The following is a 113930-nucleotide window of genomic DNA, read 5'->3' as shown; positions in this document are numbered from 1 at the left end:
AGCACGGGGACGCCGAGCGTCTCCAGGCGCTGGAGCGTCGCCGGGACGTCCAGGATCGATTTCACCCCCGCGCACACCACGGTGATGCCGGTCCGGGCGAGGAGCCGGAGGTCGGCGGACTCGTCCTGGGTCCGCGTCCACTCCCGGTGCACGCCGCCGAGCCCGCCCGTCGCGAAGACGCGCAGCCCCGCGCGGGCGGCCAGGAACGCCGTCGCGGACACGGTCGTGGCCCCGCTCGCGCCCGTCGCCAGGGCGGGAGCGAGGTCGCGATGTCCCAGCTTCCGCATCGCCGGGTCCGTGGCGACCCGTTCCAACTGAGCCTTGTCCAGGCCGATGTGGGCCCTTCCGTCGAGCACGGCGATCGTGGCGGGAACCGCCCCGGCGGACCGTACGAGCCCTTCGAGCTCCTCGGCCACCCGCAGATTGCGGGGGCGCGGCAGACCGTGGGCGATGATCGTCGACTCCAGAGCCACGACGGGGTGGTGCGCGGCGAGGGCCGCCCGTACCTCGGTGGAGAGGGCGGGGGCGTGGGAATCTGCGCTGTGCGACGCATTCGATGACATGTCCACATCCCTGTCGCGGGGGTGGCCGCCTCAAACGTGGCACAGGGGCAACGGGTCCGCGCGGCGCGGCCGGTGCGCACGGAGGGTTCTCCACGGGGCGGGTGGTGCGAGTGGCGGCCCCGGTGAAGGGCGGGGCGGGCGCGACGCGGGTGCCCTGCGGTTCGCCGATGCCGCTTCCATCGCGCCGGTGCGGCTTCCGTTACGGTGCCGTGGCCGACGGTTCTGCCGGGGGGAGGACTAGGGTGACCGGGCATGACCACTATTGATCAGTCTTCTGCCTCGTTCGTCGTGCACATTCCGGATGCCGAACTCGAACCCGAACCGCTCGACCCCGCGCAGATCGTCTCGGGCGAGCCCGTGGTGACGGGCAAGGTGCTCTGGGAGTCGCCCGACGGGAAGCAGGTGCGCGGAATCTGGCAGATCACCCCCGGGGTGGTCACCGACACCGAGGCCAACGAACTCTTCGTGGTCGTCAGCGGGCGTGCCACCGTGGCCGTCGACGGCGGGACGACGATGGAGATCGGTCCGGGCGACGCCTGCGTGCTGCGCGAGGGCGACCGTACGACGTGGACCGTGCACGAGACGCTGCGCAAGGCGTACCACATCAGCTCCTGAGACCCTCCGGTACAGCTCCTGAGGCCCTCCCGGTCCACCGGGCCCCACGCGTCACACCGTCACGGGCCCTCGCCCCCGTTCCCGCCCCATACGTCATCGCGCATGTCCTTCGCCCCGTACGTCACTGCTTCCCGGCCGTGTCGGCCGGGGCCGGGGCGGTGGCGGTGGGGCGGGCGAGCGCCCGGCGCAGTGTCAGCGCCGCCATCGGCAGCAGCAGGCACACCCCCACCGCGTTCAGCCAGCCGTAGCTCGCCCGCGCGACGATGACCCCGGCGACCGCTCCGCCGATGCCCGCCGCCGTGTTCATGGTCAGGTCCGACAGGCCCTGCACGGCGGCGCGGGCCGCCTGGGGCACGGAGTCGGTGAGCAGCGCCGAACCGGCGACGAGCCCCGCCGACCAGCCCAGTCCGAGCGTGAAGAGACCGGCCGCCGTCTGTCCGTGGCTGGGGCCCGCGGTACCGGCCAGGAGCGCTGCGCAGCAGAGCAGCCCGGCCGCCAGGCCGATCACGGCGAGCCGCCCGAAGCGGTCCGACAGCCAGCCCATCACGGGGGAGAACGCGTACATGCCCATGATGTGACCGCTGATGACCAGGCCGATCAACTGGAGACCGGCGCCGTGGTGGCCCAGGTCCACCGGGGTCATCACCATGATCGAGACCATCGTGGTGTGCGAGACGGCCACGGTCACCAGCGCCAGCCGCGCCATCGGCGAGGCCCGGACCGCCGCGATGCCCGCCCGCAGCGACCGGCCCGCCGGCGAACCGTCGTCCTGCGGGGCCAGGGCCCGCGCGGTGAGCAGGGGGTCGGGCCGCAGCAGTGCCCCGACCACCACGGCGGCCAGCAGGAAGATCCCGGCCGCGAAGAAGAACGGACCCGCCTCCTCGGATATCGCGGTGCCGCGGAAGAGACGGCCCACCGGGGCGGCGATGTTCGGCCCGAGGACGGAGCCGATCGTGGTGGCCCAGATGACGGTGGAGATCGCCCGGGCCCGCCGGTCCGGCTCGGCCAGGTCCGCGGCGGCGAACCGGGCCTGCAGATTGGCCGAGGAACCGGCACCGAACGCGGCCATGCCGAGCAGCAGCAGGGGGAAGCTCTCCACGAGGGTGGACACGACCACGAGCCCCGCGCCGATCGCACCGATCAGATAGGCCAGCACGAGTCCGGGGCGCCGGCCGCGCGAGGTCATCAGCGCCGCCAGCGGCAGCGAGAGCAGGGCGGTCCCCGCCACCGAGGCGGTGGGGGCCAGCCCGGACAGGGCCTCGGAGCCGCTCACCTCCGTGGCCAGCACGGGGGCCAGCGCGATGCCGATCGGCACCCCGAGGCCGCCGAGTATCTGACTGGCTATGAGCACCACGGACGTTCTGCGTTGCAGCGCGGGCAACTCGGCCGCCGTGACCCGGGCGGCTTCGGGGCGGCCGGACTCGGCGGGGGTGTCAGGTGCGTCAAGGCTGTTGGTCACTGACGCAGTGTGCCAGCCCGTACACAGGTACGAAACCGGGTTCGGGCCGATCCGGGCGACCCCGGCCGGTACCGAGGGGTGCTCGGAAGCCGGTATCGAGGGGCGTTCGAAACCCGGCGGCGAAGGGTCCCGGCGCCGGGTGCCGAGGGAGGCGCCGGGAGCAGGGAGGCCCCCGGAACGGGGACGCTCAGAACAGCGGCTGCGGCAGGACGCCCTCCAGGGCCAGCAGCTTCCGCTTCGTTTCGAGTCCGCCGCCGAACCCGCCGAGCCCGCCGCCGCTCTCCACCACCCGGTGGCACGGCACCACGACCGGAAGCGGGTTGGAGCCCATCGCCGCCCCGACCGCCTGCGCGGCCCCCGGCTGCCCGACCCGCTCGGCGAGGTCCCCGTACCCGACCACCGTCCCGTACGGCACCCCCGCCGCCAGCTCGCGGAGCACCTGGCGGTTGAAACCGGAGGTCAGCGACCAGTCCAGGGCGAGCGAGAACTCCCGCGACGAACCTGCGAAGTACGCCGCGAGCTGCCGTATCGGCTCGGCGAGCCGGGCGGAACCGGGACTCTCCACCGGTTCCGCGCCCAGCCGCGCCCGCAGCTGCCCGACGGTCCTCTCGCGCACCTCGGGCAGGGCGTGGAACGCCACGCTCACCAGGCCCGTGCCGGTCGCGGCAAGGAGCAGCGGACCGATGTCGCTCCCGACGACGGCCCACTCGACGACCCCGTTGCTGTTCATGGGAACCACGGTACGGCCGGCCACTGACAACCGGCCTCGGCGCCGGGTCCGGCCGATCGGCCGGACCCGGGACCGGGGTCTCAGCCCCGGCCCGTGGCGTCGCGCACCACGTCGGGGTTGTTGGTGATGATCCCGTCCACGCCGAGGCCCGCCAGCCGCGTCGCGGTCGCCGCGTCGTTGACCGTCCAGGTGTTGACCCGGAGCCGCTTGTGGTGAGCGCCCTTCAGCGCGTGCACCGCGCTCACGTAGTCGGCCGTGACCGAGGAGTGGGAGGGGTTGATCTGGTCGGTGAAGGCCGCGTACGAGGGAAGGTCGGCCACCGCGGGAGTGCCGAGGAAACCGGTCGTGACGTCGGGGCGCTGCTGGTGCACCTTCTTCACGCTGTCGGCACCGAAGCTCTGGATGACGAGCCGGTTCTTCACGTGGTCGCGGTCGAGCCACCCCTGCCGGCCCAGCACCCGCAGGGTCGCCTTCTCGATGCCCGGATAGATCTCGGGGCTCTTGATCTCCAGCAACAGCTTCTGCCGGTTGCGCTCCACCCGGTTCAGGTACTGCTTGAGGGTGGGCACCCGGGCCCCGGTGAACTCCGGCCCGAACCAGCTGCCCGCGTCCAGCCGGGCGATCTCCGCGGCCGTGAAGTCCTTCACCGCCCACGAGGTCCGGTCCGGGAAGACCTCCTCGACGTTCGTGGTCCGCTTCAGATCGGTGTCGTGCACGACCACCAGCACACCGTCCTTGGAGAACTGGACGTCGTTCTCGACCCAGTCGATGCCCAGCTCGTCGGCCTTGTCGACGGCGGCCAGGGTGTTCTCCGGCGCGTACGCCGAGGCACCCCGGTGGGCGAAGACGACGGGGGCGCCCCGCTCCGGGCCCTTGGTCCGGGTGCTGACGGGCCGGACGTCCGTGACCGTGGTCATGTGCCCGGCCGCGGCCGTGGTCCTGTCCGTGGTCCGGGTTTCGGCGGACGACATCAGCAGCGCGCCGGCCCCCATCACGGCTGCGGCGGTGAGGACGGCGGTTGCGGTACGTGCGTACACGGGTACTCCTCGCGTCAGAGTTGCGGCAGGGCCGAGAGTGACAGCCGTGCCCCAACGGGGGACAGGCGAAGGATGGCCACAACGTGAACGCCGCCGTCGACACCGGGTCACGGGCCGATTTCCATGTCTATAAGATGCAGCTCTTCTGTCTGTCGGCCGGGCCTCGCGCCTCAGGGTCACCCCCGGACCCGGGCTTCCGCGAAGGGCGTACGAGCATGCAGGGCACGATCGACGGTTTCAGCTACGGGGCGGTGACGCCCGTCGCGGCCTTCCTCATGGCCTGCCTCGGTGCGGCTCTCGGACTGCGCTGCACGACCCGTTCGCTGCGCACCGAACGCTCCTTCAAGGCCGGCTGGCTGGCCCTCGGCGCGACCTCCATCGGCTCCGGCATCTGGACGATGCACTTCATCGCGATGATGGGCTTCTCCGTGGACGGCGTGGTGATCGGCTACGACAGGCCGATCACCTTCGCCAGCCTCGCGGTCGCGATCGGCATGGTCGGCGTCGGGATCTTCCTCGTCGGATACCGCGGCGCCACCCGTATGGCACTGGTGACGGGCGGCACCATCACCGGACTCGGCGTGGCCACCATGCACTACCTGGGCATGGCCGGAATGCGTCTGGACGGACAGCTGGAGTACGACACGGTCACGGTGGCCCTCTCCGTCGTCATCGCCGTGGTGGCCGCCACCGCGGCGCTCTGGGCGGCCGTCTCCATCCACGGCTTCCTGCCCAGCCTCGGGGCCAGCGTCGTGATGGGCGTGGCGGTGAGCGGCATGCACTACACCGGCATGGCGGCGCTCAGCGTCCATCTGCACCCCGGTTCCGGCAAGGTCTCCGGCACCGCGGCCGCCCCGCTCGTGCCGCTGCTGATCGGCCCCGGCTGCTTTCTGGTCATCGCCGCGGTGGTCGTGATGTTCGACCCCCTGATGGTGCTGGGCACCCCGGACTGGAACGACCCCGGGGCCGCGAACGGGGCGGGACGCCCGCCCGGGATACCGGCCCAGCGGCAGGTGCCGCGGTTCGGGACCCACGCCGACCCGGCGTCCTTCCACTCCCGTCCGCGCGACCCCGCACCGCCCGGGGAGTGGTGACCAGAGGCCGCCGGAACGGCCGGCCGGACCCGGTTGTCAGTGGGGGGTCGTACGGTGGTTCCATGCGGCCCGTTTCGAAGATCGAACGTTCGGTGGCGCCTTTCGAGGTCGTCAGTCCCTACCAGCCCAGCGGCGACCAGCCCGCGGCCATCGCCGAGCTGGAGCGGCGCATCCGCGCGAACGAGAAGGACGTCGTCCTGCTCGGCGCGACCGGCACCGGCAAGTCCGCGACCACCGCGTGGATGATCGAGAAGCTGCAGCGCCCCACCCTCGTGATGGCGCCGAACAAGACGCTCGCGGCCCAGCTGGCGAACGAGTTCCGTGAGCTGCTGCCCAACAACGCCGTCGAGTACTTCGTCTCGTACTACGACTACTACCAGCCCGAGGCGTACGTCCCGCAGTCGGACACCTACATCGAGAAGGACTCCTCGATCAACGAGGAGGTCGAGCGGCTGCGCCACTCCGCGACGAATTCGCTGCTCACCCGGCGCGACGTCGTCGTGGTCGCCTCCGTCTCCTGCATCTACGGCCTCGGCACGCCCCAGGAGTACGTGGACCGGATGATCCACCTCAAGGTGGGCGACGAGATCGACCGCGACCAGCTGCTGCGCCGCTTCGTCGAGATCCAGTACACCCGCAACGACCTCGCGTTCACCCGGGGCACCTTCCGGGTCCGCGGCGACACCATCGAGATCTTCCCGGTCTACGAGGAGCTCGCCGTCCGCATCGAGATGTTCGGCGACGAGATCGAGGCGCTCTCCACCCTCCACCCGCTCACCGGCGAGGTGATCAGCGAGGACCAGTCCCTCCACGTCTTCCCCGCCAGCCACTACGTCGCGGGTCCCGAGCGCATGGAGAAGGCGGTCAACGGCATCGAGCAGGAGCTGGAGCAGCGCCTCGCCGAGCTGGAGAAGCAGGGCAAGATGCTGGAGGCCCAGCGGCTGCGGATGCGCACCACGTACGACATCGAGATGCTCCGGCAGATCGGCACCTGCTCCGGCGTCGAGAACTACTCGATGCACTTCGACGGCCGCGCGCCCGGCACCGCCCCCCACACCCTCCTCGACTACTTCCCCGAGGACTTCCTCCTCGTCCTCGACGAGTCGCACGTCACCGTGCCGCAGATCGGCGCGATGTACGAGGGCGACGCCTCCCGCAAGCGGACCCTCGTCGACCACGGCTTCCGGCTGCCCTCCGCGCTCGACAACCGCCCGCTGAAGTGGGAGGAGTTCCAGGAGCGGATCGGCCAGACCGTCTACCTCTCCGCCACCCCCGGCACGTACGAGCTGTCCCGGGGCGACGGCTTCGTGGAACAGATCATCCGCCCCACCGGCCTCGTCGACCCGGAGGTCGTCGTCAAGCCCACCGAGGGCCAGATCGACGACCTGGTGCACGAGATCCGCATCCGTGCCGAGAAGGACGAGCGGGTCCTGGTCACCACCCTCACCAAGAAGATGGCCGAGGACCTCACCGACTACTTCCTGGAACTCGGCATCCAGGTCCGCTACCTGCACAGCGACGTCGACACGCTGCGCCGCATCGAGCTGCTGCGCGAACTGCGCTCCGGCGAGTACGACGTACTGGTCGGCATCAACCTCCTGCGCGAGGGCCTCGACCTGCCCGAGGTGTCGCTCGTCGCCATCCTCGACGCGGACAAGCAGGGCTTCCTGCGCTCGGGGACGTCCCTGATCCAGACCATCGGGCGCGCCGCCCGCAACGTCTCGGGCCAGGTCCACATGTACGCCGACACGATCACCCCGGCGATGGCCCAGGCCATCGACGAGACCAACCGCCGCCGCGAGAAGCAGATCGCCTACAACACCGAGCGCGGTCTCGACCCGCAGCCCCTGCGGAAGAAGATCAACGACATCGTCGCGACGATCGCCCGCGAGGAGGTCGACACCGAGCAACTGCTCGGCACCGGCTACCGCCAGACGAAGGGCGCCAAGGCACCCGTTCCCGCGCTGGCCAAGCAGACCGGCGCCAAGCGGGCCGGGGACGGCACCGCGACGGTCACCGACCGGCCCGCCGCCGAACTCGCCGGGATCATCGAGGAGATGACCGACCGGATGCGGGCGGCCGCCGCGGACCTCCAGTTCGAGGTGGCGGCGAGACTGCGCGACGAGGTGGGGGAGTTGAAGAAGGAGTTGCGCCAGATGCGCGAGGCGGGTCTCGCCTGACCGCGTGGCGTTCGGTGTGTTGCAGGACCGACACAAAATGGCCCCGAACGGTCGCACTGTCGGTGTGACTGCGTAGGGTGCTGGGAAACCGCGCACGGATGGTTGCGGGGAAAGCGGAGAGGGGACAGCGCGTGACGGTCAATATGACCAAGGGTCAGGCCATCAGCCTGCAGAAGGGCGACGGAGGGACCCTGACCGCGGTGCGGATGGGGCTGGGCTGGCAGGCGGCGCCGCGCCGTGGTCTGTTCGGTTCGCGTACACGGGAGATCGACCTCGACGCATCGGCGGTGCTCTTCGCCGACAAGCAGCCGGTCGACGTGGTCTTCTTCCGTCACCTCGTCAGCGACGACGGCTCGGTCCGGCACACCGGGGACAACCTGGTCGGCGGCGCCGGCTCCGGCGGCGACGACGAGGCGATCCTCGTCGACCTGCAGCGGGTGCCGGTCCACATCGACCAGATCGTCTTCACGGTGAACTCCTTCACCGGCCAGACGTTCCAGGAGGTGCAGAACGCCTTCTGCCGCATCGTCGACGAGACCAACGGCCAGGAGCTCGCCCGCTACACGCTGGACGGCGGCGGCCAGTACACCGCTCAGATCATGGCGAAGGTGCACCGCGCGGGCAGCGGCTGGCAGATGACCGCCCTCGGCAACCCGGCCAACGGCCGGACCTTCCAGGACCTGATGCCGTCGATCCTGCCGCACCTGTGAGCAGGACCTGAACGGACCGGTACACACCGGTAACCGCAGCTCCCGGCGGCATCGGCCGCCGGGAGCTGCACCGCATGGCGCCGTACCGTACGCGGCGCACCGCACGGTGCCGCGGCGCCCTGCGGCACACCGCACGGCAGTGAAGCGAATCGTCGAGGGGACAGGGCAATGACGGCCGAGCTGGTCCGGGGGCAGAACCACACCTTGCCCCAGACCCGTCTGGAGATCCGGGTATCGGCCGGCACGCCCGTCGTGGCCGGTGCCACGCTCGGCGACGAGAACGGCACGGTGCACGGCACCGAATGGGTCGCCCACCCGGGATCGCCCCAACTGCCCGGCCTCGAAGTGTCCCGCCAGGCCGCCGCCGACCACCGGCTCGCCGTCGACCTCGACGCCCTGCCGGACGCGGTGCACCGGGTCACCGTGCTGCTGGCCCTGCCCACGGGCATCGGCGGTCCGGTCCGGTTCGGCGCGGTCGCCTCGCCGTTCGTCGCGGTCACCGGACTCGACGGCACCGAGATCGCCACGTTCACCCTCACCGGCCTGGACACCGAGTCCGCGGTAGCGGCCCTGGAGCTCTACCGCCGCCAGGGCGCCTGGAAGGTCCGCGCCGTCGGCCAGGGCTACGCGGGCGGCCTCGCCGCCATGCTCGCCGACCAGGGCTTGTCCCGGGCGGCCGAACTGGCCCACTCGATCCAGGAAGCGGTCACCCGCGCGACGGCCCGCGCCGTCACCCCGCCCCCGCCGCGCACCCCGGACACCGGCCGCGTCGGCCACGGCGCGGGCCCCGTACCGCCCCCGCACGACCCCCGGCCCGCCGAGCCGCTCACGGAGCCCGCCGCCCCGCCCGCACCACCCGCCACGGGCGGCGGCCGCATCGACTACGCCCACCCCCGCCGCCAGGCCGCCGCGCCCCCGCCGCCCCCGCCCGCCGCCCCGCCCGCGGAGCCGGGCCGGCCCGCCCAGCCCGTCGCCGGGGACGCGACCGGCTGGTCCATGGACGAGCGCCTCTACAACCAGATCTGGGGCATGTTCGAGGACCTGGCCCGCACCACCGCCGCGTACCGCAGCGCCGTGGAGTTCGCCGAGTCCCGCATGGACCAGGAGCTCGACCGGACCCTGTCCGACCCGCGCAGCCGGATCGGGGGCGCGGGCGACCGGGCCCGCGAGGAGGCCCGCGCCAAGCGCGACGAGCTGACCGGCCGCGCCCGCGAGACCCTCGACCGCGACCTCGCCCAGCTCGCCGCCGAGTCCGACGTCGTGGAGCCCGCGCTCCCCGCCGCGTTCGCACGCTGGGACAACCCCGTCTGGCACGCCTACCGCGTCCCGATGGAGATCCCCATGGCGCTGCGCATCGGCGACCTCCACCTTCCCGAGAAGCCCGACCTGCGCATCCCGCTGCTGGTCCGGCTGCCTCTGGAGCGGGGGATCTGGATCGACAGCGGCCGCACGGCTTCCGACGCCGCGGCCCTGATGGACACCACTCAGCTGCGTACCCTGGCCATGGAGAGCGCGGTCGCCCACGCGGCACGCCTGCTGGCCGTCTACCCGGCCGGCGAGTTCTCCGTCCACGTCATCGACGCCGCGGGCTCCGGGGCCGGGGCGCTCGCCCCGCTGGTCCACTCCGGGGCGCTCGCCGGGCCGCCCGCCGCCGGTGCCCAGGGGGTCGCCTCGGTCCTCGCCCATCTCACCCGGCGCGTCGATCTGGTGCAGATGGCGATCCGGGCGGGCGCCGCCGACTCGCTGCCGCCGGACCTCGACACGGGCGAGCAGCTGCTGATCGTCAACGACTTCCCGCACGGTTTCGACGACCGGGCCGTCACCCAGCTGCGCTATCTCGCCGACGAGGGCCCCTCGGTCGGCGTCCACATCCTGATGGTCGCGGACCGGGAGGACGCCGCCGGGTACGGGCCGGTGCTCGACCCGCTGTGGCGTTCGCTGCTCCGGCTCACCCCGGTCCCCGACGACCACCTCGCCGACCCCTGGGTGGGGCACGCCTGGACGTACGAGCCGCCGGTGATGCCGCCCGGCAGCCGGGTCCTGGAGCAGGTGCTCGCCGCGGTGGCCGCCGCCCGCCGCACCCAGCAGTACTGATCCACGGATCGACCGACCTCTCCCATACCGCCCTGACCAGGGCTTTTGAAGGAGATTTATCTTTCTCTTTACCTTTCCTTGGGATTCCCTGTACTGTTCTTTGGGCGGAGGGGAGTATTCCCGTACGCGGCGTTCCCGTCAGTACGGACCGTGACCGGTCCCGGGGCGCCGGCCCGTGGCGCAGCCCGCGCCCCCGGGTGGAAGAGACCTCCGGCAGCGACGACGCTGATCAGTAGCCGTAGCGAACTGCCGGAGGCGCAGTGGACGTTTCATGGACCCTCTGGGCGCTGACCATCCTTGGTCTGTCAGCCCTCATCGCCGTCGACTTCTTCATCGGGCGCAAGCCCCATGACGTGACGACCAAGGAAGCCGGGATCTGGACGGTCGTCTGGATCGCGCTGGCCGTCCTCTTCGGGCTCGGCCTGCTGGTCTTCGGCGAGAGCCGGGCGTCGGGCGAGTTCTTCGCCGGCTTCATCACCGAGAAGTCGCTCAGCGTCGACAACCTCTTCGTCTTCGTCCTGATCATGGCGAAGTTCTCGGTGCCCTCGCACCTCCAGCAGCGGGTGCTGCTCGTCGGGGTGCTGATCGCGCTGGTGCTGCGGGCCGTCTTCATCGCCGCCGGCGCCGCCGTGATCGCCAACTTCTCGTGGGTCTTCTACATCTTCGGCGCGTTCCTGATCTACACCGCCTGGAAGCTCATCCAGGAGGCGCGGGCCGGTGAGGAAGAGGAGGAGTTCGAGGAGAACCGTCTCCTCAAGACGGTCGAGCGCCGCTTCGGGGTGGCCGACCGCTACCACGGCACCAAGCTCTTCATCCGGAACAACGGCAAGCGCGTGCTGACCCCGCTGATGGTGGTCATGCTCGCCATCGGCACCACCGACGTGCTGTTCGCCCTGGACTCCATTCCCGCGATCTTCGGCCTGACCCAGGACCCGTACATCGTCTTCACCGCCAACGCCTTCGCCCTGATGGGGCTGCGGCAGCTGTACTTCCTGATCGGCGGGCTGCTGAAGAAGCTCGTCCACCTCAGCTACGGGCTCTCGGTCATCCTCGGCTTCATCGGCGTGAAGCTGGTGCTGCACGCGCTGCACGAGTCCGGGGTGCACGTCCCCGAGATCTCCATCCCGGTGTCGCTCGGCGTCATCTGCGGCGTGCTGGTGATCACGACGATCACCAGCCTCGTCGCCGGACGGAAGCAGGAGCGGGCCGAGGCCGCCGCGCGGGCGGACGAGATCACGGACAAGGCCGTGGACAAGGGGGCGGGCGTCGACGCCTGAGCCCGCGGGCCGGCCCGGCGATCGCCCGGCCGGCCCGACGGGACACGACACCGGCCGGGGCGGGCAACACTTCGTTGCCCGCCCCGGCCGGTGTTCCGGGGTCGAGGAAGTCCCCGGGGCGGGGTGCGGCGGTCCGCCGATGGCGGCCGCGGCCCGGATCACCAGCCGCGGGCGCGCCACTGCGGCAGCTGCGGACGTTCGTCGCCGAGCGTGGTGTCGTGCCCGTGTCCCGGGTAGACCCACGTCTCGTCGGGCAGCCGGTCGAAGAGCTTGGTCTCCACGTCGTGGAGCAGGCTCACGAAGGCCTCGGGGTCCTGGTGGGTGTTGCCGACCCCGCCCGGGAAGAGACAGTCCCCGGTGAACAGGTGCGGGGCCCCGTGCGGGTCGTCGTAGACCAGCGCGATGGAGCCCGGGGTGTGGCCGACGAGGTGGCGGGCGGTCAGGGCGACCCGGCCCACCCGGATCGTGTCGCCGTCGTCGACCAGGACGTCGGTCGGGACCGGGATGCCCTCGGCGTCGTACCGTCCGGCGTGGGTCCGCGCCCCGGTGGCCGCGACGACCTCGCCGAGCGCCTGCCAGTGGTCGGCGTGCCGGTGGGTGGTGACGACGGACGCGATGCCGTCGTCGCCGATCAGCCGCAGCAGGGTCCCGGCCTCGGCGGCCGCGTCGATCAGCAGCTGCTCGCCGGTGGCCCGGCAGCGCAGCAGGTACGCGTTGTTGTTCATCGCGCCGACGGCGACCTTGGAGATCATCAGGTCCGTCAACTCGTGCACATCGGCGGGCCCGCCGACCTTGACCGCTCCGCTGTACGTCATGCGACTCAGCCTATAGCGGGGGGAGAGCGGGGAGGGGGCCGTCCTCGACGGTCAGCGCCGACCCGTCGCGGCGCCCGCAGAGCCAGCCGAGCAGCTCGGGGGCGGTGCCGCGGACGGTGACGGGGGAGCCCGCCGCGCCGCCACCGGTCGTCCGGGTACGGCCCGTCCCGTCGACCACGCTCGTGGCCACGACGTCGGGGTGCCCGTCGAACCGCTCGACGAGGAAGTCGATCTCCTTGGACACGAACTCCTCCGGCAGGTCCTCCAGCTCGTAGCCGATGCCCAGGTCGACGTGGTGCAGCTCGACCTCGACGCGGCGCCGGAAGGGGACCCGGGAGGCCGAGTCCGTCACGCCGTTGCGCAGCGTGACCGTGCGGGACCAGTCGGCCGGGGCCGAGGCGGCCTCCGCGAAGCGGGCCGCGCTGTCGGTCAGGTCGGCCAGCTGTTCGGCCTGCGGCCGGGGCGCGTCGCGCTCGATGTCGCGGTCGCGGGTTTCGCTGTCTGCGTACATGGGCCGGGCCCGGAGAACGTTCACGAGCGCGTCGGCGTTACGGGAGATGTGCGCGAGGACGTGTCCCCGGCTCCAGCCCGGCAGCCGGGACGGCAGGGCGAGCGCGGCGTCGTCCAGTTTTCCGGCGGCGCCGAGCAGCCGATCGGTGGCCTCACGAAGGGCTTCCAGGTCGTGCGCATGATCGTTCATGGGGCCGAGCCTAGCCCCGCCACTCGTTCGGGTGAAGGAGATTGCGGACGTCCGTAAATCGAATGCGCGTGCTATACGCTCGGAGTCGAAAGCTTCGTACAACGCTGTGGCGCCCCCCATACCCTGGGACGGGGGCTCAGTTCCCCCATTTCTCTCCAGAAAGGTGCGGACCGGCGTGGCCGACCGTCTCATCGTCCGTGGCGCTCGCGAGCACAACCTCAAGAACGTCTCGCTCGACCTCCCCCGCGACTCCCTCATCGTCTTCACCGGGCTTTCCGGGTCGGGCAAGTCCTCCCTCGCGTTCGACACGATCTTCGCCGAGGGCCAGCGGCGCTACGTGGAGTCCCTCTCCTCGTACGCCCGCCAGTTCCTCGGCCAGATGGACAAGCCGGACGTCGACTTCATCGAGGGGCTCTCGCCCGCCGTCTCCATCGACCAGAAGTCGACCTCGCGCAACCCGCGCTCCACGGTCGGCACCATCACCGAGGTCTACGACTACCTCCGCCTGCTCTTCGCCCGGATCGGCAAGCCGCACTGCCCCGAGTGCTCCAGGCCCATCTCGCGCCAGTCCCCGCAGGCCATCGTCGACAAGGTGCTCGGCCTTCCCGAGGGCAGCCGCTTCCAGGTGCTCTCGCCGCTGGTGCGCGAGCGCAAGGGCGAGTTCGTCGACCTCTTCTCGGACCTGCAGACCAAGGGCTACAGCCGGGCCCGGGTCGACGGCGCGACCATCCAGCTCTCCGAGCCGCCCAAGCTGAAGAAGCAGGAGAAGCACACCATCGAGGTGGTCGTCGACCGGCTCACGGTGAAGGACAGCGCCAAGCGCCGGCTGACCGACTCGATCGAGACCGCGCTCGGGCTCTCCGGCGGCATGGTCGTGCTCGACTTCGTCGACCTCCCCGAGGACGACCCCGAGCGCGAGCGGATGTACTCCGAGCACCTCTACTGCCCGTACGACGACCTCTCCTTCGAGGAGCTGGAGCCGCGCTCCTTCTCGTTCAACTCGCCCTTCGGCGCCTGCCCCGACTGCACGGGCATCGGTACGCGGATGGAGGTCGACCCGGAGCTGATCGTCCCCGACGAGGAGAAGTCGCTCGACGAGGGCGCGATCCACCCCTGGTCGCACGGCCACACCAAGGAGTACTTCGGCCGGCAGATCAACGCGCTCGCCGAGGCCCTCGGATTCCGTACCGACATCCCCTGGGCCGGGCTGCCGCAGCGTGCCAGGAAGGCCCTGCTCTTCGGCCACAAGATCCAGACCGAGGTCCGCTACCGCAACCGCTACGGGCGGGAGCGCGCGTACACCACCCCCTCGTTCGAAGGGGCGGTGCAGTTCGTCAAGCGGCGGCACTCCGAGGCCGAGAGCGACTCCAGCCGGGAGCGCTTCGAGGGCTACATGCGCGAGGTGCCCTGCCCGACCTGCGAGGGCACCAGGCTCAAGCCGATCGTGCTCGCCGTGACGGTGATGGAGAAGTCCATCGCCGAGGTCTCCGCGATGTCGATCAGCGAGTGCGCCGAATTCCTCGGCCGGCTGAAGCTGAACGCCCGCGACAAGAAGATCGCCGAACGGGTCCTGAAGGAGGTCAACGAGCGACTGAAGTTCCTGGTCGACGTCGGCCTCGACTACCTCTCGCTCAACCGCGCCGCGGGCACCCTGTCCGGCGGCGAGGCCCAGCGCATCCGGCTCGCCACCCAGATCGGCTCCGGCCTGGTCGGCGTGCTGTACGTGCTGGACGAGCCGTCCATCGGCCTGCACCAGCGGGACAACCACCGGCTGATCGAGACCCTGGTCCGGCTCCGCGACATGGGCAACACGCTCATCGTCGTCGAGCACGACGAGGACACCATCAAGGTCGCCGACTGGGTCGTCGACATCGGCCCCGGCGCCGGTGAGCACGGCGGCAAGGTGGTCCATTCCGGATCGCTCGAGGAACTGCTCGGCAACGACGAGTCGATCACCGGCCAGTACCTGAACGGCAAGAAGTCGATCCCGACCCCCGAGATCCGCCGGCCGGTGGACCCGGAGCGCACGCTCACGGTGCACGGCGCCCGGGAGAACAACCTCCGGGACATCGACGTCTCCTTCCCGCTCGGCGTCCTCACCGCCGTCACCGGCGTCTCGGGTTCCGGGAAGTCGACGCTGGTCAACGACATCCTCTACACCCACCTGGCCCGGGAGCTGAACGGCGCCAAGTCGGTCCCCGGCCGTCACACCCGGGTCGACGGGGACGACCTGGTCGACAAGGTGGTGCACGTCGACCAGTCGCCCATCGGCCGCACACCCCGGTCCAACCCGGCCACCTACACCGGTGTCTTCGACCACGTCCGCAAGCTGTTCGCGGAGACGATGGAGGCGAAGGTGCGCGGCTACCTGCCGGGCCGCTTCTCCTTCAACGTCAAGGGCGGCCGCTGCGAGAACTGCTCCGGCGACGGCACGATCAAGATCGAGATGAACTTCCTGCCGGACGTCTACGTCCCGTGCGAGGTCTGCCACGGGGCGCGCTACAACCGGGAGACCCTGGAGGTCCACTACAAGGGCAAGTCCATCGCCGAGGTGCTGGACATGCCGATCGAGGAGGGCCTGGAGTTCTTCGAGGCCGTCCCGACGATCGCCCGCCACCTCCGCACGCTCAACGAGGTCGGTCTCGGGTACGTGCGGCTCGGCCAGTCCGCGCCGACGCTCTCCGGCGGCGAGGCGCAGCGGGTGAAGCTCGCCAGTGAGCTGCAGAAGCGCTCCACCGGCCGCACGGTCTACGTCCTGGACGAGCCGACCACGGGGCTGCACTTCGAGGACATCAGCAAGCTCATCAAGGTGCTCTCCGGGCTGGTCGACAAGGGCAACTCGGTGATCGTCATCGAGCACAACCTCGATGTGATCAAGACCGCGGACTGGGTCGTCGACATGGGACCCGAAGGGGGCAGCGGCGGCGGTCTGGTCGTTGCCGAGGGCACCCCTGAGCAGGTCGCCGCGGCTCCCGCCAGCCACACCGGGAAGTTCCTCCAGGACATCCTGGACCCGGACCGGGTGAGCGAGGCCGCGGTGCCCAGCGCCCGCAAGCCGGTGCGGAAGACGGCCGCGAAGAAGAAGACGGTCGCCGCGAAGTCGGCCCCGGCCAGACGGACGGCCACGGCCCGGACGGGCACGGGCAAGACCGCCGGGTCCACCGCGGCGGCGAAGAAGCCGGCCGCGAAGAAGCCCGCGACGAAGCGGACGACCCGCGCCCGCGAGGCCTGAGCCGGGAAGCACGCGGCGCACGGGCGGGACGTCGAGGACGACCCGCCCGTGCGAGCCCCGGCCCCGACCGGAGAAAGCCGGGAACGGGCGGCGCCGGGCCGGGACGGCGGGGCTCGGGTGGGCCGGGGGCGGGGGCGGTCGGGGGCGCCGGTATCGTCGGTTCCGTCACCGATGGCGCTGATGCCCAGGTACTCCCGGTGCCTCAGCCGTCCCCGGTGTCCCCCCGTTCCTCCGACCAGTGGAGACCGCATGTCCGGCCAGCCCGCCGCCCGCCGTACCGTGCTGAAGGGCGCCGCTCTCGCCGGCGCCGCCGGGCTGGGAGTGGCCGCCTGCTCGACCGAATCGAAGCTCGGCCACGCCGAGACGCCGACGCCGACCGCCCCCGTGACGCTCGGCGCGCCGGAGGAGGTCCCGGTCGGCGGTTCCAAGCTCTACCGCGAGCAGCGGCTCGTCGTCACCTGCCCGGCCAAGGGCCAGTACAAGGCGTTCAGCGCCCAGTGCACCCACGGCGGCTGCCTGCTGGACAAGGTCGAGGAGAACGTGGGCAACTGCCCCTGCCACGGCAGCCACTTCGACACCACGACCGGCAAGGCGACGCGCGGCCCGGCCACCGCGCCGCTGCCCGCGGTCCCGGTCCGGGTCGAGGGCGGGAAGCTGATCGCGGGCCCCGAGGCCTGACCCGCCCGGCGCGTCCCGCACCTGCCGGGGGCCGGCCGCCGGCTCCTGTACGGTGCCGTCCCCGCCGGACCGCGCCCGCACTCGCACCGTGCCTGCCGGCCCGCACCGTGCCTGCCGGCCTGCACCGCGCCCGCCGGGTCGGCCCGTGCTCGTCGGGGCCGGAGTCACTCCCAGTCCCAGTCGATGCCGACCAGGCCGGGCCGCACCCCCTGCTCCACCAGGTGGACGGTCCGGTGCCTGCCGGTGAGTGTGAGGTCCGTACGGGCGCCGCGCGGCGCCCCCGCCGAGACCTGGGCGAAGCGCCGGCACCGTACCGGCAGCGCCGCCTCGTCGAACCCCACCTGCAACACGTACTGCCCGCCGCCGAAGCTGAAGCCGCGCACGTACTCGCCGCACGGACCTCCCGTACCGTCGTCGAAGCCGTAGCCGAAGAGGTACGTGTCGCCCGACCTCAGCCGGGTGTCGAAGAGCAGCTCGGCGACGAGCACCCCCGTCCCGTCGTCCCAGCGGACCCGCCCCGTCCGGCAGTTCTCCCGGGCCGCCACCGTCACCCGCGCCGGATCGCAGCCCGGGTCGCCCCGGTAGACGGCGAGGTAGCGGTCGATGTCGTCCCGGTGCGCCCGCACCACGTGCTGCGACTCGCGCTGCCGCAGCTCCCGGCCGGGGCCGAGCCGCACCCGCTCGTGGTGCCCCACCGTGTGCAGCCCGCCGTCCACCGGTGATCCCAGCTCGGCGAGCAGCCGCTCCACCGCACCGGACGACTCCAGCAGCGAACGGTACGACCGCGCGGCCGGGCGGTCGGTCTCCGGACGGCCGCCGCCGGTGCCCAGCAGCCGGAGCAACGAGTTCCCCGGCAGTTCCAGTACTTCCTCCAGCGCCTTCACGGCCCGCAGGGACTCGGCGCGCTGCGGGCGCCTGGCCCCCTGCTGCCAGTAACTCAGGCTGGTCACCCCGACCTTGACCCCGCGGTGCGCGAGATGGTGCTGCACCCGCTGGAGCGGCAGCCCGCGCACCGAGAGCGCGGTCCGCAGCGCCAGATGGAACGGGCCGGTGTGCAGCACCTGCGACAGTTCGGCCTCGGTGTGCCGCATGGGACCTCCAGATGACCGGGTGAACGTTCACGACGCGGCGTGGGAGGACCGCGTCGGCGGGGGTGGTTCCGCAGGTGGCCGGGGGAGGGCCGTTCACGTGTCCGCCACGCCGTTCACACCGCGATGTTCCCCCGCATTGAAGCGTGTTGACCCGGTCCCGACAACGGTTGATGCTCCTCGGGCAGCGTCCGGACGCGCTCCCGCGAACACCCATCCCCCGCAACGGGAGGAACGTCATGCGCAACCGAAGAATCCGACCGGGCCGGCTCTCCGCCACGGCCGTCCTGGCCGCCGTGCTCCTCGCGCTGCCGACGGCGACGGCCTCGGCGGCCCGGCTCTCCGCACCGGCCGCCCCCGCACCGGCCGCCCCCGCCCCGCGGGCCGCCGCGGCACCGGCGGACACGGCCGCCCCCGCGAACGGCATCGCCGCGACCCGGCGCCTGGACATCACCATGCAGGCCCAGCAGAAGAGCAACTGGTGCTGGGCCGCGTCCGGCAACACCATCGCCACCTGGTTCGGCCGGAACTACTCGCAGAACCAGTTCTGCAACGCCGCCTTCGGCCGTGCGCAGGGCTACGAGTGCCCCAACTCGCAGGCCACGCTCGGCAATGTCCAGGACGGGCTGTACTGGGCCGGGGTCACCCCCGGTTCGTACGTCACCGGCTGGCTGCGCTACCCCACCGTCCAGGCCGAGATCGCCGCGGGACGCCCCGTGGAGACCCGCATCCAGTGGTCCTCGGGCGGCGGGCACATGCACGTCCTGTACGGGTACGACGACTCGGGCAGCTGGGTCTACTGGGGCGACCCCTGGCCCTCCAGCAACCGCTACAACTGGGCCTCGCACGCCTGGTACGTCAACAACGCCGAGTTCTCCTGGACCCACTCGCTCTACCGGATCGGGGCGTGACGAGATGAGCCGCACCACCGCCCGCACCGCCCGCACCGCCCGGTCCACGGCTGCGGCCCTGGCCGCCGTCGGCGTCCTGACCGGCGCCGCCCTGCTCACCGTCGCCGCTCCCGGGGCGAGCGCCGCCCCAGGACCCGCCACCGGACCCGAGGTCGGCCCGGCCGCGCTGAGCGCCGCCCGGCACGCGGCGGCCGACGCCGGGACGCTGGACACCCTGTCCCGGTTCTTCGCCCGCGAAGGCGCCGTCACGAAGTCCGCGGCGGCCCCGCGCCTCGTCGGCGAGACCGTGCCCGTGTACACCCTCGCCCCCGACTTCGTCGCCGGGAAACCGGGCGCGCCCGTGGCCGGACTGGACTACCTCGCCACCACGGCCGTCTCCTCGGACGGACAGAAGGCGTCCCTGTGGACCCTTCCGAAGGAAGGGAAGGACGGTGGCTGGCAGGTGGTGAACATGGCCACCGGCGACGACGAGGCGCGGTACGCCGCCGCGGGCGCCCGCAAACTCCCCGGCGGGACGGTCTTCCGCGAACCGCAGACGGACGCCTGGTTCGTGCAGAAGGGGGCCAGGGTGCTCCCGCTGGACCGGGACGCGGTCCGCGCGGTCGGCGCCCGCGGCACCACGCTGGCCGCCTATCGCGCCCGGGTGCGGGAGGCGTACGGCGACAAGCTCCCCGGCTCCGGGTACGCGCGCGCCGGGAAGGCGGGCGGCTACGCGCCGTCCGCACCCGCCACCGGATCCGCACCCGCGTCCGCGCCCGCCGGCGGGGAGTCCCGGGTCGTCACCGCGAGCACGGTGCCCGGCCCGGCCCTGACCGCCGCCTCGGCCGCAGCCGGGGCCGGTGCCCTCGCCGTGCTGGCCCTCGGCGGCGCCGCGGCCCTGCGCGACCGGCGCCGCCGGGCGCCCCGCTGACCGGCGGCATCCCCCGACCCGTGCTCCGGGGCGCGCTCCCACCGTCCGCGCCCCGGAGCACGGCACCGTTTCGGGACCGGCCGCGCTGTCACTGCCCGCAAGTAGGGTGGGGCACATGGCAGACCCCTCCAGCTACCGCCCCAAGCCGGGACAGATCCCCGACTCCCCGGGGGTCTACAAGTTCCGGGACGAGCACCGCCGGGTGATCTACGTCGGCAAGGCCAAGAACCTGCGCCAGCGCCTGGCCAACTACTTCCAGGACCTGGCCGCGCTCCACCCGCGCACGCGCACGATGGTCACCACCGCCGCCTCGGTGGAATGGACGGTCGTGTCCACGGAGGTCGAGGCCCTCCAGCTGGAGTACTCCTGGATCAAGGAGTTCGACCCGCGGTTCAACGTCAAGTACCGCGACGACAAGAGCTATCCGTACCTCGCGGTCACGCTCGACGAGGAGTTCCCGCGCGTGCAGGTCATGCGCGGGGCCAAGAAGAAGGGCGTGCGCTACTTCGGTCCGTACGGCCACGCCTGGGCGATCCGCGAGACGGTCGATCTGATGCTCCGGGTCTTCCCGGTGCGCACCTGCTCCGCCGGGGTCTTCAAGAACGCCGCCAGGACCGGCCGCCCCTGCCTCCTCGGCTACATCGGCAAGTGCTCGGCCCCCTGCGTCGGCCGCGTCACCGCCGAGGAGCACCGCGAACTGGCGGACGCCTTCTGCGACTTCATGGCCGGCCGCACCGGTACGTACATCCGCCGCCTGGAGAAGGACATGATGGCGGCGGCCGAGGAGATGGAGTACGAACGGGCGGCCCGGCTCCGCGACGACGTGGAGGCCCTCAAGCGGGCCATGGAGAAGAGCGCCGTCGTCCTCGCCGACGCCACCGACGCCGACCTGATCGCGGTCGCCGAGGACGAGCTCGAAGCGGCGGTCCAGATCTTCCATGTGCGCGGCGGCCGGGTGCGCGGCCAGCGCGGCTGGGTCACCGACAAGGTGGAGAACGTCGACACCGCCGGCCTGGTCGAGCACGCCCTGCAGCAGCTGTACGGCGAGGAGGCGGGGGACTCCGTCCCCAAGGAGGTCCTCGTCCCGGCCCTGCCCGAGGACCCGGAGGCGGTCTCCCAGTGGCTCGCCGGACGGCGCGGCTCCCAGGTCAGCCTGCGCATCCCGCAGCGCGGCGACAAGAAGGACCTGATGACGACGGTCCAGCGCAACGCCCAGCAGGCCCTCGGCCTGCACAAGACCAAGCGCGCCTCCGACCTCACGACCCGCTCCCGAGCCCTGGAGGAGATCGCCGAGGTGCTCGGCCTCGACTCGGCCCCGCTGCGCATCGAGTGCTTCGACATCTCGCACCTCCAGGGCGACGACGTGGTCGCCTCCATGGTCGTCTTCGAGGACGGGCTCGCCCGCAAGAGCGAGTACCGCCGCTTCCAGATCAAGGGCTTCGAGGGCCAGGACGACGTCCGCTCGATGCACGAGGTGATCGGCCGCCGGTTCAAGCGGTACCTCCAGGAGAAGGAGCGGACGGGGGAGTGGGAGGAGGCCCCCGAGACCTCCGGAACCCCTGCCGCCCCCGAGACCTCCGGAACCCCTGAGATCCCTGTGACCTCCGAGACTTCCGGAATCCCCGCCCCGGAGGGTGAGGCCCGCGAGGACGACGGCCGTCCCAAGCGGTTCGCCTACCCGCCGCAGCTCGTCGTGGTCGACGGCGGCCGGCCGCAGGTCGCGGCGGCCAAACGGGCCCTCGACGAGCTGGGCATCGACGACGTCGCCGTCTGCGGCCTCGCCAAGCGCCTCGAAGAGGTCTGGCTGCCCGATGACGACGACCCCGTCGTCCTGCCCCGCTCCAGCGAGGGGCTCTACCTCCTCCAGCGGGTCCGTGACGAGGCCCACCGCTTCGCGATCACGTACCAGCGCGCCAAACGGGCCAAACGCATCCGCTCCAGCCCCCTGGACGCCGTCCCCGGCCTCGGCGAAACCCGGAAACAATCGTTGATCAAGCATTTCGGCTCCGTGAAGAAGCTGAAGCAGGCGACAATCGACGAGATCTGCGAGGTTCCGGGGATAGGCCGCAGAACGGCGGAATCGGTGGCTGTCGCCCTCGCATCGGCCGCCCCGGCCACGCCTGCCGTGAACACGGCGACAGGAGAGATCATTGAAGAGGACGACGGGGGCAGCACGACATGACCGAGCGTGAACACGAGCACGAAGCCGGCACCGGGAACGAAACCGGGACCGGCGGCACCGACCGAGCAGACGGAGCAGGACACGTGAGTACGGGCACCACCATCGAGACCGGGGACGGGAACGCGGCCATTCCCGAGCTGGTGATCATCTCGGGGATGTCGGGCGCCGGGCGCAGCACCGCGGCCAAGTGTCTGGAGGACCTCGGCTGGTTCGTCGTCGACAACCTGCCGCCCGCCCTGATCCCCACCATGGTCGAGCTCGGCGCCCGCTCGCAGGGCAACGTGGCGCGGATCGCCGTCGTCGTCGACGTACGCGGCCGCCGCTTCTTCGACAACCTCCGCGAGTCCCTCGCCGACCTGGAGGCCAAGCACGTCACCCGGCGCATCGTCTTCCTGGAGTCCTCCGACGATGCCCTGGTCCGCCGCTTCGAGTCGGTCCGCCGCCCGCACCCGCTCCAGGGCGACGGCCGGATCGTCGACGGCATCGCCGCCGAGCGGGACCTGCTGCGCGAGCTGCGCGGCGACGCCGACCTGGTGATCGACACCTCCAGCCTCAACGTGCACGAACTGCGCGCCAAGATGGACGCCCAGTTCGCCGGCGAGGAGGAGCCGGAGCTGCGTGCCACGGTCATGTCGTTCGGCTTCAAGTACGGCCTGCCGGTCGACGCCGACCTGGTGGTCGACTGCCGCTTCCTGCCCAACCCGCACTGGGTCCCCGAGCTGCGCCCGTTCACCGGGCTCAACGAGGAGGTCTCCGCCTACGTCTTCGACCAGCCCGGTGCCAAGGAGTTCCTCAACCAGTACACCGAGCTGCTCCAGCTCATCGCCGCCGGATACCGCCGCGAGGGCAAGCGCTACGTGACGATCGCCGTCGGCTGCACGGGCGGCAAGCACCGCTCGGTCGCCATGTCCGAGAAGCTCGCCGCCCGGCTCGCGACCGAAGGCATCGAGACCGTCCTCGTGCACCGGGACATGGGGCGCGAGTGACCAGCCGCAACCTGCGCCTGCGGCGCCTGCGCAGAGCCACTCCCGCGCTGTCCGGCCGCAAGCGCGGCGCCCAGCCCAAGGTCGTCGCCCTCGGCGGCGGCATGGGGCTGTCCGCTTCGCTCGCCTCGCTCCGCCGGATCACCGGCGACCTCACCGCCGTGGTCACCGTCGCCGACGACGGGGGCTCCAGCGGACGGCTCCGCGAGGAACTCGGCGTCCTGCCCCCCGGCGACCTGCGCAAGGCGCTTGCCGCCCTGTGCGGGGACGACGACTGGGGCCAGACCTGGGCCAGGGTGATCCAGCACCGCTTCCAGTCCAAGGGCGACCTGCACGAGCACGCGGTCGGCAACCTGCTGATCGTCGCCCTCTGGGAGCAACTCGGCGACCACGTCCAGGCCCTGGACCTGGTCGGCAAGCTGCTCGGTGCGCACGGCCGGGTGCTGCCCATGTCCGCCGTGCCGCTGGAGCTCCAGGCGCTGGTCCGGGGGCACGACCCGGACCGCCCGGGCGACGTGGACACGGTGCGCGGCCAGGCCACCGTGGCGCTCACCCCCGGTGAGGTGCAGTCGGTCCACCTCGTCCCGCACGACCCGCCGGCCGTCCCCGAGGCGGTCGCCGCGGTGCTGGACGCCGACTGGGTGGTGCTCGGACCGGGATCCTGGTTCTCCTCCGTGATTCCGCACCTGCTCGTCCCCGAACTGCTCGACGCGCTCGTCGAGACCAAGGCCCGCAAGGTCCTCTCGCTCAACCTCGCACCGCAACCCGGCGAAACTGATGGCTTCTCCCCGCAGCGTCATTTGGAGGTTTTGGGACGACACGCCCCTAAACTCGCCCTGGACGTGGTGCTGGCCGACGAAGCCGCCGTGCCCGATCGCGAGTCCCTCGCCGATGCCGCCAAGCGGTTCGGCGCCGCGGTCGAGCTGGCGCCGGTGGCCTCACCCGACGGCGTTCCGATCCATGATCCGGAGCTGTTGGCCGCCGCGTACGACCGTATTTTTCGGATGCATGGAAGGATCGGCCCATGGCGATGACGCCGGCGGTGAAGGACGAAATTTCCCGGCTTCCCGTGACCCGGACCTGCTGCAGAAAAGCAGAGGTCTCGGCGATTCTTCGGTTCGCGGGTGGACTGCACCTGGTGAGCGGCCGGATCGTGATCGAGGCGGAGCTGGACACCGCGATGGCGGCGCGCCGGCTGAAGCGGGACATCCTTGAGATCTTCGGGCACAGCTCCGAGCTGATCGTGATGGCCCCCGGCGGTCTGCGGCGCGGTTCCCGCTACGTCGTACGGGTGGTGGCGGGCGGCGACCAGCTGGCCCGGCAGACCGGGCTGGTGGACGGCCGCGGCCGCCCCATCCGCGGACTGCCCCCGCAGGTGGTCTCGGGGGCCACCTGCGACGCCGAGGCCGCCTGGCGCGGAGCCTTCCTGGCCCACGGTTCGCTCACCGAGCCCGGCAGGTCCTCCTCCCTGGAGGTGACCTGCCCCGGCCCGGAGGCGGCGCTCGCCCTGGTCGGTGCCGCCCGCCGGCTCTCCATCGCGGCCAAGGCGCGCGAGGTGCGCGGGGTGGACCGGGTCGTCGTCCGCGACGGCGACGCGATCGGTGCCCTGCTCACCCGGCTCGGCGCCCACGAGTCGGTGCTGGCCTGGGAGGAGCGGCGGATGCGCCGCGAGGTCCGCGCCACCGCCAACCGGCTGGCCAACTTCGACGACGCCAACCTGCGCCGCTCGGCGCGCGCAGCGGTCGCCGCGGGCGCCCGGGTGGGACGCGCCCTGGAGATCCTGGGCGAGGAGGTGCCCGAGCACCTCGCGGCGGCCGGCCGGCTGCGCATGGAGCACAAGCAGGCGTCCCTGGAGGAGCTGGGCGCGCTCGCCGACCCGCCGCTGACCAAGGACGCGGTCGCGGGCCGTATCCGCCGCCTGCTGGCCATGGCCGACAAGCGGGCCCAGGACCTGGGCATCCCGGGCACGGAGTCCACCCTCGGCGAGGAGCTCGCCGACGGCCTGGTGGGCTGATCCGGAACCCGGCGAAACCGGTCCTCATCGGAACGCGCGGCACCCTTCGGGGTGTTGACGCTCCGTAATCAAAACTCGTGCGGACCATTGTCCGGAGACCCGTACTCCTACTGGGGAGTACGGGTCTTCGTGGTTCTTTCCGTGGCTCCTACGGCCCTGCTCGATGTCACTCCGTAGCCCTCGGAGAGGTAGGGTCGGAGACGGTCGGGGACATCTCATACAACTCGCCGGGGTGAAAATCCCGCGTATTCAACGAGGAGATCGGTTCGTGACGATCCGCGTAGGCATCAACGGCTTTGGCCGCATCGGACGTAACTACTTCCGCGCGCTGCTGGAGCAGGGTGCGGACATCGAGATCGTGGCTGTCAACGACCTGGGCGACACTGCGACCACGGCCCACCTGCTGAAGTACGACACCATCCTCGGTCGTCTGAAGGCGGAGGTCAGCCACACCGACGACACCATCACCGTCGATGGCCACGTCATCAAGGTGCTTTCCGAGCGCAACCCCGCCGACATCCCCTGGGGCGACCTGGGCGTCGACATCGTCATCGAGTCCACCGGCATCTTCACCAAGAAGGCCGACGCCGAGAAGCACATTGCCGGCGGCGCCAAGAAGGTCCTCATCTCGGCCCCCGCCAAGGGCGAGGACATCACCGTCGTCATGGGCGTCAACCAGGACCAGTACGACGCGGCCAACCACCACGTCATCTCCAACGCGTCCTGCACGACCAACTGCGTCGCCCCGATGGCCAAGGTTCTGGACGAGAACTTCGGCATCGTCAAGGGCCTCATGACGACGGTTCACGCCTACACCAACGACCAGCGCATCCTGGACTTCCCGCACTCGGACCTGCGCCGCGCCCGCGCCGCCGCCGCGAACATCATCCCGACGACCACCGGTGCGGCCAAGGCCACGGCCCTGGTCCTCCCGCAGTTGAAGGGCAAGCTGGACGGCATCGCCATGCGCGTCCCGGTTCCGACCGGATCGGCCACCGACCTGGTCGTCGAGCTCCAGCGCGAGGTCACCAGGGACGAGGTCAACGCCGCGTTCAAGAAGGCGTCCGAGGACGGCGACCTCAAGGGCTTCCTGTCCTACACCGAGGACGCCATCGTGTCCTCGGACATCGTCGGCGACCCGGCTTCCTGCACTTTCGACTCCTCGCTGACCATGGTCCAGGAGGGCGGGTCGGTGAAGATTCTCGGCTGGTACGACAATGAGTGGGGCTACTCCAACCGCCTCGTCGACCTGACCGTCTTCGTCGGCAGCCAGCTCTGACCGTCGAACCGGCAGGCACTTCGATGTGAGCACGGGGCTCGAACAGCGCAACGCCGCGCCGTTCGAGCCCCGTCGCATGCTCTCCCGCCTCCCAAGGAGTCCAGCAAGATGAAGACGATCGACCAACTTCTCACCGAAGGGGTCACCGGAAAGCGCGTATTCGTCCGCGCCGACCTCAACGTGCCGCTCAGTGGCACCACCATCACCGACGACGGCCGCATCCGGGCCGTCCAGCCGACCGTGGAGAAGCTCGCCGCGGCCGGCGCGCGGGTCGTCGTCGCCTCGCACCTGGGCCGCCCCAAGGGCGCCCCGGATCCCGCCTTCTCCCTGGCGCCCGCCGCCGCCCGCCTCGGCGAGCTGATCGGTGCCGACGTGGCCTTCGCGACCGACACGGTCGGCGAGTCCGCGCACGCCACGGTCGCCGCGCTCGCCGACGGCGAGGTCGCCGTCCTGGAGAACCTCCGCTTCAACCCCGGTGAGACCTCGAAGGACGACGCCGAGCGCGGCGCGTTCGCCGACCGGCTCGCCGAGCTCGCCGACCTGTACGTGGGCGACGGCTTCGGGGCCGTGCACCGCAAGCACGCCTCGGTCTTCGACCTCCCGGCCCGGCTGCCGCACGCCGCGGGCGACCTGATCGCCACCGAGGTCGGCGTCCTGAAGAAGCTCACCGAGGACGTCGAGCGCCCGTACGCCGTCGTGCTCGGCGGCTCCAAGGTCTCCGACAAGCTCGGTGTCATCGACCACCTGCTGGAGCGCGCCGACCGCATCCTCATCGGCGGCGGCATGGCGTACACCTTCCTCAAGGCCCAGGGCCACGAGGTCGGCAGCTCGCTCCTCCAGGAGGACCAGATCCCGGCGGTGCTGGAGTACCTCCGGCGCGCCGGGGAGAAGGGCGTGGAGTTCGTGCTCCCCGTCGACGTCGTGGTCTCCGAGCAGTTCCCGGACCTCGAGGCCAAGGCGCCGACCGAGCACCGCACCGTGCGCGCGGACGCCATGCCGGCCGGTTTCATCGGCCTGGACAACGGCCCCGAGACCAACAAGCTGTACGCCTCGAAGCTCGCCGACGCCGCCACCGTCTTCTGGAACGGCCCCATGGGCGTCTTCGAGCACCCCGACTACGCCGGGGGCACCCGGGCCGTCGCCCAGGCCCTCGTCGACTCCCCGGGCTTCACCGTCGTCGGTGGTGGCGACTCCGCCGCCGCCGTCCGGACCCTGGGCTTCGACGAGAACGCATTCGGACACATCTCGACCGGTGGCGGTGCCAGCCTCGAATACCTCGAGGGCAAGACGCTCCCCGGCCTCGCCGCACTGGAGGACTGACCTTTCATGACCACCCGTACCCCGCTGATGGCGGGCAACTGGAAGATGAACCTCAACCACCTGGAGGCCATCGCCCACACCCAGAAGCTCGCCTTCGCCCTCACCGACAAGGACTACGACGCCGTCGAGGTGGCCGTCCTGCCGCCCTTCACCGACCTGCGTTCCGTCCAGACCCTCGTCGAGGGCGACAAGCTGAAGATCAAGTACGGCGCCCAGGACATCTCGGCGCACGACTCCGGCGCGTACACCGGCGAGGTCTCCGGCCCGATGCTGGCCAAGCTCCGGTGCACCTACGTGGCCGTCGGTCACAGCGAGCGCCGGCAGTACCACGGCGAGACCGACGAGGTCTGCAACGCCAAGGTGAAGGCCGCCTACCGGCACGGACTGACGCCGATCCTCTGCGTCGGCGAGGGCCTGGACGTCCGCAAGGCCGGTGACCAGGTCCCCCACACCCTCGCGCAGCTCGACGGCGCGCTGAAGGACGTCCCGGCCGAGCAGGCCGAGTCCATCGTGATCGCCTACGAGCCGGTCTGGGCCATCGGCACCGGCGAGGTCGCCACCCCGGAGGACGCCCAGGAGGTCTGCGGAGCGATCCGCGGCCGGCTGGCCGAGCTGTACTCGCAGGAGCTGGCCGACGCGGTCCGCATCCAGTACGGCGGCTCGGTGAAGGCCGGAAACGTCGCCGCGATCATGGCGCAGCCCGACGTGGACGGCGCGCTGGTCGGCGGTGCCGCACTGGACGCCGACGAGTTCGTCAGGATCGTACGCTTCCGCGACCAGTGAGTATGCGGTAGCGCGGATCCGTCGTACCCTTGCGGGGGCCGAGGAGGGTACCGCCTCCCGGCCCCCGTTGTTCGCACATGCAGTCCAGAGGATTCCGGAAAGTAGGGACCAGCCGTGGTTTTGGCGTTCGAGATCGCCCTGATCGTCTTCAGCCTGCTGCTGATGCTGCTGGTGCTGATGCACAAGGGGAAGGGTGGCGGCCTCTCCGACATGTTCGGCGGCGGCATGCAGTCGTCCGTCGGCGGTTCCTCGGTCGCCGAGCGGAACCTCGACCGGATCACCGTGGTCGTCGGCCTGGGTTGGTTCGCGTGCATCGTCGTGCTCGGTCTGCTGATCAAGCTGGACAGCTGACCCTCGTACGCGATTCCCGGTGAGGGTGTAACTCCTTTCACTGGACGCGCGTTGGGCCTTACGTAGACTGGGGCATCTTCGAGCACCATCACGCAGGGAGTTACGCCGTGGCAAGTGGCAACGCGATCCGGGGGAGCCGGGTCGGAGCGGGGCCGATGGGGGAGGCCGAGCGGGGCGAGTCCGCGCCACGCCTCCGCATCTCCTTCTGGTGCTCGAACGGGCACGAGACGCAGCCGAGCTTCGCCAGTGACGCGCAGGTACCGGAGACCTGGGACTGTCCGCGCTGCGGCTTCCCGGCCGGCCAGGACCAGGACAGCCCGCCGGACCCGCCGCGCACCGAGCCGTACAAGACCCACCTCGCGTACGTGCGCGAGCGGCGCAGCGACGCGGACGGCGAGGCCATCCTCGCCGAGGCCCTGGCGAAACTCCGGGGCGAGATCTAGCGGTTCACCGGCCGGGCACCCACAGGGTGCCCGGCCGGACTGCTTCCCCCTCGTGCCGCGGCTTCGCCGTGCCTCGTGCGCCGGTCCGATCAATTAGGTTGGAGGGGCAGCGGGGCAACTGCAGGCACGAGAAGAATTGGGCTGATATCCCGGATGAACACACCAAGCCGAACCAGGCTCAACCAGACGCCCGAGTGGACCGCTCTGGGCAAGCACCGCGAGCAGTTCGGGACGACCCATCTGCGGCAGCTCTTCGCGGACGACCCGCGGCGCGGCACCGGATACGCCCTCAGGGTCGGCGACCTGTACATCGACTACTCCAAGCACCTGGTGACCGACGAGACGCTCCGGCTGCTGCGCGAGCTCGCCGCCGCCACCGACGTGGTCGGCCTGCGGGACGCCATGTTCCGGGGCGAGAAGATCAACACGACCGAGGACCGCGCCGTCCTGCACACCGCGCTGCGCGCCCCGCGCGACGCGGTGATCGAGGTCGACGGCGAGAACGTGGTGCCCGGCGTGCACGCCGTGCTCGACCGGATGGCGGCCTTCTCCGACCGCGTCAGGTCGGGGGAGTGGACCGGGCACACCGGCAAGCGCATCAGGAACGTCGTCAACATCGGCATCGGCGGCTCCGACCTCGGCCCCGCCATGGCGTACGAGGTGCTGCGCTCCTTCACGGACCGCTCGCTCACGGTCCGCTTCGTGTCCAACGTCGACGGCGCCGACCTCCACGAGGCCGTGCGCGACCTCGACCCGGCCGAGACGCTCTTCGTCATCGCGTCGAAGACCTTCACCACGATCGAGACCATCACCAACGCCACCTCCGCCCGCGACTGGCTGCTGACCGGCCTGAGGGCCGGTCAGGAGGCGGTCGCCAAGCACTTCGTGGCCCTGTCCACGAACGCCGGCAAGGTCGCGGACTTCGGCATCGACACGGCCAACATGTTCGAGTTCTGGGACTGGGTCGGCGGCCGCTACTCCTACGACTCGGCCATCGGCCTCTCGCTGATGATCGCCATCGGCCCCGACCGGTTCCGCGAGATGCTCGACGGCTTCCACCTGGTCGACGAACACTTCCGCACCGCCCCCGCCGAGGCCAACGCCCCGCTGCTCATGGGGCTGTTGGGCATCTGGTACGGCGCCTTCTTCGACGCCCAGTCGCACGCCGTGCTGCCGTACAGCCACTACCTGTCCAGGTTCACCGCGTACCTGCAGCAGCTGGACATGGAATCCAACGGCAAGTCCGTGGACCGGGACGGCAATCCGGTGGACTGGCAGACCGGCCCGGTCGTCTGGGGCACCCCGGGCACCAACGGCCAGCACGCCTACTACCAGCTGATCCACCAGGGCACCAAGGTCATCCCGGCCGACTTCATCGGCTTCGCCGAGCCGGTCGCCGACCTGCTGCCCGGCCTGGTGGCCCAGCACGACCTGCTGATGGCCAACTTCTTCGCCCAGACCCAGGCCCTGGCCTTCGGCAAGACGCCGGACGAGGTCCGCGCCGAGGGCGTTCCGGAGGAGCTGGTGGCGCACAAGACCTTCCACGGCAACCACCCCACGACGACGATCCTGGCCGACCGGCTGACCCCCTCCGTCCTCGGCCAGCTCATCGCGCTGTACGAGCACAAGGTCTTCGTCCAGGGAGCCGTCTGGAACATCGACTCCTTCGACCAGTGGGGCGTCGAACTGGGCAAGGTCCTCGCCAAGCGGATCGAGCCGGTGCTGACCGGCGGCGGGGGCGGCGAGCAGCTGGACAGCTCGACCGCCGCGCTCACCGAGGCGTACCGCACCCGCAGGGGGCGCTGAACCCATGACCAGGGGGGAGGGGACGGAAGCGGTACGGCTGAGGCCGCCGAACAACGAACTGGACGCGAGAGCCGTCAGATGGTGGCGGACCCGGTGGCTGCTGCTGACCGCGGCACCCGTGGTGGTCCTGGCCGTCCTGGGCCTGCTCATCGAGCCCGCCCGGTTCTGGCTGCTGCTGCCCGCGGCGGTCCTGGCGGTCCTCGGCACCGGCTGCGCACTGATCCTCCCCGCCTGGTGGTACCGCACCCACCGCTGGGAAGTCACGGACGAGGCGGTGTACGTCAGGACCGGGGTCCTCCGGCAGGAGTGGCGGATCGCGCCGATGTCCCGGATCCAGACCGTGGACACCGTGCGCGGCCCGCTGGAGCAGCTCTACCGGCTCGCCACGGTCACCGTGACCACGGCCTCGGCCAGGGGCGAGGTGCGGATCGAGGGCCTGGACCACGAGGCGGCGGCCGAACTGGCCGAACGGCTGACCCGGATCACCCGGGCCACGCCCGGGGACGCCACATGAGCACCGGGGCGGCCGTCCCCCCGGCCGAGGCGGGCGACGACCACCGCGCCGTCGGCCCCGTCGGCCCCGGCCCGGCCACCGTCGTCGACTGGCGGCGGCTGGACCGGCGCACGGTCCTCGTCAACGCGCTCGTCGTGGCCGGGGTGGCGGCCGGCGCGGCCGTGCCCACCACGCTCGGCCTGTCCGGCCGGTTCGGGTTCGCGACGGCGGTCGCCTGGGTCCTGGCCGGCGCCGTCCTGCTGATCGGCTGCGCCGCGGTCGGCGACTACGTCCGCTGGCGCCGCACCCGCTACCGCATCGGCACCGAACGGGTCGAACTCCACACCGGACTGTTCCTGGTCAAGAAGCGCTCGCTGGCCCGCGAACGCATCCGGAGCGTCGACCTCACCGCCCATCCGCTGCAACGGGTCCTGGGCCTGGTCACCGTCCGCATCGGCACCGGGGAGCACTCCGGCGGCGACTCCACCCTGGAGCTCGACCCGGTGTCCGGGGCGGAGGGCGAACGGCTCCGCCGCGAACTGCTGGCCCGGGCGACCACCGACGCCCCCGGCACCCACCGCGAGGGCGAACTCGTCGTCCTCGACCCGCGCTGGATCCGCTACGCCCCGGTCTCGTTCGTCGCCCCGGCGCTCGGCGGCGCGGCGGCCGGAGCGGTGATGCAGGTCAGTGACTGGTTCGGGGCCCAGGGCCGGGTGATCGCCTGGGTCGGCGACCGCTTCCGGGACACCTCGCTGCTCACCATGGTCGTGATCCTCGCCGTCGGCGCGGTGGTCGTCGGTGCCGTCGGCGCGCTCGGCCTGTGGATCGAGATGTGGTGGGGCTACCGGCTGGAACGCGAACCGGGCGGCACCCTGCGCGTGCGACGGGGACTGCTGACCTCCCGGTCGATATCCATCGAGGAGCGGCGGCTGCGCGGCGTGGACCTCGTCGAGCCGCTCGGCGTCCGGATGTGCGGCGCGGCCCGGGTCGACGCGATCACCACCGGCCTGGCCAAGGACGACGAGGAGCAGCACGGCGACCACAACACCCTGCTGCCCCCGGCGCCCCGGTCCCTCGCCGACACGGTGGCCGCCGAGGTGCTGCGCGAGGCCGCGTCCCCGACCGGCGCCCCGCTCGTCCGCCACCCCGTGGCGGCCCGCGGCCGTCGGCTGCGCCGGGCGCTGTGGGCGGTGCTCGTCCCGGTGGCCGTCCTGGCCCTGCTGGGCGCGCTGCTCACCCCCGTGCTGCTCTGGACCGCGCTCGCCTGCGCGGCCCTCGGACTGCCCGTCGGGCTGCTCCTGGCCCGCGACGCGTACCACGGTCTCGGGCACGCCGTCAGCGGTGACTACCTGGTGGTCAGGTCCGGCACGGTGCGGCGCTCGACCGCCGCGCTGGAACGGGCCGGGGTCATCGGCTGGACGATCCGGCAGACGTACTTCCAGCGCCGGGCCGGGGTGCTGAGCGTCACGGCGACGACGGCCGCCGGCTCGGGCGCGTACACGGCGCACGACGTGGACCGGAGCGAGGGCCTCGACTTCGCCGCCGGGGCCGTCCCGGGCCTGCTGGAGCCCTTCCTGGAACGCACCCCGCCCACCGGCTGACCGCGCGGCACACCCGGTACGCCGAGGGCCCGGCACGCTCCGAGGAGCGTGCCGGGCCCTCCACGCATGAGGCGTCGACGACCGCCGGGGTCAGGCCGAGGCCGGCGGGTACAGGGCGCGCGGCAGCCGGGAGGCGGCCGCCGCGTCCATCAGCCACAGGGTGCGGCTGCGCCCGTACGCACCGGCCGCCGGGGCCTGGATCTCCCCGGCGCCCGAGAGCGCGATCTCCGCGGCCTCCGCCTTGTCCTCGCCCGCGGCGAGCAGCCACACCTCGCGTGCCGCCCGGATCGCGGGCAGCGTGAGCGAGACGCGGGTGGGCGGCGGCTTGGGGGCGCCGTGCACACCGACGACGGTGCGCTCGGTCTCCCGGACCGCGGGCAGTTCCGGGAAGAGCGACGCGACATGCGTGTCCGGGCCGACACCCAGCATCAGCACGTCGAACGTCGGCACCGGACCGTGGTCCTCCGGACCGGCCGCGGCGGCCAGCTCGGCGGCGTACCCGGCCGCCGCCGCGTCGGCGTCGTTGCCGAACGGACCGTCCGACGCGGGCATCGCGTGCACCCGGGACGGGTCCAGCGGCACCGAGTCCAGCAGGGCCGCACGGGCCTGCGTGACATTGCGCTCCGGATCGCCCTCCGGCAGGAACCGCTCGTCGCCCCACCACAGGTCGAGCCGCGACCAGTCGATCGCGTCCCGGGCGGGCGCGTCGGCGAGCGCGGCCAGCAGGCCGTTGCCGTTGCGCCCGCCGGTCAGCACCACCGAGGCGTGACCGCGCGCGCTCTGGGCGTCCACGACCCGGGTGATCAGCCGGGCCGCGGCGGCCCGGGCCATCAGCTCCTTGTCGCGGTGCACGACGAGCTGGGGGGTGCTCACTTCGACGCCGCCTTCTTGGTCGCCGACTTCTTCGCCGGAGCCGGAGCGGTGGCCGCAGCGGCGGCGGGAGCGGGCTCGGCCTGCTGCGGCTCCGCCGCCCCGCCGAGCTTCTCCGTGCCGAACCGCACCGTCGACGCGTACGTGTTGTCCGGGTCCAGACGCCGCAGCTCCTCGGCGAGCAGCTCGGCGGTGTCCCGCCGCTTGAGCGCCACCGCGCGGTCCGGCTGGCCCTGCATCGAGAGCGTGGCCAGCGAGCCGTCGGGACGGTCCAGGACGATGACGCCGTTCTTGGTCTCCATCCGCACGGCCGTCAGACCGGGGCCGGCGGACACGGTGCGCTCCACCGGGACCCCGAGCCGGTCCGCGAGCCACATGGCGAGCAGCTCGCAGCTCGGGTTCTCCGACTCGCCCTCGACGGTCGCGGAGACGACCTGGGCGGACTGCTGGTCGAGCGAGGCCGCCAGCATCGAGCGCCACGGCGTGATGCGGGTCCAGGCCAGATCGGTGTCGCCCGGGGTGTAGGAGGCGGCGCGGACGGCCAGCTCCCGGCCCGGGTGCTCGGCCGCGTACGCGTCCGTGATCCGGCGCTGGGCGAGCGCGCCCAGCGGGTCCTTCGCCGGGTCGGCGGGCGCGTCCTGGGGCCACCAGACCACGACCGGGGCGTCCGGCAGCAGCAGCGGCAGGACCACCGACTGGGCGTGGTTGGCCAGCTCCCCGTGGAGCCGCAGCACGACCGTCTCGCCGGTGCCCGCGTCGGAACCCACGCGCACCTCGGCGTCGAGCCGGGCGTCCCGGCGGCTGCGCGGCGAGCGGCTGACCCGCTTGATCACCGCGATGATCCGCGAGGGGTGCTCGCGCGAGGCGTCGCCGGCCGACTTGAGCGCGTCGTACGCGTTCTCCTCGTCGGTGACGATGACCAGGGTGAGCACCATGCCGATGGCCGGGGTGCCGATGGCGCGGCGGGCCGACACCAGCGCCTGGTTGATCTTGCTGGAAGTGGTCTCCGTGAGATCGATCTTCATGGCCGGCGCCAGCTCCGTCCGTCTCGTGCGAGCATCTCGTCGGCCTCGGCCGGGCCCCAGGTGCCCGCCGGGTACTGCGCGGGCTTGCCGTGCTTGTCCCAGTACTCCTCGATCGGGTCGAGGATGTTCCAGGAGAGTTCGACCTCCTGGTGCCGGGGGAAGAGGTTGGCGTCGCCGAGCAGCACGTCGAGGATGAGCCGCTCGTACGCCTCCGGGCTGGACTCCGTGAAGGACTCGCCGTACGCGAAGTCCATCGTGACGTCCCGGACCTCCATCGAGGTGCCGGGCACCTTGGAGCCGAACCGCACGGTCACGCCCTCGTCCGGCTGGACCCGGATGACCAGGGCGTTGCCGCCCAGTTCCTCGGTCGCGCCGGACTCGAAGGGCAGGTAGGGGGCCCGCTTGAAGACGACCGCGATCTCCGTGACCCGGCGGCCGAGCCGCTTGCCGGTACGGAGGTAGAACGGCACCCCCGCCCAGCGGCGGTTGTTGATCGTCAGCTTGATCGCGGCGAAGGTGTCGGTCGTCGACTTGGGGTCGATGCCGTCCTCCTCCAGATAGCCGAGGACCTCCTCGCCGCCCTGCCAGGCGTGCGCGTACTGGCCGCGCACGGTGTGCTTGCCCAGGTCCTCCGGCAGCTCCACCGCCGTGAGCACCTTGAGCTTCTCGGCGACCAGGGCCTTCGGGTGGAAGGAGCCGGGCTCCTCCATGGCGGTCAGCGCGAGCAGCTGGAGCAGGTGGTTCTGGATGACGTCACGGGCGGCGCCGATGCCGTCGTAGTACCCGGCACGACCGCCGATGCCGATGTCCTCGGCCATCGTGATCTGCACGTGGTCGACGTACGACCGGTTCCAGATCGGTTCGAACATCGTGTTGGCGAACCGCAGCGCCAGGATGTTCTGGACCGTCTCCTTGCCCAGGTAGTGGTCGATCCGGAAGACCTCGTTGGGCGGGAACACGTCGTGCACGATCTGGTTGAGCTCCTGAGCGCTCGCCAGGTCGTGGCCGAAGGGCTTCTCGATGACGGCGCGCCGCCAGGAGCCCTCCTTCTGGTCGGCGAGTCCGTGCTTCTTGAGCTGCTGGACCACCTTGGGGAAGAACTTCGGCGGCACGGACAGGTAGAAGGCGAAGTTGCCCCCCGTGCCCTGTGCCTTGTCGAGCTCCTGGATCGTGGTCTTCAGCTGATCGAAGGCCTCGTCGTCGTCGAAGTTGCCCTGGACGAAGCGCATCCCCTGGATGAGCTGTTGCCAGACCTCCTCGCGGAACGGCGTGCGGGCGTGCTGCTTGACGGCGTCGTGGACCTCCTGAGCGAAGTCCTCGTCCTGCCACTCGCGGCGGGCGAAGCCGATGAGCGAGAAGCCCGGCGGCAGCAGGCCGCGGTTGGCCAGGTCATAGACGGCGGGCATCAGCTTTTTGCGGGACAAATCGCCCGTGACCCCGAAGATCACCAGACCCGACGGCCCCGCGATGCGCGGGAGCCGTCGGTCCTGGGGGTCACGAAGCGGATTGGCTCCGGGAACACCAGACAAGGTGGTCAGCCCTCCGAAGGGGCGAGGCGCTTGAGCTCCGCCTCGGTCGAGTTGAGCAGGTCGATCCAGGACGCCTCGAACTTCTCCACGCCCTCGTCCTCCAGGAGCTGGACGACGTCGTCGTAGGAGATGCCGAGCGCCGCCACGGCGTCCAGCTCGGCGCGGGACTGCTGGTAGGTACCGGTGACGGTGTCGCCGGCGACCTCCCCGTGGTCCGCCGTGGCGTCCAGGGTGGCCTCGGGCATGGTGTTCACCGTGCCGGGGGCGACCAGGTCGACGACGTACAGGGTGTCCTTGTACGCGGGGTCCTTGACGCCGGTCGAGGCCCACAGCGGACGCTGCTTGTTGGCGTGTGCCCGGTCCAGGGCGGCCCAGCGCTCCGAGGAGAAGACCTCCTCGTACGCCTGGTAGGCGAGACGGGCGTTGGCGAGCGCCGCCTTGCCCTTGAGGGCCTTGGCCTCGTCGGTGCCGATCGCGTCGAGCCGCTTGTCGATCTCGGTGTCCACGCGGGACACGAAGAACGAGGCCACCGAGTGGATCTCGGACAGGTCCAGGCCCGCGGCCTTCGCCTTCTCCAGACCCGCCAGGTAGGCGTCCATGACCTCGCGGTAGCGCTCCAGCGAGAAGATCAGCGTGACGTTGACGCTGATGCCCCTGCCGATGACCTCGGTGATCGCCGGGAGACCGGCCTTCGTCGCCGGGATCTTGATGAGCGTGTTGGGCCGGTCCACCAGCCAGGCCAGCTGCTTGGCCTCGGCGACGGTGGCGGCGGTGTGGTGGGCCAGCCGCGGGTCGACCTCGATGGAGACCCGGCCGTCCTGGCCGTCCGTGGCGTCGAAGACCGGACGCAGGATGTCGGCCGCGTCCCGCACGTCGGCCGTGGTGATCATGCGGATCGCCTCGTCGACGGTGACCTTGCGGGTGGCGAGGTCGGTGAGCTGCTGCTCGTAGCCGTCGCCCGAAGAGATGGCCTTCTGGAAGATCGACGGGTTGGTGGTGACGCCCACGACGTGCTGCTCGTCGATCAGCTCGGCCAGGTTGCCCGAGGTGATCCGCTTGCGCGACAGGTCATCGAGCCAGATCGCCACGCCCTCGTCGGAGAGGCGCTTGAGTGCGTCTGTCATGAGAATTGCATCTCCTACTAGTCGTATAACGGCGTCAGCGCGCGGCGGCGGCGAGGGATTCCCGCGCGGCGGCGGCGACGTGCTCGCCGGTGAAGCCGAACTCGCGGAAGAGGACCTTGGCGTCGGCCGAGGCACCGAAGTGCTCCAGCGACACGATCCGGCCGGCGTCACCGACGTACCGGTACCAGGTCAGGCCGATGCCGGCCTCCACGGCGACGCGCGCCTTCACCGACGGCGGCAGCACGCTGTCCCGGTACGCCTGGTCCTGCTCCTCGAACCACTCGACCGACGGCATCGAGACCACCCGGGTCGGGATGCCGGCCGCCTGGAGCTCCTCGCGCGCCTCCACGGCGAGGTGCACCTCGGAGCCCGTGCCGATCAGCAGGACCTGGGGCTCGCCGCCCTCGGCCTCGCGGAGCACGTAGCCGCCGCGGGCCGCGTCCTCGTTCACCTCGTACGTCGGCACGCCCTGACGGGTCAGCGCCAGGCCGTGCGGGGCGCCCTTGCCGAACTCCTTGGTGTACCGGCGCATGATCTCGCGCCAGGCGATGGAGGTCTCGTTGGCGTCGGCCGGGCGGACGATGTTCAGGCCCGGGATGGCGCGCAGCGAGGCCAGGTGCTCCACCGGCTGGTGGGTCGGGCCGTCCTCGCCCAGACCGATCGAGTCGTGCGTCCACACGTACGTCACCGGCAGGTGCATCAGCGCGGACAGGCGCACGGCGTTGCGCATGTAGTCGGAGAACACCAGGAAGGTGCCGCCGTAGATGCGGGTGTTGCCGTGCAGCGCGATGCCGTTCATGGCCGCGGCCATGGCGTGCTCGCGGATGCCGAAGTGGATCGTGCGGCCGTACGGGTCGGCCTCCGGCAGCGGGTTGCCCGCCGGGAGGAACGACGACGTCTTGTCGATCGTGGTGTTGTTCGAGCCCGCCAGGTCGGCGGAGCCGCCCCACAGCTCGGGGACGAGGTCGCCGAGCGCCTGGAGCACCTTGCCGGAAGCTGCACGGGTGGCGACGGACTTGCCCGGCTCGAAGACCGGGAGCCTGTCCTCCCAGCCCGCGGGCAGCTCACCGGCGGAGATCCGGTCGAACTCGGCGGCGCGCTCCGGGTTGGCGGTGCGCCACGCGGCGAAGCCCTTCTCCCACTCCGCCCTGGCCTCGCGGCCGCGGTCCAGCGCCTCGCGGGTGTGGGCGATGACCTCGTCGGCGACCTCGAAGGTCTTCTCCGGGTCGAAGCCGAGGACCCGCTTCGTGGCGGCGATCTCCTCGTCACCGAGGGCCGAGCCGTGCGATGCCTCGGTGTTCTGGGCGTTCGGCGCGGGCCAGGCGATGATCGAGCGGGCCGCGATGAACGACGGGCGCCCGGTCTCGGCCCTGGCCGCCTGCAGCGCCGCGTACAGACCCGCCGGGTCCAGGTCGCCGTTGGGCAGCTGCTCCACGCGCTGGACGTGCCAGCCGTACGCCTCGTACCGCTTCAGGGTGTCCTCGGAGACCGCGGTCTCCGTGTCGCCCTCGATGGAGATGTGGTTGTCGTCCCACAGCAGCACCAGGTTGCCGAGCTTCTGGTGCCCGGCCAGCGAGGACGCCTCCGCGGAGATGCCCTCCTGGAGGCAGCCGTCACCGGCGACGACCCAGACCATGTGGTCGAAGGGGGAGGTGCCGGGGGCGGCGTCCGGGTCGAACAGACCGCGCTCGTAGCGGGCGGCCATCGCCATGCCCACGGCGTTGGCGACACCCTGGCCCAGCGGCCCGGTGGTCGTCTCGACACCGGTGGTGTGGCCGTACTCCGGGTGGCCGGGGGTCTTCGAGCCCCAGGTGCGGAAGGCCTTCAGGTCGTCGAGCTCCAGACCGTATCCGGCCAGGTAGAGCTGGATGTAGAGGGTCAGGCTGGTGTGGCCCGCCGAGAGCACGAACCGGTCCCGGCCGACCCAGTCCGCGTCGGCGGGGTCGTGCCGCATCACCTTCTGGAAGAGGGTGTACGCGGCGGGAGCGAGGCTCATCGCCGTACCAGGGTGGCCGTTTCCGACCTTCTGTACGGCGTCCGCGGCCAGGACGCGGACGGTGTCCACGGCCCGCTGGTCCAATTCGGTCCACTGGAGGTCTGTGGTGGTCGGCTTGGTGCTCACCCTGAGTCAGGGCTCCTCTCCACTGTCGTAAACCGGTGACTGGTGACCGCACCGGGCGCTGTCGAGCCTACCCCTGACGGAACACGCAATTTCCGAGTGCTTTCAAGGGTGCGGGCGACCTGCGAGGTTCGCCTCCCGGCGGAGCCGCTCCTTCTTTCGAAGAGCCACCCCAACACGACCACACCCCCGCGAAGAACGGCCTGTACCCAACGTCTACAGTGGTCTGGTTCGCGCAAGTCTTTACCGGGCCTTCACGCCCGGAGCTTGCTGGGATTTCTCTGTCAGGGGTGTGCGTGACGGCCGTCGAGTCCCGACCCGCAGGGGTCGCCTTGACTCCGAGCCCAGGGGGCCATCGCCCGTTCGGGGCCCGTGTCAAGGCATTCGTGGCACTGACCAAGCCTCGGATCATCGAGCTGCTGCTGATCACCACGGTCCCGGTGATGTTCCTCGCGGCCCAGGGCGTTCCCGATCTGTGGCTCGTTCTCGCTACCACCATCGGCGGATATCTCTCCGCGGGCGGTGCCAACGCGCTGAACATGTACATCGACCGCGACATCGACGCGCTGATGGACCGTACGGCGCAGCGCCCGCTGGTCACCGGCATGGTGAGCCCGCGCGAGTGCATGGTCTTCGGGATCTCCCTCGCGGTGATCTCGACGGTCTGGTTCGGCCTGCTGGTGAACTGGCTCTCGGCCGCGCTGTCACTCGGCGCACTGCTGTTCTACGTGGTCGTCTACACGATGCTGCTCAAGCGCCGGACCTCGCAGAACATCGTCTGGGGCGGCATCGCCGGCTGTCTGCCCGTCCTCATCGGCTGGTCGGCGGTGACCAACTCGATGTCCTGGGCCGCGGTCATCCTGTTCGCCGTCATCTTCTTCTGGACGCCGCCGCACTACTGGCCGCTCTCCATGAAGGTCAAGGACGACTACGCCCGGGTCGGCGTCCCGATGCTCCCGGTCATCGCGTCCAACCGGGTGGTGGCCCGCCAGATCGTCATCTACAGCTGGGTGATGGTGGGCGTCTCGCTGCTGCTCACCCCCCTGGGCTACACCGGCTGGTTCTACACGGCGGTGGCGCTGCTGACCGGCGGCTTCTGGCTCTGGGAGGCGCACGGTCTGCAGAACCGGGCCAAGGCCGGGGTGACCGGCGCCAAGCTCAAGGAGATGCGGCTGTTCCACTGGTCGATCACCTATGTGTCGCTGCTCTTCGTCGCTGTGGCGATCGACCCCTTCCTGAGGTAGTCAGCCCCTTCCGACCCCTGCCGACGGGCGGGGTACGTGGCCCATGCCACGTACCCCGCCCGTCGCCGGTTGATCTACCCGTCGGTAGCATCCTGGACATGGCAGAGACGGCAGAGACCCAGGTTGAGAGCGGCAAGCAGGCGGCCCGCGCGGAGCGCAGGGCGGCGAAGCTCGCCAAGCAGATCGGCGCCTTCTCCAAGGCGCACGGCGGCGCCGAGGGGCAGCTCGCCTACATCGGGGAGCACGGCACCCGCATCGTGCTGGTGGGCGAGGACGGCGGCTGGGGCGACCTGGTGGCCCCCTCGTACGCGGTCGCCGAGAGCGCCACGCGCAAGGCCGGGATCACGATGCACGAGGACTTCGACGGCGAGTTCGCCGCGAAGGTGCGCACCGGTCCGTACGAGTGGACGCGGATGGCCGGCATCCAGGTGGGCGGCCCCTCCGACAAGGCCTGACGAGCAGACCCCCGTACGCCGATCGCCGGACGGGCCCGCACTCGGGCCCGTCCGGCGATCGGCATACGGGGGAGGGGCCGGGGCGGCCCAGGGGGTTCTCAGCCCGCGGTGGCGGGCTCCGGGCGCTCGACGGCGGGGCCGGGCACCGGGGCCCCGTCCACCGGCCGCTCGCGCAGCGACAGCAGCACCCGCACCACCGCGATCCACACCAGGCACGAACCGAGCATGTGCAGGCCGACCAGCAGCTCGGGGGTGTCCAGGAAGTACTGGACGTAACCGATCACGCCCTGGGCCATCAGCACCAGGAAGAGCTCACGGGCGCGGTGCCGCGGGCCGGCCGGCGCGTCCACGGCCTTGAGCACGAACCAGAGCGCGACGGTCAGCGCCACCACGACCCAGGCCAGGTCGGCGTGCAGCTGGGAGACCAGCTTCCAGTCGATCGGGATGCGGTGCACGTCGCTGGAGTCGCCCGCGTGCCGTCCGGCGCCGGTGACCACCGTGCCGACCGCGACCAGCAGCCCCGCGGCGACCGCGAGCAGCCAGGCCAGCTGGGAGACCGCCTTGCCGACCAGCGGCCGGGGCTCCCCGTCGCCCTCGTCGATCCGGTGCCAGGTCACCATCGCGACGGTCAGCAGCGCCGTGGAGAGCAGGAAGTGCGCCGCGACGGTGTACGGGTTGAGGCCGACCAGCACCACGATCCCGCCTAGTACGGCGTTGCCCATGACGATCCAGAACTGCAGCCAGCCGAGCCGGGTGAGGGCGCGCCGCCAGGGCTTCGCGGACCGGGCGGCGATGATCGCCCACCCGACGGCCGCGCACAGCACGTAGGTCAGCAGCCGGTTGCCGAACTCGATGACGCCGTGGAAGCCCATCTCGCTCGTGGCGGTGAGGCTCTCGTCGGTGCACTTGGGCCAGGTGGGGCAGCCGAGGCCGGAACCGGTCAGCCGCACCGCGCCACCGGTCACGACGATGAGCACGGACATGACGACGGCCGACATGGCCGCCCGGCGGACCGTGCGACGGGTCGGGGTCCATCGCTCGGCGATGTAGAGGAGCGGGTTCCGCGCGGCTTGAGCGACTTCGGCTCGGGTCAGCTTGGGCACGCGCACCATCGTAGGCGGCGGCTTGTGCAAGCTTTCACGAGGGGGACGAGTCGCGCGAAACGTCGACGGAACGCATCCGCCCGCTCACCCGCGGCGGACCGCCCGCTCACTCCCAGCGGAAGAACCGGGCCGCTGCGCCCAGCCCGAGCACCGACCACACCAGCAGGATGCCGAGGTCGCCCCACGGCATCGACGCGCCGTTGCGGAGCACCTCGCGCAGCCCGTCCGACAGGGCCGCGATCGGCAGCAGCCCCAGCACCGACTGCACCGCGTCCGGGAACTTCTCCAGTGGCACGATCACCCCGCCGCCCACCAGCAGCAGCAGGAAGACCAGGTTGGCCGCGGCGAGCGTCGCCTCCGCCCGGAGGGTGCCGGCCATCAGCAGCCCGAGCCCGGAGAAGGCCGCCGTGCCGAGCACGAGCAGCAGCAGGACGGCGAACGGGTTGCCCTGCGGCGACCAGCCCAGCGCGAACGCGATCGCCGTCAGCAGCACCACCTGGAGCACCTCGGTGACCAGCACCGCGAGGGTCTTGGCGGTCATCAGCGCCCAGCGCGGCAGCGGCGAGGCGCCGAGCCGCTTGAGCACCCCGTAGCGCCGCTCGAAACCGGTGGCGATGGCCTGGCCGGTGAAGGCCGTGGACATGACGGCGAGCGCCAGGACGCCGGGCGCCAGGAAGTCCACGGCCCGGCCCGCGCCGGTGTCCACGATGTCGACCGCGCTGAACAGCACCAGCAGCAGCGTCGGGATGACCACGGTCAGCAGCAGCTGCTCGCCGTTGCGCAGCAGCATCCGCGTCTCCAGGGCGGCCTGCGCGGTGATCATGTGGGACAGCGGGGCGGCGCCCGGCCGCGGGGTGTACGTACCGGCGCTCATGCGCGCAGCTCCTTGCCGGTCAGTTCCAGGAAGACGTCCTCCAGGGTGTGCCGCTCCACGGAGATGCCGGACGGCATCACCCCGTGCTGGGCGCACCAGGAGGTGACGGTGGCCAGCAGCTCCGGGCCGACGTCGCCGGTGATGCGGTACGTGCCCGGCGAGATCTCGGCCGTCCCGGCGCCGTCGGGCAGCGCCTTCAGCAGGGAACCGAGGTCGAGGCCGGGGCGGCCGGTGAAGCGCAGGGTGTTCTCGGCGCCGCCCCGGCACAGCTCCTCGGGGCTGCCCCGGGCGATGACCCGGCCCGCGTCGATGACGGCGACGTCGTCGGCGAGTTCCTCGGCCTCGTCCATGAAGTGCGTGGTGAGGACGATCGAGACGCCGTCGGAGCGCAGCTCGCGCACCAGGTCCCAGGTGGAGCGGCGGGCCTGCGGGTCGAGGCCGGCGGTCGGCTCGTCCAGGAAGACCAGCTCGGGCCGCCCGACCACGGCCATCGCCAGGGCGAGCCGCTGCTGCTGGCCGCCGGAGAGCCGCCGGTAGGTGGTGCGGCCGCAGCCACCGAGGCCGAGGCGCTCGATCAGCGCGTCGACGTTCAGGGGGTGGGCGTGCAGCTTCGCCATGTGGCGGAGCATCTCGTCGGCACGAGCCCCGGAGTAGACGCCGCCCGACTGGAGCATCACGCCGATCCGGGGGCGCAGCCGTGCGGAGTCGGCGACCGGGTCGAGGCCGAGGACCCGTACCGTCCCGGAGTCCGGGCGGCGGTAGCCCTCGCAGGTCTCGACGGTGGTGGTCTTGCCCGCGCCGTTGGGGCCGAGGACGGCGGTGATGCCGGGCTGCGCGGTCAGGTCGAGACCGTCGACCGCGGTCTTGTCTCCGTACCGCTTCACCAGACGTTCGATCCGGAGGACGGGCTCGCTTCGCATGGTGGCCAAGTCTAAGGAGCGGCGCGGGGGAGCCCGGCCGCGGGGGCCGGTCGCGTTGCGGTACGAAGCGGACACGGCGGCGTCATGTGCGGGAGGCCGCGTCGACGCGCACTTGTCACAGACATGTCACCTCTGCATCATCTTCAGTGGCTCAGGCCGCAACTGCACCCCCCGCAGCACAGCCATGCACCGCGCACCTTTCGCACCAAGGGCAGCAGCGGAATGGGCGTCCGGTACGAACCCGCTTCACCAAGGAGAGTTCGTGGCTAGACGCACACACCACACCGACCGAGGCACGGGGCGAGGAGCGACCCTCGCCGCCCTGACCGCCCTGATCACCGTCATCCCCCTGGGACTCGGGACGCTCCCGGCCCGGGCGGACGACGCCACCCCCGCACCCGGCCGCACCCTCGCCGCCAAGAGCGATGCGAAGCTGGCCCGCCAGTTCGCCGCCGAGGACGGCAGGGCGAAAGTCACCTTCTGGGTGAACCTGACCGGCGAGGCCGACAACTCCGGGGCCCACAAGGCCAGGGGCAAGAAGGCCAAGTCCCGCGCGGTGTACGACACCATGACCGCCTACGCCGAGAAGACGCAGGCCGGCCTCCTCGACCAGGTGGCGGAGGAAGGCGGCAGGGCGACGTCCTTCTGGATCGCCAACACCGTCAAGGTCACCGGCACCAGGGCACTCGCCGACAAGATCGCCGCCCGCGCGGACGTCGCCTCCCTGGAGTCCGACGCACCGCTGGAACTCCCCGACCCGCTGCCCGGCGCCGACGAGCCGAAGGCGGACGCGGTCGAGTGGAACATCGACCGCGTCAACGCCCCCAGGGTCTGGAACGAGCTGGGCGTCCGGGGCGACGGCGTCGTCGTCGCCTCCATCGACAGCGGCGTCCAGTACGACCACCCGGCGGTCAGGGCCAAGTACCGGGGCCTGAAGGCGGACGGCTCGTACACCCACGACTACAACTGGTTCGATCCGGCGAAGGTCTGCGCGGGCGGACTCCCGTGCGACAACAACGGCCACGGCACCCACACCATGGGCACGATGGTCGGCGACGACGGCGCCGGCAACCAGGTCGGCGTCGCCCCCGGCGCGAAGTGGATCGCCGCCAAGGGCTGCGAGTCCAGCTCCTGCTCCCGCGACTCGCTGCTCGCCTCCGGCCAGTGGATCGTCGCCCCGACGGACGCGAACGGCGCCAACCCGCGCCCCGACCTCGCGCCCGACGTGGTGAACAACTCCTGGGGCTCGTCCGTCTACGACGCCTGGTACCGCGCGATCGTCCAGTCGTGGCGCGACGCCGGCATCTTCCCGGCCTTCTCCAACGGCAACAGCGGCCCGGCCTGCAACACCTCCGGCTCCCCGGGCTCGTACACCAACTCGTACTCCTCGGGCGCCTTCGACATCAACAACACCATCGCCTCCTTCTCCTCGCGCGGCACCGGCGAGAACGGCGCGATCAAGCCGAACCTGGCGGCCCCCGGCGTCAACATCCGCTCCTCCTGGGCCGGCGGCGGCTACAACAGCATCTCCGGCACGTCGATGGCCTCGCCGCACACCGCCGGCACCGTCGCCCTGATGTGGTCGGCCTCGCCCGCGATCCGCGGCGACGTCGCCGAGACGGAGAAGCTGCTCGACCGCAGCGCGATCGACGTCGACAACACCACCTGCGGCGGCACCGCGGCCAAGAACAACGTCTTCGGCGAGGGCCGTCTCGACGCCTACGCCGCGGTCGAGGCCACCCCGCGCGGCGCGCTCGGCGCGCTGTCCGGCACCGTCACCTCCGGCGGCACCGCGCTCGCGGACGCGCAGGTCGCCCTGTCAGGCCCGATGAAGACCACGGTCTCCACCGGCGCCGACGGCTCCTACACCCTGCCGAAGCTGATGGTCGGCGACTACACGGCCGAGGTGACCAAGTTCGGCTACGTCACCGCCACCGGCACCGTCACGGTCCTGGAGGACCAGGCGGTCACCAAGGACTTCGCCGTCCAGGAGGCCCCGTCGGCCAGGCTCACCGGCAAGGTCACCACCGAAGCGGGCCCCGAGGCCGGCGCCACGCTGGCCGTCCAGGGCACCCCGGTGCGGGGCACCACGGCCGCCGACGGCTCGTACGGGTTCTCCCTGCCCGTCGGCGACTACGACGTGGCCGTCACCCCGGTCAGCCGCTGCGCCACGGGCACCAGCACCGGCGTCACGCTGAGCGGCGACACCGTCAAGGACATCGAGCTGGCCCCGCGCACCGACACCTTCGGCACGGCCTGCCGCCTCACCGCCGACAGCGCCTTCCCGACCGGTGACACCAAGCTCACCATGTCCAGCCAGACCACCGGCTCGGCCGCGGTGAACCTGCCCTTCCCGGTGGCGCTGTACGGCAGGACGTACCGCACCGCCACCGCCACCACCGAGGGCGTCCTCGCCCTCGGCACCAGCAGCACCTCGTCGTCCAACAGCACGCTGCCCACGACGACGACGCCGAACGGCGCCCTGTACCCCTTCTGGGACAACCTCCAGCTGGACGCCGCCTCGGGCGTCTACACCGGCACCACCGGCACCGCCCCGCACCGCCGCCTCGTCGTCGAGTGGCGCGACGTGCAGATCTACGCGAGCAGCGCCCAGCGCATCAGCTTCGCCGCGGTGATCGGCGAGGACGGCCAGGTGTCCTACCACTACAAGGACATCGGCACGGGCAGCTACGAGAACGGGTCGGGTGCCACGATCGGCCTGGAGAACGCCACCGGCACCGACGGCCTGCTCTACTCGTACAACGAGCCGGTCGTCGGCGACGGCATGAGCATCACCTTCCGCACCACCAGGAGCGCGGTCGTCGCCGGTACCGTCACCGACGGCAACGACGGCCGGGGCGTGGAAGGCGCCACGGTCTCCATCCGCAAGGACGGCACCGAGGTCGCCGCCGCCACCACCGGCGCCGACGGCGGCTACCTCACCCAGGTCCCGGCCACCGGCACGGCGACGGCGTACGACGTCTCCTTCGGCGCCGCGCACTACGCCGCCGCGGCCACCGACCGCAGCGTCCGGGCCACCGAGGTCGCCACCGCCGACGCGGTGCTCGACACCGGCCGGGTCACGGCCGACCGCACGGCGATCACCGAGATCGTCCCGGCCGACCAGAGCCGCGAGCGCACGGTCACGCTGGGCAACGACGGCTCCGCGACGGCCTACACGGCCGAGGAGAAGAGCGGCGCGTCCTGGCTGAAGATCACCCCGGCCTCCGGCGACCTCGCGCGGGGCGGCACCCGGAAGGTGGCGCTCACCGTCGACACCACGGGCGCGACCCCGGGGTCGGTGCTCACCGGCACGCTCCGGATCGCCTCGGAGTCCGGCCGGACCCCGGTGCTCGAACTGCCGCTGAAGATCGTCGTGCCGGCCTACCAGGTGGCCGTCGACGCCGGTGCGGACGCCGCCTCCACCGACACGCGCGGCGACGGCTGGCGGCCCGACCAGGAGTACCGGGCCGGCTCGTACGGCCACCTCGGCTCCACCGGCAAGGTCTCCACGGGCAAGGCGGTCACGGGCACCGCCGACCCGGAGCTGTACCGCAGCGCCCGCCAGGGTGCCTACGAGTACCGCTTCGACGGTCTGGCCGACGGCGTCTACCAGGTCGACCTCGGCTTCGCCGAGCTGGGCAACGTCAAGCCGGCGGACCGGGTGATGGACGTGATGGCCGAGGGCACGGAGAAGGTCTCCAACCTCGACGTCGCGCTGGCGGCGGGCACCTTCGCCGCCCTGGACCGGACCTTCACGGTCGAGGTCGTCGACGGCCAGCTGAACCTCCGGTTCGTGGGCGTCTCCGGCAAGACGCTCGTCAACTCCGTCCGGGTGAGCCACCGCCCCGACCTCGGCTGACGGAGGGAGAACGGCCAAGCGCCGGGGCCGCCCCGAGAGGGGGCGGTCCCGGCGTCGCCGTGCCGGCCGCCGGGGCGCCCGGGAGCAGGCGGAACAGGGCTGTTAATGATCATTTCAACAGGTCAGGTAAGCCTTGCCTGAGTGATGCGCATCATCGCCACCGCTCCGGGAGCGGGTTGTCACTGCCCGATTAATTACGCAACAATGGCGTTGTGAAATACGTCGGCGAGGCTCCCCAGGAGGAACTCGCGACCGGAGAACGCTCCACGCGCAACCGGGTCGCGCGCTCCATCCTGGATCACGGTCCGTCCACCGTCGCCGAGCTGGCGAAGCGCCTCGGCCTCACCCAGGCGGCCGTCCGCCGCCACCTCGACGCCCTCGTCACCGACGGCGTCGTCGAGGCCCGTGAGCAGCGGGTGTACGGGGCACGGACCCGTGGCCGGCCCGCCAAGGTGTTCGCTCTCACCGACTGCGGACGGGACGCCTTCGACCAGTCCTACGACCAGCTCGCGGCGGACGCCCTGCGCTGGATCGCGGAGAACGCGGGCGAGGAGGCGGTCGCCGCCTTCGCCCGGTCCAGGATCGAGGCCCAGTCCGGCGCGTACCGCGCCGCGGTCGAGGCGGCGGACCCCGGGGCCCGTACCGAAGCACTGGCCAAGGCCCTCTCCGCCGACGGGTACGCTGCTACGGCGCGTAGCGCGCCCGGCCCGCAGCAGGGCGAGCAGCTGTGCCAGCACCACTGCCCGGTCGCCCATGTCGCCGAGCAGTACCCACAGCTGTGCGAGGCGGAGACGGAGTTCTTCTCCACTCTCCTCGGGACGCATGTGCAACGTCTGGCCACCATCGCCCACGGCGACGGTGTGTGCACGACGTACATTCCGCGCAGCGGCCACGCAGCACCACAGACCACCGATTCAGCATCTGCAAGCACGGCCGGGAGGAACCCCGCATGACGCTCCCCACGGAGACTGCCCACCCCGAACTCGAGGGTCTGGGCACGTACGAATTCGGCTGGGCCGACTCCGACGCGGCAGGCGCCGCAGCCAAGCGCGGGCTCTCCGAGGAGGTCGTCCGCGACATCTCGGCGAAGAAGAACGAGCCCGAGTGGATGCTGAAGCTGCGCCTCAAGGGCCTGCGGCTCTTCGACAAGAAGCCCATGCCCAACTGGGGCTCGGACCTGTCGGGCATCGACTTCGACAACATCAAGTACTTCGTGAGGTCGACGGAGAGGCAGGCGGAGTCCTGGGAGGACCTGCCCGAGGACATCAAGAACACCTACGACAAGCTCGGCATCCCGGAGGCGGAGAAGCAGCGCCTGGTCGCCGGTGTCGCCGCGCAGTACGAGTCCGAGGTCGTCTACCACCAGATCCGTGAGGACCTGGAGGAGCAGGGCGTCATCTTCCTCGACACCGACACCGCGCTGAAGGAGCACCCGGAGCTCTTCAAGGAGTACTTCGGCACCGTCATCCCGGTCGGCGACAACAAGTTCGCCTCGCTGAACACGGCCGTGTGGTCCGGCGGCTCGTTCATCTACGTGCCCAAGGGCGTCCACGTCGACATCCCGCTGCAGGCCTACTTCCGCATCAACACGGAGAACATGGGCCAGTTCGAGCGGACCCTGATCATCGTCGACGAGGACGCGTACGTCCACTACGTCGAGGGCTGCACCGCCCCGATCTACTCCTCCGACTCGCTGCACTCCGCGGTCGTCGAGATCATCGTGAAGAAGGGCGGCCGCTGCCGCTACACGACGATCCAGAACTGGTCGAACAACGTCTACAACCTGGTCACCAAGCGTGCCGTGGCCTACGAGGGCGCGACCATGGAGTGGGTCGACGGCAACATCGGCTCCAAGGTCACCATGAAGTACCCGGCCGTCTACCTGATGGGCGAGCACGCCAAGGGCGAGACCCTGTCCATCGCCTTCGCGGGCGAGGGCCAGCACCAGGACGCCGGCGCCAAGATGGTCCACATGGCGCCCAACACCTCCTCCAACATCGTCTCCAAGTCGGTGGCGCGGGGCGGCGGCCGCACCTCCTACCGCGGTCTGATCGAGATCGGTGAGGGCGCCCCGGGCGCGAAGTCCAACGTGCTCTGCGACGCGCTGCTGGTCGACACCATCTCGCGCTCCGACACCTACCCGTACGTCGACGTCCGCGAGGACGACGTCTCCATGGGGCACGAGGCGACCGTCTCCAAGGTCTCCGAGGACCAGCTCTTCTACCTGATGAGCCGCGGCCTGACGGAGTTCGAGGCGATGGCGATGATCGTGCGCGGCTTCGTCGAGCCGATCGCCAAGGAGCTGCCGATGGAGTACGCCCTGGAGCTCAACCGGCTGATCGAGCTGCAGATGGAGGGTTCGGTCGGCTGACCAGGCCCGACGACCGAATCCCCGACTTTTGACAGAGAAAGCGAGCACTACGACAGCCATGGCTGAGGCTCAGAATCTTCCGACGGGTTCCACCACCGCCGGTTCCATCGCGGTGGCCGCCGAGTCGACCGTCGCCACGCGCATGAGCGCCCCCCCGTCCTTCGACGTCGCGGACTTCCCGGTCCCGCACGGCCGCGAGGAGGAGTGGCGGTTCACCCCGCTGGAGCGGCTGCGCGGACTGCACGACGGCACGGCCGTCGCCACCGGCGGCGGTGTGAAGGTCGCGATCGAGGCCCCCGAGGGCGTCACGGTCGAGACCGTCGGCCGCGACGACGCCCGGCTCGGCCGGGCCGGCACCCCGGTGGACCGCGTCGCCGCCCAGGCGTACAGCTCCTTCGAGCAGGCGTCCGTGGTCACCGTCCCCAAGGAGGCCGTGCTCACCGAGCCGATCCGGATCGCGGTGCACGGCGAGGGCGGCGTGGCCTACGGCCACCAGGTCGTCGAGCTGGGCGCCTTCGCCGAGGCCGTCGTCGTCATCGACCACACCGGTGACGCGGTGCTCGCCGCCAACGTGGACTACGTCCTCGGTGACGGCGCCAAGCTCACCGTCGTCTCCGTGCAGGACTGGGACGAGACCGCGGTCCACGTCGGCCAGCACAACGCGCTGGTGGGACGGGACGCCTCGTTCAAGTCGATCGTCGTCACCTTCGGCGGCGACCTGGTCCGGCTCCACCCGCGCGTCAACTACGCGGGCACCGGCGGCGAGGCCGAGCTCTTCGGCCTGTACTTCACCGACAAGGGGCAGCACCAGGAGCACCGCCTCCTGGTCGACCACAACACCCCGCACTGCAAGTCCAACGCCGCCTACAAGGGCGCGCTCCAGGGCGACGGCGCACACGCGGTGTGGATCGGCGACGTCCTCATCCAGGCCGCGGCGGAGGGCACCGACACCTACGAGATGAACCGCAACCTCGTCCTCACGGACGGCGCGCGGGTCGACTCGGTGCCGAACCTGGAGATCGAGACCGGCGAGATCGTCGGCGCCGGCCACGCCTCCGCGACCGGCCGCTTCGACGACGAGCAGCTCTTCTACCTCATGTCCCGGGGCATCGGCGCCGAGGACGCCCGTCGGCTCGTCGTGCGCGGCTTCTTCGCCGAGCTGGTCCAGCAGATCGGTCTGCCGGACGTCGAGGAGCGGCTGATGGAGAAGATCGAGGCCGAACTGAAGGCTTCCGTCTGATGGCCTTCGTGAAAGCGTGCGCGCTGAGTGAGCTGGAGGACGACACCCCGAAACGGGTGGAGCTCGACGGCGTCCCGGTCTCCGTCGTCCGCACCGAGGGCGAGGTGTTCGCGATCAACGACATCTGCTCGCACGCGAACGTCTCGCTGTCCGAGGGAGAGGTCGAGGACTGCTCCATCGAGTGCTGGCTGCACGGCTCCAGCTTCGACCTCCGCACCGGCAAGCCGTCCGGCCTTCCCGCGACGCGCCCCGTCCCCGTATACCCCGTCAAGATCGAAGGGGACGATGTGCTCGTCTCCGTCACCCAGGAGTCCTGAGTCACCCATGGCAACGCTTGAAATCCGCGACCTGCACGTCTCCGTCGAGGCCGACAACGCCACGAAGGAGATCCTCAAGGGCGTCGACCTGACCGTGAAGCAGGGCGAGACCCACGCCATCATGGGCCCCAACGGGTCCGGCAAGTCCACCCTCGCGTACTCCCTCGCGGGTCACCCCAAGTACACGATCACCAGCGGCTCGGTGACCCTGGACGGCGAGGACGTCCTGGAGATGTCCGTCGACGAGCGCGCCCGCGCCGGTCTGTTCCTGGCCATGCAGTACCCGGTCGAGATCCCCGGCGTCTCGGTCTCCAACTTCCTGCGCACCTCCGCCACCGCCGTCCGCGGCGAGGCGCCCAAGCTGCGCACCTGGGTGAAGGAGGTCAAGGAGACGATGGGCCGGCTCCAGATGGACCCGGCGTTCGCCGAGCGCAACGTCAACGAGGGCTTCTCCGGTGGTGAGAAGAAGCGCCACGAGATCCTTCAGCTGGAGCTCCTCAAGCCGAAGGTCGCGATCCTCGACGAGACCGACTCCGGTCTGGACGTCGATGCCCTCCGCATCGTCTCCGAGGGAGTCAACCGGGTCCGCGAGACCGGTGAGGTCGGCACCCTGCTGATCACGCACTACACGCGGATCCTCCGTTACATCAAGCCCGACTTCGTGCACGTCTTCGCCAACGGCCGCATTGCCGAGTCCGGCGGCGCCGAGCTCGCCGACAAGCTGGAGAACGAGGGCTACGAGGCATATGTGAAGGGTGGCGCTTCCGCGTGACACAGCTGCCGGGCCTCCTCGACACCGAGGCGATCCGCAAGGACTTCCCCCTGCTGGATCGGACGGTCCACGACGGGAAGAAGGTCGTCTACCTGGACAGCGCGGCGACCTCGCAGAAGCCGCGCCAGGTGCTCGACGCCCTCAACGAGTACTACGAGCGGCACAACGCCAACGTGCACCGCGGTGTGTACACGATCGCGGAGGAGGCCACGGCGCTGTACGAGGGCGCCCGTGACAAGGTCGCCGCGTTCATCAACGCGCCCAGCCGCGACGAGGTGATCTTCACCAAGAACGCCTCCGAGTCGCTCAACCTCGTGGCCAACATGCTCGGCTGGGCCGACGAGCCCTACCGGGTGGACCACGACACCGAGATCGTCACCACGGAGATGGAGCACCACTCCAACATCGTGCCGTGGCAGCTGCTCTCGCAGCGCACCGGCGCGAAGCTGAAGTGGTTCGGCATCACCGACGACGGCCGCCTCGACCTGTCCAACATCGAGGAGATCATCACGGAGAAGACGAAGATCGTCTCCTTCACCCTGGTCTCCAACATCATGGGCACGATCAACCCGGTCGAGAAGATCATCCGCCGGGCCCAGCAGGTCGGCGCCCTGGTCTGCATCGACGCCTCGCAGGCCGCTCCGCACATGGTGCTCGACGTGCAGGCGCTGCAGGCCGACTTCGTGGCCTTCACCGGCCACAAGATGGTCGGCCCGACCGGCATCGGCGTGCTCTGGGGACGGCAGGAGCTCCTGGAGGACCTGCCGCCGTTCCTGGGCGGCGGCGAGATGATCGAGACCGTGTCGATGCACTCGTCGACGTACGCCCCCGCGCCGCACAAGTTCGAGGCCGGTACGCCCCCGATCGCCCAGGCCGTCGGCCTCGGCGCGGCCGTGGACTACCTCTCGGCGATCGGCATGGAGAAGATCGCCCGGCACGAGCACGCGATCACCGAGTACGCGGTGAAGCGGCTGCTGGAGGTGCCCGACCTCAGGATCATCGGCCCGGCGACGGCCGAGGACCGGGGCGCCACGATCTCCTTCACGCTGGGCGACATCCACCCGCACGACGTGGGCCAGGTGCTGGACGAACAGGGCATCGCCGTCCGGGTCGGACACCACTGCGCACGGCCGGTCTGCCTGCGGTACGGAATTCCTGCGACCACGCGGGCGTCGTTCTATCTGTACTCCACGCCCGCCGAGGTCGACGCCCTGGTGGACGGTCTGGAGCACGTACGGAACTTTTTCGGATAAACGGGCGAGTGGCTGAGGGTTGACTGGTGAAGCTTGATTCCATGTACCAGGAAGTGATCCTGGACCACTACAAGCACCCCCACGGGCGTGGCCTGCGGGACGGCGACGCCGAGGTGCACCACGTCAATCCGACGTGCGGCGACGAGATCACTCTCCGGGTGAAGTACGACGGCGAGACCATCGCCGATGTGTCGTACGAGGGTCAGGGCTGCTCCATCAGCCAGGCCAGTGCCTCCGTACTGAACGATCTGCTGGTGGGCAAGGAGCTGGGCGAGGCGCAGAAGATCCAGGAGACCTTCCTGGAGCTGATGCAGTCGAAGGGCCAACTGGAGCCGGACGACGCGATGGAGGAGGTGCTGGAGGACGCGGTCGCGTTCGCCGGCGTCTCCAAGTACCCCGCCCGGGTGAAGTGCGCGCTGTTGAGCTGGATGGCGTGGAAGGACGCGACGGCCAAAGCGCTGTCCGAAGGGAAGACGGCATGAGCGAGAACACGGTGACAACCGACGAGAGCCCGACGATCAAGCCGGCCTCCGAGGAGGAGGTCCGTGAGGCCCTGTACGACGTCGTCGACCCCGAGCTGGGCATCGACGTCGTCAACCTCGGCCTGATCTACGGCATCCACATCGACGACGCCAACATCGCCACCCTCGACATGACGCTGACGTCCGCGGCCTGCCCGCTGACCGACGTCATCGAGGACCAGGCGAAGTCCGCGACGGAGGGCATCGTCAACGAACTGCGGATCAACTGGGTCTGGATGCCGCCGTGGGGCCCGGACAAGATCACGGACGACGGGCGCGAGCAGCTGCGCGCGCTGGGCTTCAACGTCTGAGCCGTTCACCACGCGACGCACGGCCCCCGGTTTCCGACGGATTCCGGGGGCCGTGCGCATGCCCGTGCCGAAGAGCCGGTTCAGATGTGCGGGGAGGGCTGGGGAGCGCGGGACGCGCCGCCCCGGACCTCGGCGGCACAGACCGCCGCGATGGCCGCACAGGCCGTGACGGCCACCACCACGACCGGACTGTCGGACCCCACCGGCTCCTGGAGGGCCATGCCCACGAAGGCCGCCGCCACGGCGAGTTCGGCGATCCCGAGGGCCCCCAGCCACGCTGCCCGGACCCGGCCCGGAACCCGGGCGCGCACGGTCTCCCGGCCCAGCAGGGCCGCGCCGCCGACGGCCGGCAGCGCCACCACCAGGAGCAGGCCCGTGAACAGGAGGCCGGTGCCCGCGGACGGCTCCGTGTGGTCGAGCTCGGCGGTATCGGTGTCCCACCCGGTGAGCAGCAGCCCGAAGAAGCCGAAGTAGGCGGCCTGAAGGAGCAGCAGGACAGGGACGACCCGGTGGATGAGCAGCTGTTTCATGGGCGGAACCTCGCACGTTCAATGTTCTTGACGGTCCGGAGCCTGCCTTCGTACGCACGGTTCGTGCAAGCGGTGGGCGGGCGGCCGCGGGCGTTCGAGCGGGGCACGGTGTGCATCGGTGTTCGTCCTCCGTCCGTGCGGTGTACGCATGCGCGTGGCCCCGGTGGTGCAGTCTCTCTCCGACCTGTCACGTCGACGAGAGGCATGCCGTGCCGCATCAGCTTTCGTTCACCGACCGCCGGGTGGCCGCCGCGGCCGGTGTCGTCCTCGCACTGACCGCCGCGGGGATCGGCGTCCCCGCGCACGCCGCGGATTACGGGACACCGACGATCGGGCTCTCGGTCTCCTACCTCTCCGGCGCCGTCGGCGCGACCGGCGACCCCGCGGTGACCGTCACCGTGAAGCAGAGCGGCGCCGACGCGGACGGGCTCCGGGTGACGGCGTCCGCCAGCTCCCGGCCGTCCGTCGCGAGCACCGGCGATGTGACCGTGACCGGGACGGGCACCACCCGGAAGCTGTCCGTCGCCGCCCGCGGCCGCGGATACACCGACCTCACGATCAAGGTCACCGGACCCGACGGCGCGACCGCCACCAAGAAGCTGCACTACGCCGCGTCGGCCGCGGTCCGCGACGCCGCCGGCACGCGGTACCTCACCGGCTCCTCGGACGCCTCGGCCGCCGTCGACGTGGGTGACGGATACCTGGTCGTGGCCGACGACGAGTCCAACACGCTGCGTCTGTACGACGGTTCCGCGTCCGGTGCGCCCGTGCGGAGCTGGGACGTCGGCCCGGACCTCGGGGTGTCGAAGGAGATCGACATCGAGGGCGGGGCCCGGGTCGGCGACACCATCTACTGGACCGGCTCGCTCGGCAACAACAAGGACGGCGAGTACAAGGCCGACCGCAACACCGTCTTCACCACGGAGGTGACCGGTTCCGGGGCCGCCACCCGGCTGACGGTGGGCGGTTCGTACGGGAAGCTCCGCGACGATCTCGTCGCCTGGGACGAGGCGCACGGCGACCGGCTGGGCTTCGCGGAGGGCACGAAGGACGGCGAGGCGCCCAAGCAGATCGACGGATTCAACATCGAGGGCCTGGAGTTCGCCCCCGGCTCGACGACCACCGCGTACCTCGGCTTCCGGGCCCCGCTCGTCCCGCCGGAGACGGGGGGCGAGGCACTGATCGTGCCCGTCACCAACTTCGACCGGGTGGCCGGCCACGGGGCGAAGGCGGTCATGGGCGACCCGATCGAGCTGGACCTCGGCGGGCTCAGCATCCGCGACATCCGGAAGAACGCCGCCGACCAGTACCTGATCGTGGCCGGTTCCTGGGCCGCCGACGACAACTCCGACCCGTACGCCCTCTACGCCTGGGACGGCGTCGCCACCCACCCGCCGGTCCTGCGGGCCGAGCTGCCGACCACGGACCCGGGCGGCTGGGAGGCCGTCGTCGCGGTCCCGGACCTGACGGACCCGGACGCCCGCGCCCAGTTGGTCACGGACTCCGGGTCGGCCGACCTGTACGGCGACGGCACGGAGGCGAAGGACCTCGACCACGCGGAGTGGAAGAAGTCCCGGACGGTCCGGTTCCGCGTCGGCGGCTGACGCGGCGCGGCTACCGGCCGTACGGGTCGTACGGGTCGGGCTGCGGCTGCGGGGGCACGGCCGCCGCCTCCGCGAGGACCGGGCCCAGGTTCTCGGTGCGGATGCGGCGGTCGACGTAGACCAGACCGGTCACCAGCTGCGGGAAGGTCGCCGAGAAGAACTGGCCGACCAGCTGGCCCAGCAGCATGATCACCAGGTAGCCGCTCATGGCGAACACGACCGAGGCCGGATTGGGGTCCGCGTCCAGGCTCGCGCCGCCGATGATGCCGGAGAACATGCCGAGGAACGAGAACGGGATCTGGATGAGGTAGCTCGCCACGGCGGCGATGCCGAAGGCCAGCAGGGTGATGCCGAAGACCCGCCACCAGTCGCCGCGCACCAGCTGCGAGGAGCGGCGCAGGGCCGCCGGCGGGGACTGGTTCTCGAAGACCGCGACCGAGGGGGCCAGACAGAACTTCACCCAGAGCCAGACCGCGAGCGGGGTGGTGGCGAAGGCGCCCAGGAAGCCGAGCACGACCCACAGGGTGGCGCCGGTGTCGTGTGCCGGCGTGATCGCGCCGATCACGAGGGCGAAGAAGCCGACCACCACGAGCAGCATCGGGATCATCGCGATCAGGAAGCACAGGAACACCGTCCCGATCACCGCGGGCACCCGGGGCCAGACCCGGCGCCAGACGGCGCCGAAGGTGGTCGACCGGCCCAGCACGGCTTCCTGGAGGACCACGGGGACGGTCGCGTACAGCAGGGCCGTGGCGACCACGAAGGCGAGCATCGCGACCAGCCAGACGACGCCGAAGGCGATCACGAGCGGCATCACGTCGGCCGCCGTCGCGTCCTCGTCGGCGCTGAGCTCGACGACCCGGCGCAGCGGGTCGCTGATCGCCGAGTACGCGATCAGGGCCGCCGTCACCACGATCACCAGCGCCCCGCCGTAGGCCGCCGCGCCCATGCCGAACAGCTGCTTCCAGTGGCGCCCCATCGCACTGAAGGCGCCGCCGAGTATGTCCCCGAGTTTCAGGGGTGCCAGCGGGATCACCCCGGGCCTGGGCGGCGGTGGCATCCAGCCACCCCATCCCATGGGCCCCGGAGGTCCCCCGTACGGTGCTCCGCCGCCCCACCCTGCGTCCTGCGCCACTGTCGCTCCGTCATGTCTCGTCGTACTGGTGTCCAGTCGTACTGGTGTGCTCCCGGTCGGGACACCGTAGCGTTCCGGCCGGTGGGAGGCTTCGGCCCCGTCGCGCGGACGGCGATGCGTACACTCGTACACATGGGATACGGGCTGCTGGCGGCAGCGATCGCGGCGGAGGTGGCCGGCACGACGGCCATGAAGTACAGCGAGGGCTTCACCCGGCTCTGGCCGTCGGTGATCACCGTCGTGGGCTACCTCCTGGCCTTCGGCCTGCTCGCCCGGACGCTGAAGACGCTGTCGATGGGCACCGCCTATGCCATCTGGGCCGGGATCGGCACCGCCGCGGTCGCGGCCATCGGCGTCCTCTTCATGGGGGAGACCGGCAGCCCGGTCAAACTGGCGGGCATAGCGCTGGTCATCGCCGGAGTGGTGGTGCTGAATCTGGGCGGGGCCCACTGATGGCGCGCCGTTACGACCCCGGGCGGCGCGACCGGATCATCGACGCCGCGATCCGGGTGGTCGGCGCCGAGGGCATCGCGGGGCTCAGCCACCGCTCCGTGGCGGCCGAGGCCGATGTGCCGCTCGGCTCGACGACCTACCATTTCGCCTCGCTGGACGAGCTGCTGATCGCCGCGCTGCGCCGGTCGAACGAGAACTTCGCCGAAGTCATCCGGGGCAGCGGGGCGTTGGGCGACCCGGACACCGACCTCGCCGGGGAACTGGCCGGGCTGCTGGGGGAGTACTTCTCCGGCGGGCGCGGGCGGGCCGAGCTGGAGTACGAGCTGTATCTCGCCGCGCTCCGCCGCCCCGCGCTGCGTCCCGTCGCCGCCGAGTGGACCGACGGCGTCGCCGGACTGCTGTCCCGGCGGACCGACCCGGCCACGGCGCGGGCGCTGGTCGCGCTGATGGACGGGATCTGCCTCCAGGTACTGCTCACCGGCGGGGAGTACGACGAGGCGTACGCGCGGGAAATGCTCGGCAGGATCGTCGGCCGGCGGGGCGACCGGCCGACGGATTGACAGGTTGACAGGTCGGCCGACCGGAGGGCCGCCGACCGCAGGGGCGGTGCGGCCCCGCCGGGGGCGCACCGCGTTCCTCACCCCGTGGGCGTTCCCCCGTCCCGGACGGCCGACAGCGCCTCCCGCACGCTCGCCTCGATGTCCGTGATGGGGTACAGCGCCCGGCGGACCGTCCGGTCCCGGTCCACCACCAGCGTCAGCCGCTTCAGCCGGCTCGTCCCGCCCGCCCGGAAGGTCGGCAGGCGCAGCGCCGCCGTCAGCTCCAGCTCCGCGTCGGACAGCAGCGCGAAGCGCAGCCGCTCCGCCTCCGCGAAGGCCCGCTGCTCGTCCGGGCGCTGGGTGGAGACCCCGCGCACGGTCGCGCCCGCCGCCGTGAACTCGGCCAACTGGTCGCGGTAGGTGCAGGATTCGAGAGTGCAGCCGCTCGCGCCCGGGATCTCGGCCCAGTCCGGCGGATAGGCGTCCCGGCGGGCGTAGGCGCCGGGGAAGAGGTACAGGACGGTGTACGGGGTGTCGGCGACCGGGTCGCGCGACTCCCCGTCGTGGTCCAGCAGGCGCAGTTCGGGCAGGCGCGTGCCCACCAGGGCGTGCACCCGGGCCGCCTCCTTCGAGGTCTCCGCGGTCGTCGCCATCGTCTCTCCTTCTCCCAGCACCCAGGTGTCGCCCCAGTCCTGGAGCGCGATCAGTACGGGCAGCAGCGCGCGGCCGCGCGGGGTGAGCCGGTACTCGTACCGGGCGGGCCGGTCCTGATACGGCTCCCTGGACAGCACCCCCGCGTCGACCAGCAGCCGCAGCCGCTCGGTCAGCACCTTGCGGGACACGCCCAGTTCCTGCTGGAGCGCGTCGAAACGGTGCACCCCGCGTGCCGTGTCCCGCACGATCAGCAGGGTCCACCAGTCGCCCACGACATCGAGTGCCTGGGCGATCGTGCAGTCGGCGTCGGCCAGGCTGGTGCGCTGGGGCATGGCTCCTCCGTCGGTCTCCCGTTTCGTCTCCTACTGGATTGACCCGCAGGAAAACACGCTGCCATAGTAAGTTCCCAAAAGAAACTCACTGAGGGGTGTCGTGGATGAAGGTCTTCGGGTTCGTGCGGGACGTGCCGCGCACGGTACGGCTGCTGGCCCTCGGCTCCTTCCTCAACGGAGTCGTCAGCTTCACCTTCGTCTACCTCTTCGTCTATCTGACCGGCCCGCGCGGACTGGGCGTCCCGCAGGCCGGGGTGATCGCGGGCATCGGCGGCGTCGGTCTGGTCGCGGGGAACTTCACCGGCGGCTGGTTCGGCGACCGGTACGGCCACCGCCGGATGCTCCTGACCGGCGCGCTGGTGAGCGGGGCCGCGCTCGCCGTCCTGCCCGTCCTGCCGGTCGCGGCGATGTACGGGGCGCTGCCGCTCGCGCAGTACGCGGCCGGAGTCGTCCGCGCCGCCAACGCCGCGCTCGTCGCGGTCTCCGTCCCCGAGGGGAGCCGGCGCCAGAGCTTCGCCCTGGTGCGCGCCGGGAGCAACGCCGCGTTCGCCGTCGGGCCGCCGCTCGGCGCGCTGATCGCCGCCCGCTTCTCGTACGACTGGCTGTTCGTCGCCGACGGACTCGGGACGCTGCTCTTCGCCGGATACGCGGCGGCGGTGCTCCCGGCGCACGGCACGGCGCACACCCGTCCGGCCCACGATCCCGGCGCGCCCGGCCTCCTGCGGGAGCTGCGGGCCAGGCCCGCCGTGCCGGTCCTGCTGGCCGCGATCCTCTGCGTCGACCTCGTCTACCGGCAGCAGTACTCGACCCTGCCCGTCTTCCTCGCCGAGCACGGCCACGACGCCCAGTTCTACGGCTGGCTGCTCTCCATCAACGGCGGCCTCATCCTGTTGCTGGAACTCCCCGCGGCGCACGCGCTGCGCCGACGGGCGCCGCTGGGCATCGTGGGCGTCGGGCTGCTGCTGGTGGGGCTGGGGTACGCCGTGCTGATACCGGGCGCGGGCGCGCTGTTCGCCGTCACGATGATGGCCTCGCTGACGGCGGGCGAAATCCTCTACAAGACCACCGCCACGGCCTACGTCGCCGACCGGGCCCCCGCCCACGCGCAGGGGCGCTTCCAGAGCCTGTACGCGGGCGCCTCCATCAGCGGCCAGGTACTGGCCCCGCCGCTCGGCGGCGCGCTCTACGCCCACGCGCCCGGACTGCTCTGGCCCGTCTGCGCGGTGCTGGCCTGCGCCGCGGGGACGGCGGTACTGGCGGCGCGGCGGCTGCGGGAGGCCGGTGCGCCGTCCGCGCCGGTGTGCGAGGGGCCCGCCGCGCCGGTGCTCGAACGGCGGACACAGCCCGGCTGACCTGGCAGGTCGGCTCTTCGGGGCCGGTCCGCGACCATCCGGTGGGACCGGTTGGCCCCGGTGGTGCCCCGGCGGTTAGGTTTCGTGTCATGACCGACACGACTCCTGCTCGCACCACCGGCGCCGTCGCCGCCGGCCTCGCCACCATCGCCGGCGACGGTTCCGTTCTCGACACCTGGTTCCCCGCCCCCGAACTCACCGCAGAGCCCGGCCCGGCCGGAACCGAACGGCTCACCCCCGACCAGGCCGTCAACCTCCTCGGCGAGGGCGCGGCCAAGGCCGTCGGCGTGGACGCCCGCCGCGGTGTCGAGGTCGTCGCCGTCCGTACGGTCATCGCCTCGCTCGACGACAAGCCGCTCGACGCGCACGACGCGTACCTGCGCCTGCACCTGCTCTCGCACCGCCTCGTCCAGCCGCACGGCCAGAACCTGGACGGCCTCTTCGGCCTGCTCTCCAACGTCGCCTGGACCTCGCTCGGCCCGGTCGCCGTGGACGACCTGGAGAAGGTCCGGCTGAACGCCCGCGCCGACGGCCTGCACCTCCAGGTCACCTCGGTCGACAAGTTCCCCCGGATGACGGACTACGTCGCCCCGAAGGGCGTCCGGATCGCCGACGCCGACCGGGTCAGGCTCGGCGCGCACCTCGCCGCCGGCACCACCGTCATGCACGAGGGCTTCGTCAACTTCAACGCGGGCACCCTCGGCACCTCCATGGTCGAGGGCCGGATCTCCGCGGGCGTCGTCGTCGGCGACGGCTCCGACATCGGCGGCGGCGCCTCCACCATGGGCACCCTCTCCGGCGGCGGCAAGGAGCGCATCGTCATCGGCGAGCGCTGCCTGATCGGGGCCGAGGCCGGGGTCGGCATCGCGCTCGGCGACGAGTGCGTCGTCGAGGCCGGGCTGTACGTCACGGCCGGCACCCGCGTCACGCTGCCGGACGGCCAGATCGTCAAGGCCCGCGAACTCTCCGGCGCCTCGAACATCCTCTTCCGCCGCAACTCGGTCAGCGGGGCCGTCGAGGCCCGCCCGAACAACGCGGTCTGGGGCGGCCTCAACGAGGTCCTGCACAGCCACAACTGACCGGACGCCCCGCCGCCGCCCGGTCACGCCCCCCGGGTGGCGCGGAGCAGTTCCCCGTGGATCTCGCGCAGCCCGTCGGACGCCCCGCGCCCGGCGGGCTGCAGCGGTTCGCGGACCGGTCCGGCGTCGAGCAGCGCCTTGGCCGTGACCGTGCCCGGCAGCCCGGACGCCATCATGGCCTCGACGAGCGGGGCGTTCAGCAGGTTGAGCCGGGCGGCCCGGGCGGTGTCCCCGGCGTCGAAGGCGTCCAGGACCGCCCGCAGCTGACGGGGTGCCACATTGGCGACCGTGCTGACGTAGCCCGCCGCGCCCACCGCGTACAACGGCAGGTTCAGCTCCTCGCAGCCCGAGTAGTACGCCAGCGAGGTCGCGCCGATCACCTTCGTGGAGCCGAGCAGGTCGTAGGCGCAGTCCTTCACCGCCACGACGCGGGGGTGCTCCGCGAGCCGCAGCAGGGTCTCCGGCTCGACGCGGGTGCCGGTGCGGCCGGGGATGTCGTACAGCATCAGCGGGAGGCCGGTCGCGTCGGCGACCCGCCGGAAGTGCGCCTCGACGGCGGCCTGCGGGGGCCTGCTGTAGTACGGGGTCACCACCAACAGGCCGTCCGCGCCCGCCCGTTCGGCCTGCCGGGCGAGGTCGACGGTGTGCCGGGTGTCCGGGGAGCCGGCCCCGGCGACGATCGGCACCCCGTCGCCCACCGCCGCCCGCACCGCCCTCAGCAGCGCGGACTTCTCGGCGTCGGTGGTGGTCGGGGACTCGCCCGTGGTGCCGCTGAGCACCAGGCCGTCGCAGCCGTCGGCGACCAGGCCGGCGGCGTGTTTCCCGGCGGCGTCCAGGTCCAGCTCGCCGTCGGCGGTGAAGGGGGTGATCATGGCGCAGAGCGCTCGGCCGAAGGGGGCTGCGGTTGCTGTCATTCCCCCAGTCTCAGCCGCCCGGAGCGTAAAGGTCCACTTAGCTTTGCTGGGGTCGGGGGGAAAGCAGAACTGAACAGTCGTGGGCGGCCACGACCTCTGGCATGATCGAACACCTATGCGGCAGGTCGACATGGGGCGGGGTGCGTGGGCGTGCGGGGACCGACAGGGGCGGACACCGGGGCGGGAACGGCCGGACGCGGACCGGCGGCGGCCGCGCTCCTGACCGGGGTCCTGGGCCTGACGCTCTCCGGCTGCGCCGGGTTCCTCGTGCCCGCCGGCGAGGGCGAGCCGGAACCGACCCCCAGCGGCTCGTGGGCCGTGCACGCCGACAAGCTGCCCACCCCGTTCCCGAGCGTCACCCTCCCCGAGCGGCCGCCCGCCGCGCAGGGCCCCGCCCCCACGCCCACGGGCACCACCCCCCGGGCCGGCTGTCCGTCCTCCGGTGTCGTCGTGGACATGGGGGAGGTGGAGGCGGCGCTCGGCCACCGGGCCGTCGGACTCACCCTCACCAACTGCGGCGGCAAGCCGTACCGGGTCCACGGCTACCCCTCCGTCCGGGCCCTGGACGAGGCCGGCGACCCGCTGCCCGTCCCGGTGAACCCCGGGTCCTCCTACATGGGCACCGATCGCGGGCCGAAGGAGGTCGTGCTGAAGCCGGGGCAGACCGCGCGCTCCCTCCTGGCCTGGGTGTCCACCCCGACCGGCGGCGACCTCATCGAGGGCGACGCCCTGCAGATCGCGCCGGCGCCCGGCCTGGAGGCGCGCACCTTCCCGCTGGAGGGCAACGACGTGCGGCTGCTCGACGAGCTCAACATGACCGCCTGGCGGACCGACCCCGCATAGCGGCGCCGGGGCGCGGCGGCCTCAGAGGGCGAGCTTGAAGCCCTCGTGGCTGCGGGCGAAGCCCAGCGACTCGTAGAACCGGTGCGCGTCCGCGCGCCGCTTGCCGCTGGTCAGCTGCACCAGCCCGCACCCCCGCAGCCGGGCCCGCGCCACGACCTGGGCCATCAGCTCCCGCCCCAGCCCGCCGCCCCGCCGGTCGGCCCTGATCCGCACCGCCTCGACCAGCGCCCGCTCCCGGCCGCCGCGGCCGAGCCCCGGTATGTACGTCGCCTGCGCACAGCCCAGCACCGTGGTGCCGTCCACCAGGACCAGCATCTCGTTGCGCGGGTCGTCCGCGATGGCCGCGAAGGCGCTCTCGTACCCCTCGTCGACCACGACCGAGGCCGGGTCGAGGACCCGCTCCTCGTCCGCGAGGAGGGCGAGGACGGCGGGCAGGTCGGCACGGGTGGCGAGGCGCAGGATCATGCCCCGGAGTCTGGCACGGGCGCCGGCGCACCCGTGCCCGGCCATGCCGCCCGCCCCGGCCGCCGGGGCGGGCGGCGGAGGTCAGCGGCGCGCCATGTACAGCGAGAACGCCTTGTGGAGCACCTTGTTGACCGGGAAGTCCCACTCGCCGACGTACTCGGCGGCCCGGCCGCCGGTGCCGACCTTGAAGCGCAGCAGGCCCAGCAGGTGGTTGCCCTCGTCCAGGGTGTCGGTGATGCCGCGCAGGTCGTAGACGGCCGCGCCCCGCTCGTGCGCGTCGCTCATCATGCGCCACTGGATCGCGTTGCTGGGCTGCACCTCGCGCCTGCGGCCGGTCGAGGCACCGTAGGAGTACCAGACGTGGTTGCCCACGGTCAGCATCGTCGCGGCGGAGAGCGTCTCGCCGTCGTGCTGGGCGAGGTACAGCCGCATCCGGTCGGGGTCCTCGGCCCGCAGTGCGGTCCACATGCGCTGGAAGTAGCCGAGCGGGCGGGGGATGAAGCGGTCGCGCCCGGCCGTCTCGCGGTACAGCTCGTAGAAGGCCGGGAGGTCCTCGTAGTCGCCCTCGACGACCTTGACGCCCGCCTTCTCCGCCTTCTTGACGTTGCGTCGCCACTGCTGGTTCAGGCCGCCGCGGATGTCCTCCAGCGACCGCCCGGCGAACGGCACCTGGAAGACGTACCGGGGCTGCCCCGCGCTGAAACCGTCCTCGCTCTCCTCCTCGCCCTGCCGCCAGCCCAGCGCGCGCAGCCGGTCCATCAGCTCGGCGGCCCCCGGCTCCACCGTGTCCGGCCGCACCTCGCGCAGGCGCCCGGCGGCCGGGTCGGCGATGGCGTCCTTCACCGTCCGGGCGTCCCAGCGCCGGACGACCACCGGCGGCCCCATGCGCACCGTGAACGCGCCCCGCGCCTTCAGATGCGCCAGCATCGGTTCCAGCCAACGCTCCGGGGCGCCGTCGTGCCAGTCGATGACGGGCCCCTCCGGCAGATACGCCAGACAGCGCTTCACCCTGGGAATCGGCCGGTACAGGACGAGCCCCGCCCCGACGATCCGCTCCCGGCCGGTGCCGTCCCGGTCGAACCAGCCGATGCTCTCCGTACGCCAGTCGGGCTTCACGTCGCCCCATGACGGGACCTGCATGTGGCTCACGGCCGGCCGGCTCGCGACGAACGCCAGATGCTCCTCACGGTCGATCGTCCTGAGGTACGGCGTCATGCGGTACTCCGTTCGTCGTGCGGTCTGTGGACCCGGCCGGGCGGCGGGGCGCGCTGTTGACCTCAAGCGGACTTGACGTATCAGGGTGGGCGGCAACGCCGCACCGCCCCGGTGCGCCGGTCAGGGAGGACCCGTCATGAGTGTGCAGTTCGAATCCCGCCCCGATCTTGCCCGCAACGACGTCGGAATCGTCAAGGCGAGCACCTGGGACGTCGGTACTCCCGAGCGCCAGAACGCGGCGGTCGAGGCGATCCGGCGGGCCTGGGCCGCCCGGGACTGGCCGCACCCGGGGCTGCTCTCGTACACCGTCCACGCGGGTGAGGACGGGAAGACCCTGTTCCACTACAGCCAGTGGAGCGACGAGCAGGCGTATCAGGAGTTCGTCCGGCACGGCAGGGACGAGCGCAACGCGGAGATCGACGCCGCCGTGCCCGGCATCCGGCGGCTCGGGCTGCACACCTACGAGCCGTACCGGTCCGGCACGAAGGAGGACGACGGACGGGAACCGGGCTGCGTGGTGATCGTCGACGTCGAGTTCGACGGGGCGGACCCGGCCCGGCAGCGGGACTGGGTGGACACCGTGTTCGAGGCGCTCGGCACCGATCCGGCGCCCGCCCCCGGCGGCATCTCCGCGCACTTCCACGTGAGCACCGACGGGACGCGCGTGCTGAACTACGCCGAATGGGAGAGCGCCGAGGCCCATGTGGCCGCGCTGGCCGCGCCCGGCGACGGGGTCGGATCGAGCACACCGCAGTGGGAACGGGTGCAGTCGTACCCGGGGGTGACCGGCGGCGGCGTGAACCGCTACACGCCCGTGCTCGGCCTGCGGCCGGCGACGGGCGTGTAGCGGCACGGCGGTCCGCACGGACGGAACGGGTCCGTGCGGAACACGCCCTACGGGCGGAAGCGGACCACCTGCGGGTCGTGGTCGCTGTTCTGGTCGGCGAACTCGGCGTTGATGTGCACGCTGTCGTAGTGGAAGCCGCGGATCGACGGGCTGGTCAGGATCTGGTCGAGGACCTGGCTGTTGCCCTGGTAGACGTACGAGTAACGCTCCGAGCGCGGCAGGGACTTGATCGCCGGGTACAGCGCGTCCCCTGCGGTCAGGGCCTTCGTCGTGCCGGAGAACTCGAAGTCGTTGATGTCGCCGACGACCAGGACGTCCGCGTCCTTCTGGACGCTCAGCAGCTTCTTGATGAAGGTGTTGACCGTCTCGGCCTGCGCGTGCCGCTGGACCTCCGAGGAACGGGACGGCGGCTGGTGCTGCGAGAAGATGGACTCGTCGCCGCCCTTGGACGCGAAGTGGTTGGCGACGACGAAGACCGGACGGCCGCGGAAGGCGAACTCCCCGACCAGCGGCTTGCGGCTGTTCTCCCACGCCGGGTTCGTCGGGTCGATCCGGCCGGGGGAGAGGGTGAGGGCCGCACGGCCCCGCTCGCGCACGGCCTCGGTCGCCGACGTCGCGTCGCCGCCGGTGCGGTCGGTGAAGGAGACCCGCTCCGGGTTGAACAGGAACACCTGGCGGATGTTGCCGCCGGGCTCCCCGCCGTCCTTCTTGTCCTGCGGGTCGATGGAACGCCAGTCGTACGCCGGGCCGCCCGCCGCCCTGATGGCGTCGATGAACTTCCCGACCGTCAGGTCGGCGGCGACCGTGCCGTCGTTCTTCGAGCCGTTGTTGTCCTGGATCTCCTCCAGGGCCAGGATGTCGGGCGAGGCGAGGTTCTCGACGACCGCCGCGGCGAGCGCGTCGAACTTCTCCTGCGGGTCGCTCGGGTCGAGGTTCTCGACGTTGTACGTCGCCACGGCCAGCTCGCCGTCGCGCTGCTTGCGGGTGGTCTCCCGGCGCAGGCCCTCGTCGACGACCGTGCCCATGGTGCGGGCGGTCAGCGTGTAGCCGCCGTACTGGGTGAAGTCGAGCGGGCCCTCGGTCGCGCCGGACAGCACGTCGCCCACGTTCGCCTTCGGGAAGGGCTGCTGGGCGAGCGGCACCAGTGACTGGATCTGCAGCCGCCCGGTGTTCTGCGAGGTGTACGAGCCGTAGACCGTGCCGCCGCGACGGGCGTCGTTCTCGTGCGGCTTGACCGTCACCCACAGCTCGGCGTGGGTGTCGGTGGCGCCGACCACCCGCGAGGTGCCGACCTCGACGTTCATGCCTTCGAGGGACTCGTAGTAGTCCAGGGCGTAGCGGGACGGCCGCAGCGGGAGCGCGTTGATGGAGCCGCCCGCCGCCGGGTCGCCCTCGGGGGTGTACCGGGAGGGGACCGAACGCGAGGTGATCCGCACCGGCGCGGGCACGGCGTTGCCGGAGGAGACCACGGTGACGGTGGGCTTGCTGATCTGGGTGAGCGCCTGGTTGCCGGAGTCGAGGCCGCCCGGGACGTACTCGGTCACGGTGCCGGAGACGGTGACCGCGTCACCGACCGCGACCGTGGGCGCGGAGCCCGTGTAGACGAAGACGCCCTCGCTGGTGGCGGGGTCGGCGTCGGCCTGCGGGTCCTGGAACCAGAAGCCCTTCGAGCCGTACGTGCGCACGCCCGTGACGATGCCCGTGACCCCGTCGACCTGTTGGCCGGCGAGCGGGGATATCCGGGTGGAGCCCTGGATGTCGTGGATGCGGACCTGGGCGTCGGTGGTCGTGGAGGCGGACGCGGAGGTGGCGGCGGCGCCGGTGAGCAGGCCGGCGGCGAGCGCGGCGGTGACTACGGCGGAGACGGCGGTCGTTCTGGACGATGCGGCAGGCATCACGGGCTCCGGGGGGATCGAGGGTCGGGTGGAGACGTCTACGCGCGTCAATCTCTTGTGTGCGCGAGGGCGTTGTCAAGGTCTGACAGGTGTACCGCCGCCGTCCGTCGCATGAACCGGGCGGCATGGGGCGAAATGCGTCTACGCTTGGGCCGCCCGATCTGTATTCCGGTACGCCTGATCCGTTTCCGGTACACCCGATCCGTGACTCCGGTACGCCGGCCCGTGACTCCGGCTACGTCCGACCCGTACGCCCGGTACGCCCCGAGGAGAACCGCCTGATGTCCGCAGAGCGCCCCACCCTGCCGCCCGTACGGCTGCGCACCGACGCCGAGCTGGCACGGGACGCGCTCGCCGCGCCGCTGCTCGCCCGCGCCGTCCGGCTCGCCCGCTGGGCGGGACCCGGCACCCGGGTCGGCGCCGGGGGCGAACTCGTGGAAGCACAGCTGCCGGCGGCGGCCGAGCACCTCGGCCTGGAGCCGGACGAGGACGGCGCGGCGGAGGCCAGTGAGGCGTGGCGGCTCGCGGTCGACGCCGGTCTCCTCGACGTCGAGGACCCCGAGGAGGCCGCCGGTCCGGACGCGGAGGGCACCGTGACCGCCGGCGAGAACCTGGCGCTGGTCACCGGCGGTTCACCGCAGGACGTCCTGGCGATCTGGCTCGACGGCCTGGAGGCCGTCCACGCCGACGCCACCGCCCCCGCCTTCGACGACCTCGCCGACCTCGTCGCCGAGGACGGCTCGATCGACTTCGAATCCCTGGACTGGGACCCGGAGATCGAGGCGGAGTTCCTCGACGGGGTCCTCGGCAACCTGTACCTGCTCACCGTCGGCGAGGGCGGCGTCGACCCGGTTCCGGTGCCGCTGCCCGCCCTCGCCGCTTCGGTGGTCGTGCCCGACGACATGGGCGAACCGACCGACGACATCCTGGAGCAGGTCTCCGAGGCGATGATGCGCCTCGACGACCAGTTCCGGGTCCTCGAACCGATCGGGATCGTCGAATACCGCCCGGTGGACGAGGCGTTGCTGGTCGAGGAGGGCGAGGACGGCGCCGGAGCGGCCGACGACGAGGACGTCACCCGGTACGGAATGGTGCGCCTGACGCCCCTCGGCCTGTACGGGCTGCGGGCCCGGATGCTGGAGGCCGGGGTGGACGCCCCGGCCGTCGGCGACCTCGCGGACAAGGGCGCCGACGCGCTCCTCGGCGGCATCGCGTACTACCCCGAGGCGGCGGCCCGCGCCGAGGTCGGACTGTGGCTCGCCCGGCGCGGGACGGACGGCGCCGGGGGCGAACTCCTGGCGGCGGCCCGCGGGACGGACCGGCAGGCCCCGCTGCGCAGGCTCCACTGCCAGCAGGCCCTCGCCCTGGTCGGCGCCGCGGCGGAGCCCGAGGTGCGCGCGGTGCTGGACGATCCCGAACTGGGCGGCCTGGCCCGGGTCTGGCTCGCGGAGCTGGGCGCGGCGGACGTGCCCGCGCCGCCGGAGTCGATGATCTTCTGGCTCGCCGTCGACACGATCGCGGCCCAACTGGAGGCCGACGGCGACCTGGACGAGCTCCAGGACCTGGTCGAGGGGCTGGCCGGGCAGCACAGCGGCTTCTTCGACGAGGCGTGGCGAGTGGAGCACCCGGCGACGGCGGAGGTCCTGGAGGCGATGGGCCGGCTGCACAGCGACAAGAAGAAGGCCAAGGAGGCCCGCAAGGCGGCGTTCAAGGCCCGGTCGCGCGCGGGCTCCTGAGCGGTTCTCCGCCCCGCCCGCGGCCGGTGGTCCCCCGGCCCGGCGGGGCGTGCCGTCCGTTCCCGCAGGCGGTGGCGGAGGAACGGACGGCGTGGACGGTACCGGGGACGGGCGGCACCGGGCGGTGCCGGGCGGCATGAACGAGCAGGTCCGCGGCGGTGGGCAGTACAGGGTCGGACATCCGTTTTCGGCCAAGTGCACAGGAAGGATGCCCCCCGGCGTCGCCCGCAGTTCAACTTCCGTTGGCACGGGGGCGCGACTGTGGGCCCGCAAGCAAACCCGTTCAGTCGCCCCCAGGAGTACGTGATGCCCATCACGCGCAGGGAATTCACCAAGCAGTCCGCACTCACCGGTGCCGGCATCGCCCTGACCGGCACCGTCGCCTCCCTGGCCACCGCGCCCGGTGCCCTGGCCGCCGACGACCCGAAGCACGGCCACGGACACGACCACGACCACGGGCACGGTCATGGCCACGGCCGTGAGCCCGGCTACGGACCGCTGATCGCCGACCCCGAGGGCATCCTCGCGCTTCCCGCCGGCTTCTCGTACAAGGTCATCACCCACTGCGGTGTCACCAAGCTGGAGAGCGGTGAGTACACCCCCTCCAACCACGACGGCACGGCCACCTTCGAGGGCCCGCGCGGCGTCACCCTGCTCGTCAACAACCACGAGCTGGCCGGCACCCGGGAGGGCTGGGAGCACCCGGTCCCGCTCACCGAGGGCCTCGTCTACGACCCGGTCGCGGCCGGCGGCTGCACCGTCGTGGAGACCCGCCGCGACGGCCGGGTCGCCGAGTGGGTCGGCATCGCCGGCACCTCCACCAACTGCGCCGGTGGCGCCACCCCGTGGGGCACCTGGCTCACCTGCGAGGAGACCGAGGACAAGGCCGGCAAGAACGGTCTGCTCAAGGACCACGGCTACGTCTTCGAGGTCGACCCGTACGACCGCGAGGCCAACCGCGACCCGCACCCGATCAAGGCGTTCGGCCGGTACGCCCACGAGGCCGTCGTGATCGACCCCAAGCGCGGTCACGCCTACCTGACCGAGGACGCCGGCAAGCCCAACGGGCTGCTCTACCGCTGGGTCCCGCCGCAGGGCTTCCGGCACGGCCGCGGCAAGCTGCGCACCCTCGCCGACGACGCCGGTGTCCTCCAGGCCACCAAGTGCTTCGACCGCAACGGCAAGTTCGTCGACGACCTGTCCCGCGCCACGAAGATCGGCACCGTGTACGGCGTGGACTGGGTCGACGTGCCCGACCGCGACGCCAAGACCGTCTCGGTGCGCAAGCAGTTCGCCGACGGCGAGATCACCCGCGCCCGCAAGCTCGAAGGCATGTGGTGGGGCGACGGCGGCGCCTACGTCGTCTCCTCGTTCGCCCGCTCCGAGAGCCCCGTCCAGCACGACGGCCAGGTCTGGTTCTACGACCCCAAGCGCCGCACGCTGACGCTGAAGGTGCTCCTCGGCGTGAACCCCGACCCGTCGAAGGACGGCGCCTTCGACGGCCCGGACAACATCACCGTCTCGCCCTACGGCGGTCTGGTCATCTCCGAGGACGGCGAGGGCGTCCAGCACCTCTTCGGCGCGACCGAGAGCGGCCGCACCTACCCCATCGCGCGCAACGAGCTGAACATCGGCACCGAGGAGGAGCCGGAGTACAGCGAGTTCACCGGTGTCACCTTCTCGCCCGACGGCCGGACGCTGTACGCCAACATCCAGACGCCGGGCATCATGCTCGCCATCACCGGCCCGTGGAAGCGCCAGCCGAAGAAGTAGCAACGGCGGGAAGCCGCGGCAAGACCTGGCGACGACTCGTACGGATGAACCGCTCGGGCGCGTAATTCCCTCGCGCACCGGGCGGTTCCTCTTCTAGAGTCCTGCCCGTGCCCAGGTGCGCAGGCAGGACCTACTTCCACTCTTAATGGGGATGTCGCGGGTTCGAGTCCCGCCGCCGGATCTCGATCCGGTGTAGCTCAGTGGGTAGAGCACCTTCGTCGGTTCCGCCGAATCGGATCTCTGGGCACCACAACTTCATCTGCAGCAATGACTGCACGCACCTCCCGGTGCGAGGGCCGCGGCTACTTCTTGTCCAGATGCCGCCGCGGCCGGAAAGATCTCGGGAGGCACAAGCGCCGGGGGGTGCCCGGTGCGCAGGCGACGGTTACTTCCTTTGTACTGAGGGTTGCGGGTTCGAGTCCCGTCCGGCTCAGGCCGGTAGCTCAAGTGGCAGAGCATCAGTAAGTCCGTCGCCGCCCCCTGATCTCGGGCACCCTTCCGGCCGTGCCTTCTCCCAATGAATTCGGGGGAATTCACATGGCACGCTTCAACACCCGCACCACCCGGCCCCGCGCCGTCTCGCCCGTGAAGTCCACCGGGCGCACCGCGCCGACCCATCAGGGCGGCCGGGGACACCTGCGCGACGAACGCTCCGAGCTCTTCCTGCTCGCGGTCGCCAACTTCGTCTCCCAGCAGACCTTCTACGAGGACGGCGCGCAGCGCGACGACCGCTTCTCGACCCTGGTGCGGACCCTGGCCGTCACGGACCCGGAGTGGACCGCGGGCCTGCTCCACTGGCTGCGCCGCGACGGACAGATGCGCACCGCCTCGATCGTCGGCGCCGCCGAGTACGTCGGGGCACGGCTGGAGGCGGGCGTCGAGGACGGCCCGTCCAACCGCCGGGTCGTCGACTCCGTGCTGCTGCGCGCCGACGAACCCGGTGAGCTCCTCGGGTACTGGACCTCGCGCCACGGCCGGGCCGTGCCCAAGCCGGTCAAGCGCGGCATCGCCGACGCCGTGCGCCGGCTCTACAACGGCAAGTCGCTGCTGAAGTACGACACCGCCTCCAAGAGCTACCGCTTCGGCGACATCCTGAACCTGACGCACGCCTCGCCCGACCCCGCGAAGCCGTGGCAGGGCGAGCTGTTCCGGTACGCCCTCGACCGCAGGCACCACCCCGAGACGGCCGTGCCGCCGGCCGGTGACCGCGTCCTGACCGCCCACCGCGCGCTGATGGAGCTGCCGGTCGAGCGGCGGCGGGCCGTGATCGAGGGCGCCGACGGGGCGGACCGGCTGGCCGCCGCGGGCATGACCTGGGAGGCGCTGGCGGGCTGGCTGCAGGGGCCGATGGACGCCACGGCCTGGGAAGCGGTGATTCCGTCGATGGGCGTGATGGCGCTCATCCGCAACCTGCGCAACTTCGACGAGGCGGGCGTCTCGGATGAGGTCGCCGCGCGGGTGGCGGCGAGGATCAGCGACCCGGCCGCGGTCGCCGCGTCCCGGCAGTTCCCGTTCCGCTACCTCGCGGCCCACCAGCACGCGCCCTCGCTGCGCTGGGCCCACCCGCTGGAGAAGGCGCTCGGCCACTCGCTGGACAACGTGCCCGCCCTGCCGGGGCGGACGCTGGTCCTGGTCGACCGCTCGGGCTCGATGTGGTCGCCGCTCTCGGACCACTCGCAGCTCAACCGGGCCGACGCCGCCGCGATCTTCGGCACGGCGCTGGCGCTCCGGGCGGCCGACGCCGACCTGGTCCAGTTCGGTACGAGCAGCGCACCGGTGAAGCACCGCCGGAGCGAGTCCGTGCTGAAGGTCCTGGAACGCTTCGGCGACCTCGGCGGGACCGACACGGAACAGGCGGTGCGTCGGCACTACCGGGACCACGACCGGGTGCTGATCGTCACCGACGAGCAGGCGACGTTCTCGTACGCCGGGGACGCCACCGCGGCGGTGCCGGACACCGTGCCCGTCTACACCTGGAACCTGGCCGGTTACCGGGTCGGGCACGCCCCGTCCGGGAACGGGGCGCGCCACACCTTCGGGGGGCTTTCGGACGCGGCGTTCCGCATGGTGCCGCTGCTGGAGGCGGGGCGGAACGCGGACTGGCCCTGGAAGAACTGATGGCGGATTCAGGGCCGTGCCCGCTCCCGCGAGGGACGGGTGCGGCACCAGGTGTTCCCGGAAACCACCGGCGGGGCGCATACTCGCAGTAATGAAACAGTCAGCCGGATCCCGGCGCCACCTGCCTTCCAGTCCCTTCAACCGCCCGGCCCAGGAGGCCCCACCGGTCGAATCCTTCGACGCGGGCGACCGGGTGTCGCACGATCAGTTCGGCCTCGGCCGGGTCCTCGCCGTCGAGGGCGACAACGACGCGGTTCTCATCGACTTCGCCGGGCGGCAGGGCAGGATCCTGCGCCCGTACTCCAAGCTGACCAAGCTCTGAGCCCGACCGGGCTCCGAGCGGGACACCCGACCATGACCGGGGCCCCGGGGCGCGTCCACGGACGCATCCCGGGGCCCCGGCGCGTCACAGTGCCTGGGCCGCGGGCTTCACCATGCCGCGGACGGTGCGCGACTTCACGAAGTCGCCCATGGCCGTCATCTCCCACTCGCCGGAGAACTGCTTGATCAGCTTGGCCATCATCACGCCGGTCTGCGGCTCGGCGCCGGTCAGGTCGAAGCGGACCAGCTCCTCGCCGGTGGCCCCGTCGATCAGCCGGCAGTAGGCCTTGGCGACCTGGGTGAACTTCTGGCCGGTGAACGAGTTGACCGTGAAGACCAGGCCGGTCGCCTCCGGCGGGATGCGGCCCAGGTCCACGACGATCACCTCGTCGTCCCCCGCGCCCTCGCCCGTGAGGTTGTCGCCGGAGTGCTTGATCGCGCCGTTCAGGATGGAGAGCTTGCCGAAGTAGCAGCTGTCGATGTGATTGCGCTGCGGGCCGTAGGCGATCACCGAGGCGTCGAGGTCGATGTCCTTGCCGCGGAAGGCGGGCTCCCAGCCGAGCCCCATCTTGACCTGGGAGAGCAGCGGCCGGCCGCCCTTGACCAGGGAGACCGTCTGGTTCTTCTGGAGGCTGACCCGGCCCTTGTCGAGGCTGATCTTCCCGGAGTCGGGCACGGGCGCCGGGGCCGGCGGGGCGGGGGGAGCCGGGGGCGCGGCGATCCGCGGGTCCACCGGGCCGGTGGGAGGCATCGGGGGCGCGACGGGCGCTGCGGGCACGGGGGCCGGGGCGGCGGGCTCGTCCTCGACCGAGACGCCGAAGTCCGTGGCGATGCCGGCCAGGCCGTCGGCGTAGCCCTGGCCGACCGCGCGGGCCTTCCAGGCGCCGTTGCGGAGGTAGACCTCGATGACCACGAGCGCCGTCTCGGCGCCCAGCCGGGGCGGGGTGAAGGTGGCGAGCACGCTGTTGTCGTCGGCGTTGCGCACGGTCGCGGTGGGCTCGATGCCCTGGAAGGTCTGGCCCGCCGCGTCCGGGCTCGCCGTGACGACGATCTTCTCGATGCCGGGCGGGACCGCCGCGGTGTCCACCAGGATCGAGTCCGGCGTGGTGCCGCCGCCGGAGCGGTAGGTCACGCCGGGGCCCGCGGGCTGGTTGTAGAAGATGAAGTCGTCGTCCGAGCGCACCTTGCCGGCTGCGGTGAGCAGGAGGCCCGAAACGTCGAGCCGCACCGGGGCGGAGACGTCCACTGCCACGCGGGCGGCGGAGAGAGGAATGTTCGAGCCGGGGGTCATAGCGGTCATGTCCGCAGTAACGAACGACCCGGCTTTGCCGTTCCCTTACCTTTGCCGCCCGTCGTTCCGCGTCTCCCTTGTCTCCTCGCGCGTCCGGGCGTCCGGGCATCCGGTCGCGCGGGTGTTCCGGTCGTGGGCGCGGCGTCCGTCAGCGCCCGCGCGCCCGGTTGCGCGGGTGATCGCGGGCGGTGCGCTCGTTGCCGTGCTTGTACGCCCCGGTCCAGCGGGCCATCACCAGCTGGGCGTCCCCGGACGCCACCTCGGCCAGGAACTTCTCCGCCCGGCCGCCGCGCAGCGTGCCCGCGGGGCGGCCGTGGTGGGTGATGGTGACGCTCGCGTCGCCGTGCTGCTCGTACAGGAATCCTGAGGGTCTCGGCATGACCCCGCATCCTGCCCGTGGGCGAACGCGCTGTCGCGCGGTTTTCCGCGGGCCCCGCGGGCCGGTCAGTGCGGCCAGATCGGTGGGTTGGTGCAGAAGTGGCCACCGAGGCGGGTGTGGTCGGGGTTGTCCGGGTCCAGTTCCCCCTGCTCGGCGACGAGCCGCGCCGCGTACGGCTCCGAGTCGTCCTGCGGCTCGTAGCCCAGCGCGCGGGCCGAGGTCAGGTCCCACCACAGCCGGGTGTTGGCGGAGGAGCCGTGGACGACGGTGTGCCCCACGTCCTTCGCGGTGAGCGCGGCGTGCAGGAGCCGGGCGCCGTCCGCCGGGCTCAGCCAGAGCGACAGCATCCGCACCGAGGTCGGCTCGGGGTAGCAGGAGCCGATGCGCACCGAGACGGTCTCCATGCCGTGCCGGTCCCAGTACAGCTGGGCGAGGTCCTCCCCGAAGGACTTGGACAGGCCGTAGAAGGTGTCGGGGCGGCGCGGGGCGTCGACGGCGATCGGCGGATCGCCGGGCAACGGGCGGGGGGTGTGGCCGACGACGTGGTTGGAGGAGGCGAAGACGACGCGCCGGACGCCCTCCTCGCGAGCGGCCTCGTAGAGGTTGTACGTCCCCTCGATGTTGGCCCGCAGGATCCTGTCGAAGGAGGACTCCAGGGAGATGCCCGCGAGGTGGACGATCGCGTCGACGCCCCGCACGGCCTCGCGCAGCGCCGCCCGGTCGCCGAGGTCGGCCGTGATCGCGCCGGGCTCGCCCTCGACGGGGCGGGCGTCCAGGAGCCGGAGTTCGTGGCCGTACGCGGGCAGGAGCCCGCGCATCAGGGTGCCGAGGCCGCCGGCGGCGCCGGTGAGCAGGACGGTGCGGGGAGCGGGCATGCGCGGATCTCCTCGGTGCGTGGGTGCCATGCGCACTCCGGGCGCGCGGCACGGCCCCTGCGGTGGCTGCGGGACGTGCCCATCAGAAGCCAAAGTCATGGACGTCATTCATATCTGTGGACAAGCTAAGAAGTTCCGGCGAGGCGAGTCAAGGGCTCCGCCGCCCTGCCGGGGACGGGGTTCCTGGATGGGCATTCGGATGCCCTGCGCATGCTTCTTCTTGACCCGTGCCGGGCGGCTGCCTTAGCGTGCAGCTGTTCACGAATGTGGACGTCGATCATAATTGTGCACGCCTGAACCTGCTCAGGGAGCGCCAGTGACCACAGCCCCTCTTGCCGCCCGACTCCACCGTGCGACCGGGCCGCTCTTCTTCCCCGTCACCGCGTACGGACCGGACGGCGCCGTCGACCTCGACGCCTTCCGCGCCCATGTGCGCACCGGTGTCGACGCCGGTGCGGCGGCGGTCTTCGCCTGCTGCGGCACCGGCGAGTTCCACGCGCTGACGCAGCGGGAGTTCCGCGCCGTCGTCGCCGCGGCCGTCGAGGAGACCGCCGGACAGGTGCCCGTCGTCGCGGGGGCCGGATACGGCACCGCGCTCGCCGTCGAGTACGCCCGGACCGCCGAGGAGGCCGGCGCGGACGGGCTCCTCGCGATGCCCCCCTACCTCGTCGTCGCCGACCAGGAAGGACTGCTGGGCCACTACACCGCGCTCGCCGCGGCCACCGGCCTGGAGACGATCGTCTACCAGCGCGACAACGCCGTCTTCACCCCCGAGACCGTCGTGGCACTGGCCCGGACCCCCGGAGTCATCGGCCTCAAGGACGGTTACGGCGACCTCGACCTGATGCAGCGCATCGTCAGCGCCGTCCGCACCGAGGCGCCGGGAGAGGACTTCCTGTACTTCAACGGGCTGCCCACCGCCGAACTCACCGGTCCGGCCTACCGCGGCATCGGCATCACGCTCTACTCCTCCGCCGTCTTCGCCTTCGCGCCCGACATCGCGCTCGCCTTCCACCGGGCCCTGGAAGCCGGCGACGGCGCCCTGACCGACGAACTCCTCGACCACTTCTACCGGCCGCTCGTCGAACTGCGCGCCAAGGGCCGCGGCTACGCCGTCTCGCTCGTCAAGGCCGGGGTCCGGCTCGGCGGTCCGGCCGTCGGCCCGGTCCGCACCCCGCTCACCGAGCCGTCCGCCGCCCACGTCGAGGAGCTCACCGGGATCATCGCGCGCGGCCGCGCCGTCCTGGAGAAGCACGGACGGGAGACGCGCGGGTGAGGACCTCCGTCTTCCTCTACCCCTGGGACGTCGTCGGCGACCCGGACGCGGCCGCCCGCATCGCGGACCTGGGCGCCGGGCAGGTGACGCTCGCCGCCGCCTACCACTCCACCCGGGCGCTGACCCCGCGCCACCCCGCCCGCCGCATCGTCACCGCCGAACACGCGGCGGTGCTCTACCCGCCGGACCGGGAGCGGTGGGCGGGGCGCGAGCTGCGCCCGTACCCGCAGTCGTGGGTGGCCGCCGACGACCCGTACGCACAGGCGGCCCAAGCCCTCACCGCCGCCGGGCTCCAGGTGCACACCTGGGTGGTCCTCGCGCACAACTCCCGCCTGGGCGCCGAGCACCCCGGGACCTCCGTCGTCAACGCGTACGGCGACCGCTACCCCTGGGCGCCCTGCATCGCACGGCCCGAGGTCCGCGCGTACCTGATCGACCTGGCCGCCGAGGCGGCGGTGCGCGACGGGGCGGCCGGCACCGAGCTGGAGTCCTGCGGCTGGTACGGCTTCGCGCACCTGCACGCCCACGACAAGACCACGGGCGTCGGCCTCGGCGACGCGGCGCAGTACCTGATGTCGCTCTGCTTCTGCTCCGCCTGCCGCACCGGGTACGCGGAACAGGGCCTGGACGCCGACGCCCTGGCCGCGGCCGTGCGCCGGGCCCTGGAGCCGTGCTGGGCCGGTTCCGGCAGCGCGGAGGCCGGCTGGGAGGCCGTGCGGGAACTCCTCGGCGCCGACCTCGCCGACGCCACCCTCCGGTGGCGCGGCACGGTCGCCCGTACGCTCCAGGAGGCCGCGGTGGCCGCCGTGCGGGCGGCGGCGGAACCCGGCTTCCAGGTACTGCTGCACGCCGACCCCGCGCCGTACCGCACCGGCGCGAACACCGGCGTCGACCCCGGGCACGTCCTGTCCGTCGCGGACGGCGTGGTGCTGCCCTGCACCGGCGCCGACGCGGCGCGCGAGGCCGTGCTCGGCCCGTTCGCCGGGCACGAGGGGGTGCTCGCGGCCAACTTCTGCGTGGTCACCGGCATGGGCGGCAGCCCCGCCACCCTGGAGCGGGACGCCGCGCACGCGGTTTCGCTCGGCGCGAACCAACTGCGCCTGTACCACGCCGGGCTGGCCTCGGACCCGGACCTGGCGGCCGTCGCCGGGGCGCTGGCGCGCCTGGGCCGCTGACGGAACCGCGCCGGGCGGGGGCGCACGGCAGGCGCCCCCGCCCGGCGTGCTCAGCGCGCCAGCGCCGCCTTCATCATCTTCTGGGCGACCGGCGCCGCCAGCCCGTTGCCGCTGACCTCCGAGCGGGCCGCGCCCGAGTCCTCGACGACCACCGCCACCGCGACCTCCTTGCCGGTCGAGGCGTCCTTCGCGTACGAGGTGAACCAGGCGTACGGGGTCCTGCTGTTGCCCACCCCGTTCTGCGCGGTGCCCGTCTTGCCGCCGACCTCGGCCCCGGCGATCCGGGCGTTGGTGCCCGTGCCCTGCTCGACGACGGTCACCATGGCGCTGCGCAACTGCTCGGCGGTGCCCCGCGAGACGACCCGCTCGGCGTCCCCGTCCGGGTACTCCCGCAGCGTGGTGCCCTCGGAGTCCGTCACCTCGGACACCATGTGCGGGGCGGCGAGCTCCCCGTCGTTGGCGAGGGCGGCCGACACCATGGCCATCTGCAACGGCGTCGCGGTCACCTCGAACTGGCCGATGCCCGTCAGCGCCGTCTGCGGGCGGTCCATGCCGGAGGGGTAGACGCTCTCGCTCGCCCGCACCGGCACGTCGAGCTTCTCGGTGTTGAAGCCGAACTTCTCCGCCATCGCCCGGACCTTGTCCTGACCGAGGTCGACGGCGGCCTTCGCGAAGACGTTGTTGCAGGAGTACCGGAGCGCGGTGCGCAGCGTGGCGTTCTCGCAGGGCGCGGTGGCGCTCTCGTTGCGCAGGACGGTGCTGGTGCCGGGCAGGGTGTACGGGTTGGGGCTGGCCGTGGGCTCGTCGACCGAGCCGTACAGCCCGCCCTCCAGCGCCGCGGCGGCCACCACCAGCTTGAACGTCGAACCGGGGGCCAGCGGCTGCCGGATCGCCCGGTTGACCAGGGGTTTGTCCTTGTCGTCGAGCAGCTTCCGCCAGGCCTCGCCGTCCGCCGTACCGCTGATCGTCGACGGGTCGTACGAGGGGGTGGAGACCATGCCCAGGATCCGCCCGGTGCCCGGCTCGATCGCGACGGCGGCGCCCTTGTCGTCGCCGAGCGCCTCGTACGCCGCCTCCTGCACGGCCGGGTCGATCGTCGTCAGGACGTTGCCCGGATCGGCCTGTTTGTTCGTCACCGTGTCCAGCGGGCTCTTCAACCGGTCGTCGGTGCCGTCCAGCACGTGGCTGTAGATGCCTTCGAGCTGGGTGGCGCCGTACGCCTGCGAGCCGTAGCCGGTGACGGCCGCGTAGAGCTCGCCCCGGGTGTAGGTGCGTTTGTACGCGAGATCGCTGCCCACCGTCCTCTTCGAACCGGTGACCGGGTTCCCGGCCACGATGATGTCACCGAGCGGCTGCGCGTACTGCGCGATGGTCTTCCGCCGGTTGTGGTCGTTGTCCGCGAGCGCCCGTGCCTGGTACGCCTGCAGCCAGGTCGCCCGCACCAGAAGGGCGAGAACCAGCAGCAGGCAGAAGACGGACGTGCGCCTGATCGTTCTGTTCATCCCGCTCGGGGGACGAGCGGGGCGTCACGGCACGTTCCCGGTTGTGCCGATTCTCACCGATTCCTCATGGTCGGCCGGAATCCCCCGGAGCGATGAATCCCGACTCGTACGCCGCGATCACGGCCTGGGTGCGGTCCCGGGCGCCGGTCTTCGCGAGCACCGCCGCCACGTGCGTCTTGGCCGTCGCGGGCCCCACGGCCAGCCGCTCGGCGATCTCCGCGTTGGTCAGCCCGGCCGTCATCAGCCGCAGCACCTCCGCCTCCCGCTCGGTGAGCCGGGCCACCCACGGCGGCGGGGCGGTACCCCGCCGCGTCAGGTGCTCGGCCGCCAGGGTCCGGACCGCCGCCGGGAACAGCAACGTGTCGCTGCGGGCGACCAGTCGCACCGCCTGCACGAGGTCCTCGGCCGCCGCCCGCTTCAGCAGGAAACCGGCCGCCCCGGCGACGAGCGCGTCGTACACGTAGGAGTCGTTCTCGAAGGTGGTCACCACGACGATCCGCGGCGGGTCGGCGAGCGAGCCGAGGATCTGCTCGGTGGCCCGGATGCCGTCGATCTCCGGCATCCGCACGTCCATCAGCACCACGTCGGGCCGCAGCTCGCGCACCACGGACACCGCCCGCGCGCCGTTCGCCGCCTCGCCGACGACCTCCAGATCGGGTTCGGCGTCCAGGATGACGCGCAGCGCCGTGCGCACCATCCGCTCGTCGTCGGCCAGAACCACCCGGACCCTCGTGCTCATTTCTTCTCCCGTCCGTCCGTGCACAGGGGGAGGCGCGCGGCCAGCCGCCACGCGCCCTCGTGCGGCCCGGCCTGCGCACGGCCGCCGAGCAGCACCGCCCGCTCGGCCACGCCGCGCAGTCCGCGCCCGCCCCCGGGCCGCACCGCCGCGGGCCGCTGCGGCAGCGGGTTGTCCATGACGATCTCCACGTCCGCCGCACGCACCGTGATCAGCAGCTCCACCGCCGTTCCGGGTCCGCCGTGCCGCAGCGCGTTGCTCAGCCCCTCCTGCACGATCCGGTACGCCTCCCGCGAGACGGCGGCCGGAACCGTGCCCGGCTCGCCCCGCACGGTGAGGGAGACCGGCACCCCGCAGCGCTTCAGCAGTCCGTCCAGCGCGTCGAGCGCCGGACCGGTCGTCCCGGCCGCCCCGTGCTCCTCGTCGCTGCGCAACAGGCCGAGCACGGAGTCGAGTTCGCCGACCGTGCGCCGGGTGGTCTCCTCGATCGCGGCCAGCGCCTCGCGGACGAACTCCGGGTCGCTGTCCAGGACCTTGCGGGCCGCGCCCGCCTGGAGCGTGACGGCGCTCAGCGCGTGGCCCACCGAGTCGTGCAGTTCCCGGGCCAGCCGGTTGCGCGCCGCCAGGTCGGCCGCCCGGCGTTCGGCGGCGGCCAGCCGGTCCTCCGGGGTCGGGCCCAGCAGCACCGGGGCCCGGCCGGCGAGCAGCGCGCCGGCCAGCGCCGCGCCCCCGGCCACCGCCAGCAGCACCGCGATCCCGGCGAAGGGGCTCAGGGCGAGGACCCAGGGCCGGTCCAGCTCCTCGGGCAGCCTGATCCAGGAGTCGCGCACCGTCTTCGAGAACGGCAGCGCCACGAGGGTCAGTACGAGCGGGGCCAGCGCCAGCGTCAGGGCACTCACGATGCCGCCGAGCGCGAGGTGCGTCGTGTACCAGACCGTGGTGCGCACCCGGGCCTGCCGGGTCCTGGCGGGCCCGTCAGCCAGCTGCCGCCCGGCGGGGATGCCGCACAGCGCGCGGGCCGCGGCCGCCGAGAGCGGCCGGGCCGGGGCGAAGAGCGCGGTGACCGCGGCCATGGGCAGGGCACAGACGAACGAGACGAGCTGGTGGGGGAGGGACGTGAAGAGGACGGGGTTCGGGCGGAGCGAGCCGACCACCACCAGGGCCGCCAGGAAGTACGGCATCAGCAGCGCGCCGCCCAGGATCAGGTGCAGCCAGCGCAGCCGGGCCCGCCGCCCGAACAGCAGGGTCACCCGCGGGCGCCGGAGGGCAGGGCGGACGGCACGGGGCCGCCGGGGCCGGGGGCCGCCGCGCGTTCCGAGAAGAAGTACCCGCCGAGGGTGACCACCAGTGCTCCGAGCAGCATCTGGACACCGTAGATCACCACCATGGTGGGGGTGGGCTGTTCGGAGACCTTCTGGGCCCCGGTCATCGAGGCGATGCTCAGCCAGCCGCCCCAGCAGCCCGAGGCCCCGGAGCCGCACCAGGCCAGGACGAGCGGAACGGCGAGGGGGAGCGCGGAGCGGCGGAAGGCGAGCAGCAGCACCCCGGCGGCGGCGACGACGGCGAAGAGGACGTTGAACGCCTCCATGATGTAGAAGGGTCCGTCCCGGTCCGCGATCCTGGCCGCGTTGAGCCCCGCGGCCGAGCCGGTGGCCCACACCAGGTGGGCGACGGCCGGTACGACCGCGAGCAGCGAGGCGAGGACCGCGGTGACCCGCAGGGCGGGCGCGGTGGGGCTCTTCGGCAGGTCCCGCAGGGTGCCTTGCCAGAGATGGCCCCAGCGGTCCCGGGCGTACAGCGCGAACAGGGTGCCCAGCGCGAGGCCCTGGACGGTGAAGCCGCCGTAGACGACGCCGAAGACCCACTCGTCGAGGAAGGGCTTGCCGTCCCCGCCCCCGCCGCCCACGCCGCCGCCCCGGAACAGGCCCACCACCAGCTGGGTCGGGTACCCGGTCATGATCGGCAGCAGCAGCCCGGACGCCACCCACACGGGCAGGACGAGCAGCCAGGCGGGCACCCGCCGGCCCCAGGGCCGGGTGAGCAGCAGGGCGATGACCACGACGGCGCTGTCCATCAGGATCGTGACGCCGTTGGCGACGATCATCGTGGCGCGGTGTTCGAGCAGCGGGCTGCCGTCCGGGATGCCGACCCGACTGCCCGCGATCCAGGCGGTCTTGAGCGCGATGTACGGCAGGGTGGCGGTGATCGCGAGCGCACGGAGCAGAGCGAGGGCTCCGGGCCGCCCCGCGGCGGCCGGGGCGGGCGAGGTCTGTGTCATGGCACCCACACTCCCGTGCGGTCCGGGCGGGCACGTCGTGCCCGGTGACGATCCGTCTCCGCCGCGCGGCGGAGACGGGCCGCCGCCGGGTCGTCCCGCCGCGGGCGCGCGGCACGGCGCGGGGCCGCTTCGGACCCCGCGCGGGGAGACCTCCGGCAGGTCAGAGCCTCCGGGTGGCGAGCGCCAGCCGGTCGCGCGCGTCGAACAGCGCGTCCTTGACCATCTGCTCGTGCGCGGGCGTGAGCCGGGCGACCGGCACGGAGCAGCTGATCGCGTCGCGGGCGGGGGTGCGGTAGGGGATGGCGATGCCGAAGCAGCGCAGCCCGAGGGTGTTCTCCTCGCGGTCCACCGCGTACCCCTGCTCGCGGACCAGACGCAGCTCCTCGATGAGCTTCTCGCGGTCGGTGATGGTGTGCTCGGTCAGCGCGGGCAGCGTCTCGGGCAGCATCTTGCGGACCTGCTCGTCGCTGTGGGTGGCCAGGAGCGCCTTGCCGAGGGAGGTGGAGTGGGCGGGCAGCCGACGGCCGACGCGGGTGAAGGGGCGCAGGTAGTGCTGGGACTGCCGGGTGGCGAGGTACACCACGCTCGTCCCGTCGAGGCGGGCCAGGTGGATGGTCTCCGCCGTGTCGTCGGAGAGCCGGTCCAGGGTGGGCCGGGCCGCCGCGACGACCTCGTCCCCGTCGATGTACGAGGTGCCGACCAGCAGGGCCCGCACCCCGATCCCGTACCGGGTGCCCGTCGCGTCGGTCTCCACCCAGCCCAGCTCCACCAGCGTGCGCAGCAGCATGTACAGGCTGGACTTGGGATACCCGACGGCCTCCTGCACCGCGGCGAGCGAGTGCATGCCGGGTCGCCCCGCGAAGTACTCGAGCAGCTCCACCGTACGCACGGCGGACTTGACCGGCGCCCCACCGGCCTCGGCAGCGGACATCGACCCACGCTCCTTCCGGCCCATTCATGGGCCCTGCGACCCGCCGAACTCCCATGTCCGGCCGATCCGATGGCACCTTGCCAACGTCGAACGACCGGAAATAGAGTCGCTTCATATTCACGATCGAGAACTTTGTTCAGAATACCGAACAAACTCCGATGTGCGGCAGTGGAGCGGAAGGAAAAGCACGGTGGCAGCAACACCAGTCTGGAGCGTCGACCCCCGCACCGGGAACCCGCGTGAGCAGGTCGCGGTGGAGGCTACGGCGGAGGAGGTCGACCGCGCGGTCCGGGCCGCCCACGCGGTACGCGACTCGCTCGCCGACCGCACCGTGCGCGCCGCGTTCCTGCGCACGGCCGCCGAACTGCTCACCGAGGCGGGGGAACACGTCGTCGAGGCCGCGGACGCCGAGACCGCCCTGGGCCCGGCCCGGCTCACCGGCGAACTCGCCCGCACCGCGGCCCAGCTGAGGGCCTTCGCGGAGGTCGTCGACGAGGGCGCCTTCCTGGACGTCCACATCGACCACGCGGACGACACCCGCACCCCGCCCTGGCCCGACCTGCGCCGCTACAAGATCCCGCTCGGGGTCGTCGCCGTGTACGCGGCCAGCAACTTCCCGCTCGCCTTCTCCGTCCCCGGCGGCGACACCGCGAGCGCGCTGGCGGCCGGCTGCCCGGTCGTCGTCAAGGCCCACCCCGACCACCCCGCCACCTCCGAGCTGTGCGCCTCCGTGCTGCGCCGGGCGGCGGCCCGGGTCGGTCTGCCCGAGGACGTGCTGACCCTGGTGCACGGCTTCGAGGCGGGCGTCGAACTGATCAGGCACCCGCTCGTGGCCGCCGCGGGCTTCACCGGCTCCGTACGCGGCGGACGCGCCCTGTTCGACGCGGCGGCGGCCCGCCCCGTACCGATCCCCTTCCACGGCGAGCTGGGCTCCCTCAACCCCGTCGTGGTGACCGAGGCCGCCGCCGCCGAGCGCGGCGAGCAGATCGGGACCGGGCTCGCGGGCTCGATGACCCTGGGCTCGGGCCAGTTCTGCACCAAGCCCGGCTTCGTCCTGGTCCCGGCCGGCGAGAACGGCGACCGGCTGCTGAAGTCCCTCACCGACGCGGTCAGCGACACCGAGGCGGGCGTCCTGCTCGACCACCGGATGCGCGACGCCTTCGTCGCGGGGGTGCGCGCCCGGGCCGGGCTTCCCGGCGTGGAGGCCCCCGTCACCCCCGGCGCGGGCGGCGAACACACCGTCTCGGCCGGCTTCCTGACCGCACCGGCCGCCCTGCTCACCGCCGAGGGCCCGCACGACGAACTCCTGGAGGAGTGCTTCGGCCCCGTCACCGTCGTGGCCCGCTACACCGGCACCGACGAGATCACCGCCGTCCTCTCCCGGCTCCCCGGCAACCTCACCGCCACCCTCCAGACCGCCACCGAGGAGACCGACGCCGACGCCCCCGGCCTCCTCGCCGCCCTCACCCCGCTGGCCGGCCGGGTCCTCGTCAACGGCTGGCCGACCGGGGTCGCCGTCGCCCCCGCCCAGCACCACGGCGGCCCCTACCCGGCCACCACCTCCACCTCCACCTCGGTCGGCGCCACCGCCGTCGAACGCTGGCTGCGCCCGATCACCTACCAGACCACCCCCGAGGCGCTGCTCCCGCCCGAGCTCCGCGAGGACAACCCCCTGGGCCTGCCCCGACGGGTGGACGGCCGCCCCGCCTGACCCCGCGCACTCCCCGGCCCCCTGCGGGCCGGGCCCGCCCGGCGAGCGGCAACGGGCGCCCGGATCCCACAGCCGGATCCGGGCGCCGTCCGCGCCCGCCGGGCGGCCCCCGGCCGTACGGGGCCCTCCCGCCGGTCGGCCGAATGAGCGCGGATACTCAGCGGAATCGAGTACCACCACCCAACCCTCCGGGGTCCGCCGGAGGGTTGGGGGCCGCATGGACATCACCCCCGCCACGGCGGACCGGCACCAGGTCGACCTCGATCGCTCGGACCGCAACGTCCGTTCGGCCTCGTCGCGCTGGTGCCGGTGTGTGCCGGCTCCCTTCTCGTCACCCTGAGCCCGACCCGGGCGTCCGGCTGCGTGACGTACGGCGTGCGGTGTTCCGACGTGCTCGTGGGCTCGATCCCCGGGTGTTTCCCGGCGGCACTCCTCCTCGGCGTCGCAGCGGTGGCCCGGCCGGGGAAACCGCTGCCGTTCCCTTCCGCGCGCGGTCGGCTGCTGGGCCCGCACATCACGGCGCAGCTCATGACCGCGTTGCTGATCCTCAGCTACATCTGACGGCCGGGGCCGGGCCGTCGAAAAACGATGTCCGGGCAGCCGGGGGCGGGGCAGCATGGGCGCCATGACCACCGACCGAGTCCTGATCCTCGCCCCGCGTGATTCCGCGACCGGGCGCCGTTTCGCCACCACCGCGGCGGGCCGGGGGCTGCGGACCCTGACCGCGCACGAATGGCGGCTCCCGGACGGCGCGCGGGACGCCGCCGGGCGGGCGCACCTGTACGGCGGGCCGCTGCTCGCCGACCGGGTGGCCGCCGAGCTGGACCTCGTGGCGCTGGAGCCGCCGGCCGACTGGCTGGCGTCGCTGCCGGTGGCGCTGACCGGACGCCGGGTGGAGGCGCTCACGCTGGCAGAAGCCCGACGACTGCGCCGGCCGGCCTTCGTCAAGCCGCCGACCGACAAGTTCTTCCCCGCCCGGATCTACCCCGACGGCTCACGGCTGCCCGGACCGGACGCGTTCGACGACGACCTGCCGGTGCTGGTGAGCGACATCGTCCGCTTCACCCGTGAGTACCGGTTGTTCGTCATGGACGGCGCCGTGCGCACGGGCAGCCGCTACGCCGTCGGCCCCGCGCTCGACCCGGTTCCGCTGGACGAGGACGAGCACGGCCCCGAGGTCCGCGCCTTCGCCGCCGAGCTGCTCGCGGAGGCGGCCGGGGAGCTGCCCTGCGCGGCCGTGGTCGACGTCGGCCTGCTCGACGACGGCCGGTGGGCGGCGGTGGAGGCGAATCCGGCCTGGGCCAGCGGCGGTTACGCCTGCGACCCGGAACGCGCGCTGGACGTGGTGTTCCGGGCGGCCGGGCCGGCCCGCGAGGTCGCCCCGGCGGACCTGCGCTTCGCCCGGCCCGTACCGGGAGCCCGGTCCGGGCGGTGACCGGCCGGGCAGCCGTTCCGGTCGTCGGGGCGGCCGGGGAATGAGGGCATTTGTTTCCGTGTTGCTCAGTTGCCCACAGAGCGGAGAAGGACCCCGCGGCCGTAACGGGCCGCGAGAACACGGAGAGAAGAAGGACATGCGCGTCGAGATCTGGAGCGACATCGCCTGCCCCTGGTGCTACATCGGGAAGGCCCGCTTCGAGAAGGGCCTGGCGGAGTTCGCCCACCGCGACGAGGTCGAGATCGTGCACCGGTCCTTCGAGCTCGATCCCACGTACGCCGGGAACGAGCCGGTCGAGGTGATCGACATGCTGGCGCGGAAGTACGGGCGCACCCGTGAGGAGGCGCAGGCCATGGAGGCGAACGTCGCGGCCAACGCGCGGGCCGAGGGGCTCGGCTACCTCGTCGAGGGCCGCGACCACGGCAACACCTTCGACATCCACCGGCTGCTCCACCTGGCCCGTGCCCGGGGCCGCCAGGACGAGCTGCTGAACCTCGCCTACCGGGCCAACTTCGCCGAGGAACGGTCCGTCTACGACGGCGACGTGCTGGTGGCGCTGGCCGTGGAGGCCGGGCTCGACGCCGACGAGGCGCGGGCCGTGCTCGCCGACCCGCAGGCGTACGCGGACGAGGTGCGGGCCGACGAGCGGGAGGCGGCCGAGCTGGGCGCCAACGCGGTGCCGTTCTTCGTGTTCGACCGGCGGTACGGCATCTCCGGCGGCCAGCCCGCCGAGGTCTTCACCCAGGCGCTCGAACAGGCGTGGAAGGACCGTCCGGTGACCATGATCGGCGAGGACGCCGGGGCGTGCGGCCCGGACGGCGCCTGCGAGGTCCCCGCGGCGGGCGGCACGAACGCCTGAGCCCGGCGCCCGGGCGGCGTGCCCGCCCGGGCGCCGGGGGATCTCCCGGACGCGTCTCCCGGTGCTCCGTGATTGACCGCGCATCGGAGGAACACCAGGCTGGGCGCATGGAGACCACTTCGCTTCCGCTCAGCCGGGCCGTGCACGGCGAGTTCGCGCCGGAGACCACCTACCTCAACACGTCCACCTGCGGGCTGCTGCCCCGTCGTACCGTGGCGGCGGTGCGGTCGCTCGCCGAGCGCGTCGCCGCGGGCCGCGGCGCAGGCTCCGGCGACTTCGCGCGGGTGGAGGCCGCCCGGTCCGGCTTCGCCCGGCTCGTCGGGACGGACGCCGGCCGGGTGGCCGTCGGCAGCTCCGTCTCCGTGCACGTCGGACTGATCGCGGCCGCGCTGCCGCCGGGGGCCGAAGTGCTGGCGCCCGAGGGGGAGTTCAGCTCCGTCGTCAGCCCGTTCGCGGTCCGCGGCGACCTGCGGACCCGTTACGTCCCGCTGGACGGCCTGGCCGACGCCGTACGCCCGGACACCGCGCTCGTCGCACTGTCCGCCGTGCAGTCGTCGGACGGCCGGATCGCCGATCTGAAGGCGGTGCGCGCGGCGGCGGCCGCCCATGGCGCCCGGACCCTGCTCGACATCTCACAGGCGGCCGGCTGGCTGCCGCTGGACGCGGGGGAGTACGACTTCACCGTCGCCGGCGGCTTCAAGTTCCTGCTCTGCCCGCGGGGCGCCTCCTTCCTCACCGTCACCGAGGACGCGCAGCGGACCCTGCCGCCGGTCTTCGCCGGCTGGGCCGCGGCCGAGGACCCGGGGAACAGCACGTACGGCCCGGTCGAACGGCTCTCCCCGTCCGCCCGCCGCTACGACGAGCCGCCCGCCTTTCTCTCGTACCACGGTGCCGAGCAGTCGCTGGCGCTGCTGGGCGAGGTCGGTGTGGAGGCCGTGCACGCCCACGCCACCGGGCTCGCCGCCCGCATGCGGGCGGGGCTGGCGGAGCTGGGGCACGAGGCGGTGCCGGGGGAGTCGGCGATCGTGGCCGTGCCCGGACTCGGCGCGCGGGAGGCCGAGCTGGCGCGGGCCGGGGTGGTGGTCTCCAACCGGGCGGGGAGTCTGCGCGCGGCCTTCCACCTGTACAACACCCGGGCCGATGTGGACCGGGCCCTGGACGTGCTCTCCGGCTGAGTCCGCCGCCCGGTGCCGCTCGCCCTCCGGTGCTGCCCGGTGGGCCGGGAGCGCCCGGCGGCGCCGGAGGGGCGGGTGGGATCAGCAGCCCGGGGAGTGGCGGAGCTCGGGGCAGCCCTCGGTCTCCCGGAGGAGGTTCTCCTCGACCTTGGCGAGCAGCCGGGCCAGCTCCTCGCGCTCGCCCCGGTCGAGACCGGCCAGGGTGTGCTCCTCCAGGTCCGTCCAGGCCCGTTCGACCTCGGAGTGCAGCGCGCAGCTGTCCTGGGTGGCGTCGACCAGGACGGCCCGGCGGTCGTCCGGGTCGGGGCAGCGGCTGACGTGCCCGGCCTGCTCCAGACGCTGGAGCATCTTGGTGACGGTGGAGGGGTCCAGGCCGACGGCCTTGATGACCTCGGACTGGCGCACCGCGCCCGTGTCCCACAGGTACATCATCAGGAACTCCTGGCCGGGGTAGAGCCCGGCCCCCTTGAGCATCTTGCCCGCGGCGATCCGGTGCAGCCGGGCCACCCGGGAGAAGGCATGGCTGACGGGGCCGCCCCGGGCGGCGCTCGGCAGCTCGGTACAGGCGGGGTCGGTGCTCGCGGGACCTGACGTCATCGGGACTCCTCGGACGGTGCGGGGCGGACCCCGGCAGGCGTTTCCCGGCAGGTCGCCCGGTGGGGTTCCGGCCGGTCGGGAAGGGACGGGGACAGCTTTCCACCAATTTTAACTTGGTCGGCCAAGTAAATGGGTTACAGTGGCGGCGCACGCAAATACTTGGCCGACCACATATTTCTTCGGGAGCTCCCATGACCACCGCGTTCGACCCGATCGATCTGTCCGGCACCCGACTCGCCAACCGCATCGCGATGGCCCCGATGACCCGCAGCCGGGCCGGCGAGGGCGGCGTCGCCACGGACCTGGTCGCCGAGTACTACGCCCAGCGGGCCTCCGCGGGCCTGATCATCACGGAGGGCATCCAGCCGTCGGTGGTGGGCCAGGGCTACCCCTTCACCCCCGGGCTGCACAGCGCGGAGCAGGTCGCCTCCTGGCGCCGGGTGACCGACCGGGTGCACGCGGCGGGCGGCAGGATCTTCGCCCAGCTCATGCACACCGGCCGCATCGGCCACCCGGTTCTGCTGCCGGACGGACTCACCCCGGTCGCCCCCTCCGCCGTGAAGCCCGCCGGGCAGCTCTTCACCGGGGAGGGGATGCGGGACTTCACCACGCCGCGCGAACTGACCGGCGACGAGATCCGGCAGACCGTGGCCGACTTCGCGGCCGCGGCGCGCAACGCGATCGACGCCGGCTTCGACGGGGTCGAGCTGCACGGCGCCAACGGCTACCTCATCCACCAGTTCCTCGCCCCCAACTCCAACCTGCGCGACGACGAGTGGGGCGGCTCCGTCGAGGGCCGCATCAAGTTCGCCGTCGAGGTCGTCAGGGCCGTCGTCGCCGAGATCGGCGCGGAACGCACCGGGCTGCGCATCTCGCCCGGGAACACGTACAACGACATCGCCGAGACCGACCCGGAGGCCGTGTACACCGCGCTGGTGCGGGAGATCGAACCGCTCGGCATCGCCTATCTGCACGTCCTGGAGGCGCTGGAGATCCGCGAACTGACCCTCGCGCTGCGCAAGCAGTTCTCCGGCGCCTTCGTCGTCAACCTGCTGACGGACGGGCCGACCGGGCCCGACGACCACCGGGCGGTCGACGACGGGCTCGCCGACCTCGTCTCCTACGGCGCGCTGTTCATCGCCAACCCGGACCTGCCGGCCCGGCTGAAGGCCGGCGGCCCGTTCAACACCCCCGACCCCTCCACCTTCTTCGGCGGCGACGCGAAGGGGTACGTCGACTACCCGGCGCTGGACGCCGCGCGGTCCTGAGGCCGGGGCCCGAAGGAAGGAGGCGCCGGGCGCGGCGGCCCCTCGGGCCCGCCGCTCCGGTCCCTCACTCCCGCTCGGCCCCCTCCAGCGGTGCACCGTGCCACTTCCACGACGTGACCCGCGGCCGGCCGGGCAGTTCGGCGCGGCCGGTGGCCCAGAGCAGGACGGTCCACCGGTCGGCGTCCCCGGGGGCGTCCGGGAACAGCCGGGCCAGCACCCGGTCGCAGAGGTCGGCGGGCGGTTCCCAGGCCACGTCCAGCCCCGCGGCGAGGTCCCGCATGTGCACCAGGGTCTCCACCACCCCCATGGCGGCGAAGCCCTCCGGGTCGGAGACCCCGTAGGGGTGGTACGAACGGACCTCGGGCGACGAGGTCCGCACCATCGCCGCGAGCAGCGCGCCGTTCGCCTCCATCGTCCGCAGCAGCCCGGCCGGGCCGGCCGCCGGGTCCGCGAAGACCGAGTTCCGCGGACCGTTCTCGCGGTCGGCGGCCCAGCGGTACGGGAGATAGTCGTCCGACGGCGCGTCGGGCGCGTCGGGCGCGCCGAGCTGGGCCGCGTAGGAGAACAGGTCGTCGCTCAGGTGCTCCGCGGTCTCCCAGCAGCTCCACTCCAGCGTCCCGGCCGGGACCTGCCAGTCGTCCACCGGGGACTTCCGGAGTGCGGCGGCCGCGAGCCGGACCGCGGTGGTCACGTCGTCCGCCGTGACCGGCAGCCGGGCCCCGGTCAGGGCGGCCCGTTCGGCCGCACCGCACTCGACGCAGAACTCGTTGCCCTCGGGGTCGGCGAGCGTCGCCCAGCCCCGCCCGTTCGGTTTGCGGTGGTCGGCGACGAGGGTGGCACCCAGGCCGAGCAGCCGCTCGACCTCCTCGTCCCGGGTGCGGTCCTGCGGCTGGAGGTCCAGGTGCAGACGGTTCTTGGTGCTCTTCGGCTCCGGCACCGTGATGAACAGCATTCCGGCTCCGGGGACCTCGACGAGTGCCTCGGGATCACCGGGGGAGTCCTCGTCGGAGAGCGGGGCATCGAGCACCTGCGACCAGAAACGGGCGAGTTCGTAGGCGTCTGCGCAGTCGACAGTGATGTGACGGATGAGAGAAGTCATGCCCCCCACTGTCGCCGCCGACTGCCGTGCGGGTCCAACGACTTGAACCGGATCCCGCGCGGCCGGCCCTCGGCCCGGCCGCGGGGAAAGGCTTCCGGCCCCGGACGGACCGGGCTGGAAGGTGTGCCGTCCGCCCCGCGCGTCGACGAACTCGGCCACCGTGGAGCGGGCGGCGTCACCTCTTCCGGCGCCCGGCCGTGCGGAGCCGGTGACGTGGGCGGGAGCGGGAACACGGGCGCGGGCGGGGGGCGACGCGTCCGCCGTCCCCCGCCCGTCACCGGTGCGTCATCTCACCGCACGGGGGTGAAGTCCCGTGCCCCGATGAACTCCGGGCGTCGTGCCGGCGCCGCGAACGGTTCCTCGGCCGCGTTCTCCACGCTGTTGAAGACGATGAAGACGTTGCTGCGCGGGTACGGGGTGATGTTGTCGCCCGAGCCGTGCATGCAGTTGCAGTCGAACCAGGTCGCCGAACCCGCCCGGCCCGTGAAGAGCTTGATGCCGTGCCGGTCGGCCATCTTCGTCAGGGCCTCGTCGGACGGCGTCCCGGCGTCCTGCATCTTCAGGGACTTCTTGTAGTTGTCCCGGGGCGTCTCGCCCGCGCAGCCGAGGAACGACTTGTGCGAACCGGGCATGATCATCAGCCCGCCGTTGGTGTCGTGGTTCTCGGTCAGAGCGATCGACACCGACACGGCCCGCATGTTCGGCAGCCCGTCCTCGGCGTGCCAGGTCTCGAAGTCCGAGTGCCAGTAGAACCCCGAGGCGCCGAAGCCCGGCTTGACGTTGATCCGGGACTGGTGGACGTACACGTCCGAGCCGAGGATCTGACGGGCCCGGCCCACCACGCGCTCGTCGCTCACCAGCCGGGCGAAGACCTCGCTGATCCGGTGGACCTCGAAGACCGACCGGACCTTCTGCGACTTCGGCTCGACGATCGAGCGCTCGTCGGACCGCACCGCCGGGTCGGCGATCAGCCGGTCCAGTTCGGTGCGGTACACGGCGACCTCGTCGGGGGTGATGAGCTGGTCGACGGTGAGGAAGCCGTCGCGCTCGAAGCCCTGGAGGTCCTGTGCGGCCACCGGGCCGGGGGCGCCGGGCGCGGACCAGAGCACCGGGTCCTGGCGGGGCGTGGTCAGCTCGGCCGTGCCGCGCGTGGGGTAGAGATCGACGCGTGCGTCGTGGGTCATGGTTCAGCCCTCCTCGGTCAGCAGCGGGTAGACACCGTTCTCGTCGTGCTCCTCCCGCCCGGTGACCGGCGGGTTGAAGACGCAGACGCAGCGGAAATCGGTCTTCGGCCGCATGGTGTGGCGCTCGTGGCCGTCCAGCAGGTACATCGTGCCCGGGGTGATCAGGTAGGTCTGTCCGGTCTCGTCGTCGGTGAGTTCGGCCTCGCCCTCGACGCACAGGACGGCCTCGATGTGGTTCGCGTACCACATCGACGTCTCGGTGCCCGCGTACATCGTGGTCTCGTGGAGCGAGAAGCCCACCTTCTCCCGGGCGAGCACGATGCGCTTGCTCTCCCAGGTGCCGGAAGCGGCCTTCACATGCCGGTCGGTGTTCTCGATGTCACTGAACGATCGGACGATCACGGTGGGTCGGTGCCTTTCTCTCCGCGGGGTTTCCCGCTGGGGTGTTTCTTGCTGTGGTGCGGCTCGGCGGGCCCGTCCCCCGTGACGGGCCGGTGGTTCAGACGGTGTCGCGGATCGCGCGGGCCAGGGTGCGCAGACCCTCGTCCAGTTCGTCGGGGGTGACGGTCAGCGGCGGCAGCAGCTTCACGACCTCGCTGCGCGGGCCGGACGTCTCCACCAGCAGACCCAGTTCGAAGGCGCGGGCGCAGACCGCGGCGGCGCGCGCCTCGTCCGTGAACTCCAGCCCCCAGACCAGGCCGCGGCCCCGGTAGCGCGCGCCGAGCGCGGCGTGCTCGTCGCAGATCGGGAGGAGGGCCTGCTCGACCTGCTCGCCCCGGACCAGGGTCTGCCGCTCCATCTGGCCGTCCGCCCAGTAGGCGTCCAGCGCGGCGGCGGCGGTGACGAACGCCGGGTTGTTGCCGCGGAAGGTGCCGTTGTGCTCGCCCGGCCCCCAGATGTCCAGCTCCGGGTTGAACAGGCAGAGGGACATCGGCAGTCCGTAGCCGCTGATGGACTTCGACAGGGTGACGATGTCGGGGACGATGCCGGCCTCCTCGAACGAGAAGAACGACCCCGTGCGTCCGCAGCCCATCTGGATGTCGTCCACGATCAGGAGCATGTCGCGGCGGCGGCACAGGTCGGCCAGCGCCCGCAGCCACTCGGGGCGCGCCACGTTGATGCCGCCCTCGCCCTGCACCGTCTCGACGATCACGGCGGCGGGCTTGTTGAGCCCGGAGCCCTGGTCCTCCAGGAGCCGTTCGAACCAGAGGAAGTCGGGCACCCGGCCGTCGAGGTAGTTGTCGAACGGCATCGGGGTGCCGTGCACCAGCGGGATGCCGGCCCCGGCCCGCTTGAAGGCGTTGCCGGTGACGGCGAGCGAGCCGAGCGACATGCCGTGGAAGGCGTTGGTGAAGGACACGATGGACTCGCGTCCCTTCACCTTGCGGGCCAGCTTCAGCGCGGCCTCGACCGCGTTGGTGCCGGTCGGCCCGGGGAACATCACCTTGTACGGGAGGTCGCGCGGGCGCAGCACGTTGTTCTGGAAGGACTCCAGGAAGGCGCGTTTCGCGGTGGTGGCCATGTCCAGGCCGTGGGTGATGCCGTCGCGCTCGATGTAGTCGATCAGCGCGCGTTTCAGCACCGGGTTGTTGTGGCCGTAGTTGAGCGATCCCGCTCCGGCGAAGAAGTCGAGGTAGCTGTGGCCGTCCTCGTCGGTCAGCCGGGCGCCCTGGGCACGGTCGAACACGGCGGGCCAGCCGCGGCAGTAGCTCCGTACCTCCGACTCCAGGGTCTCGAAGACACTCAGCGCGGGCGGGGTGATGGTCACAGGGGGTCTCCTGCTTGAGAGGGGGGTGTGTGACGGTCGGCAGTTCGGCGGTGCGGACGTGCTCGGGGGCCGGACGTGCTCGGGGCCCGGGCGGGCGGGGCGTCCGGAAGGGGCGGGGCGGGCGCGGGCCGGTCAGGTGTGGAACGGGCCGATGCGGTACAGGACTTCGGGCAGGTGCGTCCCCTCGGGGAACAGCTCGCCGTCGAAGAGCACCTCGCGCTCCAGGGCCACGTCGTGGCGCCGCGCGTAGGAGGTGAACAGCCGGTCCGAGGCGGTGTTGTCCGGGGTGATGGTCGTCTCGACCGAGGCCAGTGGCTGTCCGGCGGCGACCCGGGAGGTCAGCGCGTCCAGCAGCTCTCCCGCGAGCCCGGTTCCGCGGTGGTCGTGGTCGACGGCCACCTGCCAGACGACGAGGATCCCCGGGCGGTCCGGCCGGAGGTATCCCGTCACGAAGGCGACCGGTTCGCCGGTCTCGTCGCGGGCGACCACGGAGGTCGCCGCGAAGTCACGGCACCACAGCAGGTAGCTGTACGAGGAGTTGAGGTCCAGGACCTCGGAGTCGCGGGCGATGCGCCAGATCGCGGCCCCGTCCTCCACTCGTGGGGTGTCGATGGTGATGAATTCGCTTCGGGCACGTGCAAAATCTGCTGGTGCGGCGGTCATGTGAATTGAATTTACCCAGCAAATTCCCAAATTGCATCGACGCAAGGGGTTGGGCGGGGTACCCGTTTGTGTTATCACGCGGGCGCGTGCCCCGGCGCGACCGGGTTGCGCTTTACCCTGGTTTGGGCGCGATTTATCAGGCATAACGGTCGCGTTGTGGAGTAGGTCACATGGCTGTAACTCTCGTGCGACGCAACGGAATTGTGCGGATCGGGCTCCCGGCCGGAGCTCCGGAAACTCAGGTGTTTAGGGTCGGGGAAACCGGGCAGAAGAATGCGGGGAGCTGCTCTGGATAAAGCAGCTCCCCGCATTTGTTGAATATCTGCCCCGGCTCGGATTTATTCGCTCGGCCAGGTTTCCGAAACGGCCTTGCGGGCAGCTTCGAAGTCGACCTGCCGGCCCGCATCGGCCAGCGCCGCCCCCAGAGCCGCGAGCGAGGACAGCACCGCGCCCCGCGTCGCATCCACACCGTAGTGATTGACCCGGATCATCTCCTTGGACAGCGCGCCCCCGCCCGCGATCAGCGGCAGCGAGGGGTCGGCCGAGAGCGCCCGCGCGACCAGTTCCGCGGCGTCGACGCCCTCGGGGGCGCGCAGCGTCGTGGCGACCGGCGCCGCCTCCGCGGCCTCGTGCACATACGGCGACAGCCCGCCGCCGAGCGCCTCCGCGCCCGCCCGGGTGGCCGCCGCGGCGGCGGAGTGGCGGGCCATCAGCGTGGTCAGGCCCTCGGCCTCGATTCGCTCCACACAGGCTTCCAGCGCCAGCATCTCCAGCTGGGCGGGGGCGTGCAGCAGCGCCTTGCGACCGCCGTCGATCCAGCGCTCCTTCCAGTCCAGCAGGGAGAGGTACGAGCGGCGCGGGGCCCGGGGGTTGGCGGCGATCCGCTCCCAGGCCCGGTCGCTCACCGACACCGCGGACACCCCGGCCGGTCCGCCCATCGCCTTCTGCGCCCCGATCACGCACAGATCGACGCCCCACGCGTCCGGCAGCAGCGGCTCGGCGCCCACCGACGCGACGGCGTCCAGCATGAACAGTGCCCCGTGCGAACGGACCACCTCGCCGATCGCGGCGACCGGGTTGGTGTTGCCGGTGGCCGCCTCCGCGTGGACCAGGGAGACGAAGTCGATCTCCGGGTGCTCGTCCAGCGCCCGTGCCACCTGGTCGGCGGTGACCGCGGTGTGGAAGGGGACCGCCAGGTCGATCACCTCGGCGCCGCAGTCCCGCAGCCAGTTCCCGAAGGTCTGCCCGTACGGGCCCGTGACGACGTTCAGCGCGGTCGAGCCGGGCCGGGCGGCGCCCCGGATGCAGCCTTCGAGGGGAAGCAGTGCCTCGCCCTGCATGATGACGACGTCCTGCTCGGTGGCGAGGAGTCCGGCCACCCGCTGCTCGATGGCCGCGAAGTGCGCGGCGGTGAGCGGGGCGAGGTCGAGGAAGGGGTGCGTCACGGTGGTGCTCTCTTCGGATCGGGTCGGATCGGGTCGGTGCGCGGTCGCGGCGTACGGACGGGGCTTCCGTCGAAGCGTACCCAGGGCCCCGGAGGCGGCCTCGTACAGTGCTGCCCATGAGTGATCACAAGGCATCGCAGGTGCTGCACGTGAAGGGGCGGGTGCTGGTCGGGCCCGAGGAGGTGCGGGACGAGCTCTGGGTGGCCGACGGGCGGATCACCTACGACCGCCCGGCCGGCGCGGACGGGGCGGTGACCGTCACCGGCTGGGTGCTGCCGGGCCTGGTCGACGCCCACTGCCACGTCGGGCTCGACCACCACGGCGCCGTCGACGCGGCGACCAGCGAACAGCAGGCCCTCGCCGACCGGGAGGCGGGCGCGCTGCTGCTGCGGGACGCGGGCTCGCCGGCCGACACCCGGTGGATCGACGACCGCGAGGACCTGCCGAAGATCATCAGGGCCGGGCGGCACATCGCCAGGCCCCGCCGGTACACCCGGAACTACGCCCATGAGATCGAGCCCGGCGAACTGGTCGCCTACGTGGCTCAGGAGGCGCGCCGCGGCGACGGCTGGGTGAAGCTCGTCGGCGACTGGATCGACCGGGAGGTGGGGGACCTGACCGCCCTCTGGCCGCGCGAGGCGGTCGGGGCGGCCATCGCCGAGGCGCACCGGCTCGGCGCCCGGGTCACCGCGCACTGCTTCGCCGAGGACTCGCTGCGCGATCTCGTCGAGGCCGGGATCGACTGTGTCGAGCACGCCACCGGGCTCACCGAGGAGACCATTCCGCTCTTCGCCGAGCGCGGGGTGGCGATCGTCCCCACCCTGATCAACATCGCCACGTTCCCCTCGCTCGCGGCGGGCGGCGAGGCCAAGTTCCCCCGCTGGGCGGACCACATGCGGCGGCTGCACGAGCGGCGCCACGACACGGTGCGGGCCGCGTACGACGCGGGCATCCCGGTCTTCGTCGGCACCGACGCGGGCGGGGTGCTCGCCCACGGCCTGGTCGCCGACGAGGTCGCCGAACTGGTGAAGGCGGGCATCCCGGCCCTGGACGCGCTGTCCGCGACGACCTGGGGCGCGCGGCGGTGGCTGGGGCGGCCGGCGCTGGAGGAGGGGGCCCCGGCGGACCTGGTGGTGTACGACGAGGACCCGCGGGCGGACGTACGGGTACTCGCGGGGCCGCGCCGGGTGGTGCTGAACGGACGGATCATCGGCTGAGACGGACGCCGGGGCGACGGCGGCAGCCGGGGCGCACCGTGTTGACGGGCAGTTACCGACACCTCGTCGGCTCGTTGGGACACTTCTGTGTGCGCTCCGGCGCGGACGGCCCCGGTGGCGTCCGCGCTGGGCGAATCGGGTGATGTGAAGAGAACGAACGTACCGAGATATTCGAATACAGGCACGGAAACCCCCCTTTGGGGTGAACTCACTTCAGGTGTCCGCGAGTTCACTCTTCGTGCGTAAAGCTTTCGGGGTCGAGGCCACCGGAGTTCTCGATGTCCCCCATTGGAGGGCGCCGGTGGCTCCATGTCTCTTGTGGGGGTTCCACCATCTTGAACAGCAACACCTTCCGCCTGGCCGCCCTGGCGGTCGCCGCCGCTCCCCTGTCCCTGCTGGTCGCCGCCCCGGCGCACGCCGGCGGCGCGGCCACCAGGACCACCGGCGACGGGAAGGCGAGCGCGGTCGTGCTCCGCACCGCACTCGACGTCTCGCTCCTGAACAAGACGATCGACGTGCCGCTCAGGGCCGCGCTCAATGAGGTGCAGGCGCCCGCCGACGCGAAGAAGACCGCGCTCAGCGTGCGGCTCGACGGGGTGGAGGGCGGCCGCCCGGTCAGCGTGCTCAGCGCCGACGTGGCCACCTCCAGGGCGACCGTCGACAAGCACCGGGCCGAGGGGTACAGCAACGTGGTGAAGGCCCGGGTCCACGTGCCGGGCCTGCCCGCGCTGTCGCTCGTCGAGGTCGAGAAGGTCACGTCCCGGGCGGTCTGCGCGACGGGCCGCAAGCCGGTCGCCGAGTCGAACGTCCTGGGGCACGTGACGGTGCTCGGCAAGCGCGTCGAGCTCACCGCGAGCGGCACCACCCGGGTCGACGTCCCGGGCGTCGGGGACGTGACCCTGGACCTGTCGCGGACCAGCACCACCTCGAACACCGCAGCGGCGACCGCCCTGCGGCTGAAGGTCTCCGTCAATCCGCTCAAGCTGAACGTCGCCGACGTACGGGGCGAGATCACGCTCGTCGAGGCGACCTGCCGGACGCCGCGGACCACCGACCCGGGCGGCAGCGACGGCGGCACGAGCAACGGCGGCACGAGCAACGGGGGTACGACCAACGGCGGTACGAACAACGGGGGTACGAGCAACGGGGGTACGAGCAACGGCGGTTCCGGCAACGGGGGTTCGGACAGCGGTGGAGCGAACGGCGGCACGAGTGGCGGCGGTTCCGACAACGGCGGTACGGGCGACGGGGGCGCGAGCAGCGGTGGTTCCGGTGACGGGGGCGCCTCCGGCAGCGGTGGGAGCACGGCCGGTTCCACGAGCGGCACCACCGGCGGCGACGTGAAGCCCCAGACCGGCACCGGCCGCGAACCGAACACCGGCGGGGACCTCGCGGAGACCGGCAGCAGCTCCACGACGCCGTACCTCGCGGGCGGCGCGGCCGTGCTGCTCGCGGCGGGCGCGGGGGCGACGGTCCTGGCCAGGCGCCGCGCCCGGGGCTGACCCCGCCGAAGTCCGAGGGGGGGCGCCCGGTCCCGGTCCCGCACCGGCACCGGGAGGGGGAGCGGGCAGCGGCGTCCCGTCGTACGGACACCGCTGCCCGCGGACGCGTACGAGGCACGGGACGCCGCGTCCCGCGGGCCGTCGGGCCTCCCGTCAGGGGACGGGCGCGCCCAGTGCCTGCAACGCCTGGTCGAACGCCTGGAGGAAACGATTGGTCGTGACCCGGTCGCGCACCGCCAGCCGCAGCCACTCGGGGCCGAGCCCGGGGAAGGTGTCCCCGCGCCGCGCCGCGAACCCCAGCACCCGCAACTGCTCCCGGACCTCGGCCGCCCGCTCCAGCCGTACCAGGACGAACGGACCCTCGGCCGGTTCCATGACCCGGACCTCGGTGAACTCCCTGAGCCCCGCCACGAGATGGGCCCGGTCCACCGCGATCCGCTCCGCGGCCCCGGCCGCCTCCGCCAGGGCCCGCGGCTCCATGCACGCCTCGGCCGCCGCCAGGGCCGGGGACGACACCGGCCACAGCGGCTGGGCCTCCTCCAGGGCGCGAACGGTCTCCGGGGCGGCCAGCACATACCCGATCCGCAGCCCCGCGAGCCCCCAGGTCTTGGTGAGACTCCGCAGCACGACGAGTCCGGGGACGTCCGTGCGCCCGCACAGCGCCTCGCGCTCGCCCGGCACCGCGTCCATGAACGCCTCGTCGACCACCAACGTCCGCCCGGGACGGGCCAGTCGCTCGACGACGGCCGCCGGATGCAGCACCGACGTGGGGTTGGTCGGATTGCCGACCACCACCAGATCCGCGTCCTCGGGCACGGCCGACGGATCCAGCCGGAAACCGTCCTCGGCCCGCAGCAGCACCCGCCGCACCTCGTGCCCGGCCGCGCGCAGCGCCGCCTCGGGCTCGGTGAACTGCGGATGGACCACGACCGGACGACGGGCCGGCAGGGCCCGCGCGATCAGGACGAACGCCTCCGCCGCACCCGCCGTCAGCAACACCCGCTCCACGGGCAGCCCGTGCCGGGCCGCCACCGCCGCCCGTGCCGCACCGCCGTCCGGGTAGGCGGCGAGCGAGCCCAGGGACTCGGCTATCCGGGCCTTCAGCCAGGCCGGGGGCGTACCGGTCCGTACGTTGACGGCGAGATCGGTCAGATCCCGGCCCCGGCCCCGTACTTCCACGTCACCGTGGTGCCGCAGATCGTGCGCGCCCGCGCCGGCCGCGTCGGGATTTTCGATGGGAGTGTGCATGACCGCCGTGGGGGTGGTGGTGACGGCCGGAGTCGTCGGAGCGGAAGCGCGGCCGCGGTGGCGGCCCCACGCCGTCCTCGAACGGGGTTCCGGTGGGAGGGAGTACGGCAGAACGACTATGCGCCCGGCACCCGGCTTCACGCAACGGTCCGGGTCGCACGTCACACCGGCCGCACGGGCGCACCGGCTCCGCGAACGGGACCGGTTCCGTCGAACGGACCGGCTCCGCGCGGCCGGGGTCCTCAGGAGCCGGTCGCGTCGCCCGGTAACGCCTCGGCGGCCGAACCGGGCGTGCCGGCCGTATCAGCCGTGCCGGGCGCACCGGCAGCACCGGGGGTACCGTCCGGGGCGCGGCGCGCCACCGCGCAGGTCGCCATCGCCGGCCGCCCCTCGGGCGCCGACTTCCGCTTCGGCACGAGGAGCTCGCCCCCCGCGGCGAGCGCGGCGGCCTCCGCCACGGACGGCGTCCCGACGGCGGCCAGCGACGCGCCGGACGGGCCGGGCACCTCGATCCGGGCCAACGCGTCGGCCGGGTACGTCCGCAGCGGCACGCCGAGCCGCGCGGCCGCCTCGACGATCCCCGGCTCGCCGGCCTTCGCGTCCACGGTCGCCAGTTCCACGATGCCCGACGGCGGGAGCCCGGCCCGGCGCAGGACGTCCCGGACCAGCCCCAGCACCTCGTCGGCCGGCACGCCCCTGGACGCGCCGACGCCCACGACGAGCCGCGCGGCCGCCGCCCGGCCGTCCGCCCCGGCGCCGTGCACGGACCGGGCTCCTTCCGGAGAGCCGGGATGCGCGCGGCGGGGTCGATCGGCTAGCAAGAGCGCATGGCGGTGTTCGTCGCGCTCGGCGCGTTCCTGATGACCCTGGTGGGCGGCTGGGTCGCCCAACGCGTCACCGACCGCCGCCACCTGGTGCTCGGTTTCGCCGGCGGGCTGATGCTCGGCGTGGTCGGCCTGGACCTGCTGCCGGAGGCGATCGGGGCCGCGGGCGAACCCGTCTTCGGCGTCCCGGCCGCGCTGCTGCTGTTCGTCGGCGGCTTCCTCCTCGCCCACCTCGTGGAACGGCTGCTCGCCGTGCGCCGGGCGGCACACGGCGCGAGCGAGGGACGGGTGCCGCAGGTCGGACTCACCGCGGCGGCGGCGATGGTCGGCCACAGCCTGATGGACGGCATCGCGCTCGGCGCCGCCTTCCAGGTGGGCGCGGGCATGGGCGCCGCCGTCGCCCTCGCCGTGATCACGCACGACTTCGCCGACGGCTTCAACACCTACACGATCACCAGCCTGTACGGGAACGCCCGCCGCAAAGCCCTGATCATGCTGTTCGCCGACGCCGCGGCACCGCTCGTGGGCGCCGCGACGACCCTGGTGTTCACCCTTCCGGAGCAACTGCTCGGCTGCTATCTCGGCTTCTTCGGGGGCGCCCTGCTCTATCTCGCCGCCGCCGAGATCCTGCCCGAGGCGCACCACGAACACCCGGCCCGCTCCACGCTGCTGTGCACGGTCGCCGGGGTGGGCTTCATCTGGCTGGTGGTGGGCCTCGCGGACTGACCGCCGCACCGCCCCCGGCCACCCCCCGGCCGCGGGCCGCCGCGCGATGCCGCGCCGACGCACCGGCCCCCGGCGCCTCACCGGCCCCCGCCCCGGCCGCGGTCCATCACCCGCACCTCTCGACGAACCTGCGGGCCATGCCGGGCACCGCGGCCCAGTGCGTGTGCAGATAGCTCGCGTGCACGCCCCGGTGCACGAAGCCCTCGACGCGCCGCTCGGGCTGGTGCATGCCCCATGCCGGAACGGGCCCGGCCCCCGGCTCCAGCACGGTCCGGTGGAACTCGTGCCCGCGCACCCGGGTGCCGGACGCGGCCAGCACGCTGTCGGAGACCGCCACCGCCTCCCGGTAACCGAGCGTCAGCCGCTTCGACATCCGCGCCTCGGCGTCGAGGACCCCGCACATCGGCAGCCCGTCCAGCGAGCGCGCCAGGTACAGCAGCCCCGCGCACTCGGCGGCCACCGGAGCCCCGGACGCCACCAGGTCGACCACCGACCGGCGCAGCGCCGCGTTGGCGGACAGCTCCGAGGCGTACACCTCGGGGAACCCGCCGCCGATGACCAGCCCCCGCGTTCCCTCGGGCAGAGCCTCGTCCCGCAGCGGATCGAACGGTACGACCTCGGCCCCGGCGGCGGTGAGCAGTTCGGTGTGCTCGGCGTAGGAGAAGGTGAAGGCCGCACCGGAGGCGACGGCGATCCGCCGCGGCCCCGCCCGGCCCCCGGCGGGCCGGACGACAGCTCCGCCGTGGCCGGCCACCTCCGCCGCCGCGTCCCACGCCTCGCCGCCCACCGGGGGCGCGGAGGCGGCCAGCGCCAGCAGCGCGTCCAGGTCGCACCCGGCCACCACCTGCGCCCGCATCGCCTCCACCGCGTCCACCGCGTCGCCCCGGCGCTCCGCCACCGGGACCAGGCCCAGATGACGGGAGGGCACGGCCAGTTGCCCGGCCCGCCGCAGCACCCCCATCACGGGTACGCCGGACTCCTCCAGCGCCTCCCGCAGCAGCATCTCGTGGCGCTGGGAGCCGACCTTGTTCAGGATCACCCCGCCCAGCCGCACCCGCGGATCCCACGAGGCGAAACCGTGCACCAGCGCGGCCACGGAACGCGACTGCGACGACGCGTCCACGACCAGCACCACGGGTGCCCGCAGGAGCTTGGCGACCTGCGCGGTCGACGCCAGCTCGCCCTGCCCGGACGCGCCGTCGTACAGCCCCATCACCCCCTCGACCACCGCCAGGCCGCAGCCCCGCGCCCCGTGCGCGAACAGCGGCTCGATCCGGTCGGGGCCGCACATGTACGCGTCGAGGTTGCGCCCCGGCCGCCCCGTGGCCAGCGTGTGGTAGCCGGGATCGATGTAGTCGGGCCCGACCTTGTGCGCGGACACGGCCAGGCCCCGCCCGGCGAAGGCGGCCATCAGCCCGGTGGCCACGGTGGTCTTGCCGCTGCCCGACGAGGGCGCGGCGATCACCAGACGAGGAACGTTCACCGCCGGCCCCTCACCATTCGATGCCCCGCTGGCCCTTCTGACCGGCGTCCATCGGGTGCTTGACCTTCGACATCTCGGTCACCAGGTCCGCCGCGTCCAGCAGCTCCTGCGGCGCGTTGCGGCCGGTGATCACCACGTGCTGCGTACCGGGACGGGACCGCAGCACCTCGATCACCTCGGCGGTGTCGACCCAGCCCCAGTGCATCGGGTACGCGAACTCGTCGAGCACGTACAGCCGGTACGTCTCGGCGGCCAGGTCGCGCTTGACCTGCTCCCAGCCCTCGCGCGCCGCCTCCTCGTTGTCCATCTGGCCGTCGCGCTGCACCCACGACCAGCCCTCGCCCATCTTGTTCCAGACGACGGACCCGCCCTCACCGCTCGCACCGAGGACCTTCAGGGCGTTCTCCTCGCCGACCTTCCACTTGGCCGACTTGACGAACTGGAACACCCCGATCGGCCAGCCCTGGTTCCAGGCGCGCAGCGCCATCCCGAAGGCCGCCGTCGACTTCCCCTTGCCGACGCCGGTGTGCACCATCAGCAGCGGACGGTTGCGGCGCTGACGGGTGGTGAGCCCGTCGTCGGGCACGGTGGTCGGTTGTCCCTGCGGCATCAAGCAGCCCTCCTGTTGGTTTCCTGAACGTCCTTGACGAGCCCGGCGATCGAGTCGGCCCGCAGCTCGTCGAGCGTGACGGCGCTGCCCCCGAGCTCACGCGCGAGGACCCCCGCGAGACCGAGCCGCACCGGCCCCGACTCGCAGTCCACGACGACGGACGCGATGCCCTGCGCCTCGTGCAGCCGGGCCGCCCGCGCGGCCAGCGCCACCGGGTCGGGGCCCCCGGTCGCCCGCCCGTCGGTCACCACGACCAGCAGCGGCCGGCGCGACGGATCGCGCAACCGCTCCACCCGCAGCACCTCGTGGGCCTTCAGCAGCCCGGCCGCGACCGGGGTGCGCCCCCCGGTCGGCAACAGCTCCAGCCGGGCCGCCGCCGCGTCCACCGACGACGTCGGCGGCAGCGCCACCTCGGCCTCCCGGCCCCGGAAGGTGACCAGCCCGACCTTGTCCCGCCGCTGGTACGCGTCCAGCAGCAGCGAGAGCACCGCGCCCTTCACCGCACCCATCCGCTGCCGGGCGGCCATCGACCCGGAGGCGTCCACCACGAAGAGCACGAGATTGCCCTCGCGCCCCTCCCGGGTCGCCTGCCGCAGATCGTCCCGCCGCACCACCAGCCCCGGCCCCGAACGCCCGCGTGCCCGCTGGTGCGGGGCGGCGGCCTGCACGGTCGCCGCCAGATGAAGCTTGGTCAGGGCCCCCCGCGGCTGCCGGGAACCGGTCGTGCGCCCGTGCTCGGTACGCGCCCGGGACCGCCTTCCCGCCGCACCCTCGCCCAGGCCGGGCACGCTCAGCATCCGGGTGCGGAACGGCTCGGTGGCGCCCACCGGCTGCTGCTCGCCGCTCCCGGACGACTGCCCCCGGGCCGGTTCCCGCCCCTGCTCCTGGCCCTGTCCCCGGTCCTGTTCGGGCACGGACGGGGCGGGCGCGTCGTCTGCCTCCCCCTCGGGCCCCGGCGGCGTGCCGGGGCCGCCGTCGTGCGGGGGCCGGCCGCCACCGCCACCGGGGCCGTCCGGGTCCGGGTCCTCGTCCCCGCCGCCGTTCTGCTCCAGCGTGTCGTCGAGCTTGTCCTCGTCCAGCCCCGGCGCGTCGAACGGGTTGCGCCTGCGGCGGTGGGGGAGCGCGAGCAGGGCGGCCTGCCGCACGTCCTCGGCCAGCACGTCCGTGCGCCCCGCCCACGCGGCCAGCGCGGTGGCGGTCCGCGCCATGACGATGTCCGCGCGCATCCCGTCGACCTCGAAGGCCGCGCAGGTCGCCGCGATCTGCCGCAACGCCCCGTCCCCGAGCCGGACTTCGGGCAGCAGCGCCCGCGCGGCGGCGATCCGCTCCCGCAGGGCGCCCTCCTCGGCGGCCCACTCGGCGGCGAAACCCGCCGGGTCGGCGTCGTACGCCAGGCGCCGCCGCACGACCTCGACCCGCTGGTCGGTGTCGCGGGACGCGGCGACCTCGACGGTCAGCCCGAACCGGTCGAGCAGCTGCGGGCGCAGCTCGCCCTCCTCGGGGTTCATCGTGCCGACGAGCAGGAACCGCGCCGCGTGCCGCACGGAGACGCCCTCGCGCTCCACGTACGAGGCGCCCATGGCGGCGGCGTCGAGCAGCACGTCGACCAGGTGGTCGTGGAGCAGGTTCACCTCGTCGACGTACAGGATGCCCCGGTTCGCGGCGGCCAGCAGGCCGGGCTCGAACGCCTTGACGCCCTCGGAGAGGGCCCGCTCGATGTCGAGCGCCCCGACCAGCCGGTCCTCGGACGCGCCGACGGGCAGCTCCACCATCCGGGCCCCCCGCGACACGCCGTCCCCGGCCCCGTGCGGGCCGTCCGGACACGCCGGGTCGGGCGACGCCGGGTCGCACGAGAAACGGCACCCGGGGACCACCGGGACGTCCGGCATGAGCGCGGCGAGCGCCCGCACGGCGGTCGACTTGGCGGTGCCCTTCTCACCCCGCACCAGCACCCCGCCGACGGCGGGCGATACGGCGTTCAGCAGCAGCCCGAGCCGGAGGTCATCCTGTCCGACGACGGCGGTGAAGGGGTACGGCGTACTCACGGTGCCTCCTTGGAGGAACGAGGGGCGGCGGTCCCGCCGGTGTCGGAGCCCGTCGGGGCCGGGACGCCGGCCGGGGCCGACGGCACCGTCCGGGACGCTCCCGGCGCGGTGCCCGAAGGGGTGTTCATGCGCGCGCCCCGGGTGCCGGGGGCGCGCCGGGCGGAAGGAAGGGCAGGCCCGACGGCGCGCCCGACTCGATGAGCCGCAGCAGCGCGTCGGTGTCGGCGTGTTCCTCGATCAGGTCGCCGAGCCGGTCGAGCTGCTCCTCCCGCAGCGCGCCGAAGGCGGTGTCGGGGGCGGGGACGAAACGCCGGCCCGCGGCCCGCGCCACCTCGGCCAGGAAGCGGCGGCGGAACGCGTCGCTCTCCAGCGAGCCGTGCCAGTGGGTGCCCCACACGGCACCGACCCGGCACCCGTCCAGGAACGGCTCCCCGCCGTGCACGTCCGCGACGCCGTGGTGGATCTCGTACCCCTCGACGGGCGCGCCGAGGGCCTCGCCGGCGGGACGGGCGAGGGTCTTCTCGCGGTCGAATCGGATGCGTACGGGCAGCAGGCCCAGCCCCTCGACCCGGCCCGCGCGGGACTCGACCTCGTCCTCGATGTGCTCGCCCAGGACCTGGAAGCCGCCGCAGATGCCGAGGACCGGCAGGCCCTCGGCCGCGCGCCGCACCAGCGCGTCGGCGAGACCCCGCTCGCGCAGCCAGGCCAGCGCCTTCACGGTGCCGCGGGTCCCCGGCACCACGACGAGGTCGGCGTCGGACAGCTCCTCGGCCCGGTCCACGAACCGGACGACGACGCCGGGCTCGGCGGCCAGCGCGTCCACGTCGGTGAAGTTCGACATCAGGGGCACCGCGCACACCGCGACCCGCAGCACGTCCTCGCCGTGCGGCGGGGCGACGACCGACTCGCGCACCGCGCCGCGCAGCGAGACCCGCAGCCCGTCCTCCTCGTCGATGCCGAGGCCGTGGGCGAAGGGCAGCACCCCGTACGTCCCCCGCCCGGTGAGCCCGCGCAGCATCTCCATGCCCGGCTCCAGCAGCGACACGTCGCCGCGGAACTTGTTCACCAGGTAGCCCGCGATCAGCGCCTGGTCCTCGGGGGCCAGCAGCGCCGTCGTGCCGAAGAACGAGGCGAAGACCCCGCCGCGGTCGATGTCGCCGACCACCACCACGGGAAAGCCCGCCGCCCGCGCGACCCCCATGTTCACGATGTCCGTGCGCCGCAGATTGATCTCGGCCGGACTGCCCGCCCCTTCGCAGATCACCGCGTCATACGTGCCCCGCAGCTGCTCCAGGCAGTCCACGACCGTGGAGAACAGCGCCTCCTGCCGGCCGCCGTGGTAGCCGCGCGCGCTCATCTCGCCGACCGGCTTCCCCATCAGGACGACCTGGCTGGAGCGGTCGCCGCCCGGCTTGAGCAGCACCGGGTTCATCAGCGCGGACGGCTCCACCCGGGCGGCCCGGGCCTGCATGGCCTGGGCGCGCCCGATCTCGGCGCCCTCATGGGTGACGAACGAGTTCAGCGACATGTTCTGCGCCTTGAAGGGCGCCACCTTCACGCCCCGGCGCACCAGCCAGCGGCAGATGCCCGCGGTGACGACGCTCTTGCCGGCGTCGGAGGTGGTTCCGGCGATCAGCAGCCCGCCGCTCATGGGTTTCTCCGTCCTGGGATGAGAGATCCGGGGGTGCGGGGTCCGGAGGTGCGGGGGCCGGCCCCGTCGGTCACGGCCGTCCGGCGCCCCGCGATCCGCCGGGCGGCGAGCGACACGCCGAACCGGCCCACCGCGCACACGCCCAGGGCCAGCACGCCCACCCGGCGCGACAGCCGCACCGCGCGCTCGATGTCCGCGGCCTCCACCGCCCGGCCGGCCTCCCCGTTGAGCACGGGACGGTGCTCGACCCGGCCGCCGTACGCGAGGGTCCCGCCGAGCCGTACGCCGAGCGCGCCCGCGAACGCGGCCTCCACCGGGCCCGCGTTGGGGCTCGGGTGACGGCTGGCATCGGCCCGCCAGGCCCGTACCGCCGCGCCCGGCCGGCCTCCCGCGGCCACGGCGAGCAGGGCGGTCAGCCGGGCGCCGGGCCAGCCCGCGAGGTCGTCGAGGCGGGCCGAGGCCCAGCCGTAGCGCCGGTACCGGGGCGACTTGTGGCCGACCATGGCGTCCAGGGTGTTGACGGCCCGGAAACCGGCCAGTCCGGGCACCCCGCCCAGGGCACCCCACACCAGAGCGCCGACCACGGCGTCCGAGGTGTTCTCGGCCACGGACTCCACCACGGCGCGGGCGATCTGCGGTCCGTCGAGGGACTGCGGGTCGCGCCCGCACAGGTGCGGCAGCCGTTCGCGGGCCAGCTCGATGTCGCCGGTCGCCAGGGCGTCGCCGATGGCCCGCGCCTCGCGGCCCAGGGACGTGCCGCCGACGACGGACCAGGTGGTGGCGGCGGTCAGCGCGACGGAGGCGGCGGGGCGCTCGCGCAGGGCGCGGGCCACCAGCGCGGCACCGCCCGCGACGCCTCCGGCACAGACGAGGGCGTGCAGCGCGCCCCACCCGCGGTGGTCGTGCCACAGACGGCGCTCGACGCCCGCCGCGGCCCGCCCGAACCCGGCCACCGGATGCCCCCTGCGGGGGTCACCGAGCAGCAGGTCGCCGAGCAGACCGGCGGCGGCGCCGTACGCGAAGACGCGGTCGGCTCGCACGCTCAACCGGCCGTCGTGCCTCGGAGGATCCCGGTACGGGCGGCTCTCGGCGAGAGCGCCCCGACGACGGACGCACGGCAGCCAGGCATGGCGATATGTCCTCACTCAGGGTCCGCGCCCTGGTTCGACGTGACCGGCGACGAGAGTCTCCTGGCTCCCGGATCCGCGGTGCCCCCGGCCTTCCAGCCCGCTCGCGCGTGCCGTGACTTCCGGTGTTGGGGGACCGCTCCCCGGTGACAGTGGCGGGACCGCGCCGGATTCGCACCGGCTTCCTCTGCTGTCGCCGTGATTGGCTCCGGCAGTCCACCACGCCCCGCGAACGCCCGTCAACCTGCCGTTGACCTGCGACGGTGCAGTGTGCTGAGACCCACATCGCCCCGGGCGCACGGCAAAGGGCCGGACACCCCGCGGGTGTCCGGCCCTCCGTGCCGTGTGCGCTCAGCCGTGATGCATGTGTTCAGGCGCGATGCGTGTGCCCGGCGTGACGCGTGTGTTCAGGCGACGATCAGGAAGATCCCGTACGCGACCGCCGCCGCGCACAGCGCGAAGCAGGCGTACGCCCCGGCGCGGGCCAGCAGTACCGAGCCGCCGGAGCCGCCCTGCGCCGCCGGTTCGGCCTGCTTGGAGAGGCCGACGATGCCGAGGGTGAAGAGGCCCACCAGGGCGACGGTGACCACGAGGGAGACGCCGAACACGGAACCGAGGGCTGCCCAGTCGATTTTCATGCTGATTCCTTAGACGGCCGGCCTGGACGGCCCGCTCAGACGGTGGCGGGTCGCGCCGGGTCCTGGGTGGTGGTGGTTGCGGCCGGGGCCGCGATGGTGGCCGTGAGGTTCTGGACCGGTGCCTGGGCCGCGGTGGGCGGCGGGCTGACGGCGGCGATGGCCGTGGTGATGACGCCCGCGGGCTCGGCGTCGCCGTCCGCCGGGGCGACGTCGCCGTGGCCGACCGGCTTGCGGCGCGAGATCAGCCAGATCGAGCCGGAACCCGCGATCAGCAGCGCCGCGACGACGACGACACCCCAGGTGCCCTGCTTGGTGAGGAGCTCGGCGCCCGCGCCGACCAGACCGGCGGCCGGGAGGGTCAGACCCCAGGCGACGAACATCCGGGTGGCGGTGGACCAGCGGACCACACCGCCCTGCCGGCCGAGGCCCGCGCCCATCACGGCGCCGGAGCAGGACTGGGTGGTGGAGAGGGAGAAACCGAGGTGCGAGGAGGCCAGGATGACCGTGGCCGCGCTGGTCTGGGCGGCGAAGCCCTGCGGCGGCCGGAGGTCGGTGAGACCGCTGCCCATGGTGCGGATGATGCGCCAGCCGCCCAGGTAGGTGCCGAGGGCGATGGCCAGACCGGCGGACACGATCACCCAGACCGGCGGGTTGGAACCGGGGCTCAGGACGCCGCCGGTGACCAGGGCCAGGGTGATGATGCCCATGGTCTTCTGCGCGTCGTTGGTGCCGTGGGCGAGGGAGACCAGTCCGGCCGAGGCGATCTGACCGGCGCGGTAACCCTTGGCGGTGGCCTTCTCCTGGGCGTCGTTGCGGATCTTCCCGCCGATCCGGTACGTCAGCCTGGTGGCCAGCAGCGCGGCCAGTCCGGCGACGATCGGGGCGGCGACCGCGGGGAGCAGCACCTTGGTGACCACGGTGCCGCCGTTGACGGAGGACCAGCCGGCCGACATGACGGCCGCGCCGATCAGGCCGCCGAACAGGGCGTGCGAGGAGCTGGACGGGAGTCCGACCAGCCAGGTCAGCAGATTCCACAGAATGGCGCCGACGAGTGCCGCGAAGATCACTTCTGTGCGCAGCCCGTCCTCGTTGATGATCCCGCCGGAGATCGTCTTGGCGACCTCCACCGACAGGAACGCGCCGACGAGATTGAGAACGGCGGACATGGCCACCGCTGTCTTCGGTCTGAGTGCACCGGTCGAGATGGTCGTCGCCATCGCGTTCGCGGTGTCATGGAAACCGTTCGTGAAATCGAACACTAGAGCTGTCACGATCACAATCGCGAGGAGCAGCGTGATGTGTTCCATTTACCCAGGCAATCGTTCGACGTCATTGGTGCGTAGACCGTAGGCAACCTTAGTGAACGGAAGGTGAACTGGGCAGGGCGCTGCGGTGTTGCCAAGCGATTGGTGTCATTCCGCTTATCTCCGTTCGCGGTCGGCGGCGGGGCCTCGGCCATCCGTTCGACCGAGGGGGCCGCCGCCGGGCGGACCGGCTTCCGGCCCCGCCCGGAACCCGTCGCTCCGTCGGGGGCGCCCCCGGGCCGCGAGCCGCCCGCACCCGGGGAAAGGAACCGGCCACCGACCGGTCCCCACTGCGTCCGTCCCGGCCGAACGCGTGTCCGTCCGTCCTCCGGCCTGACAGGATCGGCGCATGAGCGATCAGCAGCGGGACGCGATCGGGCGGGCCTGGGACGGTGTCGTCGCCACCGCCCGCAGGACGGCGGCCGAGGGCCTCGTCGTCGGGACCTCGGGGAACGTGTCGGCCCGGGTCGGCGACACGGTCCTGGTCACCCCGAGCGGAGTGCCGTACGACCGGCTGGGTCCGCAGGACGCCGTCGGCGTCGACCTGGCGGGCCACCGCGTCCTGGGCGAACTGGCCCCGACCAGCGAACTCCCGCTCCACCTCGCGGTCTACCGGAACACCGACGCGTCCGCCGTCGTGCACACCCACGCGGTGCACGCCACGGCCGTCTCCACCCTGGTCCCCGAGGTCCCGCCGGTCCACTACGCCGCCGCCATGCTCGGCGGGACCGTCCGGGTCGCGGCCTACGCGCGCTACGGCACCGACGAACTGGCCGCGAACATGCTCACCGCGCTGCGCGACCGCACGGGCTGCCTGCTCCAGAACCACGGCACGGTCACCCACG

The 113930-nt window shown here is 72.3% G+C and carries 101 protein-coding genes, 1 pseudogene and 1 riboswitch (2 of these 103 cut by a window edge); of the genes and pseudogenes, 56 read left to right on the top strand and 46 right to left on the bottom strand.

Annotated features, from left to right (window positions below; all coding sequences use genetic code 11):
• Positions 1-563, bottom strand: partial view of a pseudouridine-5'-phosphate glycosidase gene (locus ACFYW1_RS05595; RefSeq protein ID WP_388987438.1) — the 5' portion only. 421 nt of this gene lie to the left of the window's left edge; only the first 563 of its 984 coding nucleotides appear in the window; it begins with the start codon at positions 561-563; the stop codon falls past the left edge of the window.
• Positions 564-815: 252 nt separating this feature from the next.
• On the opposite strand from ACFYW1_RS05595, the gene ACFYW1_RS05590 reads away from it, so the two are divergent.
• Entirely contained in the window at positions 816-1178 is a 363-nt protein-coding gene (locus tag ACFYW1_RS05590) for a cupin domain-containing protein (protein WP_388987435.1), read from the top strand.
• 121 nt (positions 1179-1299) lie between these two features.
• On the opposite strand, the gene ACFYW1_RS05585 is transcribed toward ACFYW1_RS05590, so the two are convergent.
• From ACFYW1_RS05585 to ACFYW1_RS05575, 3 genes are all read right to left on the bottom strand, one after another.
• A complete protein-coding gene (locus ACFYW1_RS05585) occupies positions 1300-2637 on the bottom strand; it encodes an MFS transporter (RefSeq protein WP_388987432.1) in 1338 nt (445 codons plus the stop codon).
• A 187-nt stretch (positions 2638-2824) separates the two neighbouring features.
• Positions 2825-3367, bottom strand: coding sequence for a methylated-DNA--[protein]-cysteine S-methyltransferase (locus ACFYW1_RS05580; RefSeq protein WP_388987429.1), 543 nt, complete (start codon positions 3365-3367; stop codon positions 2825-2827).
• 80 nt (positions 3368-3447) lie between these two features.
• The gene (locus ACFYW1_RS05575) at positions 3448-4404 is read right to left on the bottom strand and encodes a glycerophosphodiester phosphodiesterase (protein WP_388987427.1); all 957 of its coding nucleotides are present in this window, start codon (positions 4402-4404) and stop codon (positions 3448-3450) included.
• A gap of 215 nt (positions 4405-4619) precedes the next feature.
• Between ACFYW1_RS05575 and ACFYW1_RS05570 the strand changes: the two genes are divergently transcribed.
• The 5 genes from ACFYW1_RS05570 (at position 4620) to ACFYW1_RS05550 (ending at position 11759) form a co-directional block, all read left to right on the top strand.
• Positions 4620-5498, top strand: a complete 879-nt coding sequence (locus ACFYW1_RS05570) for an MHYT domain-containing protein (protein WP_388987424.1) — start codon at positions 4620-4622, stop codon at positions 5496-5498.
• Positions 5499-5560: 62 nt separating this feature from the next.
• On the top strand, positions 5561-7678 hold the full coding sequence (gene uvrB, locus ACFYW1_RS05565) for an excinuclease ABC subunit UvrB (protein ID WP_388987421.1): 2118 nt from the start codon (positions 5561-5563) through the stop codon (positions 7676-7678).
• Between the two features lie 131 nt (positions 7679-7809).
• A complete protein-coding gene (locus ACFYW1_RS05560; RefSeq protein WP_283851043.1) occupies positions 7810-8388 on the top strand; it encodes a TerD family protein in 579 nt (192 codons plus the stop codon).
• A 168-nt stretch (positions 8389-8556) separates the two neighbouring features.
• Positions 8557-10482, top strand: a complete 1926-nt coding sequence (locus ACFYW1_RS05555; RefSeq protein WP_388987416.1) for a TerD family protein — start codon at positions 8557-8559, stop codon at positions 10480-10482.
• Positions 10483-10742: 260 nt separating this feature from the next.
• Positions 10743-11759, top strand: a complete 1017-nt coding sequence (locus tag ACFYW1_RS05550; RefSeq protein ID WP_388987413.1) for a TerC family protein — start codon at positions 10743-10745, stop codon at positions 11757-11759.
• A gap of 158 nt (positions 11760-11917) precedes the next feature.
• Here ACFYW1_RS05550 and ACFYW1_RS05545 read toward each other — a convergent pair whose 3' ends face one another.
• Together ACFYW1_RS05545 and ACFYW1_RS05540 are read right to left on the bottom strand one after the other, a co-directional pair.
• The gene (locus ACFYW1_RS05545; protein ID WP_388987410.1) at positions 11918-12574 is read right to left on the bottom strand and encodes an MBL fold metallo-hydrolase; all 657 of its coding nucleotides are present in this window, start codon (positions 12572-12574) and stop codon (positions 11918-11920) included.
• A gap of 10 nt (positions 12575-12584) precedes the next feature.
• Positions 12585-13274, bottom strand: a complete 690-nt coding sequence (locus ACFYW1_RS05540; protein WP_388987408.1) for a maleylpyruvate isomerase family mycothiol-dependent enzyme — start codon at positions 13272-13274, stop codon at positions 12585-12587.
• Positions 13275-13449: 175 nt separating this feature from the next.
• Here ACFYW1_RS05540 and uvrA point away from each other — a divergent pair, with 175 nt between their 5' ends.
• Together uvrA and ACFYW1_RS05530 are read left to right on the top strand one after the other, a co-directional pair.
• On the top strand, positions 13450-16506 hold the full coding sequence (gene uvrA / locus ACFYW1_RS05535; RefSeq protein WP_388987405.1) for an excinuclease ABC subunit UvrA: 3057 nt from the start codon (positions 13450-13452) through the stop codon (positions 16504-16506).
• 249 nt (positions 16507-16755) lie between these two features.
• Positions 16756-17184 carry a Rieske (2Fe-2S) protein gene (locus ACFYW1_RS05530; protein WP_388987403.1) on the top strand — a complete coding sequence of 143 codons (429 nt, stop codon included), beginning with the start codon at positions 16756-16758 and terminating at the stop codon, positions 17182-17184.
• Positions 17185-17348: 164 nt separating this feature from the next.
• Here ACFYW1_RS05530 and ACFYW1_RS05525 read toward each other — a convergent pair whose 3' ends face one another.
• Positions 17349-18275 carry a hypothetical protein gene (locus ACFYW1_RS05525; RefSeq protein ID WP_388987400.1) on the bottom strand — a complete coding sequence of 309 codons (927 nt, stop codon included), beginning with the start codon at positions 18273-18275 and terminating at the stop codon, positions 17349-17351.
• A 236-nt stretch (positions 18276-18511) separates the two neighbouring features.
• Between ACFYW1_RS05525 and ACFYW1_RS05520 the strand changes: the two genes are divergently transcribed.
• The 14 genes from ACFYW1_RS05520 (at position 18512) to ACFYW1_RS05455 (ending at position 33348) form a co-directional block, all read left to right on the top strand.
• Positions 18512-19183 carry a papain-like cysteine protease family protein gene (locus ACFYW1_RS05520; protein WP_388987397.1) on the top strand — a complete coding sequence of 224 codons (672 nt, stop codon included), beginning with the start codon at positions 18512-18514 and terminating at the stop codon, positions 19181-19183.
• A 4-nt stretch (positions 19184-19187) separates the two neighbouring features.
• Positions 19188-20093, top strand: a complete 906-nt coding sequence (locus ACFYW1_RS05515) for a hypothetical protein (protein ID WP_388987394.1) — start codon at positions 19188-19190, stop codon at positions 20091-20093.
• 115 nt (positions 20094-20208) lie between these two features.
• Positions 20209-22275 carry an excinuclease ABC subunit UvrC gene (uvrC, locus tag ACFYW1_RS05510; RefSeq protein ID WP_388987392.1) on the top strand — a complete coding sequence of 689 codons (2067 nt, stop codon included), beginning with the start codon at positions 20209-20211 and terminating at the stop codon, positions 22273-22275.
• Positions 22272-23261, top strand: a complete 990-nt coding sequence (gene rapZ, locus ACFYW1_RS05505; RefSeq protein ID WP_388987389.1) for an RNase adapter RapZ — start codon at positions 22272-22274, stop codon at positions 23259-23261. Before uvrC ends, rapZ begins: the two co-directional genes overlap by 4 nt.
• On the top strand, positions 23258-24292 hold the full coding sequence (yvcK, locus tag ACFYW1_RS05500) for a uridine diphosphate-N-acetylglucosamine-binding protein YvcK (protein ID WP_148834168.1): 1035 nt from the start codon (positions 23258-23260) through the stop codon (positions 24290-24292). The genes rapZ and yvcK overlap by 4 nt, the downstream gene beginning before the upstream one ends.
• Positions 24283-25272 carry a DNA-binding protein WhiA gene (gene whiA, locus ACFYW1_RS05495; protein WP_148834166.1) on the top strand — a complete coding sequence of 330 codons (990 nt, stop codon included), beginning with the start codon at positions 24283-24285 and terminating at the stop codon, positions 25270-25272. Before yvcK ends, whiA begins: the two co-directional genes overlap by 10 nt.
• Before the next feature lie 268 nt (positions 25273-25540).
• Entirely contained in the window at positions 25541-26551 is a 1011-nt protein-coding gene (gene gap / locus ACFYW1_RS05490; protein ID WP_388987384.1) for a type I glyceraldehyde-3-phosphate dehydrogenase, read from the top strand.
• Positions 26552-26659: 108 nt separating this feature from the next.
• Entirely contained in the window at positions 26660-27871 is a 1212-nt protein-coding gene (locus ACFYW1_RS05485; protein WP_388987381.1) for a phosphoglycerate kinase, read from the top strand.
• Between the two features lie 6 nt (positions 27872-27877).
• Positions 27878-28654: a triose-phosphate isomerase gene (gene tpiA, locus ACFYW1_RS05480; protein WP_388987378.1), complete on the top strand. Its 777-nt coding sequence runs from the start codon at positions 27878-27880 to the stop codon at positions 28652-28654.
• Between the two features lie 114 nt (positions 28655-28768).
• Positions 28769-29005: a preprotein translocase subunit SecG gene (secG, locus tag ACFYW1_RS05475; protein ID WP_148834158.1), complete on the top strand. Its 237-nt coding sequence runs from the start codon at positions 28769-28771 to the stop codon at positions 29003-29005.
• Between the two features lie 155 nt (positions 29006-29160).
• On the top strand, positions 29161-29448 hold the full coding sequence (locus ACFYW1_RS05470) for an RNA polymerase-binding protein RbpA (RefSeq protein WP_356934760.1): 288 nt from the start codon (positions 29161-29163) through the stop codon (positions 29446-29448).
• Between the two features lie 153 nt (positions 29449-29601).
• Complete coding sequence (gene pgi / locus ACFYW1_RS05465) at positions 29602-31254, top strand: glucose-6-phosphate isomerase (RefSeq protein ID WP_388987374.1); 1653 nt, start codon at positions 29602-29604, stop codon at positions 31252-31254.
• A gap of 4 nt (positions 31255-31258) precedes the next feature.
• Positions 31259-31768: a PH domain-containing protein gene (locus ACFYW1_RS05460; protein WP_388987371.1), complete on the top strand. Its 510-nt coding sequence runs from the start codon at positions 31259-31261 to the stop codon at positions 31766-31768.
• Positions 31765-33348 carry a PH domain-containing protein gene (locus ACFYW1_RS05455; protein WP_388987368.1) on the top strand — a complete coding sequence of 528 codons (1584 nt, stop codon included), beginning with the start codon at positions 31765-31767 and terminating at the stop codon, positions 33346-33348. Before ACFYW1_RS05460 ends, ACFYW1_RS05455 begins: the two co-directional genes overlap by 4 nt.
• Positions 33349-33438: 90 nt before the next feature.
• On the opposite strand, the gene pgl is transcribed toward ACFYW1_RS05455, so the two are convergent.
• The 5 genes from pgl to tkt are packed head-to-tail and all read right to left on the bottom strand — an operon-like array spanning position 33439 to position 40018.
• The gene (gene pgl, locus ACFYW1_RS05450; protein ID WP_388987365.1) at positions 33439-34221 is read right to left on the bottom strand and encodes a 6-phosphogluconolactonase; all 783 of its coding nucleotides are present in this window, start codon (positions 34219-34221) and stop codon (positions 33439-33441) included.
• Positions 34218-35243 carry a glucose-6-phosphate dehydrogenase assembly protein OpcA gene (gene opcA / locus ACFYW1_RS05445; protein ID WP_388987362.1) on the bottom strand — a complete coding sequence of 342 codons (1026 nt, stop codon included), beginning with the start codon at positions 35241-35243 and terminating at the stop codon, positions 34218-34220. Before opcA ends, pgl begins: the two co-directional genes overlap by 4 nt.
• Entirely contained in the window at positions 35240-36772 is a 1533-nt protein-coding gene (gene zwf / locus ACFYW1_RS05440) for a glucose-6-phosphate dehydrogenase (RefSeq protein WP_388987360.1), read from the bottom strand. Before zwf ends, opcA begins: the two co-directional genes overlap by 4 nt.
• 5 nt (positions 36773-36777) lie before the next feature.
• Positions 36778-37896, bottom strand: a complete 1119-nt coding sequence (gene tal, locus ACFYW1_RS05435; RefSeq protein ID WP_388987357.1) for a transaldolase — start codon at positions 37894-37896, stop codon at positions 36778-36780.
• A gap of 34 nt (positions 37897-37930) precedes the next feature.
• Positions 37931-40018, bottom strand: a complete 2088-nt coding sequence (gene tkt, locus ACFYW1_RS05430) for a transketolase (protein WP_388987354.1) — start codon at positions 40016-40018, stop codon at positions 37931-37933.
• Between the two features lie 287 nt (positions 40019-40305).
• Between tkt and ACFYW1_RS05425 the strand changes: the two genes are divergently transcribed.
• Positions 40306-41259 (top strand): heme o synthase, encoded by a 954-nt coding sequence (locus tag ACFYW1_RS05425; RefSeq protein ID WP_388987351.1) that lies wholly within the window; start codon positions 40306-40308, stop codon positions 41257-41259.
• Positions 41260-41357: 98 nt separating this feature from the next.
• Positions 41358-41714: a hypothetical protein gene (locus tag ACFYW1_RS05420; RefSeq protein WP_148834141.1), complete on the top strand. Its 357-nt coding sequence runs from the start codon at positions 41358-41360 to the stop codon at positions 41712-41714.
• A 98-nt stretch (positions 41715-41812) separates the two neighbouring features.
• Here the strand turns inward: ACFYW1_RS05420 and ACFYW1_RS05415 are convergent, their stop codons facing one another.
• The 3 genes from ACFYW1_RS05415 to ACFYW1_RS05405 form a co-directional block, all read right to left on the bottom strand.
• The gene (locus tag ACFYW1_RS05415; protein WP_388987348.1) at positions 41813-42826 is read right to left on the bottom strand and encodes a heme A synthase; all 1014 of its coding nucleotides are present in this window, start codon (positions 42824-42826) and stop codon (positions 41813-41815) included.
• Between the two features lie 97 nt (positions 42827-42923).
• Positions 42924-43691 carry an ABC transporter permease gene (locus ACFYW1_RS05410; RefSeq protein WP_388987345.1) on the bottom strand — a complete coding sequence of 256 codons (768 nt, stop codon included), beginning with the start codon at positions 43689-43691 and terminating at the stop codon, positions 42924-42926.
• A complete protein-coding gene (locus tag ACFYW1_RS05405; protein WP_388987342.1) occupies positions 43688-44611 on the bottom strand; it encodes an ABC transporter ATP-binding protein in 924 nt (307 codons plus the stop codon). Before ACFYW1_RS05405 ends, ACFYW1_RS05410 begins: the two co-directional genes overlap by 4 nt.
• A 262-nt stretch (positions 44612-44873) precedes the next feature.
• On the opposite strand from ACFYW1_RS05405, the gene ACFYW1_RS05400 reads away from it, so the two are divergent.
• From ACFYW1_RS05400 to ACFYW1_RS05360, 9 genes are all read left to right on the top strand, one after another.
• Positions 44874-48473: a S8 family serine peptidase gene (locus tag ACFYW1_RS05400; protein WP_388987339.1), complete on the top strand. Its 3600-nt coding sequence runs from the start codon at positions 44874-44876 to the stop codon at positions 48471-48473.
• A 212-nt stretch (positions 48474-48685) separates the two neighbouring features.
• Positions 48686-49426: a helix-turn-helix transcriptional regulator gene (locus ACFYW1_RS05395; protein ID WP_388987336.1), complete on the top strand. Its 741-nt coding sequence runs from the start codon at positions 48686-48688 to the stop codon at positions 49424-49426.
• On the top strand, positions 49423-50844 hold the full coding sequence (gene sufB / locus ACFYW1_RS05390) for a Fe-S cluster assembly protein SufB (RefSeq protein ID WP_388987332.1): 1422 nt from the start codon (positions 49423-49425) through the stop codon (positions 50842-50844). Before ACFYW1_RS05395 ends, sufB begins: the two co-directional genes overlap by 4 nt.
• A gap of 58 nt (positions 50845-50902) precedes the next feature.
• Positions 50903-52084 carry a Fe-S cluster assembly protein SufD gene (gene sufD, locus ACFYW1_RS05385; RefSeq protein ID WP_388987329.1) on the top strand — a complete coding sequence of 394 codons (1182 nt, stop codon included), beginning with the start codon at positions 50903-50905 and terminating at the stop codon, positions 52082-52084.
• Positions 52084-52401 carry a bifunctional 3-phenylpropionate/cinnamic acid dioxygenase ferredoxin subunit gene (locus ACFYW1_RS05380; protein WP_148834126.1) on the top strand — a complete coding sequence of 106 codons (318 nt, stop codon included), beginning with the start codon at positions 52084-52086 and terminating at the stop codon, positions 52399-52401. Before sufD ends, ACFYW1_RS05380 begins: the two co-directional genes overlap by 1 nt.
• A gap of 7 nt (positions 52402-52408) precedes the next feature.
• Positions 52409-53173, top strand: a complete 765-nt coding sequence (gene sufC / locus ACFYW1_RS05375) for a Fe-S cluster assembly ATPase SufC (protein ID WP_148834125.1) — start codon at positions 52409-52411, stop codon at positions 53171-53173.
• Positions 53170-54426 (top strand): cysteine desulfurase, encoded by a 1257-nt coding sequence (locus tag ACFYW1_RS05370; protein WP_388987325.1) that lies wholly within the window; start codon positions 53170-53172, stop codon positions 54424-54426. Before sufC ends, ACFYW1_RS05370 begins: the two co-directional genes overlap by 4 nt.
• A gap of 26 nt (positions 54427-54452) precedes the next feature.
• Positions 54453-54908, top strand: coding sequence for a Fe-S cluster assembly sulfur transfer protein SufU (sufU, locus tag ACFYW1_RS05365; RefSeq protein WP_148834121.1), 456 nt, complete (start codon positions 54453-54455; stop codon positions 54906-54908).
• The gene (locus tag ACFYW1_RS05360; protein ID WP_148834119.1) at positions 54905-55258 is read left to right on the top strand and encodes a metal-sulfur cluster assembly factor; all 354 of its coding nucleotides are present in this window, start codon (positions 54905-54907) and stop codon (positions 55256-55258) included. The genes sufU and ACFYW1_RS05360 overlap by 4 nt, the downstream gene beginning before the upstream one ends.
• 80 nt (positions 55259-55338) lie before the next feature.
• On the opposite strand, the gene ACFYW1_RS05355 is transcribed toward ACFYW1_RS05360, so the two are convergent.
• Positions 55339-55788, bottom strand: a complete 450-nt coding sequence (locus ACFYW1_RS05355) for a hypothetical protein (protein ID WP_388987321.1) — start codon at positions 55786-55788, stop codon at positions 55339-55341.
• A 209-nt stretch (positions 55789-55997) separates the two neighbouring features.
• Between ACFYW1_RS05355 and ACFYW1_RS05350 the strand changes: the two genes are divergently transcribed.
• A complete protein-coding gene (locus tag ACFYW1_RS05350) occupies positions 55998-57392 on the top strand; it encodes a hypothetical protein (protein WP_388987318.1) in 1395 nt (464 codons plus the stop codon).
• Positions 57393-57402: 10 nt separating this feature from the next.
• Here the strand turns inward: ACFYW1_RS05350 and ACFYW1_RS05345 are convergent, their stop codons facing one another.
• The gene (locus tag ACFYW1_RS05345; RefSeq protein WP_388987315.1) at positions 57403-58452 is read right to left on the bottom strand and encodes a hypothetical protein; all 1050 of its coding nucleotides are present in this window, start codon (positions 58450-58452) and stop codon (positions 57403-57405) included.
• Between the two features lie 207 nt (positions 58453-58659).
• On the opposite strand from ACFYW1_RS05345, the gene ACFYW1_RS05340 reads away from it, so the two are divergent.
• Complete coding sequence (locus ACFYW1_RS05340; RefSeq protein ID WP_388987312.1) at positions 58660-58980, top strand: DMT family transporter; 321 nt, start codon at positions 58660-58662, stop codon at positions 58978-58980.
• Positions 58980-59540, top strand: coding sequence for a TetR/AcrR family transcriptional regulator (locus tag ACFYW1_RS05335; RefSeq protein ID WP_388987309.1), 561 nt, complete (start codon positions 58980-58982; stop codon positions 59538-59540). The genes ACFYW1_RS05340 and ACFYW1_RS05335 overlap by 1 nt, the downstream gene beginning before the upstream one ends.
• A gap of 77 nt (positions 59541-59617) precedes the next feature.
• Here the strand turns inward: ACFYW1_RS05335 and ACFYW1_RS05330 are convergent, their stop codons facing one another.
• On the bottom strand, positions 59618-60505 hold the full coding sequence (locus tag ACFYW1_RS05330; protein ID WP_388987306.1) for a winged helix-turn-helix transcriptional regulator: 888 nt from the start codon (positions 60503-60505) through the stop codon (positions 59618-59620).
• Positions 60506-60609: 104 nt separating this feature from the next.
• Between ACFYW1_RS05330 and ACFYW1_RS05325 the strand changes: the two genes are divergently transcribed.
• Both ACFYW1_RS05325 and dapD read left to right on the top strand, forming a co-directional pair.
• Positions 60610-61857 carry an MFS transporter gene (locus ACFYW1_RS05325; protein WP_388987303.1) on the top strand — a complete coding sequence of 416 codons (1248 nt, stop codon included), beginning with the start codon at positions 60610-60612 and terminating at the stop codon, positions 61855-61857.
• A gap of 89 nt (positions 61858-61946) precedes the next feature.
• Complete coding sequence (gene dapD / locus ACFYW1_RS05320) at positions 61947-62936, top strand: 2,3,4,5-tetrahydropyridine-2,6-dicarboxylate N-succinyltransferase (protein WP_388987300.1); 990 nt, start codon at positions 61947-61949, stop codon at positions 62934-62936.
• Between the two features lie 23 nt (positions 62937-62959).
• On the opposite strand, the gene dapA is transcribed toward dapD, so the two are convergent.
• On the bottom strand, positions 62960-63850 hold the full coding sequence (dapA, locus tag ACFYW1_RS05315; protein ID WP_388987297.1) for a 4-hydroxy-tetrahydrodipicolinate synthase: 891 nt from the start codon (positions 63848-63850) through the stop codon (positions 62960-62962).
• A gap of 150 nt (positions 63851-64000) precedes the next feature.
• Here dapA and ACFYW1_RS05310 point away from each other — a divergent pair, with 150 nt between their 5' ends.
• Positions 64001-64693: a DUF4232 domain-containing protein gene (locus ACFYW1_RS05310; protein WP_388987295.1), complete on the top strand. Its 693-nt coding sequence runs from the start codon at positions 64001-64003 to the stop codon at positions 64691-64693.
• 21 nt (positions 64694-64714) lie between these two features.
• On the opposite strand, the gene ACFYW1_RS05305 is transcribed toward ACFYW1_RS05310, so the two are convergent.
• Together ACFYW1_RS05305 and ACFYW1_RS05300 are read right to left on the bottom strand one after the other, a co-directional pair.
• On the bottom strand, positions 64715-65158 hold the full coding sequence (locus ACFYW1_RS05305) for a GNAT family N-acetyltransferase (RefSeq protein ID WP_388987292.1): 444 nt from the start codon (positions 65156-65158) through the stop codon (positions 64715-64717).
• Positions 65159-65239: 81 nt separating this feature from the next.
• The gene (locus ACFYW1_RS05300) at positions 65240-66373 is read right to left on the bottom strand and encodes a lipid II:glycine glycyltransferase FemX (protein ID WP_388987289.1); all 1134 of its coding nucleotides are present in this window, start codon (positions 66371-66373) and stop codon (positions 65240-65242) included.
• Between the two features lie 136 nt (positions 66374-66509).
• On the opposite strand from ACFYW1_RS05300, the gene ACFYW1_RS05295 reads away from it, so the two are divergent.
• The gene (locus ACFYW1_RS05295; protein ID WP_388987287.1) at positions 66510-67220 is read left to right on the top strand and encodes an antibiotic biosynthesis monooxygenase; all 711 of its coding nucleotides are present in this window, start codon (positions 66510-66512) and stop codon (positions 67218-67220) included.
• A 47-nt stretch (positions 67221-67267) separates the two neighbouring features.
• On the opposite strand, the gene ACFYW1_RS05290 is transcribed toward ACFYW1_RS05295, so the two are convergent.
• A complete protein-coding gene (locus tag ACFYW1_RS05290; protein WP_388987284.1) occupies positions 67268-69115 on the bottom strand; it encodes an endonuclease/exonuclease/phosphatase family protein in 1848 nt (615 codons plus the stop codon).
• Positions 69116-69396: 281 nt separating this feature from the next.
• On the opposite strand from ACFYW1_RS05290, the gene ACFYW1_RS05285 reads away from it, so the two are divergent.
• From ACFYW1_RS05285 to ACFYW1_RS05270, 4 genes are all read left to right on the top strand, one after another.
• The gene (locus ACFYW1_RS05285) at positions 69397-70851 is read left to right on the top strand and encodes a hypothetical protein (RefSeq protein ID WP_388987280.1); all 1455 of its coding nucleotides are present in this window, start codon (positions 69397-69399) and stop codon (positions 70849-70851) included.
• A gap of 306 nt (positions 70852-71157) precedes the next feature.
• Positions 71158-72624: an alkaline phosphatase PhoX gene (locus ACFYW1_RS05280; protein ID WP_388987277.1), complete on the top strand. Its 1467-nt coding sequence runs from the start codon at positions 71158-71160 to the stop codon at positions 72622-72624.
• Positions 72625-73161: 537 nt separating this feature from the next.
• Entirely contained in the window at positions 73162-74742 is a 1581-nt protein-coding gene (locus tag ACFYW1_RS05275) for a TROVE domain-containing protein (RefSeq protein WP_388987274.1), read from the top strand.
• Positions 74743-74833: 91 nt separating this feature from the next.
• Positions 74834-75064: a hypothetical protein gene (locus ACFYW1_RS05270; RefSeq protein WP_148834087.1), complete on the top strand. Its 231-nt coding sequence runs from the start codon at positions 74834-74836 to the stop codon at positions 75062-75064.
• 84 nt (positions 75065-75148) lie between these two features.
• Here the strand turns inward: ACFYW1_RS05270 and ACFYW1_RS05265 are convergent, their stop codons facing one another.
• The 3 genes from ACFYW1_RS05265 to ACFYW1_RS05255 all read right to left on the bottom strand — a co-directional run bounded on the left by ACFYW1_RS05265 (position 75149) and on the right by ACFYW1_RS05255 (position 77608).
• Positions 75149-76363, bottom strand: a complete 1215-nt coding sequence (locus tag ACFYW1_RS05265; RefSeq protein ID WP_388987271.1) for a TerD family protein — start codon at positions 76361-76363, stop codon at positions 75149-75151.
• A gap of 139 nt (positions 76364-76502) precedes the next feature.
• A complete protein-coding gene (locus tag ACFYW1_RS05260) occupies positions 76503-76733 on the bottom strand; it encodes a hypothetical protein (protein ID WP_388987268.1) in 231 nt (76 codons plus the stop codon).
• A gap of 65 nt (positions 76734-76798) precedes the next feature.
• Positions 76799-77608, bottom strand: a complete 810-nt coding sequence (locus ACFYW1_RS05255; protein ID WP_388987265.1) for an NAD-dependent epimerase/dehydratase family protein — start codon at positions 77606-77608, stop codon at positions 76799-76801.
• A gap of 316 nt (positions 77609-77924) precedes the next feature.
• On the opposite strand from ACFYW1_RS05255, the gene ACFYW1_RS05250 reads away from it, so the two are divergent.
• Complete coding sequence (locus ACFYW1_RS05250) at positions 77925-78884, top strand: 5-dehydro-4-deoxyglucarate dehydratase (RefSeq protein ID WP_388987262.1); 960 nt, start codon at positions 77925-77927, stop codon at positions 78882-78884.
• Complete coding sequence (locus tag ACFYW1_RS05245; RefSeq protein ID WP_388987259.1) at positions 78881-80059, top strand: hypothetical protein; 1179 nt, start codon at positions 78881-78883, stop codon at positions 80057-80059. The genes ACFYW1_RS05250 and ACFYW1_RS05245 overlap by 4 nt, the downstream gene beginning before the upstream one ends.
• 50 nt (positions 80060-80109) lie before the next feature.
• Here ACFYW1_RS05245 and ACFYW1_RS05240 read toward each other — a convergent pair whose 3' ends face one another.
• The 5 genes from ACFYW1_RS05240 to ACFYW1_RS05220 form a co-directional block, all read right to left on the bottom strand.
• On the bottom strand, positions 80110-81561 hold the full coding sequence (locus tag ACFYW1_RS05240; protein WP_388987256.1) for a penicillin-binding transpeptidase domain-containing protein: 1452 nt from the start codon (positions 81559-81561) through the stop codon (positions 80110-80112).
• A 64-nt stretch (positions 81562-81625) separates the two neighbouring features.
• The gene (locus tag ACFYW1_RS05235; protein ID WP_388987253.1) at positions 81626-82300 is read right to left on the bottom strand and encodes a response regulator; all 675 of its coding nucleotides are present in this window, start codon (positions 82298-82300) and stop codon (positions 81626-81628) included.
• Entirely contained in the window at positions 82297-83547 is a 1251-nt protein-coding gene (locus tag ACFYW1_RS05230) for a sensor histidine kinase (protein ID WP_388987250.1), read from the bottom strand. Before ACFYW1_RS05230 ends, ACFYW1_RS05235 begins: the two co-directional genes overlap by 4 nt.
• Entirely contained in the window at positions 83544-84575 is a 1032-nt protein-coding gene (locus ACFYW1_RS05225; RefSeq protein ID WP_388987247.1) for a hypothetical protein, read from the bottom strand. The genes ACFYW1_RS05230 and ACFYW1_RS05225 overlap by 4 nt, the downstream gene beginning before the upstream one ends.
• Before the next feature lie 160 nt (positions 84576-84735).
• On the bottom strand, positions 84736-85506 hold the full coding sequence (locus ACFYW1_RS05220; protein WP_388987244.1) for an IclR family transcriptional regulator: 771 nt from the start codon (positions 85504-85506) through the stop codon (positions 84736-84738).
• A gap of 190 nt (positions 85507-85696) precedes the next feature.
• Here ACFYW1_RS05220 and ACFYW1_RS05215 point away from each other — a divergent pair, with 190 nt between their 5' ends.
• From ACFYW1_RS05215 to ACFYW1_RS05195, 5 genes are all read left to right on the top strand, one after another.
• Positions 85697-87217, top strand: a complete 1521-nt coding sequence (locus ACFYW1_RS05215; RefSeq protein WP_388987241.1) for an aldehyde dehydrogenase (NADP(+)) — start codon at positions 85697-85699, stop codon at positions 87215-87217.
• A gap of 303 nt (positions 87218-87520) precedes the next feature.
• Complete coding sequence (locus ACFYW1_RS05210; RefSeq protein ID WP_388987238.1) at positions 87521-87778, top strand: hypothetical protein; 258 nt, start codon at positions 87521-87523, stop codon at positions 87776-87778.
• Positions 87779-87842: 64 nt separating this feature from the next.
• Positions 87843-88652 carry an ATP-grasp domain-containing protein gene (locus ACFYW1_RS05205; protein ID WP_388987235.1) on the top strand — a complete coding sequence of 270 codons (810 nt, stop codon included), beginning with the start codon at positions 87843-87845 and terminating at the stop codon, positions 88650-88652.
• Positions 88653-88788: 136 nt separating this feature from the next.
• On the top strand, positions 88789-89511 hold the full coding sequence (locus ACFYW1_RS05200; protein WP_388987232.1) for a DsbA family oxidoreductase: 723 nt from the start codon (positions 88789-88791) through the stop codon (positions 89509-89511).
• A 107-nt stretch (positions 89512-89618) separates the two neighbouring features.
• Positions 89619-90686, top strand: a complete 1068-nt coding sequence (locus ACFYW1_RS05195) for an aminotransferase class V-fold PLP-dependent enzyme (protein WP_388987229.1) — start codon at positions 89619-89621, stop codon at positions 90684-90686.
• 81 nt (positions 90687-90767) lie between these two features.
• On the opposite strand, the gene ACFYW1_RS05190 is transcribed toward ACFYW1_RS05195, so the two are convergent.
• On the bottom strand, positions 90768-91283 hold the full coding sequence (locus tag ACFYW1_RS05190) for a MarR family winged helix-turn-helix transcriptional regulator (RefSeq protein WP_388987226.1): 516 nt from the start codon (positions 91281-91283) through the stop codon (positions 90768-90770).
• Positions 91284-91474: 191 nt separating this feature from the next.
• Here ACFYW1_RS05190 and ACFYW1_RS05185 point away from each other — a divergent pair, with 191 nt between their 5' ends.
• Positions 91475-92551, top strand: coding sequence for an alkene reductase (locus ACFYW1_RS05185; protein WP_388987223.1), 1077 nt, complete (start codon positions 91475-91477; stop codon positions 92549-92551).
• 64 nt (positions 92552-92615) lie between these two features.
• Here the strand turns inward: ACFYW1_RS05185 and ACFYW1_RS05180 are convergent, their stop codons facing one another.
• The 6 genes from ACFYW1_RS05180 to ACFYW1_RS05155 all read right to left on the bottom strand — a co-directional run bounded on the left by ACFYW1_RS05180 (position 92616) and on the right by ACFYW1_RS05155 (position 98710).
• A complete protein-coding gene (locus ACFYW1_RS05180) occupies positions 92616-93650 on the bottom strand; it encodes a VOC family protein (RefSeq protein ID WP_388987220.1) in 1035 nt (344 codons plus the stop codon).
• Positions 93651-93940: 290 nt separating this feature from the next.
• Positions 93941-94834, bottom strand: a complete 894-nt coding sequence (gene thpD / locus ACFYW1_RS05175; RefSeq protein WP_388987216.1) for an ectoine hydroxylase — start codon at positions 94832-94834, stop codon at positions 93941-93943.
• A gap of 3 nt (positions 94835-94837) precedes the next feature.
• Entirely contained in the window at positions 94838-95236 is a 399-nt protein-coding gene (locus ACFYW1_RS05170) for an ectoine synthase (RefSeq protein WP_388987213.1), read from the bottom strand.
• A gap of 97 nt (positions 95237-95333) precedes the next feature.
• Entirely contained in the window at positions 95334-96602 is a 1269-nt protein-coding gene (gene ectB, locus ACFYW1_RS05165) for a diaminobutyrate--2-oxoglutarate transaminase (protein WP_388987210.1), read from the bottom strand.
• 132 nt (positions 96603-96734) lie between these two features.
• A complete protein-coding gene (gene ectA / locus ACFYW1_RS05160) occupies positions 96735-97265 on the bottom strand; it encodes a diaminobutyrate acetyltransferase (RefSeq protein ID WP_388987207.1) in 531 nt (176 codons plus the stop codon).
• 338 nt (positions 97266-97603) lie between these two features.
• Positions 97604-98710, bottom strand: a complete 1107-nt coding sequence (locus ACFYW1_RS05155) for a pyridoxal-phosphate-dependent aminotransferase family protein (protein WP_388987204.1) — start codon at positions 98708-98710, stop codon at positions 97604-97606.
• A gap of 140 nt (positions 98711-98850) precedes the next feature.
• On the opposite strand from ACFYW1_RS05155, the gene ACFYW1_RS05150 reads away from it, so the two are divergent.
• Both ACFYW1_RS05150 and ACFYW1_RS05145 read left to right on the top strand, forming a co-directional pair.
• Complete coding sequence (locus tag ACFYW1_RS05150) at positions 98851-99927, top strand: amidohydrolase family protein (RefSeq protein WP_388988142.1); 1077 nt, start codon at positions 98851-98853, stop codon at positions 99925-99927.
• 335 nt (positions 99928-100262) lie between these two features.
• A complete protein-coding gene (locus ACFYW1_RS05145; RefSeq protein ID WP_388987201.1) occupies positions 100263-101429 on the top strand; it encodes an SCO1860 family LAETG-anchored protein in 1167 nt (388 codons plus the stop codon).
• A 153-nt stretch (positions 101430-101582) separates the two neighbouring features.
• Here ACFYW1_RS05145 and cobC read toward each other — a convergent pair whose 3' ends face one another.
• Positions 101583-102818: an Rv2231c family pyridoxal phosphate-dependent protein CobC gene (gene cobC, locus ACFYW1_RS05140; protein WP_388987198.1), complete on the bottom strand. Its 1236-nt coding sequence runs from the start codon at positions 102816-102818 to the stop codon at positions 101583-101585.
• 131 nt (positions 102819-102949) lie between these two features.
• Positions 102950-103399, bottom strand: a pseudogene (locus ACFYW1_RS05135) (cobalamin biosynthesis protein); the annotation flags it as partial.
• Between the two features lie 105 nt (positions 103400-103504).
• Here ACFYW1_RS05135 and ACFYW1_RS05130 point away from each other — a divergent pair.
• Complete coding sequence (locus ACFYW1_RS05130; protein ID WP_388987195.1) at positions 103505-104227, top strand: ZIP family metal transporter; 723 nt, start codon at positions 103505-103507, stop codon at positions 104225-104227.
• Positions 104228-104333: 106 nt separating this feature from the next.
• On the opposite strand, the gene ACFYW1_RS05125 is transcribed toward ACFYW1_RS05130, so the two are convergent.
• The 7 genes from ACFYW1_RS05125 to ACFYW1_RS05095 all read right to left on the bottom strand — a co-directional run bounded on the left by ACFYW1_RS05125 (position 104334) and on the right by ACFYW1_RS05095 (position 113088).
• Positions 104334-105710 carry a cobyrinate a,c-diamide synthase gene (locus ACFYW1_RS05125; protein ID WP_388987192.1) on the bottom strand — a complete coding sequence of 459 codons (1377 nt, stop codon included), beginning with the start codon at positions 105708-105710 and terminating at the stop codon, positions 104334-104336.
• Positions 105711-105720: 10 nt separating this feature from the next.
• Positions 105721-106320 (bottom strand): cob(I)yrinic acid a,c-diamide adenosyltransferase, encoded by a 600-nt coding sequence (gene cobO, locus ACFYW1_RS05120; RefSeq protein WP_148834035.1) that lies wholly within the window; start codon positions 106318-106320, stop codon positions 105721-105723.
• Positions 106320-108365: a putative cobaltochelatase gene (locus ACFYW1_RS05115; RefSeq protein WP_388987189.1), complete on the bottom strand. Its 2046-nt coding sequence runs from the start codon at positions 108363-108365 to the stop codon at positions 106320-106322. Before ACFYW1_RS05115 ends, cobO begins: the two co-directional genes overlap by 1 nt.
• 124 nt (positions 108366-108489) lie before the next feature.
• The gene (locus ACFYW1_RS05110) at positions 108490-110016 is read right to left on the bottom strand and encodes a cobyric acid synthase (protein WP_388987186.1); all 1527 of its coding nucleotides are present in this window, start codon (positions 110014-110016) and stop codon (positions 108490-108492) included.
• Positions 110013-111056, bottom strand: a complete 1044-nt coding sequence (locus ACFYW1_RS05105) for a cobalamin biosynthesis protein (RefSeq protein WP_388988139.1) — start codon at positions 111054-111056, stop codon at positions 110013-110015. Before ACFYW1_RS05105 ends, ACFYW1_RS05110 begins: the two co-directional genes overlap by 4 nt.
• Positions 111057-111199: 143 nt before the next feature.
• A riboswitch (cobalamin riboswitch) is annotated at positions 111200-111332 on the bottom strand.
• A gap of 218 nt (positions 111333-111550) precedes the next feature.
• A complete protein-coding gene (locus tag ACFYW1_RS05100) occupies positions 111551-111781 on the bottom strand; it encodes a hypothetical protein (RefSeq protein ID WP_148834031.1) in 231 nt (76 codons plus the stop codon).
• A gap of 35 nt (positions 111782-111816) precedes the next feature.
• Positions 111817-113088, bottom strand: a complete 1272-nt coding sequence (locus ACFYW1_RS05095) for an anion permease (protein WP_388987181.1) — start codon at positions 113086-113088, stop codon at positions 111817-111819.
• A gap of 346 nt (positions 113089-113434) precedes the next feature.
• Here ACFYW1_RS05095 and ACFYW1_RS05090 point away from each other — a divergent pair, with 346 nt between their 5' ends.
• Positions 113435-113930, top strand: partial view of a class II aldolase/adducin family protein gene (locus tag ACFYW1_RS05090; protein WP_388987178.1) — the 5' portion only. The gene runs 164 nt beyond the window's last position; only the first 496 of its 660 coding nucleotides appear in the window; its start codon is at positions 113435-113437; its stop codon lies off the right edge, out of view.

The sequence above is a fragment of the Streptomyces sp. NPDC002669 genome (genome assembly GCF_042889165.1).
In the GTDB taxonomy this organism is placed as follows: Bacteria; Actinomycetota; Actinomycetes; order Streptomycetales; family Streptomycetaceae; genus Streptomyces.
Note: the sequence above shows the minus strand (reverse complement) of the source record. Positions and strands in the feature narration are given on the sequence as shown.

What these genes read in the sequence shown, in the direction of transcription:
- ACFYW1_RS05590 (WP_388987435.1), top strand. Translation starts at nt 816, where the DNA reads ATGACCACTATTGATCAGTCTTCTGCCTCGTTCGTCGTGCACATTCCG.
- ACFYW1_RS05580 (WP_388987429.1), bottom strand. Translation starts at nt 3,367, where the DNA reads ATGAACAGCAACGGGGTCGTCGAGTGGGCCGTCGTCGGGAGCGACATC.
- ACFYW1_RS05570 (WP_388987424.1), top strand. Translation starts at nt 4,620, where the DNA reads ATGCAGGGCACGATCGACGGTTTCAGCTACGGGGCGGTGACGCCCGTC.
- uvrB (WP_388987421.1), top strand. Translation starts at nt 5,561, where the DNA reads ATGCGGCCCGTTTCGAAGATCGAACGTTCGGTGGCGCCTTTCGAGGTC.
- ACFYW1_RS05555 (WP_388987416.1), top strand. Translation starts at nt 8,557, where the DNA reads ATGACGGCCGAGCTGGTCCGGGGGCAGAACCACACCTTGCCCCAGACC.
- ACFYW1_RS05545 (WP_388987410.1), bottom strand. Translation starts at nt 12,574, where the DNA reads ATGACGTACAGCGGAGCGGTCAAGGTCGGCGGGCCCGCCGATGTGCAC.
- ACFYW1_RS05540 (WP_388987408.1), bottom strand. Translation starts at nt 13,274, where the DNA reads ATGAACGATCATGCGCACGACCTGGAAGCCCTTCGTGAGGCCACCGAT.
- ACFYW1_RS05530 (WP_388987403.1), top strand. Translation starts at nt 16,756, where the DNA reads ATGTCCGGCCAGCCCGCCGCCCGCCGTACCGTGCTGAAGGGCGCCGCT.
- ACFYW1_RS05525 (WP_388987400.1), bottom strand. Translation starts at nt 18,275, where the DNA reads ATGCGGCACACCGAGGCCGAACTGTCGCAGGTGCTGCACACCGGCCCG.
- ACFYW1_RS05520 (WP_388987397.1), top strand. Translation starts at nt 18,512, where the DNA reads ATGCGCAACCGAAGAATCCGACCGGGCCGGCTCTCCGCCACGGCCGTC.
- ACFYW1_RS05515 (WP_388987394.1), top strand. Translation starts at nt 19,188, where the DNA reads ATGAGCCGCACCACCGCCCGCACCGCCCGCACCGCCCGGTCCACGGCT.
- uvrC (WP_388987392.1), top strand. Translation starts at nt 20,209, where the DNA reads ATGGCAGACCCCTCCAGCTACCGCCCCAAGCCGGGACAGATCCCCGAC.
- rapZ (WP_388987389.1), top strand. Translation starts at nt 22,272, where the DNA reads ATGACCGAGCGTGAACACGAGCACGAAGCCGGCACCGGGAACGAAACC.
- whiA (WP_148834166.1), top strand. Translation starts at nt 24,283, where the DNA reads ATGGCGATGACGCCGGCGGTGAAGGACGAAATTTCCCGGCTTCCCGTG.
- ACFYW1_RS05485 (WP_388987381.1), top strand. Translation starts at nt 26,660, where the DNA reads ATGAAGACGATCGACCAACTTCTCACCGAAGGGGTCACCGGAAAGCGC.
- tpiA (WP_388987378.1), top strand. Translation starts at nt 27,878, where the DNA reads ATGACCACCCGTACCCCGCTGATGGCGGGCAACTGGAAGATGAACCTC.
- ACFYW1_RS05470 (WP_356934760.1), top strand. Translation starts at nt 29,161, where the DNA reads ATGGGGGAGGCCGAGCGGGGCGAGTCCGCGCCACGCCTCCGCATCTCC.
- pgi (WP_388987374.1), top strand. Translation starts at nt 29,602, where the DNA reads ATGAACACACCAAGCCGAACCAGGCTCAACCAGACGCCCGAGTGGACC.
- ACFYW1_RS05460 (WP_388987371.1), top strand. Translation starts at nt 31,259, where the DNA reads ATGACCAGGGGGGAGGGGACGGAAGCGGTACGGCTGAGGCCGCCGAAC.
- ACFYW1_RS05455 (WP_388987368.1), top strand. Translation starts at nt 31,765, where the DNA reads ATGAGCACCGGGGCGGCCGTCCCCCCGGCCGAGGCGGGCGACGACCAC.
- opcA (WP_388987362.1), bottom strand. Translation starts at nt 35,243, where the DNA reads ATGAAGATCGATCTCACGGAGACCACTTCCAGCAAGATCAACCAGGCG.
- tal (WP_388987357.1), bottom strand. Translation starts at nt 37,896, where the DNA reads ATGACAGACGCACTCAAGCGCCTCTCCGACGAGGGCGTGGCGATCTGG.
- ACFYW1_RS05420 (WP_148834141.1), top strand. Translation starts at nt 41,358, where the DNA reads ATGGCAGAGACGGCAGAGACCCAGGTTGAGAGCGGCAAGCAGGCGGCC.
- ACFYW1_RS05415 (WP_388987348.1), bottom strand. Translation starts at nt 42,826, where the DNA reads ATGGTGCGCGTGCCCAAGCTGACCCGAGCCGAAGTCGCTCAAGCCGCG.
- ACFYW1_RS05410 (WP_388987345.1), bottom strand. Translation starts at nt 43,691, where the DNA reads ATGAGCGCCGGTACGTACACCCCGCGGCCGGGCGCCGCCCCGCTGTCC.
- ACFYW1_RS05405 (WP_388987342.1), bottom strand. Translation starts at nt 44,611, where the DNA reads ATGCGAAGCGAGCCCGTCCTCCGGATCGAACGTCTGGTGAAGCGGTAC.
- sufB (WP_388987332.1), top strand. Translation starts at nt 49,423, where the DNA reads ATGACGCTCCCCACGGAGACTGCCCACCCCGAACTCGAGGGTCTGGGC.
- sufD (WP_388987329.1), top strand. Translation starts at nt 50,903, where the DNA reads ATGGCTGAGGCTCAGAATCTTCCGACGGGTTCCACCACCGCCGGTTCC.
- ACFYW1_RS05380 (WP_148834126.1), top strand. Translation starts at nt 52,084, where the DNA reads ATGGCCTTCGTGAAAGCGTGCGCGCTGAGTGAGCTGGAGGACGACACC.
- sufC (WP_148834125.1), top strand. Translation starts at nt 52,409, where the DNA reads ATGGCAACGCTTGAAATCCGCGACCTGCACGTCTCCGTCGAGGCCGAC.
- ACFYW1_RS05360 (WP_148834119.1), top strand. Translation starts at nt 54,905, where the DNA reads ATGAGCGAGAACACGGTGACAACCGACGAGAGCCCGACGATCAAGCCG.
- ACFYW1_RS05355 (WP_388987321.1), bottom strand. Translation starts at nt 55,788, where the DNA reads ATGAAACAGCTGCTCATCCACCGGGTCGTCCCTGTCCTGCTGCTCCTT.
- ACFYW1_RS05345 (WP_388987315.1), bottom strand. Translation starts at nt 58,452, where the DNA reads ATGCCACCGCCGCCCAGGCCCGGGGTGATCCCGCTGGCACCCCTGAAA.
- ACFYW1_RS05340 (WP_388987312.1), top strand. Translation starts at nt 58,660, where the DNA reads ATGGGATACGGGCTGCTGGCGGCAGCGATCGCGGCGGAGGTGGCCGGC.
- ACFYW1_RS05335 (WP_388987309.1), top strand. Translation starts at nt 58,980, where the DNA reads ATGGCGCGCCGTTACGACCCCGGGCGGCGCGACCGGATCATCGACGCC.
- ACFYW1_RS05330 (WP_388987306.1), bottom strand. Translation starts at nt 60,505, where the DNA reads ATGCCCCAGCGCACCAGCCTGGCCGACGCCGACTGCACGATCGCCCAG.
- ACFYW1_RS05325 (WP_388987303.1), top strand. Translation starts at nt 60,610, where the DNA reads ATGAAGGTCTTCGGGTTCGTGCGGGACGTGCCGCGCACGGTACGGCTG.
- dapD (WP_388987300.1), top strand. Translation starts at nt 61,947, where the DNA reads ATGACCGACACGACTCCTGCTCGCACCACCGGCGCCGTCGCCGCCGGC.
- dapA (WP_388987297.1), bottom strand. Translation starts at nt 63,850, where the DNA reads ATGACAGCAACCGCAGCCCCCTTCGGCCGAGCGCTCTGCGCCATGATC.
- ACFYW1_RS05305 (WP_388987292.1), bottom strand. Translation starts at nt 65,158, where the DNA reads ATGATCCTGCGCCTCGCCACCCGTGCCGACCTGCCCGCCGTCCTCGCC.
- ACFYW1_RS05300 (WP_388987289.1), bottom strand. Translation starts at nt 66,373, where the DNA reads ATGACGCCGTACCTCAGGACGATCGACCGTGAGGAGCATCTGGCGTTC.
- ACFYW1_RS05295 (WP_388987287.1), top strand. Translation starts at nt 66,510, where the DNA reads ATGAGTGTGCAGTTCGAATCCCGCCCCGATCTTGCCCGCAACGACGTC.
- ACFYW1_RS05290 (WP_388987284.1), bottom strand. Translation starts at nt 69,115, where the DNA reads ATGCCTGCCGCATCGTCCAGAACGACCGCCGTCTCCGCCGTAGTCACC.
- ACFYW1_RS05285 (WP_388987280.1), top strand. Translation starts at nt 69,397, where the DNA reads ATGTCCGCAGAGCGCCCCACCCTGCCGCCCGTACGGCTGCGCACCGAC.
- ACFYW1_RS05280 (WP_388987277.1), top strand. Translation starts at nt 71,158, where the DNA reads ATGCCCATCACGCGCAGGGAATTCACCAAGCAGTCCGCACTCACCGGT.
- ACFYW1_RS05275 (WP_388987274.1), top strand. Translation starts at nt 73,162, where the DNA reads ATGGCACGCTTCAACACCCGCACCACCCGGCCCCGCGCCGTCTCGCCC.
- ACFYW1_RS05270 (WP_148834087.1), top strand. Translation starts at nt 74,834, where the DNA reads ATGAAACAGTCAGCCGGATCCCGGCGCCACCTGCCTTCCAGTCCCTTC.
- ACFYW1_RS05265 (WP_388987271.1), bottom strand. Translation starts at nt 76,363, where the DNA reads ATGACCGCTATGACCCCCGGCTCGAACATTCCTCTCTCCGCCGCCCGC.
- ACFYW1_RS05260 (WP_388987268.1), bottom strand. Translation starts at nt 76,733, where the DNA reads ATGCCGAGACCCTCAGGATTCCTGTACGAGCAGCACGGCGACGCGAGC.
- ACFYW1_RS05255 (WP_388987265.1), bottom strand. Translation starts at nt 77,608, where the DNA reads ATGCCCGCTCCCCGCACCGTCCTGCTCACCGGCGCCGCCGGCGGCCTC.
- ACFYW1_RS05240 (WP_388987256.1), bottom strand. Translation starts at nt 81,561, where the DNA reads ATGAACAGAACGATCAGGCGCACGTCCGTCTTCTGCCTGCTGCTGGTT.
- ACFYW1_RS05235 (WP_388987253.1), bottom strand. Translation starts at nt 82,300, where the DNA reads ATGAGCACGAGGGTCCGGGTGGTTCTGGCCGACGACGAGCGGATGGTG.
- ACFYW1_RS05225 (WP_388987247.1), bottom strand. Translation starts at nt 84,575, where the DNA reads ATGACACAGACCTCGCCCGCCCCGGCCGCCGCGGGGCGGCCCGGAGCC.
- ACFYW1_RS05220 (WP_388987244.1), bottom strand. Translation starts at nt 85,506, where the DNA reads ATGTCCGCTGCCGAGGCCGGTGGGGCGCCGGTCAAGTCCGCCGTGCGT.
- ACFYW1_RS05205 (WP_388987235.1), top strand. Translation starts at nt 87,843, where the DNA reads ATGACCACCGACCGAGTCCTGATCCTCGCCCCGCGTGATTCCGCGACC.
- ACFYW1_RS05200 (WP_388987232.1), top strand. Translation starts at nt 88,789, where the DNA reads ATGCGCGTCGAGATCTGGAGCGACATCGCCTGCCCCTGGTGCTACATC.
- ACFYW1_RS05195 (WP_388987229.1), top strand. Translation starts at nt 89,619, where the DNA reads ATGGAGACCACTTCGCTTCCGCTCAGCCGGGCCGTGCACGGCGAGTTC.
- ACFYW1_RS05190 (WP_388987226.1), bottom strand. Translation starts at nt 91,283, where the DNA reads ATGACGTCAGGTCCCGCGAGCACCGACCCCGCCTGTACCGAGCTGCCG.
- ACFYW1_RS05185 (WP_388987223.1), top strand. Translation starts at nt 91,475, where the DNA reads ATGACCACCGCGTTCGACCCGATCGATCTGTCCGGCACCCGACTCGCC.
- ACFYW1_RS05180 (WP_388987220.1), bottom strand. Translation starts at nt 93,650, where the DNA reads ATGACTTCTCTCATCCGTCACATCACTGTCGACTGCGCAGACGCCTAC.
- thpD (WP_388987216.1), bottom strand. Translation starts at nt 94,834, where the DNA reads ATGACCCACGACGCACGCGTCGATCTCTACCCCACGCGCGGCACGGCC.
- ectA (WP_388987207.1), bottom strand. Translation starts at nt 97,265, where the DNA reads ATGACCGCCGCACCAGCAGATTTTGCACGTGCCCGAAGCGAATTCATC.
- ACFYW1_RS05130 (WP_388987195.1), top strand. Translation starts at nt 103,505, where the DNA reads ATGGCGGTGTTCGTCGCGCTCGGCGCGTTCCTGATGACCCTGGTGGGC.
- cobO (WP_148834035.1), bottom strand. Translation starts at nt 106,320, where the DNA reads ATGCCGCAGGGACAACCGACCACCGTGCCCGACGACGGGCTCACCACC.
- ACFYW1_RS05110 (WP_388987186.1), bottom strand. Translation starts at nt 110,016, where the DNA reads ATGAGCGGCGGGCTGCTGATCGCCGGAACCACCTCCGACGCCGGCAAG.
- ACFYW1_RS05100 (WP_148834031.1), bottom strand. Translation starts at nt 111,781, where the DNA reads ATGAAAATCGACTGGGCAGCCCTCGGTTCCGTGTTCGGCGTCTCCCTC.
- ACFYW1_RS05095 (WP_388987181.1), bottom strand. Translation starts at nt 113,088, where the DNA reads ATGGAACACATCACGCTGCTCCTCGCGATTGTGATCGTGACAGCTCTA.